The following is a 114,906-nucleotide window of genomic DNA, read 5'->3' as shown; positions in this document are numbered from 1 at the left end:
ACTCGGTGGCGCTGGCCGACCGCGGCCGGATGGCCACCGTCACTCTCGCCGACGCGGCGTCCTCCGACGCCTCGGCGGTGGTGGTCCTGACCATCGGCGTCGGGGTCCCGCTCCTGCTGCGGGGCGAGCGGACCGGGTCCGGCACCGACTCCGCACTCGACCTGCGCGACCGGCTCGACGCGCTCGAGCGCTCCCGGGAGCCGATCGGGGTCTGGGACACCGACCCCCGGCAGCTCTGGGGCGAGCTGGACTACGACTTCCTCTGAGGCGGTCGCCGCACGTCCGATCACCCGGATCGCCCCGGCCCGTGGGCGGTGCGGCGCCTTCCGGCGCACCCGTTCAGGGGAGCGCTAGAGTCGGCTACAACGTTGTATGTTCAGCAGGTCCCGACTGAAGGAGATCGATGGCGATCACTCTGCACGACGTGGCGCGGGCCTCCGGAGTCTCCATCAAGACCGTCTCCAACGTCATCAACGACTACCCGCACGTGCGGCCGGCGACCCGCGAGCGGGTCGAGGCCGCGATCGCCGAGCTGGGGTACATCCCGAACCTCTCGGCCCGGAGTCTCCGGCGCGGGCGGACGAACGTCATCGGACTGGCGCTCCCCGAGCTGAGCCTGGCGTACTTCGCCGAGCTCGCCGACAGCGTCATGCGCGCGGCCGACGACCGCGGTCTGACCGTGCTGATCGAGCAGACCGGAGGCGACCCGCAGCGCGAGCGGGACGTCCTGCGCAGCTCGCGGCGCCAGCTCACGGACGGACTGCTCTTCAGCCCTCTGGGGATGGCGATGGCCGATGAGCCGGCGCTCGCGGTCGACTACCCGCTGGTCCTGCTGGGCGAGCGGATCTTCACCTCGCGCTTCGACCACGTGACCATGCAGAACGTCGCCGCCGCCCGCGCCGCGACGACCCACCTGATCGAGTCCGGCCGGCGGCGGATCGTCGCCCTCGGGGCGCACGAGAACGAGGACGTCGGCTCGGCCGCGCTGCGGATGCGGGGGTACCGCGAGGCCCTGGAGGCGGCGGGCATCGCCTACGACGAGCGCCTCGTCAGCTACTCCGGACCGTGGCACCGCGCCAACGGCAACGCGGCGATGTGCAGGGTCCTGGAGTCCGGGGTCGACTTCGACGCCGTCTTCGCCCTGAACGACTCCCTCGGGCTCGGCGCCATCCGCGCGCTGCAGGTGCAGGGGCTGAGCATCCCCGGGGACGTCGCGGTCATCGGCTTCGACGACGTCGACGAATCGCGGTACTCGGTCCCGAGCCTGTCGAGCATCGATCCGGGTCGCGACGAGATCGCGCGGACCGCCGTCGAGGTGCTGAAGGGGCGGATCGAGGGTTCGCTCCTCGCGCCGCCGACGCTGCACGAGGCCGGTTTCTCGGTGACGTCGCGGGAGTCGACCGCGCCGTAGCGCGTTGTCACGGTTGCGTCGCGGACGGCGACCGCGCTCTTGACACTCGCCGACGAACTCCGCATCATCATTTCTACAACGTTGTTTTCCATCGTTGTACAAACGACCTGCTCCAGGACGATCCCCCTTCCCGGCCGACGACGGCCGTATCCGAAAGGACACGCAATGATGCGTCACACGAAGAGAATGCTCGCGGCGGGGGTGGCCGTCGCCGCCTCCGCGGCCGCCCTCACCGGCTGCTCCGCAGGGAGCGACGCCGCCACCTGCGAGAACACGATCGTGAACGAGGACGCCAAGGTCGTCACGATGTGGGCCTGGTACCCGGAGTTCGAGGGGATCGTCGACCTCTTCAACAACAGCCACGACGACGTCCAGATCTGCTGGAGCAACGCCGGCGCCGGCAACGACGAGTACACCAAGCTCACCACCGCCGTGCAGGCCGGCTCGGGCGCACCCGACGTCGTCATGCTCGAGAGCGAGGTCGTGCAGAGCTACATCCCGCAGGACGCGCTCGTCGACCTCACCGAGTACGGCGCGGGCGACGTGCAGAGCAACTACTCCGAGGGCGCCTGGGCCGACGTCTCCAGCGGCGACGCCACCTACGCGATCCCCGTCGACGGCGGACCCGTCGGGATGCTCTACCGCCAGGACATCCTCGACCAGTACGGCATCCCCGTCCCGACGACCTGGGAGGAGTACGCCGCAGCGGCGCAGGCTCTCAAGGACGCCGGCTCCACCACGCTCATGACGGACTTCCCCGGCAACGGCCGCGCCTACCAGCAGGCGCTCTTCGCGCAGGCCGGCTCGGTGCCCTACACCGTCGACGGCACGGACGTCACGGTGGACCTCGACGACGAGGCCAGCGCGAAGGTCATGGACTACTGGAGCGACCTGGTGCAGAAGGGCCTGGTCGGCACCGAGGACGCCTCGACCACCGACTACAACACCCACCTGGTCGACGGCACCTACGCCTCGGTCGTCGCCGCCGCCTGGCTGCCCGGCTACCTGAAGGGCTTCGAGGGCGCCGACACCGACGCCGTGTGGCGTGCCGCACCGGTCCCGCAGTGGGAGGGTGCCGAGCCGACCCAGATCAACATCGGCGGATCCGCTTTCGCGGTGACCAGCCAGGCCGAGGACAAGGAAGCGGCCGCGACGGTGGCGAAGGAGATCTTCGGCACCGAGGAGGCCTGGAAGATCGGCATCGAGAAGGGCGCTCTGTTCCCGCTGTGGAAGCCGATCCTCGAGTCGGACTACTTCGCGAACCTCGAGTACGACTTCTTCGGCGGTCAGCAGATCAACAAGGACGTCTTCCTCTCCGCCGCCACGGAGTACCAGGGCTTCCAGGTCTCGCCGTTCCAGAACTTCGCCTACGACAAGCTCACCGAGGCGGTGAACGCCGTGAACAGCGGTGACTCGGGCGTCGCGGACGCCCTCTCGACCTATCAGACCGCGGTCAGCGAGTACGCCGCGGGCCAGGGCTACACGGTCGGTTGACGATCGGCGGCCGCCGTCCGCGAGGGCGGCGGCCGCCCCGTCCCTCCTCGAAGGAGCACCATGTCCAACCTCGTCGTCCCCGCCCCCGCCGCCACCGCAACCCCGGCCGAGACCCGTCCGAAGAAGCCGCGCGCCGGAGTCGTCGCCTCGCGGCGCGCCCGCTGGGGCTGGGTCTTCGTCGCCCCGTTCGGGATCTTCCTCGTGGTCTTCCTGATCACGCCGCTGATCTACTCGTTCATCCTGAGCCTGCAGAACAAGACCGTCGCCACCGGCAATCAGTGGGTCTGGTTCGCGAACTACGCCAAGGCCTTCTCGGACCCCCTCTTCCTCGAGGGCGTCTGGCTGGTGGTGCGCTTCGCCCTCATCCTGATCCCGATCCAGATGCTGGTCTCGCTGATCGCCGCGCTGATGCTGGACGCGCTCACCTCGCGGTTCTCGCGGTTCGCCCGGCTGATGATCTTCGTGCCCTACGCGGTGCCCGCCGTGATCGGCGCCCTGATGTGGGGCTTCCTCTACAGCCCGTCCTTCGGGCCCGCCACGGAGGTGTTCGGCTGGCTCGGTCTCGACGCGCCGAACCTGCTGGGCAAGGACTCGATCTTCGGCAGCCTGGTCAACGTCGTCACCTGGCAGTGGGCCGGCTACTACATGATCATCATCTACGCGGCCCTGCAGGGCATCGACCCCGCGGTCTACGAGGCGGCACGCCTGGACGGCGCGAGCGCGATCCAGACGGCGCTGCGGATCAAGATCCCGATGATCTCCTCCTCGATGGTGCTGATCCTCGTCTTCGCCCTCATCGGCACGCTGCAGTTCTTCACCGAGCCGCAGATCCTGCGCTCGCTGGCGTCGGGCTCGATCGACGCGTCGTACACGCCGAACATCTACGCGTACACGCTCGCCTTCTCCTACAACCAGTTCAACTACGCCTCCGCGATCTCCTTCGCGCTGGGTCTCGTGGTGTTCCTCGGGTCCTACCTGTTCCTGATGGCCACCAAGAAGAGGAACGGACTCTCATGAGCACCCTCTCGCTCGCCCCCAAGCGCGACCGCGTCCAGCGACGCGACGACGCCGTCCGGGCGCGGAGCCGCCGCGGCGGCCGCCAGCTGCTCCCGCACGTGATCCTGCTCGCCTTCGTCGTCTACTTCGCGCTCCCGTTCTGGTGGCTCGTCGTGGCCTCGACCAAGGACCAGGTCGGCCTGTTCTCGGGCACCGTCAGCCCGCTGTGGTTCGGCGACTCCTTCGAGTTCTTCACCAACATCGGCTCGCTGTTCACCTACTCGAACGGCCTCTACTGGAAGTGGCTCGGCAACTCGTTCCTCTACGCCTTCGCCGGCGGACTCGGAGCGACGGTGCTGTCGGTGCTCGCCGGCTACGGCTTCGCGGCCTACGCCTTCAAGGGCCGCAACGCCTTCTTCTCGCTGGTCCTGGGGTCGGTGATGGTGCCGGCGACGGCCCTGGTCATCCCGCTGTTCGTCATGTTCAGCACCGCCCAGCTCACCAACACCGTGTGGGCGGTCATCCTGCCCTCGATGCTCAACCCGTTCGCCGTCTACCTCATGCGCGTCTACACGCAGGACGCGGTGCCGGAGGAGATGCTGGACGCCGCCCGGATGGACGGAGCCGGCGAGATCACGGTCTTCTTCCGCGTCGCCCTGCCGCTGCTGCGCCCCGCACTCGTGACGGTGCTGCTGCTCTCCGTCGTCGGGACCTGGAACAACTACTTCCTCCCCCTCGTGATGCTCTCGAACTCGCAGCTCTTCCCGGTCACCGTCGGACTCGGCACCTGGCAGACCCAGGCGTCGGTCAACACCGGCGGCCAGTCGCTGTGGAACCTCGTCATCGTCGGCGCCCTGATCTCCGTCATCCCGCTGATCGTCTCGTTCCTCACCCTGCAGAAGTACTGGCAGGGCGGACTCTCCATCGGCTCCGTCAAGTGACGCCGACCGCCGCCGGGACTCCCGCATCACCGCTCACCTCAGCACGATCCAGAAAGGCTCTGCCATGACCGACGCCTCCCGCGCCGTCTCCCCGCCCGCGACCGCGCGCATCTCCCTCGACCCGGCCGCGGTGGTCGCTCCCGTGAATCCGCGGCTGTTCGGCTCGTTCGTCGAGCACCTCGGCCGCTGCGTGTACGACGGGATCTACGAGCCCGGGCACCCGACCGCCAATGAGGACGGCTTCCGCCTGGACGTGGTCGAGCTGGTCAAGGAGCTCGGCTCGACCACGGTCCGCTACCCCGGCGGGAACTTCGTCTCCGGCTACCGGTGGGAGGACGGCGTCGGACCCCGCGAGGACCGCCCGCGCCGCCGCGACCTCGCCTGGCACTCCCTCGAGACCAACGAGGTGGGCCTGGACGATTTCGCGAAGTGGGCGAAGCTCACCGGCAGCGAGATCATGTACGCCGTCAACCTCGGCACCCGCGGCGTCCTCGAGGCCTTGGACGTCCTCGAGTACGCGAACGGCAAGGCCGGCACGTTCCTCGCCGACCAGCGGATCGCGAACGGGTCGCCGGAGCCGCACGACATCCGCATGTGGTGCCTGGGCAATGAGATGGACGGCCCCTGGCAGGTCGGCCACATGAACGCCGACGACTACGGCAAGCTCGCCTCCCGCACCGCCAAGGCCCTCAAGATCGCCGACCCCTCGCTCGAGCTCGTGATCTGCGGCTCGTCCGGCTCGTCGATGCCGACCTTCGGCGAATGGGAGCGGGTGGTCCTCGAGCACGCCTACGACGACGTCGAGTACGTCTCCTGCCACGCCTACTACCAGGAGTACGACGGCGACCTGGGGTCGTTCCTGGCGTCCTCGCTCGACATGGAGTACTTCATCTCCACCGTCGCGGCGACCGTCGACCACGTGAAGCACAAGCTGAAGAAGTCGAAGGACATCAAGCTGTCCTTCGACGAGTGGAACATCTGGTATCTCAAGGAGCACCAGGAGGAGGAGGCCGCCCTCGCCGCCGCCGACACCAGCGGTGCCCGGGAGTGGCCGTACGCGCCGCGGCTGTTGGAGGACGTCTACTCGGTCGCCGACGCGGTCGTGCTCGGCAACCTCATGATCACGCTGCTGAAGAACTCCGACCGGGTCACCTCGGCGTCGCTCGCGCAGCTCGTCAACGTGATCGCGCCGATCATGACCGAGCCGGGCGGAGCGGCCTGGCGGCAGACCACGTTCTTCCCGTTCTCCACCACCGCTCGCCTCGCGTCGGGCTCGGTGCTGCGGCCGCGGATCGAGGTCGGGTCCTACTCCACCTCGCGCCACGGTGACGCGCCGCTCGTCGACTCCGTCGCCACGCTGGATGACGGTCGCGCGGCCGTGTTCCTGGTGAACCGCTCGACGACCGACGCCCTCGAGGTCACGGTCGACGTGAACGGCCTCGGCGTCTCCACCGTCGCCGAGGCGGTCGCCCTCTTCGACGAGGACGTCTACGCCAGGAACACCAAGGACGACCAGAACCGCGTCGGCCTCAAGCCCGTCGACGCCACGCTGGTCGACGGCGTGCTGGCGCTGACGCTGCCCCCGGTCTCCTGGACCGCCGTCTCCCTGACGGCGTAGCGGACGGACCGGGTGGGTCTCGATACGCGGGCCTGCGGCCCGCTACTCGACCAGCATGAAAGGCGAGCTGCGCTCCCTGTTCTTACGGGCGCGGGCGCTCCATGCTGATCGAGTAGCCCGCGCAGCGGGCGTATCGAGATCCCCCACCGCAGGCACGTCGGCCACCGGGTCTCGATACGCGGGCCTGCGGCCCGCTACTCGACCAGCATGAAAGCTGCGGTCCCGCTGCTCGACCAGCATGAAAGCTGCGGCCCCGCTGCTCGACCGGCAGGGGAGCACGAACTGCCGCGGCGGCCGGTCAGTCCCGGTAGCCCTCGATGATCTGGCGGGCGAGGGTCGTGATCGGCGTGGAGGTCGAGCGCGAGCGGGAGCGGAGGATCTCGAAGGCGCGGTCGACGGTGGTGCGCTGGGAGTAGGCGATGATGCCCTTCGCCTGCTCGATCAGGACGCGGCTGTCGAGGGCGCGCTGCAGCTGCTCCTGGGTGACGGTGCTCTCGCGGAGCGCGCGCTGGTGCAGGATGCCGATCGTCGCGACGTCGGCGAAGGCCTGCACGACGGCGATGTCGTCGGGGTCGAGGGTGCCGGTGCCGGCCTGGAAGAGGTTGAGCGAGCCGATCGTGGTGCCCCGCGAGCGCATCGGCACGCAGTGCGCGGCCCGGACGCCGAGGTCGCGCGAGCGGGTGCGGAACTCGGCCCAGCGGTCGTCGACCGCGAACGTGTCCGGCACGATGACGGGGCGCCCGGTGTCGTAGCACTCGATGCACGGGCCGGCGGTCTCGAGCTGCAGCAGCTCGATCAGGCGGGTGTCCTCGTCCGTCGAGGCGAGCACCTCGAGCGTGCCCTCGGGGCTGGCGAGCACCAGGCCCGCTGAGACCGCGTCGAAGAGGGTCGCGCTGCTCTCGACGAGCGTCTGTGCGAAGTCGACGACGTCGTAGTCGTCGATGAGCGTGTCGGAGAGGGCCACGAAGGTCGCGATGACGCTCCGCTCGCGGGAGTTGATCACCATGAGTCGTCCTGAACGGTGAGCGGGCGGTCGGGGAAGCCGTCCTGGCGGGCGACGATGTCCTGGGCGACGTCGACGAGGGGGCGGTGCTGGGCGAACGCGTGGGCCCTCAGCAGCACGAGGGCGTCGTCCGAGTCGATGCGGTAGCGGGCGATGATCATGCCGGTCGCCTGGTGGACGACCCTCCGGGACCCGGGGTTGCTGCTCACCTCGTCCGCGTCGTCGTGGAGCACCGCGGCGAGCACCCGGAGCGAGGTGGCGGGCGACTGCGCCGAGATCTCGGTGAGCGCGGCGTCGTCGAGGGTGATCGGGGCGCGGGTGTAGAGGTCGACGGCGCCGATCGAGAGCCCGGCGAAGGTGAGCGGGAAGGCGAACACCGAGCGCACGTCGAGGGCGTCCACCGCCTCGGCGAAGAGCGGCCAGCGCACGTCGGTACCGGTGTCGAGGAGGGACACGGGGGCGCCCGCGGCGATCGCGTCCCAGCAGGGGCCCTGGCCGAGGTCGAGCTGGATCTCGTCGAGCCGCGCGGCCGTCGGGTCGCTGGCGGCGATCGTCTCGCCGCCGAACGTGCGGCCGAGGGTGGAGATGGCGACGCCGTCGATCGGGTACCCGCGCAGATACGGGTCGCAGAGGACGGCGGAATCGGTCATCGCGCCTACCCTAGCCGCCGCGGTGCCGGGACGCGCGGGCCGGAGCGACGAGGCGGCCGCCGGCAGCGTCGACGCTTCGGCGTCGGCTCCGCGCCGTTCAGGCCGCGTCGGGTGTGTCGTCGTCCTCGGCGTCGTTCGTGAGGATCGTGATCGCCGTGAACGGGGTGATCAGGATGAGTGCGGTGCTGGCGCGGCCCTCGCCGTGGTTCACGGCGAGCCACTGCGGGGTCTCCGCGGCGAGGGCGGCGTCCACCTCGACCCGGAACTGGGCGGCGGTGCGGTCGCTCACCGTGTAGGGCGCTCCGTCGTAGAGGATGTCGAGCCGGCGCATCAGTGCGCCTCCCGGTCGAGCGTGCGGACGTGCTCGGTGTCGGGCTCGGCGACGACGTAGAGGCCGCCGGCGGAGTTGGCGAGATCGGTGAGCGCGGCGATCCAGGCGGGGTTGATGCGGGGCATCCGCCCGCCGAAGTACTTGTAGCGCAGGCCGACCGCGGGGTGCAGCCAGATGGCGCTGCGGCCGTCGCCCATGCTGTGGTCGTCGCGCCAGCTGAGCAGGAAGGACTCGTTGCGGCGGAGCTTCGCGGTGATGACGATCTGCAGGTGCGCGAGCACCCGGTCCTCGAAGTCGATCTCGACGGATCCGTCGTAGAACAGTTTTCCCATCGCCGTCTCCAGCCTTCGTCACAGCCGGCGGGCGCCCGCCTGTCTGCCACCCTTCTCCAGATCGACGGCCCTGACAACCCCGATCGATCCTCGCCACCGTCCCGTCTCCTCCTCGATCTGTCAAGGACCTCCCCGGGGGCGGGGACCTCGACCGAGCATGGTCGACATGAAGCACATCCTCTTCGCGGACAAGACGATCCTGCTCGGGGACGACGCAGCGGACGCCCTGGTGGCGTACGCGGTCGCACTCGGCGCGAACCGCACGGCCGACCGGGTCGAGTACACGGGGATCGGGGCGGACGGCGCGACGATCCAGGTGTCGTTCCTGCTGAACTCCGGCGCGTCGCTCGTCTCGGAGACGACGCCGTCCGAGTTGCCCGAGCCGGACAACCACGAGGAGGTGCAGCGGATCCGCGCGCGCACCGAGGCGCTCGTCGGGTCGCACCCGGTCCAGCCGGGCGACGGCGGTCTGACCTCGGACTTCGACGTCGAGAGCGCTCTCGACTACTGAGCGGTTCCTCCCGGTCGAGGGCTGATGAGAAAGGAGTCGACATGGTCTGCGAGTTCCCGGTGTGGGTGCACCTGGCCCGGAAGACGCCGGTGCGCGCGGCCGTGCGGGGCCGGGTCTACGAGATCGGCGCTCCCGAGCGCCCGGACGGCGAGGTGCTGCTGACGGTCTGGACCGGAGGGCGCGCTGTCGGTCAGGTGCTGGCGACGGAGCCGCCGGTCTTCCGCCGCCTCGGCCCGCGGGCCGACCCTGAGCCGCAGCCCGTGAGCGGCATCCCCGACCTGCTGGAGTGCGCGGCCGGGCTGCGTTAGACCGAGCGGGTCCGGGTGCGTGCCGGTCGAGTCGCCCCGCCGGGGCGTCTCGAGCAAGGGGGGGATCTCGATACGCCCGCTGCGCGGGCTACTCGATCAGCATGGGGCGGGCCGCTGCGCGTGGCACTCGGGGCGCGTGTCGGCGGCGCCGCGAGATGCCACTTGTGAGCGCGACACGCCGAGGAATGCGTGCACAAGTGGCATCTCGCGGACGGGGGAGGGGCGTCACTGCCAGAGGACGATGCGGTGGCCGGCGACGTCGGCCACCAGCGCGCGGGTGTCGTAGAGCGCCTCGAGGTGCGGGGCGGTTAGGACCTCGGCGACCGGGCCGTGATGGGCGATGCGGCCGTGGCGGACGGCGACGATGCGGTCGGCGAACCGGGCGGCGACGTTGATGTCGTGCAGGACCACGACGATCGTCATCCCCCGCTCGTCGGCGAGGCGGCGCAGGAGCTTCATCAGCACGACGCCGTGGCGCGGGTCGAGGTTGTTCAGCGGCTCGTCGAGGAGGAGGTGGTCGGTGTCCTGCGCGAGCGCCATCGCGACGAAGGCGCGCTGGCGCTGGCCGCCGGAGAGCTCGTCGAGGAAGCGCTCGCGGACGGCCGAGAGGTCGAGGGCGGCGATCGCGGCGTCGACGTGGGCGCGGTCCTCGGGGGAGGTGCCCCGGCCGCCGTGCGGGAAGCGGCCGTAGGCGACGAGGTCTTCCACGCTCAGGCGGATCGCGACGTGGTTGTCCTGGCGGAGGATCGCCAGGCGCCGGGCGATGTCGCGGGAGCGGGTGGTCGCGACGTCGAGGCCGTCGACGCTGACGCTGCCGGCGGACGGCTTCACCAGGCGGCCGATGGTGGCGAGGAGGGTCGACTTGCCGGAGCCGTTCGGGCCGATGATCGCGGTGAGGCCCGCCTCGAGGGCCAGTGTGACGTCGTCGACGGCGACGACGCTCCCGTGCCGGGTGGTGACGGCGGTGGTCTGGATCATGTCAGCGGGCCCTTCCGGTGAGCACGAGGAGGAGGAAGAGGAGGCCGCCGGCGAACTCGATGACGACCGGCAGCTCGGTGCCGAAACCGAGCACGCGGTCGAGCACGAGCTGGCCGCCGACGAGGGCGACCACTCCGACCGCGACCGCCGCCGGAATGCTGCGCAGGTGCCGGTGGCCGACGACGGTGTAGGCGACGTTGGCGACGATCAGGCCGAAGAAGGCGACCGGGCCCACGAGCGCGGTCGAGGCCGCCACCATCACCGCGACCGCGACGATCACATGCATCACGGTGTGGCGGTGCTCGACTCCGAGGGAGACGGCGGTCGCCTCGCCGAGCGCGAGCACGTCGAGAGAGCGGCGGATCGGCCAGAGGGAGGCGATCGCCGCGGCGACGAGCACGCCGGTCGGCAGCAGCAGCTCGCGGTCGACGGAGGTGAAGCTCGCGAAGGTCAGGTTCTGCACGACGGCGAAGGTGTCCGGATCGAGGAGGCGCTGCAGGAAGCCGGTGACCGAGCGCAGCAGCACGCCGAGGACCAGGCCCGCGAGCACGATCACTTGCAGATCGAGCCGGCGGCGGACGAAGAGCCAGGAGTAGAGGGCCGTGACGACGCCGACCATCAGCACCAGCTCCACCAGCCAGGAGGCGAGTGGCGGCGCCGACACCAGCAGGGCGGGGCCGATCGCGAAGGCGGTCACCACCTGCAGCAGCAGGAACACCGCGTCGAAGCCCATGATGCCGGGGGTGAGGATGCGGTTCGCGGTGACGGTCTGGAAGAGGACGGTGCCGACTCCGATCGCCGCGGCCGCGATCACCATACCGAGAACGGTGCGGGTGCGCAGGCCGAGCGCGTACTCCCAGCGGCCGGGCAGATCGGTGACGAGGTAGAGGGCGACGACGGCGACGGCGATCGCGGCGAGGAGCACCAGGTGCGGGCCGGGGCTGCGCAGGGCCGCCGGGCGGAGGGCGCGGGCGGCGCGGCGGGGTGCGAGGGCGGTCACGCGGCGGTCCTCCGACGGGCGGGCCCGATCAGCAGGCGGAGGAAGACGAGGCCGCCGAGGATCCCCATCACCAGGGAGATCGGCAGCTCGAACGGGAAGCGGACGGTGCGGGCGACCAGGTCGCAGGCGAGGACGAGGGCCGCTCCGAGCAGGGCGACGAGCGGCACGGAGCGGCGCATGGTGTCGCCGACGAGCCGGCTGACGAGGTTGGGCACGATCAGGCCGAGGAAGGGCAGGGCGCCGGTCACGACGATCATCACTCCGGTGACCGCGGCGATGATGACGACGCCGGTGAGCATCACCGCGCGGGTGTCGAGGCCGAGGCCGCGCGCGGTGTCCTCGCCGAGGGCGGCGACGGTGAAGCGGTCGGCGGCGATCCAGGCCACGGCGGCGGCGGCCGCGGCGACGTAGAGCATCTCGTAGCGGCCGCGGAGGATGCCGGAGAAGTCGCCGATGCCCCAGTTCAGGAGCTCCTGCTGGGTGTCGGTGCGGTAGGCGAGGAAGGTGGTGGCGGCGCCGATCACTCCGGAGTAGAGGAGGCCGACGACGGGCACGAGGACGCTGGAGCGCGCCGGGATGCGGCGGGACAGTGCGAGGAAGCCGAGCACGCCCGCGAGGGCGCCGACCGCGGCCAGCGCCGCCTTCGCTCCCATCGGCAGCGCAGGGGCGAGCAGGAGGACTCCGAGCAGAGCGAGGGTCGCGGCGTCGGTCGCGCCGGTGGTGCCGGACTCGACGAGGCGGTTGCGGGTGAGCAGCTGCAGGATCAGGCCGGTGACGGCGAACGCCGCGCCGGCGAGGATCAGGGCGAGGGTGCGGGGGAGGCGGCTCTCGACGAGGACGAACGCGTCGAGCTCGGCGACCCCGAGGAACAGCGAGAGCGTCGCGAGGGCGGCGACGAGCGCCACCCCCGCGACGGTCAGCGCGCGGACGGGAGGACGGACCACGCGGGGAGCGCTCAGCTCTGCATCGCGTCGTGCACGCTCTCGAGCACGTTCTGCACGGCGGTGAGGCCGTTGATCACGATGTACAGCTCGCTCGCGGGCAACTGGACGATGCGGTCGTTCTGCGCGGCGGGGGTCTGCGCGACGAGGGCGTTGTCGAGGGTCGCCTCGGCGGTGCTCGCGGCGCCGGTGGCCGCGCCGCGGTCGAAGGCGAAGATCCACTCGGGGGCGGCGGTGAGGAGGAACTCGTTGGTGACGGTGTCGCCGTGCGGGGATCCCTCCGTGCCGGGCAGCTCGGCCGCGGCGACGGCGGGGGTGAAGCCGAGATCGTCGAAGAAGTAGCCGAAGCGGGAGCCCTCGCCGAAGGCGCTGTACTCGCCGCCGGAGACGGAGAGCACGAGGGCGCTGCCGTCGGCCCGGTCCTCGATGGTCGCGGCGAGCTGCTCGGTGGCGGCGGCCTGGGCGGCGACCTCCTCCTCGCGGTCGAAGATCTCGCCGAGCTGGGTGGCTCGCTCGAGGGCGGCGGCGGGGTCGAAGGTGCCGGCGTAGCTGCCGGTCAGGTCGATCGTGGTGGCGATCTCGGACAGCTCGTCGTACTGGCCGGTGCTGCGCGCGGCGGTGACGATGAGGTCGGGCTCGAGCTCGGCGACGGCCTCGAAGTCGGGCTCGAAGAGCGTGCCGACCTTCGGCAGGTCGGCGTACTCGGCGAGGTACTCGGGCAGGGTCGCGTCCGGGATCGCGACGACCGCGTCGCCGGCACCGATGGTGTGCAGGGTGTCGAGGGTCGCGATGTCGAAGGTGACCACGGCGGAGGGGGACGCGGGGACCTCGACGGAGGTGCGGGCGACGGCCGTGTCCTCCTGGTAGGACTGCTCGCCGTCCTCCTCGACGAGGGTCAGCGTGGGCTTGGCGTTCTCGACGACGATCGTGGCTGCGGCGGCGTCGCTCGGGGCGGCTCCGGAGGCGCCGGACGAGCAGCCGGCGAGGGCGACGGAGGCGGCGGCGAGACCGGCGATCAGCAGGGGGATGCGAGAGCTGGATGTGCGATGCATGAGGGTAGGCTAGCCTAACTCTCAGTAAGGGTGGCCTCAGTTCTGGCGGTGGGCGGATCTACTTGGAAGAGACGCCCGCAGACATGTTGGTCGAGTAGCCCCGCAGGGAGGTATCGAGACCCGCCCACCTAAGGACGTCGGTCTGTTCCCCGCCCTGCGCTGGCGCCGGAGGCGCCCCCTCCGCCCGATACGCCCGCTTCGCGGGCTACTCGATCAGCATGCAGGGGCCGCTGTGCGGGCTGGTCGGGGTCGCGAGATGCCACTTGTGAGCGCTTTTGACGGCGTGTCGGCCGCACAAGTGGCATCTCGCGGGAGCGCAGGGTGTCGCGTTGTCGCGGCAGGGTGATCAGTGGTCTCGGCGTGGTCCTCGGGGTGACGAGGGGCGGGTCGTCAGGTTCGATCCGACAGAGAACGCTATGAGACCGATGAAGAGGTAGTTGGCATGTGCTTCTCCCTTCGGGCCCTCGAGCGTTCCCGTCTGGATGAGCCACGCCAACACGCCGAACCACACCGCGAGAGGGGCGAGGGCGAGGGCTGTGCCGAGCTTCGGCCCTGCTCTCCCGGACAGGGCGCCGAGACCGAAGAGGACGGCGCCCACTGCGACGAGCATCACGTTATTGCTCTAGCAATCCCTGGTCCACGGCCACCACACGCCCGCGGGCCCTCCGAGTCCGACGACGTAGTGAATAGAGATGCATTTGCCGCCGGCCACTTGAGACGTGCCAATGGCGGCAACCGTCGTGCAAGCAACCGAAAGCAGTCTGGCGAACGGCACGGGCGACTTGCTTAGTACGCCAGCGCAGGCCCCATAGCCGCCCACTGCCGTGAAGCTCTCTTGCCTGTTCAGGTGAACTTGGATGTACAGGCCAAAGAAGTCGACAGTGGGGTCGGCGACGACGGGGAAAGCCGCTTCCGCGGTGTCGATGACCTGAGTCAGTGTGGAGCCTGATATCTCGTAATGCGTGGAGAGCGAGCGTCCCAGAGCGTCGACCGCCCACGGCGCTTCGATGCCCCCTATGAATTCATCACCCTCCGAGATGCTCACTGATCCGTTATCGAGAAGGAGAAGCTGGGTGTCGCTCCCGAAGGTCCAGTGTGGGTGGTCGTTCGTGGGGGTGCGGAGGACTGCTGAGAATCGCGTCGCGCCTTCCCTGGGATGACTGATCGCGTAGGTGATGGATTCGTCCTCCACCGTTGCGAACTGTTCCGACTCGGAGATTGCGGCGTCGTCCGAAGCACCCAGAGTGACCGACAGGTCTGCGCCCTCCACCGCGACGGTCGGGCCGTCGTCGCCGGCGTGAACAGCGGGCAGCTGGGCGTCGGCCGGAGTCGATGACCCGACAGCGACGGTCTCAGCCCTCTCGAGAACGTCTGCGACGGAGTACGTGTCCGCGTTCGCGACGCTCGGTAAGCATGTCGATATGAGGACCGCAGTCACGGCGGCCGCGGTCGACCCGAATGTGCGTCTAGCTTTCATTTCTTGTCCTTCTCTCTACTGGGTCAGGTTGATCCAGGTGCTGGGATCGACGAGAGGGCGGAGGTATTCACTCCTCGATCGAGATACTGGCGACAGGTGGTGTGTTCACAGCACGGCTCAACCCGGGTCGAGCGGACGCCGAGCCGATTCAGATACTTGTGATGAAAATCAAGGCACTTCATGCCGCGACGCGTCATTCGAGTAGTTCACCGCCATCGGTGATCTGGACAAGAAGTGTGCGCCTGCGAATCGATTTCTGAATTGTATCCATGCTTGTGGATGGGCATCTGAATAGGAATGTCCACCGGACGCCAGCCGGTTCCTTTTCGTGACTCAGTTTGGTCGGTATTGGGCGGCTCCTTCAAGACCTGGCGCGAGACCGGTAGTTTTTCGGCGCGGAATGTCCGTTGGCAAAAAATTCTGGCTCACGTGGGTCTCGATACGCCGCTGCGCGGCTGCTCGACCGGCATGAGGAAGGCCCGGGAGCAGCGGAGGTGGAGGTCCATGTTGGTCGAGTAGCCCCGGAGGGGAGTATCGAGACCCGGCGTGCTCGGCTGGGCGGGTCTGCAGGCTGGAGTTCTTGCCTGGGAGGATCTCGATACGCCCGCTGCGCGGGCTACTCGATCAGCAGGGAGGGGCCGCTTCGCGGGCCGCCCGGTCAGTGTGATCGGGCCCGCGAGATGCCACTTGTGTACGCGACACGCCGAGGGATCCGTGCACAAGTGGCATCTCGCGGTGACGTCAGAGGTCGATCGTCAGCTCGGAGGCTGCGGCTCGGGAGACGCAGGGGTACATGACGGGGGAGTCGGGGGACGTCGTCAGGGAGTCGCGGTGGTCGACGGGGCCCGCGAGGACGGGGATGGCGCAGGAGCCGCAGACGCCGCGGAGGCAGGAGCCGGTGACGGGGATGTCGCGGGAGGTCAGGGCGTGCAGCATCGACTGGCCGGCGCCGACCTCGACGGAGACGGCGGAGCGGGCGCAGTGCACGGTGAACGGGGCGTTGGGGCGGGCGGCGACGGGCTTCGGCTCGAAGCGCTCGAGGTGCAGGCTGCCCGCGGGCCAGGCGGACATCGCGGCGGCGATCGCGTCGAGGAAGCGGGCGGGGCCGCACGCCTGCACGGCGACTCCGGGGCGGGGCTCCGCCAGAAGCGCGGGGAGGTCGAGGCGGCCGCGGAAGCGGAGGGAGGCCGGGATTGCGGAGGACGGGGCCGGCGTGTTCGGATCTGCGGAGTCGGGGGCCGCAGAAACCGGAGCCGCGAAGTTCGGGTCCGCGGAGTTCGAGGCCGGGGAGTCCGGGGCCGGGGTGTGCACGGTGACGCGGTCGCCGAGCGCGGCCAGCTCGCGGCGGAACGGCAGGTGGGCGGCGCTGCGGACGGCGTAGTGCAGGCTCCACGGGGCTCCGTCGCGGTCGAGGCGCTGGGCGAGCGGAAGGATCGCGGTGATGCCGATGCCGGCCGCGAGGAGCAGGTGCTCGTCGGCGCTCGCCGGCGGGAAGAGGGAGCGCGGCGGGCGGACGTGCACGGTGGCGCCGACGCGGAGGAAGTCGTGGAGGTACATCGAGACGCCGCGCGAGCGCTCCTCGCGGAGGACGGCGATCCGGTATCGGCGGCGGTCGGCGGGGTCGCCGCAGAGCGAGTACTGCCGCTCCTGCCGGGTGATCAGCTGGACGTCGAGGTGCGCGCCCGGCTCCCACTCGGGCAGGTCGCCGCCCGCGGGGTCGGCGAGCTCGAGCGCGACGACGCCCTCCGCCTCCGGCACGATCGCGGTGACGACGAGCGGGATCCGGCCCGCGCGGTCGCTCACGCCGGCACCTCGATCAGGCATCGCGGCGCCGCGCCGGGACCCGCTGCGTCAAAACCAGCGATGTCAGGACCCGCCGCGTCGGGACCCGCCACGTCAGGTCCCGCCGGATCGGGACCCGCCACGTCAGGTTCCGCCGGATCAGGACCCGCCGTGTCAGGACCCGCGACATCGAGACCCGCCACCTCAGGACCCGCCACGTCAGTACAGCGTCCGGTAGCCGAGGTCCGAGGCGTCGTCGATCGCGCGCGCGACCTCGGCGCTCAGCCCGGAGGCCTCGGCCCACATCGTGCCGGCGCTCGGCACCTCCGCGGCGAGATCCTGCATCTCCGGGTCCCAGAGCCGCGAGCGCAGCAGGGCGCGTCCGCAGTGCAGGTAGACCTGCTCGATCTCGACGACGGTGGCGAGGTCCGGGACGACGTGGTCCTGCTCGAGCATCGCGAGCAGCTCCGGGGCGTCGGTGACGTACGCGGAGCCGTTGATCCGGAGCGTCTCGGTCATGCCGGGCACGAAGCAGACCAGGCCGACGTGGCCGTTCTCGAGGATGTTGGAGAAGGAGTCGCCGAGGCGGTTGCCGAGGCGGTCGGGGATGACCACGGTGCGGTCGTCGAGGGCGCGAAGGAAGCCGGGGCGGTCGCCGCGCGGGGAGCTGTCGCAGCGGCCGGCGGCGTCGCTGGTGGAGAGGCAGGCGAACGGCGAGTGCGCCAGGAAGACGCGGCAGCTGCGGTCGAGCCGGTCCATGATCTTGTCGCGCGCCGGCTGCTCGGGCTCGCCGAGGACCGCCCGCAGGGCCTCGGGGGAGAGGGCGCGGTAGCGGGTCACGCGAGCGCCCCGGCGGGAGTCGGCGCGTCGGATGCCCGGCCGACCGCCAGCCGATCCAGCGCCAGCTGCGCGAGGGTCTCGGCGAGCAGGCCGAGCAGGGCGTCGTCGAAGACGGCGGACTCGGAGTGCATCGAGGGGGCGCCCTCGGCCGGGACGCCGGGCGGGCGGGTGCCGAGGAAGAGGAGGGTGCCGGGGATCTCGTCGAGGACGTAGGCGAAGTCCTCCGACGCCATCGACGGCGCGGGGAGGCGGAGCACGCGGTCGGCGCCGTGCCGGGCGGTGAGCGCGGCGATCACGCGCTCGGTCTCCTCCGGGTCGTTGTGGGTGACGGGGTAGGAGTCGATGAACTCGGTCTCGACGCCGCAGCCGTGCGCCGCGGCGACGCCTGCGGCGAGCTCGGCGAGCGAGGAGCGGACGAGGGCGAAGGTGTCGCGGGAGAGCGTGCGGATGTTGAGCATCAGCTCGACCCGTGCGGCCAGGACGTTGGGTGCGGTCGAGTCGCTGACGATGCTGACCACCGAGACGACGGCGGGGTCGGTCGCCGGGACGCGGCGGGCGACGAAGGTCTGCAGGGCCTGCACCAGGGCGGCCGCCGCGGGGATCGGGTCGACGGCGAGGTGCGGGAACGCGGCGTGCCCGCCGGTGCCGGTCACGGTGATCCGCATACCGCTGGCGCTCGCCATCATCGGGCCGGAGCGGGTGACGAAGAGGCCGGAGTCGGTGGAGCAGTCGACGTGCATCGCGAAGGCGGCGACCGGGCGCTCGCCCGCCGCGTCGAGCACGCCCTCCTCGATCATCAGGCGGCCGCCGGCGAAGCCCTCCTCGCCGGGCTGGAGCATCAGGACGACGGTGCCGGCGAGCTCGTCGCGGCCGGCCGCGAGCAGGCGGGCCGCGCCGATCAGCCCGGCCATGTGCAGGTCGTGGCCGCAGGCGTGCATCGCGCCGTTCGTCGCGGCGAAGGGCAGCCCGGTCGCCTCGACGACGGGGAGCGCGTCCATGTCGGCGCGCAGCAGCACGACCGGTCCGGGGCGGCCGCCGCGGAGGACGGCGGTGATCGAGCCGAGGCCGCGGCCGGTCGTGATCTCGAGGCCGAGCGGGGCCAGCTCCTCGAGCAGCAGCGCCTGGGTGCGCGGGAGGGCGAGGCCGAGCTCGGGGTCGGCGTGCAGGCGGCGGCGCAGGCGCACCAGGTCGTCGTGGAGGCCGGGGATCACTGCGGAGTCTCCGGCCGCGGCTGCGCGGGGGACTGCGCGTGCACGCGGCGCATCCGCTGGGCGAGCGCGGGGTTCGAGTACGGCCCCGGCGCGTCCAGCGCCGCGGTGACCCGGTCGACGACCTCCGCCGGCTTGTCCTGGCTCATCTTCTCCTTGGCTTCGAGCCGGGTGACCCGGAGCCGGAAGCCGACCGTGCCGTGCACGATCCGCTCGGCGTAGGCCGCGTTCTCGGCGCTGATCCGGAGGCGGAACGGCTCGGGCAGCTCGTCCTCGAAGTGGTCGACGAGCCGCTCCAGCACGGCGAGGTTCTCCTCGTCGCCGAGCAGCTCGGGCACGCCCCAGACGTGCACGGCGGCGAAGTTCCAGGTCGGCACCGCGCGCGTCACGCCGTACCAGCTGGGCGAGACGTAGCCGTGCGGGCCCTGGAAGACCACGGCCAGCTCGGACTCGCCGAGCCGGTGGGCGCGCTCGTCGGGCCGGCCGACGTGGCTGACCAGCACGAGCTCGTCGGGGTCGGCGCCGGGGAGCGGCTCCTCCAGCAGGAACGGGTAGTGCGAGACGACGACGCCGTCCTCGGTGGCGCTGACCATCGTCGCCCAGGGCGTCGCGCGGATCAGGGCGCGGATCTCGGCGGGGTCGGTCATCGCGTACTCGGTGCTCTCACGCATCGGCGGTCCTCTCGGCGCGGGCGGCGGTCCGAGCCAGGATCGCAGCGAATTCGGGCCAGAGCTCCACCGGGATGTCGTGACCCATCTCCTCGTAGAGGTGCAGCTCGGCCTGGGGCAGGATCCGCGCGGTCTCGAGCGCGGCGCTCCAGTGCAGGCTCTGGTCGCCGCGGCCGTGGAGGACGGCGACCGGCACGGTGACCTTCGCCATCGCCTCCCGCCGCTCGAGCGGCCCGCGCAGCAGCGCGTTCCACTGCCGGATCAGCCCGGTCGGGGTGTAGGCGCGGTCGTAGTAGCGGGCGCCGAGGGCGGCGCTCGCCGCCTCGTCGAAGGGGAAGCCGGGCGACTGGTAGTGCCGCTGGCCGCCGACGAACATGGCGATGTAGGCGTCGCGGTCGAGGACCTCCGGGACCTCGATGATCGGCTGCCCGGTGTGCTCGCCGACCAGGAACTCCGGCGCCGAGCTGAGCGAGGTCGACATCAGGCCGAGCGAGGCGACCCGCTCCGGGTGCAGGATCGCGACCAGCTGGGCGATGTAGCCGCCCATCGACATGCCGGTGAGGTGCGCGCGCGCGATCCCGAGCTCGTCGAGCACGGCGACGACGTCGAGCGCCATGTCGGCGAGGTCGTAGCCGGCCGAGGTGTCCTCCGGGCCGCCGGTCGCCTGGCTGAGGCCGACGTCGCGGTTGTCGGTGCGGACGACGAAGAAGCCGTGCTCGGCGAGCAGCTCGCAGAAGCGGTCGTCCCAGCCGATCAGCTGGGCGCCGCCGCCGTGCAGCAGGACGAGCGGGCGGCCGGACGGGTCGCCCGTCGTCTCGTAGTGCACGGCGACGCCGGCCGGGGTGGTGATCAGGGGCATGGCGGGAGGGTCCTGTCGGGGAGGAGCGAGTGGCTGTGGAGAACGGGCGGCCTGCGCGGCCTGTGGAGGAGAGGTGTCCTGTGGAGAACGGCCGGGTCTGCGCGGCCTGTGGAGGAGAGTCGGCCTGTGGAGGACATCGGTCCGGCACGGCCCTGTGGAGGAGAGTCCGTCAGAGCGCGGACCAGGTCGGCCGGCCGCCGAGGAGGGTCGCCGCGACGGGTGTCGTGCGCAGCTCCGCGTCGTCGGCGGTCGCCGGGTCGCGGTCGAGCAGCACGAGGTCGGCCGCGGCTCCCACGGCGAGGGTCGCCCCGCGGGTGCTCGCCGCGAGCGCGACGTCGAACGGCAGCCGCTCGGCCGGGTGCCAGGCCTCGCGGCCGTCGCGGCGGCGGCTGACGGCGGCGGCGAGCGAGATCCACGGGTCGAGCGGGGCGACGGGCGCGTCGGAGCCGAGGGCGAGGCTCGCGCCGGCGGCGTGCAGCGAGGCGAAGGCGAAGGAGCGGTCGGTGCGGCCGGCCCAGTGCCGGTCCGCGACGTCGCGGTCGTCCATCGCGTGCTCCGGCTGCACGCTCGCGACGAGCCCGAGGCGGCCGAAGCGCGCGAAGTCCTCGGCCGCGACGAGCTGGGCGTGCTCGATCGTGCCCGCGAGGCCGAGCCGCTCGAAGACGTCGAGCACCTCGGCGTTCGCGCGGTCGCCGATGGCGTGCACGGCCGGGAGAATGCCGGCGTCGCGGGCGCGGACCAGCAGGCCCTCCACCTCCTCGGGCGCGACGCTCAGCACGCCGCAGGGGTGCGGGTGGTCGGCGGCGATCCCGGGGTAGGGGTCGAAGCAGTAGGCGGTGCGGGTGTTCAGCGAGCCGTCGACGACGATCTTGAGGCGGCCCATCCGGGCGAGGCCGGCCGGATCGAGGGCGTCGCCGGTGCGCAGCCCGCGGGCGATCGCGTCGTCGAGCCGGTCGGGCCAGACCGAGGTCTCGACGCGCAGGGACGTGACGCCCTCCGCGATGCGGGCCGGCCAGGCGCGGGAGTTGTCGGCGTTCTCGAACTCGACGATCCCCACGACTCCCCGGGCCGCGGCGGCCGCGGCGGTCTCGCGGTAGGCGGCGACGGAGGGCAGGCCGACGGCGTCGATCAGGTCGAGCGTGCCGATCCACTCCGTCTCGCGCAGCACCCCGTCCTCCGGGATCGACAGGCCGAAGCGCCGGCCGGCCGCGCTGTTGAGCCAGCCGCAGTGCAGGTCGCCGCTGATCAGGACGAGCGGGCGGTCGGGCGCGATCGCGTCGAGGGCGGCGCGGGTCGGCGCGTCCGTCCAGAGGCCGTCGCGGAAGCCGTAGCCGATCAGCACGGCGTCCTCGCGCACCGGCAGCGCCGCGCGCATGATCGCCACGGCCTCGGCGGCGCTCGCCGCGGGGGCGAGGTCGACCCGCTGCCTCCGCACCACCCACTGGGTGAAGTGCACGTGCGCGTCCCAGAAGCCGGGCGCGAGGAAGCGGCCGTCGGCGTCGAGCGCCTCGGTGCTGCCCGGCAGCGTGCCGGCCGGGGCGATCTCGGCGATCAGGCCGTCGCGCAGCAGCAGGTCGGCGGGGGCGTCCTGCCCCGCGAAGCGAGCGGAGCGGATCAGGAGCTCGGTCATGCGTCCTCCAGGTCGAGAGGCCGGCCCATCACGGGCACGGCCCGGAGCAGCTGCCTCGTGTACGGGTCGGCGGGATCGGACAGCACGGTGTCGGTCGTGCCGTGCTCGACGAGGCGCCCGCCGCGCATCACCGAGACCTCGTCGCTGACGTAGCGGACGACGGCGAGGTTGTGCGAGATGAAGAGCATCGTGAGGTCGAGTCTCTGCTGCAGCTCCCGGAGGAGGTTGAGCACCACGCCCTGTACCGAGACGTCGAGCGCCGAGGTGATCTCGTCGGCGATCAGCACCTGCGGCTCGGCGGCCAGCGCCCGGGCGATCGTGATCCGCTGGCGCTGCCCGCCGGAGAAGGCGGTCGGGCGGTCGTCGGCGCGCGCCGGGTCGATGTGCACCAGGTCGAGCAGCTCGCGGACCCGGTCGTCGCGGGCGGCGGCGGAGTGGCGCCGGCCGGTCGCGAGCAGTCCCTCGGCGATCGAGGCGCCGACGCTCATCCGCGGGTCGAGTGCGGACAGCGGGTCCTGGAACACCATCTGCACCCGGCGGCGGGCGGCCCGGGCCGACGGCTCGCGGCTGGTGATGTCGACGCCGTCGAGCAGGATCCGGCCGGAGTGCAGCGGGGTGAGGCCGACCGCGACCCGCGCGACCGTCGACTTGCCGGAGCCGGACTCGCCGACCAGTCCGTGGGTGGTGCCGGGCCGGACCGTGAGATCCACGGCGTCGACGGCCGTGGTCGCCGAGCGGCCGTGGCCGAAGCGCACGGTCACCGCCTCGTAGCGCAGCTCGCTCATGCGGTCAGTGCCTCCTGGTCGTGGGCGGTCAGGTCGTGGGCGGGCTCGTCGTGGGCGGTCCGGTCGGCGGAAGGCGGCTCCTCGTCGATCGCCGCGATCACCGGGAGCGCCGCGCTCCGGTCGGTCGCCATGTCCGGCACGCAGGCGATCAGCCCGCGCGTGTACGGGTGCCGTGCCTCGTCGAGGCGGTCCGCGGCGATCTCCTCGACCACGCGACCGTCGCGCATCACCACGATCCGGTCGCAGAAGCCGCTGACCAGCGCGATGTCGTGCGAGATGAAGAGGATCGCCGCTCCGGTCGCGGTCTGCGCCTCGCGCAGCGCCTGCATCACCTGCCGCTGCACGGTGACGTCGAGCGCGGTGGTCGGCTCGTCCGCGATCAGCAGCCGCGGCGTGCCCATCAGGCCCATCGCGATCATCGCCCGCTGCCGCATGCCGCCGGAGAACTCGTGCGGCAGCCGGCCGACGCGCTTCTCGGCGTCCGGGATGCGCACCAGGTTCAGCTTGTCGATCGCGCGGCGCAGCGACTCGGCGCGCGGGGTGCGGGCGTGCACCTCGCTCGCCTCGCGCAGCTGGCGGCCGATGGTGAGCGCCGGGTTGAGCGAGGTCAGCGGGTCCTGGAAGATCATCGCCTGCTCGAGGCCGAGGCGGCGGCGCTCGCCGGCGTTGGGCACCGCGGTCATGTCGATGCCGCGGAAGACGAGCTGCTCGCTGGTGACCAGCGCGTCAGGGCCGAGCAGTCCGGCGACGGCGCTCGCCGTGACCGACTTGCCCGAGCCACTCTCGCCGACGATGCCGACGGTCTCGCCGGGCAGGATCGTCAGGTCGACGCCGTGCACGCGCTCGGTCATCGCGCCGTCGCGGCCGGGGAACGCCACGCGCAGCCCCGACATCTCGACGACGGGCATGTCGTCCGTGACCGCGGCGACGACCTCGTCCGAGCGCCGGCGCTTCACGGCCTTGACCGGGCGGCGGCGCGAGGACGACTCGCTGAACACCTCGCCGAGCAGGGCGAAGACGACGCCGACCAGCACCACGGCGATGCCGGGGCCGATCGCGGCCATCGGATCGACGTAGATCCGCTTCGCGCCCTCGTTGAGCAGCCGGCCCCAGTCGTACTCGGGCGCCTGGACGCCGAGGCCGAGGAAGGACAGCGCGGCGAAGGAGAGCAGCGTGACGGAGGCGTGCGCGGCGGAGTTGACCAGCAGCGGCGGCAGGATGTTCGGCACCACGTGCCGGGCGGTCGTGCGCAGCGGCCGGCTGCCGAGCATCCCGGCGGCGCGCACGTAGTCGCTCGACGACACCGAGGCCGCGAGCGTGCTGGTGAGCCGCGCGAAGACCGGGATGCCGGCGAAGCCGACGGCGAGCATCGCGCCGACCGCGGTCGTGCCCCAGATCACCGAGAAGAACAGCGCGAGCAGCAGCCAGGGGAAGGACAGCAGGATGTCGATGAGGCCGGCGATCAGCCGCTGCAGCAGGCGGGGCAGCAGCACCGCGACGACGCCGAGCAGCACGCCGCCGACGACCGAGATGCCGGTCGCGCCGAGGGTGAGCAGCACCGAGACCCGGGTGGCGACGACGACGCGGGCGAGGAGGTCGCGGCCGAGGTCGTCGGTGCCGAAGGGGTGCGCGAGGCTCGCGCCCTGCTGGCGGTCGGCGATCGAGCGCTCGGTGGCGAGATCGCCGAAGAGGATCGGGCCGAGGACCGTCGCGAGGATCACCAGGACGAGGCCGACGGCGGCCGCGACACCCTGCGGGGTGCGCAGCGACTCCGGCAGCCGGTGGGCGAGGGACGGGCGGGCGGAACGGGATGCAGTGCTCATGGCTCAGGCCTCCGCGATGGCCGACCGCGGGTCGAGCGCGGCGAGCAGCAGGTCGATGACGAGGTTGGCGGCGAGGACCAGGACGGCGTACATCAGCACGATGCCCTGGATCAGCGGGTAGTCCTTGGTGGTGATCGACGAGACGATCGTCGATCCGATGCCCGGGATGACGAAGACCGTCTCGATCAGCACCGTGCCGGCGACGAGGCCGGTGAGCACCACTCCGCCCGCGGTCAGCGTCGCCGTGACGATGTTGGGCAGCGCGTGCCGGAGGTAGAGCAGGTGCCCCGGCAGCCGCTTGCTGCGCGCGGTGGTGAGGTACGGCGCCTCCAGCACCCGCACCATCTCGACGTGCACGATGCGCGCGAGGTAGGCGAGCGGGCCGATGGCGAGGGCGAGCACCGGCAGCACCGCGTACTCCGGGCCGCCCCAGCCCGCGGACGGCGCGAGCGGCACGACGATGCTGAACAGCCAGATCAGCACGACCGCGAGCAGGAAGTTGGGGATCGCGATCACGACGCCGAGCAGTCCCGAGACGCCGAGGTCGAGCGTGCGGTGCTTGCCGGCGCGGGCCGAGACCGCCGTGGCGACGCCGATCGGGAACGCGCCGAGCGCGGCGACCGCGAAGGCGACGACCGAGAGCATCAGCGTGGCGGGCAGCCGCTCGGCCAGCGTGCTGCCGACCGGGCGCTGCGTGCTGATCGAGGTGCCGAGGTCGCCCCGGAGCAGCCCGCCGAGGTAGTTCGCGAACTGCTGGCCGATCGGCAGGTCGAGGCCGAGGGTGCTCCGCAGCACCGCCACGGTCTCGGCCGGCGCCGTCGGGCCGAGGGCCGCGCGCACCGGGTCGCCGGGCACGAAGTGGACCATGAAGAAGGAGGCGATCAGCACGATCACCAGCGAGACCGCCGCGCGGGCGAACCGCTTGAGCAGGAAGGCGAGGCGCGGGGAGCCGACCACGCCGAGCAGACGATCCCCCCGGCGCGGACCGGCCGCGGGCGCGCTCGGCGGGGAGGCCGGTGACAGCGGGGCCGTGGGTCGCACCGAGGGGATCGTCATGGTCAGCCCTGCATCCGGATCGTGGTGGGAGCGACGGTGCCGGGACGCTCGAGGGTCGCACCCTTGACGTACATCGGCGACTCCGTCTCGGCGAGCGGGAAGACGTCGACCCGCTCGATCAGCTCGGCCTCGGCCTGCTTCCAGACACCGCAGGCCTCGTCGGCGGTGCCGGCGCTGAGCGCCTGCGTCGCGAGGGCGTTGTACTCGGGGTTCGAGACTCCCATGAAGTTGTAGCCGCCGTTCTCGCTCGTCTCGCCGAGGAAGAACAGGCTCAGCACCACGGGGCTCGAGGGGGCGAGCTGGATGAAGCCGGTGTCCCAGTCGTAGCTCTGGTAGAGGTCGGTCGACCAGCCGGCCGAGTCCTCGGCGACCAGGTCGGTCGTGATGCCGAGCTCGTTCCACTCCTGCTGGACCTCCTCGGCGGCGGCGCCGTGCGAGGGCGTTCCGGCGTCGTAGAGGAAGCGGATGGTCAGCGGCTCGCCGTCCTTCGCGCGCAGTCCGTCGGAGCCGAGCGGGTAGCCGGCCTCGTCGAGCAGCTCGCCGGCGGCGTCCACGTCGGTGTCGGGCAGCGTCCACTCCGGGCCGCCGGCGACGCAGGTGAGCGGGATCTGGTTGACCAGCGAGACCGAGTCGACGGCGTTGCCGTCGGTGACCAGCTCGCCCACGGCGTCGCGGTCGAGCGAGAGGGTCAGCGCCTGGCGGACGCGGACGTCGGCGGTGGGGCGGTCGGCGCGCTCGTTGAAGAGCATCTCGCCGATCGGGTTGAGCACGCCCTCGGTGTCCAGGCCCGCCGCGTCGAGGCGCTGGCGGTCGGCGCCGATGACGGAGGCGGCGTTGAGCTCGCCCGAGATCAGCAGGTTCGCGGCGGTCGCCTCGTCGGTGATCACCCGCGCCTCGATCTCGTCGGGCAGGCCCTCGGTGTCGCTGGTGACGTCGTCCGGGCCCCAGGTGTAGTCGTCGCGCTTGGTGTAGGTGTAGTCGGAGCCGGGGCTCGACGCGGTCAGCGCGTAGAGCGCGGTGCCGTTGGTGGTGTCGGTCAGGGTCGACGGGTCGTCGAGGCCGGCCTGGCAGACCATCTCGATGCTGCCGGTGCCCTGGAGCAGGAACGGGTTGTTCGCCGTCGAGGTGACGGTGACGACGTTCCCCTCCGCGGTCGCCGTCATGTCGGCGGTGACGCTCGAGCCGAACCAGAACGTGCCGTTGTCGGCGTTCGCCTGGTAGGCGAAGTTCGCCGCGGCCGTCTCGGCGGTGAAGGGGGTGCCGTCGGCGCAGGTGATGCCGTCCTTCAGCGTGTACGAGATCGAGGTGGGCGTGCTCTCCCAGCTCTCGGCGAGGAAGGGCACGACCTCGCCCTCGGGGGTCGTGTAGGCCAGCGAGTCGTAGCCGAAGGTAACCATCGCGCGCTGCACGAGCGAGACGCCGGTGAACGGGTTGAGGCTGCCCGGGTCGTCGTTGATCGCGAGGGAGAAGGTGCCGCCCGAGACGGGATCGGCGCCGGCCGCGGAGCCGCCGGCGGGGGCCGAGCAGGCGCTCAGGGCGAGCATCGCCACCAGCGAGCCCGCGGCGACGGCCGGGACTCGGAGCGCTGTGGTGCGGGGAGAACGGGTCATGATGCGTCCTTCGGGGAATGCAGGGCGAGTGGTGCAGGACTCCCGATCAGGGCCAGCGGGCCCGCGGCCTTCACGGAGACTTTGAGCGACGCGCTGGCCGAGTAGGACAGCGGCGTCTCGAGCACGTCGACGATCTCGACGAGCCGCGGATCGGCGCCGGCCTGGATCGCGCGCTCGATCGCGATCCGGCCGGCCGCCTCGATCGCGGCGGCGCGGTCGACGTGGTCGCACAGCTGGTCGGCGCGGCCGCCGGCCAGGGCGATCGCGGCGCCGACGGCGTTGGCCACGTTGCCGCGGTCGGGGCGGAGCACCTCGCTCGCGCCGTGCACGTGGTCCGGGACCAGGAAGCCGCCGCCGCCGACGACCACGAGCGGCAGGCCGACGCGGCCGAGCGACATCCGCTCGACGGCCGACTCGATCCGGTCCTGCGCCACGGCGAGGGCGTTGCCGAGGGCGGAGCGGGTGGCGCGATCCAGCGCGGGGAGGGCCCTGCCGGGGATCATCCCGGGCAGCTGCATCGCGGCGGCGTCGGTGAGGGTCGCGGTCGCGCCGCCGAAGAGCAGGCCCTCGCGGGCGATCCGGTAGCCGACCGAGTCGGTGGTCGGCACGCCGGTGGCCGTGTCGACGATCGTGCCGCCGCCGATCCCGACGCTGAGGATGTCGGGCATCCGGAAGTTGGTGCGGACGCCGCCGATCTCGCGCGGCAGGGTCGACTCGCGGGGGAAGCGGTCGACCAGCACGCCGAGGTCGCTGGTGGTGCCGCCGATGTCGATGATGATCGCGTCGTCGGCGCCGGAGAGGAACGCGGCGCCGCGGATCGAGTTGGCGGGGCCCGAGCCGATGGTGAGCACCGGGTAGCGGGCCGCGTACTCGACGGCCATCAGCGTGCCGTCGTTCTGGGCGAAGAAGGTGGCGGCGTCGAGGCGCTCCTCGTCGACGACGGTGAGCAGTCCCTGCGTCACGTCGCGGGCGATGCCGTGCAGCGCGGCGTTGAGCACGGTCGCGTTCTCGCGCTCGAGCAGGCCGAGCGCGCCGATCTCGTGGCTGAGCGAGACGGGGAGGTCCACGCCGACGTGGTCGGCGACGAGCGCGGCGACCTCGAGCTCCTGCTCCGGGAAGGAGGGGCTGAAGATCCCGCAGACGGCGACCGCGTCGAAGCGGCCCTCGAGCGAGTCGAGGAAGCGGCGGATGCCGTCGACGTCGAGCGGCGAGATGGGGTAGCCGTCGATCAGGTGGCCGCCGCCGGCGAGCAGGCTGCCGGCGAGCACGGTGTCGCGGAGGTCGGCGGGCCAGCCGGAGAGCGAGGGGAACTCGGTCGAGGCGGGGGCGCCGAGGCGGATCACGGCGACGCGGCCGAGGTCGCGGCGGCGGACGATCGCGTTGGTGGCGTGGGTGGTGCCGAGCATGACGCGGGAGACGCGGTCGCGGTCGGCGCCCAGCTCGCCGAGCACGGCGGAGAGCGCGGCGCGGATGCCGCCGGTGACGTCCTCGGTGGTGGCCTGCTTGGTCCAGCCGGTGACGGCGCCGTCTGCGTCGAGCACGACGGCGTCGGTGTTGGTGCCGCCGACGTCGATGCCGACGGAGAGGTCGCGGAGTGCGGCGCTCATCGGGCCACCTCCGCCACGACGCCGTCGAACGGCACGTAGTCGAAGTCGAAGTCGAAGGCGGCGGGGCCCGCCAGCTCGATCCCGCGCGGGGTCCGCCAGAGCGGATCGCAGGCCCAGGCGAGCACGCTGACCCGCTGGCCGAAGCGGAGCATCTCGGTCGAGATCGCCTCGCCGGTCTCGGAGTCGAGGATCGAGACGAGGTCGGGGACGCTGACGACCACGCCGCCGTCCTCGATCACCACGAGGTTCTCGTTCTGGATCTCGACCCGCACCATCCGGCTGCGGTCGGCGCCGACGCCGTCGATCGTGACGGAGCCGCGGGTGAAGCCGCCCTCGGTGCTGCGGTCGATGTCGATCACCTTGCCGCCGATCAGCACGGCCGCGCCGAGCTCCTCGGCGATGTCGGTCACCGGGTCGGCGGAGGCGAGCAGGCGGCGGCCGACCTGGATCGCGCGGCTGACGGTGCCCTCGATCACGGCGCCCGGGGCGGTCTCGTGGGTGAGCAGGTAGTGCGCGCCGAGGGCGATGCCGCCGGCCGCGACCGTGAAGGCGCGGGCGTGGCGCTCCAGCCAGGCGATGTCGACGGTGCGGAGGACGGTGACGTTGCCGACCACGTCGCTCATCACCGCGAACTCGCTCGGCAGACCGGCGACGTTCATCGAGATCATCGTCGCCTTGGGGAACGCGCGGCCCATGCCGTCCGCGTCGAGCACCGCGAGGCCGAGCTCCGCGGCCCAGCCGACCGGCGCGACGCCGTTGCTGCCGCCGATCTCGGCCGCCATCACGGTGGTGACCGGGCGGCCGATCAGGCGCTCGACCTCGCGCAGCAGCGTGTGCGCCTGGCTGCTCGAGCCGAGCATCTCGATGCCGACCGAGGGGGCGCCCATCCCGGACATGATGATGACCGCGTCGTCCGGGCCGAGGTCCGCGACGCCGACCACACGCACCGGGCCGTTCGCCTCGATCGCGTTCTCGACCGAGAGCTGGGCGCCGTGCACCGAGCCGCCTCCGCCGGTGCCGAAGACCGCGCAGCCGGCGGCCAGGGGAGCGACGTCGTCGCGGGTGATCAGGCGGACGGGGCTCGGTCCGGCCGGAGGCGTGAAGCTCATGCTCCGAGGCTAGCCAGGGGCGCAAGTGGGCGGAATGTGCCGTCACCATGAGGAAACGGCCATGATTGTGCTCATGGCACAGACGTCCCTCCTCCACGTCCTCGAGCACGGCGAGCAGTTCGGCATGGTCTGCCGCGCGGGCGACCCGGCGGGCGTGTCGCTCAGCGGAGTGGAGATGCTGGCGCTCGAGGACGTGGGGCAGGCGCTGCCCGGGCACCTGGTGATCGTGCTGCACGGCGCGGAGCAGCCGCGGGCGTACCAGATCGACATCGTCATCCGGCGGGCGATCGCGGCCGAGGTCGCCGCGCTGCTCTTCGTCGGCGAGCTGGCGCTGGCCGAGACCTCGCGCTCGCTGGCCGACCGCGGGGCGCTGCCGGTGCTGACCGCGAGCGCGCCGCCCTCCGAGCTGGCCGTCTCGATCGACCGGCTGCTGCGCGGCGGGGCGGCCGAGGCGCTCGGCCGGGCGGAGCTGGCGATCGCCGCCGCCCGGGCCGCCTGCGACGACGACCCTCTCGATGCGCGCTCGGCGGTGCTCGACGCGGCGACGGCGGCGCTCGGGATCGAGCTGCGGATGATCGAGGACCCGGCCGTCACCTGGAGCGACCCCGACGCGGTCTGCATCGGCGAGGTCGCGGTCGGGCGGCTGGTCGCCGAGCAGCCGGAGACCGCGGCGGTGATCGCGCTGCCGGTGATCGCCGCGCTGCTCTCGCGGGCGCTGCAGCGCGAGTCGCAGGTGCGCTTCGGCCCGGCGCGCTCGCGGGCCGACCTCGTGGTCGAGCTGCTGCTGGCGGAGTCCTCGCGCATCGACGCGCTCGCGGTGGACGCCGCGCGGGCCGGGCTGCCGGTCGCCTCCGCGCACGCCGCCGCCTGGATCACCCCGCGCCACCGCGACGACGCCGAGCGCCGGCTCCCCGCCGCGCTGGTCGCGGCGATCGAGCTGAACGCCTTCCAGCTGACCGACGGCCGCGACGAGGTCTGGCACCTCGCGGTCTTCCACGACGACCTGGTGGTGGTGGCCTCGGAGGAGTCGGGCGCCCCGGACCACCAGCGGCGCGTGCGGGACGTGGCCGAGCGGCTGATCGCGTACGGCGTGGCGGTCGCGGGGGAGGGCTGGACGTTCACGGTCGGGCTCGGCACACCGCAGTCGGGCGCCTCGGGGCTCCGGCAGTCGGCGACGGAGGCGCGGATCACCGCCGGCTCGGCCGTCGCCGCGGGCCGCCTCGGCGCGGTGGAGGTCACCGACGTGACGGGGCTGCGGAGGGTGCTGCTCGACTTCTACGCGTCGCCGCTCAGCCGCGCGCTGCTCGACGACGTGCTCGCGCCGCTGGACGCCCTCGGCGCCGAGCGCTCCGCCATCTCGGTCCGCACCCTGCTGGCGTACCTCAGCAACCGCAACTCCCTCGCCCGGGCCGGCGAGGCGCTGCTGCTGCACCCGAACGCCGTGAACTACCGCGTGCGCCGCATCGAGCAGGCGCTGGCCCTGGACCTCGACGACCCGGACACCCGCTTCGCCCTGGAGCTGGCCTGCCGCCTGCGCGTGATGGCGACGACGCGCTGACGCGCCGGCCGGCGACCGGACGCGGCGGCACTTCATGCGGGTCGAGTAGCCCCGCAGGGGCGTATCGAGACCCGCCGCCGCCGGCAGGGCAGTCTGCGGACTCGACTTCCGACGCTGGTGGATCTCGATACGCCCGCTCCGCGGGCTACTCGATCAGGATGGGCTTCGCCATACTGATGAGGTGATCTTTCGGGCAGCGGCGGCGCCCCGTCATGGCTTCAGCGAATTCCCCCAGTGCGCCTCTCCGGGCGCGAACCGTGACGCGCCGGGGGTCCTTCTCTTCTCGCAGGATCATCTCGGTGAGCGCTGCTGCGTGCTGCGCCGCGTCGACTGGACGCGGAGCGGGGGCTGCGAGGGTGCCGGAGCCCGGTACGGGTCCATTCGCGCGGGAGACGCACCGCGACTGGACGCGGAACGGGGTGCGGCCGGGCGTCGGAGCCCCACCCGCGTCCACCCATGCAGATCCGGGGGCCCTGTCAACACCTCGATGTCTGAAGGGATGTTCAGATAGCGTCATCGGCGAGCGGATCCGGAGTCGGCCGTCGTCGCATCCCCCCGCGGCCCCACGAGAGGGCGCCCGCCCGCGGACGCCGACCCCAGGGCCGTGGCGACGAGGGCACCGTTCGCCCGCCGCAGGAGAGCCCCCACTCCCTCGCGACCGGTCGGACGCACGTCGTCGGGCCCCGCCGCTCCCCGCCCCCGACTGCGCGCCGAAGGATCTCGATGACGACTCTGCTCGACCCCCGACCCCCCGAAGGCCGACGCATCACCGGCGAACGGCCGTGACCGTGACCGGCCTCGACGACACCCGCACCCCGCCGCTCGAGAACGCGCGCGAGCTGGTCCTCCACGCCTGCCGCGTCGGGGACGCCGAACTGCAGTCCCACATCGACGACCTCTGGGCGGCCAAGGCGGACCCCGAGAGGACGCGCGGACTGCTCACCCGCTACCGGCGCGAGGTCGAGGACGCCCGCACCCTCCTCGCCGCAGCCGCCGACCCGCAGTGGTGGCGGTCCGCGACCGCCGAGCGGATCGAGGAGAGCTGCCGGGCCGCGAGGATCTGGGCCGAGGGCGACCCGGTCTGCGCCGACCTCGAGCGGGCGTTCGCCGCGCAGCTCCGGAGCGTCCTCGGCATCGACCTGACGCAGATCCCGCGCCAGGAGCGGAGCCGCTGACCGGCGGAGCGATGTGCGCTCCCTCGCGTCGGGAGCCGCTCCCACTCGCCCGGCGACGACGCGCTCCTGCGTGCGAGCCCACGCCGAGTCGGCCTCCCCTCGTGCTCCTCCCAGCCCCCCGCCGGCGCCCGAGGCGCTCCCTCCGCTCGAGACGCCCGCTGCGCGGGCCACTCGATCAGCATGGACATCGCCCTGAGAACACGATGGTCCGTGCTCCCTCAGAGGACCGGTGCGTGCACAACCAAGGCTGGAAGGCGCGATCGGTCGAGAATTCGCGGTTCTCGGGGCTTCCGGCCTTGGTTGTGCACGCCCGCACGCGGCCACCCTCAGCGCAGGACGCCCGAGACCGCCTCCGCCAGCCGGATCGCCGCGCGCTCGAGCTCGCGGGAGCGCGCGGTGACGTCGTCGGCCATGCCGACCAGGCACGCCGCCGCGACGACGGCGCCGCTCGCGTCGCGGATCGGCGCCGAGATCGAGACCATGCCGGCGTCGTCGTAGGCCTGCATCGAGAGGACGCCGTCGCGGCGGACGGTCTGCATCCGGCGGAGGAACCGGGCCAGGTCCCGCGGGGTGTGCCGGGCCGGGAACAGCTGCGTCAGCTCGTCGGGCTCGAGGTCCATCAGCATGGTGGGGCCGCCGTCCGAGCCGACGATCGGGTGGGCGCGGCCGAGCCAGGGGATCATCGCGAGGCCGTCGCCGGCCAGCTCGAGTTCTTCCACGAGCGTGAGGCTGCGCATCCCCGCGAGCACGGTGACGAACGCGCAGGCGCGAAGACTCCGCGCCGCCTCCGCGACCAGCGGCCCGCCGCGCGACACGATCAGCGGAGCGGCCGCCGCCCGGAACCAGCCGTGCACGACCCAGGCGACGCGGAACTCCCCGTCGCCGCCGCGCTCGACCACGCCCGCCGCGACGCAGGCCTCGAGCAGCCGGCCGGTGCGGTCGCGGCGGAGGCCCGCCGCCCGCGCGGCGCCGGCGGCGGTGTCCGGCCCGTCGGCCAGGTGCTGCAGGAGCGGCAGCACGGCGTGGAGGGCGGAACCCCCGGCGAGGGGGGCGGCTGAGATCGTCGGTTCGTCGCTGTCCGCCGTGTCGTGCCCCGCGCCCGCCTCCCGCGAGCCGCTCAGCCCCGCCTCGATGCTCCGCCGCGCGACCGCCAGGGCCCGCCGGATCCGCGGCCCGTTCTCGCGCAGCCGCACCGCCGGCAGTCGCACCGCCAGCACTGCCGCGCACTCGCCCGCGGGCGTCAGCAGCGGCGTCGCGATCTCGACCCGCAGCCCCTCGGTCGTCTCCGCGACCGCGTCGTCGCCCGGGCCCAGCGGATCCGCGGCGCGGGCGATCGCGGTGCCCGCATCGTCGATCCGCTCGCCGACCGCGGCGGGGGAGTGCAGGGTCCACGACGAGAGCACGCTGCCGATCACCCGCATCGACCCGGGTGCCCCGGCCGCCAGCACGACGGTCTCGCCGGTCTGCTGCGCGGCGAGCGTGAGAGCGAAGCGGAGCGACCGAGCGACCGGCGCCGCGGCCCGCCCCGAGAGCCGCACGGCGACCGCGCCCAGGCGGTAGCTGCCGTAGTCCGCGCCGCGCTCGATCAGCCCCGTCCGCTCCAGCTCCGCGCACAGCCGCGAGACCGAGCTGAGCGGCGCGCCGAGCTCGGCGGCGAGAGCGCCGACCCCGAACGGCGCCGTCGGATCCGGCCGCTCGCCGAGCAGCCTCAGCACCCGCAGGCCCGTCGTCACGCGTCCGCTCACGAGCCGCCCCTCTGCAGAACCGTCAATCCCGAGGCGCCCGAATCGCCGCCAGCACGCACTGTAACAGCGCCGGAACCCGCCGTTCCTACAGTGATCGCACTCGCCCGGCGGCGGTCACGACGGCCCGCCGAGCGCGACGGCGGCGCGCCGTCACCCGCTCCACGAACGCTTCCCACAGCCCTAGGAGTCCCATGAACCCGACCGTCCCCCGCCCCGCGACCCGCACGGCGCCCCGCGCCACGCCGCACCCCGCCCGCCGGGCCGCCGCCGTCACCGCGGTGCTCGCCTCCGCGGCCCTCCTCGCCGGCTGCTCGGCCGACGCCGCCGCCACGACCGACGCGGAGCCGAGCGCCCTGTTCGAGCAGAGCATCGCCGACCTGGTGCCCGAGGACATCGCCGCGGCCGGCGAGATCCGCATCGCGAGCGGCCCCGGCTATCCGCCCCTGCTCGACCTCGCGGACGACGGCACGACGCTCTCGGGCTCGCAGCCCGAGGAGATGCGCCTGATCGGCGAGGTGCTCGGCCTCGACGTCGTCTTCGAGGACATCAAGTTCGACGCGCTCTTCCCCTCGCTGGCCTCGGACAAGATCGACGCCGCAGCGGCCGCCTTGGGCGTCACCGCCGAGCGGCTCGAGACCGTCGACTTCGTCAGCGACTTCCTCGGCGGCACCACGCTGCTGGTCGAGGGTGGCAATCCGCTCGATCTGACCATCGACACGCTCTGCGGCCAGTCCGTCGGCGTGCTCAAGGGCTCGACCGAGAACGACATCACGCTGCCGAAGTGGGACGCCGTCTGCACCGAGGCGGGCGAGCCGGCGATCGAGATCTCGACCTTCCCGACCGCGGCCGACGCCGTGCTCGCCCTGAGCTCCGGCCGCGTCGACGCGACGGTCAGCGCCGTCCCCCCGGCCGTCTTCCAGGCCGAGCAGTCCGACGGCGCGCTCGAGGCGCTCGACGTCAACTTCGAGCCGAGCCCCTGGGGCATCGCCTTCCCGGACGGCTCCGAGCTGGCCCCCGCCTTCCAGGCCGCCCTCGAGCACCTGATGACGACGGGCGACTACCAGGAGAACCTCGAGCGCTTCGGCGTCGAGGTCGGCGCGGTCGAGCAGGCCGAGCTCTACACCGACCCGGCCCAGATCAGCGGATGACCGCCGTGGAGCAGCGCGCGACGACCACCGCGCCGCCCGAGACCGTGGTCCCCGTCCGGCACTGGGGCCGGCGGGCGGCGACCGTCGTGATCCTCGTGCTGGCGGCGCTGCTCGCCCACTCGGTCGCGACCAACCCGAACTTCGAGTGGGGCAGCGTCTTCGGCTACTTCCTCGACGGGCGGATCCTCCGCGGACTCGGCACCACGCTCCTGCTCACCGTGATCGCGATGGTCGTCGGCATCGTCGTCGGCGTCCTGATGGCCGTCGGCCGGCAGTCGCAGACGCTCGTGGTCGCCACGGCGGCGGGCGCGTTCGTCGCCTTTTTCCGCGGCACGCCGCTCCTGGTGCAGCTGATCTTCTGGTTCAACCTCGCCGCGCTCTACCCCGAGCTCAGCCTGGGCATCCCGTTCGGCCCCACCTTCGCCAGCGCCGACACCAACGTGCTGATCAGCCCGTTCCTCGCCGCGATCCTCGGCCTCGGGCTCAACGAGGGCGCCTACATGTCCGAGATCGTCCGCGCGGGCCTGCTCTCGGTCGACCCCGGCCAGGTGGACGCCGCCGAGGCGCTCGGGCTGCGGAGGGCCCAGGTCTTCCGCCGGATCGTCCTGCCGCAGGCGATGCGGGTGATCATCCCGCCGACCGGCAACCAGACGATCTCGATGCTGAAGACGACGTCGCTGGTGAGCGTGATCGCGATCCCCGACATCCTCTTCGCCGCCCAGACCATCTACTCCCGCAACTTCGAGGTGATCCCGCTGCTCATCACCGTCAGCCTCTGGTACCTGCTCGTCACCACGGTCCTCAGCGCGGGCCAGCGGATGATCGAGCGGCGCTTCTCCCGCGGCGACCGGATCGTCCAGGGCCCGACCCCGCTCGGGGCGCTGCTCGCGAGCGCGAGGCCGCGGCCCGCCGCCCGAGGGGAGGGAGCGCTGTGACCGCGCCCATGGTCCAGGCGACCGGCGTGCACAAGCAGTACGGCGGCAACCTCGTCATCCGCGGCATCGACCTGACCGTCGCGCCGGGCGAGGTGACCTGCCTGCTCGGCCCGTCCGGCTCGGGCAAGAGCACCTTCCTCCGCTGCATCAACCACCTCGAGAAGATCGACGCGGGCACGATCAGCGTCGCCGGCGAGCTGGTCGGCTACCGCCGCCACAACGGCCGTCTGCACGAGCTGCGCGACGCCGAGATCGCGACGCGGCGCAGCGAGATCGGCATGGTCTTCCAGCAGTTCAACCTCTTCCCGCACCTCACCGTGCTGGAGAACCTGATCGAGGCGCCCGTCCTGGTCCGCCGCGAGAAGGTGCCGGACGCCACGGCCCGCGCCCGCGTGCTGCTCGACCGGGTCGGCCTCGGCGCCAAGGCGGACGCCTACCCGCGCTCGCTCTCCGGCGGTCAGCAGCAGCGGGTCGCCATCGCCCGGGCCCTGGCGATGCGACCCCGCCTGATGCTCTTCGACGAGCCGACCTCCGCGCTCGACCCCGAGCTGGTCGGCGAGGTGCTCGACGTGATGCGCGACCTCGCCGCCGAGGGCATGACGATGATCGTCGTCACCCACGAGATCGGCTTCGCCCGCGAGGTCGCCGACACGGTGACCTTCATGGACGGCGGCGTCGTCGTCGAGTCGGGGCCGCCCGAGCGGATCCTCGCCGACCCGCAGCACGAGCGCACCCGCGCGTTCCTGTCCAAGGTCCTCTGACCCTGTCACCCGAGCCGTCGATCCCGGCGGCCCTCACCGATCCACGGAAGCGAAGCATCAGCATGGAGAAGTTCGACGTCGCCGTCGTCGGAATGGGCGCTCTCGGCAGCGCCGCCGCCTACCACCTGGCCCGCCGCGGCGCCCGGGTCGTCGCGTTCGAGCAGTTCGAGCTCGGCCACGTGCGCGGCGCCTCGCACGACACCTCGCGCATCCTGCGCACCTCCTACGGCGCCCCCGAGTACGTCCGGCTCGCGCAGTCGGCGTACCTCGACTGGGCCGACCTCGAGGCGGAGTCGGGCGAGTCGCTCGTCACGATCACCGGCGGGCTGGTCTTCTTCCCGGCCGGCAGCCCCTACTCCGCCGAGGCGTTCCGGTCGAGCCTCACCGAGAGCGGAGTGCCGTTCGAGCTGCTCACGCCGGCCGAGGTCACTGCGCGCTGGCCGCAGTTCTCGCTGCCCGAGGGCACGCAGACGGTGTACACCGCCGACTCCGGCATCGTGCACGCCGCCCGCACGGTCGCCGTGCTGCAGCTGCGGGCCCGGCAGCACGGCGCCGTGATCCGCGACCGCACGCCGGTCGAGGCGCTGCTCCCCGGCGAGGACGGGGTCGTCCTGCGCACCGCGGGCGGCGACGTGCTCGCGGGCAAGGTGATCCTCGCCGCGGACGCCTGGACGAACGAGCTGCTCGCGCCGCTGGGCGCCGAGATCCCGCTCGTCACGATGCAGGAGCAGGTCAGCTACTTCGCGCCCGCCGAGCCGAGCGCCTTCGACCGCGAGCGCTTCCCGGTCTGGATCTGGGAGGACGAGCACTGCTTCTACGGCTTCCCGACCTACGGCGAGCCGACGATCAAGGCCGCGCGCGACGTCTCCGACAACCTGATGGCGCCGCGCGAGCGCACCTTCGTCCCGTCGGCCGAGCTGCTGGAGGAGCTGACCGGCTTCGTCGGCGCCGTGGTGCCCACCGCCGGCGAGGTGCTGCGCACCGTCACCTGCCAGTACGCGCTGACGCCGGACCGCCGCTTCGTCCTCGGCCCGCTCGACGAGCACCCCGACATCCTGGTCGGGCTCGGCGCCGGGCACGCCTTCAAGTTCACGCCGACCATCGGCCGCGTGCTCGCCGAGCTCGCCCTCGACGGTGCGACCAGCGAGGACGTGTCGGCCTTCGGAGTGACACCGCCGGTCGCGGCGCCGCTCCTGGGCTGAGCGCCGCGCGTCCGGCAGGCTGGTGAGGACCGACTTCGGAGGAGGACCCCGTGCAGATCCAGAGACTCGGTGAGGATGCGCGCCGCCGCCCGCTCTACGGCGGCTCGGGCGTGCTCGACCTGGAGTACTACTTCCGGGCGACCACCGCGCTGCCCAGCTCGGTGATGCGCTTCCACCTCGAGCCGGGCACCTCCGAGGGCGAGCACGTGCACCTCTCCGGCGATCCCGGCAGCTGCTCGCCGGACAGCTCCGACGAGCTCTACGTGGTCGTCCTCGGCGAGGTCGTGATGACCGTCGACGGCGAGAGCGCCGTCCTCCGCGCGGGCGACGCCCTCTACGCCCCGGCCGGCAGCCACCACGGAGTCGCCAACGAGTCCGCCGCCCCCGCCGAGCTCCTCCTCGTCTTCGGCCCGCCGACCCCCTCGACGAGCTGACGCGCTCACGTCCCATGCCGGTCGAGCAGCCGCGCAGCGGCGTATCGAGACCGCCGTCGCCAGCCGTCGGGCCTGCAGACCCGCCTTGTGACCACGGTGGATCTCGATACGCCCGCTCCGCGGGCTACTCGATCAGCATGAACCGCCCGCCGTCAGATCATGCTGGTCGAGCAGCCGCGCAGCGGCGTATCGAGACCCTGCGGCCGAGGCGTCTTCGTCTCACGCTGGTCGAGTAGCCGCGCAGCGGCGTATCGAGACCCTCCCCTGCCTGCTCCGTCGATCACCCCCATCCGTGTTCCCGCCCCCCACGTCCCGCCGCGGCCTGCCATCCTGACCTCGCACGCCCCGATCCCGTGCATGGAGGCGCGGATGTCCGACGACGGCATGGCCGAGTCCGGCTACCGGCAGACCCTCACCCGCGGCATCGGCCGCTTCGGCAGCTTCGCCGCGGGAGTCAGCTACATCTCGATCCTGACCGGCACCTTCCAGCTCTTCTCCTTCGGCTACGCGAACGGCGGCCCCGCCTACTGGTGGTCCTGGCCGATGGTGTTCGCCGGGCAGCTGGCCGTAGCGCTCTGCTTCGCCGAACTCGCCGCGCGCTACCCCGTCGCCGGCTCCGTCTACAACTGGAGCAAGCGCCTGGCCGGCCCGACGGTGAGCTGGCTCGCCGGCTGGATCATGGCGCTCGCCTCCGTCGTCTCGCTCGCCGCCGTCGTGCTCGCCTACCAGAGCACGCTCCCGCAGATCTGGCGGGGCTTCCAGCTCGTCGGCGACGGCACCGGCACGAGCGCCGGCGTCAGCGCGGTGCTCTGGGGCGCGATCCTGGTGGCGTTCACGACCGGCGTGAACGCGATCGGTGTGCGGCTGATGGCCCGCATCAACAGCGTCGGCGTGCTGATCGAGCTGGTCGCCGCGGTGCTGCTCGTCGTCGTCCTCGCCGCCAATGCGGTCAACCCGCCGAGCGTCGTCCTCGAGACGGCCGGCCGCGGCGAGGGCGTCCCCGGCGGCTACCTCGGCGCGTTCCTCATCGCCGCGATCGCCTCCGCCTACGTGATGTACGGCTTCGACACCGCCGGCTCGCTCGGCGAGGAGACCGTCGATCCGCGGCGCACCGCCCCCGCCGCGATCCTCCGCGCGATCACCGCCTCGTTCGTGCTCGGCGGCCTGATCATCCTCTTCGGCCTCCTCGCCGCCCCCGACCTCGCCGACCCCGCACTCGGCTCCCCGTCCGGCGGCCTGCAGCTCGTGGTCCTGCAGGTGCTCGGCGGCCCGCTCGGCTCGGTGTTCCTCGGCTGCATCGTGGTCGCGATCACCGTCTGCGCGCTCGCCGTGCACACCGCCGGCATCCGCCTGGTCTTCGCGATGGCCCGTGACAACGCCCTGCCCGGCAGCGCCCTGCTCGCCCGCGTCGACCCGCGCCGCCGCACCCCGGTCGCCCCGGCCGTCCTGATCGGCGTGCTGGCCGTCCTGATCCTCGTCGTCAACATCGGCACCCCCGAGATCTTCACCGCCGTGACGAGCGTCGCCGTCATCCTGATCTACCTCGCCTACCTGCTGGTCACCGTGCCCCTGCTGCTGCGCCGCCTGCGCGGCCGCTGGCCCACCGCCGACGCGCCCACCGGCTACTTCTCGCTCGGCCGCCTCGGCCTGCCGGTGAACATCGTCGCCGTGCTCTGGGGCGCCGCGATGGCCGTGAACCTCGCCTGGCCCCGCACCGAGGTCTACGGCGACGGCCCCCTCCGCTGGATCGCCCTCATCGTCGTCGGCGCGGTCGTCACCGTCGGCCTCGCCTGGTTCCGTCTCCGCGGCCGCCACCACCTCGGCGTCCTGCCGGAGCACGCCCAGCCGCTCCCGGAGCCGCTCGACCGCTGACCTCTCGACGTCCGCGCTCCTGCCCGTCCCTCCGTGTCGCCCCATCCGTCACCACCGGCTGCTGCCTCGCCGCCGAAGGAGCCGTTCGTGCCGGATCGCCGCCCCCCTCTGCCCGCGGGAGCCCGCACGCGCTGAGTCGCCCGAGAAGGTCCGTTCTCTCGCCCAAGAACGAGCCTTCTCGGGCGACTCAGTCCAACGGGCTCCTCGCTCACCGCATCGGGGCCGGCGATCGTGCGCGCGGGGTCCGGCCCGACGGTGCGCCAGGATGGACGGCGGGCGACCGCCCGTCGAGGGGAGGGAGCGCCGTGCCGGACCGCCAGGCTCTCTCGACCGGCGCGCTGCTGACGCACGCGGTGCTCATCCAGGCCGTCGCCTTCCTGCTGCGGCCGGCCGCGGTCTACCAGGCGATCCAGCTCGACGTGCCGGCCTGGGCGCTCGGAGCACTCGGTGCCTCCTTCGCGGTGGTGCCGCTGCTGATCGCGCTGCCCGTCGGCGGCCTCGTCGACCGGGTCGGCGCCCGCTTCGTGATGGCCTGCGGCTCGCTGCTGACGATCGCCGCCGCCGGCCTGCTGCTCCTCGCGGGCGGCGGCCTCGTCGGCCTGCTCTGCGGGACCGCGCTGCTCGGCGCCGGCCACCTCGGCTGCGTCGTCGGCCAGCAGGCGGTGGTCGCCGGGGGAGCGGCCGGCACCCGCCTCGACAGCCGCTTCGGCTACTACACCTTCGCCGCCTCGCTCGGCCAGGCGATCGGCCCCGCCTTCATCCCCGTCTTCGCCGGCAGCGCCGTGCGCCCCGACCCGGCCCCGCTGTTCCTCGTCGGAGGCGCGCTCGCCGTCCTCCTCCTCGCCGTCACCACCGCGATCGCTCGCCCCGCGCCCCGAGCCGCCGCCGAGGCCCCGTCCGAGGGCTCGACGCTCGGCCTGCTGCGGATCCCCGGCCTCGCCCGCGCCCTGCTCACCAGCGCGACCGTCGTCGCCGCCGTCGACCTGACCGTCGTCTACCTGCCCGCCCTCGGCGCCGAGCGCGGCCTGCCCGCGGGCGTGGTCGGTGCCCTGCTGACCGTCCGCGCCCTCGCCTCGATGGCCTCCCGGCTCCTGCTCGGCGCGACCACCTCCCGCTTCGGCCGCACCCGCGTGATGGTCGCCGGCATCGTCGTCTCCGCCGTCTGCCTGATCCTCACCGCCCTGCCCGCTCCGACCGCGCTGCTCTTCGTCGCCGTCGCCCTGCTGGGTCTCGGGCTCGGCATCGGCCAGCCGATCACCATGTCCTGGCTGATCGAGCGCACCCCCGCCGACCGCCACGGCCGCGCCCTCTCCCTCCGCCTCGCCGGCAACCGCATGGGCCTGATCGCCCTGCCCACCCTCCTCGGCACCATCGCCGCCGCGGCCGGCGCCGGCGGCGTCCTCATCGGCACCGGCGTCGCCGTCGGCTCCACCCTCGTCCTCCTCCGAGGCGTCCGCCTCGACTGACCCGCGCCGCCCGCTCGGGCGCCGAGTCGCCCGAGAAGGCTCGAATCCGCCCGCGATCCGCGCCATCTCGGGCGACTCACCCGCTCACTCCAGGCGCACCTCCGCGGCGGACTTGTCGGCGCGCCAGCCGCGCCAGACGGGCTGGCGGAGGGTGCCGCCGGAGGTGCGCTCGCGGTAGCGGACCTCGCCGACGAGGACGGGCTCGACCCAGTGCACGCCGCGGGACTCGGCGGGCGGGACGGCCACCGCGGGCTCGTCGGTGGCGTGCTCGGCGAGGCGGTCGACGAGGCCGCGGCGCTCGCGGTCGCTGAAGCCGCTGCCCACCCGGCCGGAGTAGACCAGTCCGTCGTCGCCGGGCAGCGCGGTCAGCAACGAGCCGACCGAGCCCACCAGCCCGCCCTCGCCCTCGCGCCAGCCGACGATCACCACCTCCTGCACGCGGTGGTGGGTGAGCTTCACCCAGTCGCCGGAGCGGACGCCCGGCCGGTACGCGGCGTCCCGGCGCTTGGCGACGACACCCTCCAGGCCGAGGGCGAGGCTCGTCGACATCGCCTCCTCCAGGTCGCCGTCGAAGACCGAAGGGACGTGCACCCGCTCGTTCTCGGTCGCCAGCTGCTCCAGGGCGGCGCGCCGCTCGTCGTAGGGGCGGCCGATCGCCTCTGTGCCGTCGATCGCCAGCAGGTCGAAGAGCATCAGGTGCACCGGAGTCGCGCGGGCCGCCGCCTCGATCTCGCGCGGCTTGGTCAGGCCGCCGCGGGTCTGCAGCCGGCCGAAGTCGGGCCGGCCGCGCTCGTCGAGCGCGACGATCTCGCCGTCGAGCACGCAGTCGACCGCCGCCGCCTCGGCGATCGGGGCGAGGAGGTCGGGGAACGCGGCCGTCAGGTCGTTGCCGTTCCGGCTGGTCAGGGTCACGGCTCCGCCCGCCACCCGTACCAGGGCGCGGTAGCCGTCCCACTTCATCTCGATCGCGGAGTCCGCGGGGATGTCCGCCGCGCGGCCGGCGGTCGCGAGCATCGGCCGGAAGGCGGCGGCCTCCGCGGTCGGCGCGGCAGCGGAGGACCGCGGCGCTCCGGGATCGGTCGGTGCGGCAGCGGACGGTGCCGGCGCTCCGGCCTCCGACGCCCCGCCGGACCCCCCGCCCTTCCGCACCCCGACCCCGCGCCCGTGCGCCTTCCCCCCGTGCGCCTTCCCCCCGTGCGCCGCGGCCCCCGGCGCCATCAGGTGCAGCAGCCAGTGCTTCTCGTCCCCCTTCCCGCCCTTCGCCCCCGTGTGCAGCAGCGCGTACCGCCGCGGCTCGCCGCCGAGCCCGCCGTCCGGCCGGCCGGTCAGCACCGCGATCACCTCCTCGCCCTCGCGCCATTTCTCCAGCGCGTAGGTGCCCTCGTCCCAGATCCGCACCTCGCCGCCGCCGTACTCGCCCGCGGGGATCGTGCCCTCGAAGGTCGCGTACTCGAGCGGGTGGTCCTCCGTCTGCACCGCCAGCCGGTTCGGATCGCCGTCCAGCGGCGGCCCCTTCGGCACGGCCCAGCTGACCAGGACGCCGTCGTGCTCGAGCCGGAAGTCGTAGTGCAGCCGTCGCGCGTGGTGCTCCTGCACGACGAAGGTGTCGCCCGACGTCGCGATCCCCGCCCCCGGCGACGGCACCGGCTCCGGCGTCTTCGAGGCGTCGCGCATGCTGCGGTAGGCGGCCAGCCGGTCGGCGGAGGCGTCGGTCGCCGCGAAGCCCGCCATCCGCTCCGGCGACGGCTCGAGCCCCGCACCGCGTGACGCGAGCACCGGGCGCAGCAGGTCGCCGTCGCTCCGCAGCCGCTCGACCACCTCGTCCGGAGCGAGGTGCCGCAGATCCGCCGCCCCGATCTCCTCCCACGAGCGCGGCGCGGCGACCCGCGGCAGCAGTCGTCCCCGCAGCGAGTACGGCGCGATGGTCGTCTTCGCGGCGCTGTTCTGACTCCAGTCGACGAGCACCTTGCCCTCGCGCAGGGTCTTCTTCATGTCGGACACGACCAGATCGCGGTGGTCGGCCTCGAGCACCTTCGCCAGCTCGTGCGCGACCGAGGAGATCTGATCGCTCGAGGCGGAGGCGTCCAGCGGGCAGTAGAGATGGATGCCCTTGCTCCCGCTGGTCACCGGGAACGGCTCGAGCCCCATCCCCTCCAGCAGGTCGCGCGCGAGGAACGCCACCTCGGCGCACTCCGCCAGCCCCGCCCCCTCGCCGGGGTCGAGGTCGAGCACGAGCCGGTCCGGCGGCCGCCGCTCGCCGTCCGAGCCGACCCGCCACTGCGGCACGTGCAGCTCGAGCGCCGCCTGCTGGGCCAGCCAGGTCAGCCCGGCGACGTCGTCGACGAGCGGGTACTCGACATCGCGCGAGGAGTGCGCCAGCTTCGTCCGGCTCAGCCAGTAGGGCGCGGAGGAGGGCAGGTTCTTCTCGAAGAAGACCTCGCCCGGCTCCTCCGCGGTGCCGACCCCGTCGACCCAGCGCTTGCGGGTGACCGGCCGCCGGGCGAGGTGCGGCAGCATCGCGGAGGCGACGGACGCGTAGTAGGAGAGGACGTCGGCCTTGGTGAACCCCGCCTCCGGATAGACCACCTTGTCGAGGTTGGTCAGCCGCAGGCGCCGCCCACCCACCGACACGAGCTGCTGCGAGGAGGGGGTCATGACTCCATGGTGGCGTCGCTCGTCCGCCGCCGGGGCGGAAGTTGCGCCGACGGGGGAGGATCACGGCGAGGGCGACGGTGTGGAGGAGTGTCTCGCGGCCCGCGCACGGCTGCACTGGATAGCCTGACGATCACCCCCACTTCCTCGACAAGGAGCCCCGTGCCCGAGACGATCACCGACATCCCGCTCACCACGATCGACGGATCCACGTCGACGCTCGCCGACTACGCGCCGGTGAAGCTCATCGTCAACGTCGCCTCCCGCTGCGGCCTCGCCCCGCAGTACGAGAAGCTCGAGGCGCTGCAGAAGCAGTACGGCGACCGCGGCTTCACGGTGCTCGGCTTCCCGAGCAACCAGTTCCTGCAGGAGCTCAGCGACTCCGACAAGATCAAGGAGTACTGCTCGACCACTTGGGGCGTCACGTTCCCGATGTTCGAGAAGGTCAAGGTCAACGGCCGCTCGGCGCACCCGCTCTACGCGGAGTTGACCAAGACCGAGGACGAGGCGGGCAAGGCCGGCAAGGTGAAGTGGAACTTCGAGAAGTTCCTGATCACCGCCGACGGCACCGTGCATCGCTTCCGCCCGACGGTCGAGCCCGACGACCCGCGGATCGTCCAGCTGATCGAGGCGTCGCTCCCCGCCTGATCGCGGCGGCTGCGCGGATCCGATCGAACGGCGGCGCGGGATCGACCCCGCGCCGCGGCGGTTCTAGCGGGCGCGCAGCCCCTCGGCGATCCGTGCCTGCGCGGGCTCGACGCCCTCGGGGCAGACGATGTCCGAGACCTCGAACGGCGTCGCACGGGTGAAGGGGATCATCTCGATCCCGTCGACGTGACGCAGAAGGACGAGCGCACTGTCCCCGTCGCGGAGCGTACGGCGCACCTGCCGCAGGAAGACACCGGCCATCTCGAGCTCGACCGTAAAGATCCGGCCGCTCACGTCGATCCGGCAGCCGAGCACGGGCTGGGAGGCGGTGGAGGCGGAATCGGGCGCGTGGCGGACGGCGATCGGCTCGTCCTTGCGGAGGGAGCCTCCCGTCCCGGTCAGGGTGGGTGCTGCGACTGCTCGCGCGGTATCGGTCATCGTCGTCTCCGTCCGTGGTCGCGACCGACGGAGAACCGCCCGGTCACTGTCCTCAGACGCTACGACGCGACCCTGGGACGGGGGGTGGGGTTGACGGATCCGGTCTCGGGGGAGAAGGCGGCGGGGTCAGGAGCCCTGACGCGTCTCCTCGGGCTCCGGGAGGACGGACAGCTCGCCGTGCATGCTCGCGACGCTCAGCATCTGCTCGATCCACGCGCGGTTGAGCTTGGGCTGGTGCGTCTCGGCGAAGCGGAAGTGCAGCGGCACCGACGGGTGCAGCCAGACCGAGCTGCGGCCGTGGCCGGTGGAGGCGTCCTCGGTCCAGGAGAGCGAGAAGGCCTCGTTGCGCCGCAGCTTCGACAGCACGGCGACCTTGAGGTGGGCGAGCACCCGCTCCTCGAACTCGATCTCGAGATTCTGCGGTCCATAGGTCAGCGTGGCCACGGGCGCCCTTCGTCAGTGCGAGCCGCCCACGGCGGACAGCTCCTCGGGGACGGTAACCGGTGGAGCCCCTCCACGCGGAATCGGCGGGGAGACACGCCGATGCCCCATTGACAGCCCGGGCCGCGCCCCCTAGCCGGGGGCCGCTTCGCCCGCATGCTGGTCGAGTAGCCCCGCAGGGGGTGCCGACCTCTCGCCGAGGGCCTCTGCGAACCTCATGCTGGTCGAGTAGCCCCGCAGGGGCGTATCGAGACCCACCGTCCCCAGCAGGGTGGGTCTGCAGACTCGTCCTCTCGACGCGGGTGGATCTACTTGGAAGAGACGCCCGCAGACATGCTGGTCGAGTAGCCCCGCAGGGGCGTATCGAGACCCGCGCACCCCAAGGACGTCGGCCTCTTCCCCGCCCTGCGATGGCGCCGGAGGCGCCCCCTCCGCTCGATACGTCCTCTGCGTGGGCTGCTCGATCAGCATGGAGCGTCCACCCTGACGAGGTGACCCTCTCGCGTCCCGGACGCCCTCTGCTCGGACGTTCGGCTCGCGCTTCCGCCCTGGGCTCGCGATCTCGGCGCATTCCAGCGTGCCGGAGGTGTTTCCGCGTGCCGGAGCTCGCGCGCACGGGGACGTTCGGCTCGCGATTCCACCCCGGGCTCGCGATCTCGGCGCATTCCGACGTGCCGGAGGCGACCCCGCGTGCCGGAGGACGTCCCCCGCAGCGAGGACCGCGCCCGGCCTCCGTCCGGCGCGACCGGGTAGCATCGCAGGGCCTGTTCCGGCGGACGAAAGCGACGAGGCCATGAAAACGCGAGTCATCTTCTACCTCATCGGCGGCGTCCTGCTCCTCGGCGCCGGCATCAGCTCGCTCGGCGACGGGGTCTCCGTGCCGGACATCATCACCGTCCTCTGCGGCGTGCTGATCCTCGCCCTCGCCGGCTGGCAGTACCGCCGCTCGCACGGCCCCGACGAGCGCACGCCCGGCGACGACGTCGAGCGCCCCCACCGCTAGCCCGCGCTCCGCCGGCCGGCGGGCACGACCCGCTCCCGCTCCGCCGCCGGCTCCGGGGCAGCAATCCGACCACGCGTGACCCCGGCCGCGCGGCCCCGAGCGCGCACTACCCGCGCGCCAGCAGCAGCCGGTACGGCGCCGCCCGCTCCACGCGCCAGCCCTCGGGCGCCAGCACGCGCAGCTCCGGCGCCGTGTAGCTCCGCCGCACCGACAGCGACCCGTCGTAGTGCAGGAACGACCCCGCCGCGATCGGCCGGGTCGCCGCCGCGTACGCGGTGTACGCCAGCCGCGAGCGCTCGATGTCGTTGTGCAGCGCGCGCGGAGCGAGCCGCTCGCTGTCCTCGAGCAGCGCGCGGAGAGACTCCGGCGGCAGGTGGTGCAGCAGGTGGTTCGACGTCACGATGTCGTACTGCGCACCCTCGGCCACCAGCTCGGCGCTGCTCGCCCGCCGGAACTCGAGCCCGGCCGGCGCCGGCGTCGATGTCGCGAAGGCGAACGCCCGCTCGTCCGGATCGATCGCGGTGATCGCGAGCCGCAGCCCGTCCGCGTGTGCCCAGTCGGCGAGCGAGCGCGCGATGTCGCCGCCGCCCGAGCCGATGTCGAGCAGCCGCAGGGGCTCCTCGCTCCGGAACAGCGGGCGCAGCCGGGTCCGGTAGAGCCGCCGCCAGCCGGAGACGAGACGGTTCACCGTGCCGAACCGCGCGTAGGTCGCGTCGAGCAGCGCGCGGTCGCAGGACGGGTCGTCCATCAGCTCCTGCGCGTCCGTCTCCCGGTGCCGGAGGTCGGGGACGAGCGGCGCGTGGGCGCTCACGCCCCGCCGCGCTTGGTCAGCAGCGCCATCTCGACGGTCAGCCCGGGTCCGAACGCCATCGCGCCGATCCGCTCGCCGTCGGCCGCCTCGCCGTGCAGCAGCCGGCGGAGGATGAACAGCACGGTCGCGCTCGACATGTTCCCGACCGTCCGCAGCACCTCGCGCGAGGGCCGCATCTGCTCGTCCGAGAGGCCGATCGCCGACTGCACGCGGTCGAGGATGCTCCGGCCGCCCGGGTGCACGGCCCAGCGCTGCACGTCCGCGGCGCCGACCCCGCCGAGGCCGAGCATCGGCTCGAGCGCGGCGGTGATGTTCGTGCCGATGATGGACGGCACGTAGGTGCTCAGCCGCATGGTGAAGCCGTGGTCGCCGATCGTCCAGGCCATCTCGTCCTCGCCCTCGGGGGTGAGGGTCGTGTCGAGCTCGTCGATGTCGAGCACCGCGGTACCCGGCTCGGGTGCGCGGGCCGTGACGACGGCGGCGGCGGCCCCGTCGGCGAAGACGGAGGTGGCGACGATCTGCTCCGCGTCGCTCGAGCTGGTCAGGTGGATGCTGCAGAGCTCCGCCGCGACGACCAGCACGACGGCCGACGGGTGGGCCTCGCAGAACGCGCGCGCGGCGCGGAGCCCGGGGAAGGCGCCGTAGCAGCCCATGAAGCCGAGGTGGAAGCGCTGCGTCGAGACCCGCAGCCCGAGCGCGCGGACCAGCTGGTAGTCGGGACCGGGCGCGTAGAAGCCGGTGCAGGAGACGGTGACCACGTGCGTGACCTCGTCCGGCGCGAAGCCGGCCGCCTCGAGCGCGCGCCGGGCCGCCTGCGCGAACAGCTCCGGAGCGCGGGCCGTGTAGACGGCGTTGCGCGCGGCCGTGCCCGGATCGAGCAGGAGGCCGGAGCGGGCGTCGTAGAAGGTGCTCTCGCCGTGGCGCTCCTCGCCGTCCAGCTCGTCGACGACCGTGTGCCGGGTGTCGATCCCCGAGGCGTTGAAGGCCGCGCCGATCAGCCGCGAGCCGAGGCGGGTGACGGCGGGCTGCGCGGCGAAGAGGTCGCGGAGCTCCGGCTGGTGCAGGACCGTGGGCGGGACGGCCGTCTCGATGCTGCGGATGTGGACGCTCACCCGCGGGAACCTACCGCACGTTCCTGCGGGTGAGCGGCGCTCCGGAGGCTCCGCGTGGCGGTGCTCAGAGGATCGGCTTCCCGCCGGTGACGGCGATCGTCGAGCCGCTCATGTAGCTGGCGTCGTCCGAGGCGAGCAGCACGTAGGCGTGCGCGACCTCGGCGGGCTGGCCGGGGCGGCCGAGCGGGACCTGCTCGCCGAACGAGGCGACGGCCTCCGGCGGCATGGTCGCCGGGATCAGCGGGGTCCAGATCGGGCCGGGGGCGACCGCGTTCGCGCGGATCCCCTTCTCGCCGAGGGCCTGCGCGAGCGAGGCGGTCATGCTGAGCATCGCGGCCTTCGTCGCCGCGTAGGGCAGCAGCTGGTACGACGGCTGGTCGGACTGCACCGAGCTCGTCGCGATGATCGAGGCGCCGCTCTTCAGGTGCGGCAGCGCGGACTTGACCAGGTGGAAGTAGGCGCTGATGTTGGTCGCGATGGTGCGGTCCCACTCCTCGTCGGGGATGTCGGTGACCTCCTCGCGGCTCATCTGGAACGCCGCGTTGCTGACGAGCACCTCGAGGTGGCCGAGCTTCTCGACGGTCTCGGCGACGACGGAGCGGCAGTGCGCCGGGTCCTGCAGGTCGCCGGGGAGGAGCAGCGCCTCGCGGCCGGCCTCGCGCACCCACTTCGCGGTGTCCTCGGCGTCCTCGTGCTCGTTCAGGTACGAGATCGCGACGTCGGCGCCCTCGCGGGCGAACGCGATCGCGACGGCCTTGCCGATGCCGCTGTCGGCGCCGGTGACCAGGGCGACCTTGCCGCGCAGGCGGTCGGAGCCGCGGTAGCTGGTCTCGCCGTGGTCGGCCTTCGGCGTCAGCTCGGCCTCGGTACCGGGCGGGGTCTGCTCAGGGGATTCCGGAGTCATGATGCTCCCTCTCGTCGTGGGTCGGTCTCCCCATGCAAGCCGCTCCCGCCGCGCGGCGGAACGGGGTTGACGCCCGTTCGGCCGCGCCGAGCGTGGTCGTGCGCGAACATGCTGGTCGAGTAGCCCCGAAGCGCCCCCATGCTGGTCGAGTAGCCCCGAAGCGCACCCATGCTGGTCGAGTAGCCCGAAGGGGCGTATCGAGACCGACCGTGATCAGAAGTCGGACTCTGCAGACCCCGCATGCTGACCACGGTGGATCTCGATACGCCCGCTCCGCGGGCTACTCGATCAGCAGGAGGCGACGACCCCACCGGCACCCGAGCCGCCCGTCGATCCGCGCCGTCAAGCCCGAGACACCGGGAGCCGCCGGGGAGTTGACTGAGCCGACGCTCCGCACCGGGGCGCACGAGGAGGCCGACATGAGCACGCCCACCGATCGGGGCCCCGGCTCCGACAGCACCGGTCCCGACCGCAGCGACCGCTTCCGCAGCGAGCCGAGCGGCGCCGACCACGACGCGACCGCCCGCTTCGACACGACGAGCACCGCCTCGAGCAGCACGGGCGCCACCGCGACCACCGCCCCCGACGACCAGCCCGCCGCGCACCGCGCCCCCGTCGATCCCGACTCCGCCGAGGCCGCGAAGGCCCGCACCGCCGCCCGCAAGGACATCCACCAGCGCGAGAAGGATCGCTTCGGCGGCCTCAAGGTCGGCTGCGCCTTCTTCGGCTGGCTCGCCGCGACCGGCCTCGCGGTCATCCTCACCGCCCTGGTCACCGCGATCGGCGCGGCCGTCGTCGGCACGCAGGACGTCACGGCGGACCTGGCCGCGGACCCCGCCGCCTTCGGCTGGGTCGGCGCGATCGCGCTGCTCGTGATCCTCCTCGTCGCCTACTACTCCGGCGGCTACGTCGCCGGCCGGATGGCCCGCTTCAGCGGCGCCAAGCAGGGCGTCGCGGTCTGGGCCTGGGCCGTCGTCGTGGCGATCGTCGTCGGCATCGTCTCCGCGCTCACCGGAGGCAGCCAGATCCTCTCCGCCGTCAGCGGCTTCCCGCAGATCCCGCTCGACGCGGGCGACGCCACCGTCACCGCGATCGTGACCGTCCTCGCCGCCCTGGTCGTCTCCCTGGTCGGCGCCGTCCTCGGCGGCCTCGCCGGCATGCGCTTCCACCGCCGCGTCGACCGCGAGGGCCTCTCGGGCCTGGCCGTCTGACCCCCCTCCCGCGAGATGCCACTTATGAGCCCCCGCCTCGGCGTGTCGCCCTCGTAAGTGGCATCTCGCGGACTGCGGCCGCACGGGCACCCTCCCCGCGAGATGCCGCTTGGGTACGCCTCACTCGGCGTGTCGCGTACCGAACCGGCATCTCGCGGACTGTGGCCGCACTCTCACCCCGGCCCTCCCCGCGAGATGCCACTTATGAGCCCCTGCCTCGGCGTGTCGCCCTCATAAGTGGCATCTCGCGGACTGCGGCCGCACGCGCACCGCGGGAGGAGGCCCTCGCCTACGCTCGTGCGGGTGGAGAACGCGCGTGCCGGCAGGCTGAGCAGTGAGCTGGCGGAGTGGGCGGCGCCCGCGGCGCTCGCCGGGCTCCGGGACGAGTACCTCGCCTTCCTCGCGGAGCACGGCGACGCGGCACTCGAGCGCGGCGGCGGCCCCGAGCACGTCACCGCGAGCTGCTTCGTGCTCTCGCCCGGCCTCGACCGGGTCCTGCTCTGCTACCACCGCAAGGGCCGGTTCTGGGTGCAGCTCGGCGGGCACGTCGAGGCGGCCGACGCCTCCGTCCCCGTCGCCGCGGAGCGCGAGGCCCGCGAGGAGAGCGGCCTGGCAGCCCTCACCCTGCTCGGCGACGTCCCGCTCGACCTCGACCGGCACGGCCTCGGCGGCGGCTTCGGCCGCTGCAGCACCCACTGGGACATCGGCTACGGCGCGATCGCCGACCCCGAGGAGCCCTTCGCCGTCAGCGACGAGAGCGACGCCCTGGCCTGGTGGCCGGTCGACGCCCTGCCCGAGGACGTCCCGCCCGGCTTCCCGGAGCGCCTCGCCGGCGCGCTGGCGGCGGCCCGCAAGCACTGAGGATCCGGAGCCGCGACGAACCCCCGCCATGCGGCACGATGAACGCATGCCCGACCCCGCGCGCCCCGTCGTCGTCCTCGCCGGAGCGAGCGGCTTCCTCGGCACCGACCTCGCCCGCCGCTTCGAGGCCGACGGCTGGACCGTCCGCCGGATCGGCCGCTCCGGCCCCGACGCCCGCTGGGGCGACACCACCGCGATCACGCGGGCCCTCGACGGCGCCCGCCTCCTCGTCAACCTGGCCGGCAAGAGCGTCGACTGCCGCTACACCCCGGCCAACCGCGCCGAGATCCTGCGCTCCCGGATCGACACCACGCAGGAGCTGCACCGCGCCGTCGCGGCCGCCGCGACCCCGCCTCCCGTCTGGATGAACGCGAGCACGGCCACCATCTACCGCCACGAGGAGGAGCGCGCCAACACCGAGCAGGACGGCGTGCTCGGCGAGGGCTTCTCCGTCGACGTCGCACGCGCCTGGGAGAAGGCGTTCTTCGCCGGCGAGACCCCCGGCGTCCGCCGCCTCGCCCTGCGGATGACGATCGTGCTCGGCGACGGCCCGGCCACCGGCATCCTGCTGAAGCACGCCCGCCTCGGCCTCGGCGGCCCGCAGTTCGACGGCCGCTGGCCCGCCACCCGCGCCCGGCGCGCGGCCGGCGTGCACCACGAGTACCGCCCCACCCACGGACGCCAGCACTTCAGCTGGATCCACGTCGAGGACGTGTACCGCTCGGTCCTTTTCTTGGAGGAGCAGCCCCTCGACGGCCCCGTGAACGTCGCCGCGCCGAACCCCAGCGACAACACCGAGCTCTCCCGCCTGCTGCGCGCCGCGGTCGGCCGGCGGATCGGCCTGCCCGCCCCGCGCTTCGTCCTCGAGCCGGCGACCTTCGCCCTGCGCACCGAGTCCGAGCTGCTGCACAAGAGCCGCTGGGTCGTCCCCGGCCGCCTCGAGGAGGCCGGCTTCGCCTTCGCCCACCCCGACCTCGGCGAGGCCCTCCGCGACATCGTCGCGACCGCGCGCTGACCCCGGGCCGGGATCGCCCGCCCTCCCGACACCGCCCTCCCGACACCGGCGCCCCGACACCGACGCCGGCGCCCCGTCCCCGCGGCGCCCCTCCCCGAACCCCCGGGTACTCATCGCGCGCGCTCGGATGCTAACGTCACCATGCCTGCAACGGCGTGGATCACCGTGTCGCGGTACGAGGCGGCCCTGCGCTCCGTGAACGGTCACGGACCACCGCGGCACCGCCGACTCCGCCGGGCACCGCCGACGAAGGAAGCAGCACACCGTGGGATCCAGCGACAGCACGGCCCGGCATACCGCGGCCGGCAGCGTCGAGGTCCGTGCCCGGCGCCTCGACGGGACGTCCGTCGGATTCCGCGCCGTGCTGGTCGCGACCGGCGACGGCCGCCTCGTCGTCGCGGACAGCACTCCCGTCCCGACGGGCTGGCGGTTCACCGGCGCCGCGGACGAGCTGCTCGAGGTCCGCCTGCCCGCCCGCCCCGAGCTGCGCGACGTGAGCGTCGTCTACACGACGACCCTCGACACCCTCGACCACGTCGTCGTCCCGGACACGGGCCGCTGGCACATGAACAGCAGCCACCCCGTCTCCGCGTGGCGCTTCAGCGGCGACCTGCAGGTCCGCGCGAACTCGCTGAAGACGCCGGTCTACGTCTTCGAGCGGCTCGGCGGCGGCGCCAGCGGCGTGGGCGTGATCGCCGCGCCCGCGGAGATGGACATCACCCTGCACGAGCCCGCCTCGAACCGGGCGCTGAACGTGCACTTCCGCCGGCTCCGGGTGGAGTTCACGCTGCTCCACCTCGCCGACACCGCGGAGGCCGGTGACGACGGCGAGGCCGTGCACCGGTTCTGGATCGCCGTCCTCCCCGCGTCGCAGCACGCCGACTGGCGCTCGGTGCTGCGGCGGTTCTCCGCCTGCGAGCGGCTGGCCCTGGACGTGCGCTGCTCCACCCGCCCCGAGGCGCTCGAGCCCCACTGGTGCACCGGGGTCGACTGGAGCTCCGAGCACGTCACGCAGGAGCTCGTCCTGCGGAACGCCCGCCTCGCCGCGGAGCTGGGGATCCCGAACATCGTCATCGACGACGGCTGGTTCGGCCGCGGACGGGACTCGAGCGACGACGTGCCGATGGACATCGGCGACTGGACCCCCGATCCGGTCAAGTACCCGGACCTGCCGTGGCTGATCGAGTCGATCCACGCGCTCGGCAGCCGGGTGATCATCTGGTGCGCCCCGCACGCCGTCGGTCCCGCCTCCGCGGCCTTCGGGCGGGTCGGCGACCTCCTCGTCCAGGACGCGCACGGCGCCCCGATCCTGAACCCGGCGATGTTCTCCTCGCTGTGCTTCCGCAGCGAGCGCGCCCGGCGGGTCATGGTCGACGTCGTGCGGGACCTCTTCCGGCGCCACCCCTTCGACGGCGTGACGTACGACCTCTTCGACGGGCTGCCGTCCGAGGAGTGCGAGTCCCCCGTGCACGCGCACGACCTCGGCTCGACGATCGTCGGACTGCACCGCGTCCTCGCCGAGTGCGCGGCGATCACCGAGGCGCAGCCGCGGCCGGTCGTCGTCGAGATGAAGCAGGACCACGCCACCGCCGCCATCGCCGGGCTCGGCTCGGTCGTGCGCGGCGGCGACTCCCCGTACGCGTCGCGGACCAACCTGGTGCGGATGGACTACCTCCAGGCCCGGGGGATGCCGGGGCTGAACGACTACCAGACCTTCCCCCGCTCGGCGTCGCCCGCCGAGGTGTGCGTCATCGCACTGCGGATGGTCGCCGGGGGAGTCCCCGCCTGGGGACGCGACCTCACCGCGCTCGATCCGGGCCAGCGCGTCTGCCTCCTCCGCGTGCACCGCTGGTACCGCGCGCTCCTGCACCACGGCGCCGGCGCCCACCGCGAGAGCGACCGGGACGGCGTGCTCCTGCTCCGCACGGACGTCGGCGTCGTCCTGATCTGCACCGAGCCGGGCCGCGTCGTCACCGTGCCGGCCGACTGCTGCCAGATCGTGAACGCGACCCTCTCGACCGAGCTGGTCCTGCGCTCGGAGCAGAAGCGGACCGTCCTCGGCACGCGCTCGATCCTCGCCGAGGTCTGCGTCCCCAGGCTGCGCTCCCTCCCGAGCGGCGTCCACCGCCTGGAGCTCGGCACCGGGAGCGTGCTCACTCTCGCCGTCGAGCTCCGGCCGCACCCCACCGACACCGACGGAGACGCCCGACGACCGACCGGACGGACCCCGCCGCGATGACGACCGCGCGCGAGAGCGTCCGGCGGATCCTGCGGGCGAACCCGGACTACCGCCGCGTCTTCCTCGCCCAGATCGTCAGCCAGGGCGGCGACTGGTTCACGATGATCCCGCTGATCGTCCTGCTCCAGCGCCTCACCGGCGACGGCGCCCTCGGCGCGCTGCTGCTCGCGGCCGAGACCGCGGTCATCGCCGTGCTCCCGCTCTGGGCCGGCGGGCTCGTCGACCGCACGTCGCGCCGCACGGTGCTGGTCGCCGCGCAGGCGGGGTCGGCGCTCGCCGTGCTGCCGCTGTTCCTGCTGCAGTCGGCGGCGACCGCGTGGCTCGCGGTGCTCACCTTCGCGCTGCTCGCGGCGGGCAAGGCGTTCTTCACCCCGGCGGTGAACGCGATCGTCCCGCAGATCGTGCCGCGGGAGAGCCTGCTCGTCGCGAGCACCGGGCTGAACTCGGTCTGGGGAGTGATGCTCGCGCTCGGCGCCTCCCTGGGCGGCATCGCCTCCGCCCTCGTCTCGCCGTACTTCTGCTTCGCGATCACCGCCGGCGCCTACGGGTTCTCCGCGCTGCTGCTGCTCGGCCTGCCCGCGGCGCGCGGCACCGAGCGCGGGGCGGGGCGAGGGGCCGGTCGCGAGGCCGGCCGCCGCGGAGGCCTCGCCCGGTTCGCCCGCGACGTCCGCGAGGTCGCCGCCTTCTGCCGCTCCGACCGGCGGATCCCGGCCCTCCTGCTGGCGAAGCCCGGCAGCCACCTCGGCAACGGCGCCATCGCGCTCTTCCCGGCGCTCTCTCTGACGATGGCGGCGGACCCCGCCGTCGCCGCGAGTCTCCTCTTCGCCGCGCGCGGCGTCGGCGCCGTGATCGGGCCCCGCGTCGCGCGGTTCGCGGCGGAGCGCTCGCCCGACCTGCGCGGCGGGATCGTCGCCGCCGTGCTCCTCTTCGGCCTCGGCTACGCCCTGGTGTCGATCAGCACCTCGGTCGTCCTCGCGATCGCCCTCGTCCTGCTGGCCCACATCGGCGGCAGCATGAACGCGAGTCTCAGCGGCTACGGCCTGCAGTCGATCACCGCGAACGACCTGCGCGGCCGCGTCTTCGCCGTCGACACCATGATCGCCATGCTCGCGATCGCCCTCAGCCAGGCCCTGGTCTCGCTCGGGATCCTGCTCCTCGAGCCGCGCACCGTCATGGCCCTGTGCAGCGCCGTCGTCCTCGGCGGCGCGGTGCTCTGGTGGTCCGCGACCCGCCGCACGCCCCTGCGCACCGCCTGACCCCCCCCGTCCGCCGGATCCGCTCTCCAGAGATCGTCGTCCTCGAGCTCCCGCTACGACGACTCTTGAGGAGTCGCCCGCTCAGCAGGCCCGGAGCCGGCCGACCGCGGCCGAGAGCGTCGGAGTGCCGCCGAGGATCGTCACGTAGTCGAGGTCCTGTCTCGCGATCGCCGTCTTCGTCGCGCCCGGGAGGCAGGCCGTTTCGCTGAGGTACAGCGGCGCTCCCCGCTCCGCCGCCGCGGGCCCCGCGGCCAGAGCGTCGGCGAAGCTCGTCGCCGAGGCGACGAAGGCCTCGTCGACCAGCTCCGACGGCGGATAGAGGGCGTTGAGGAGGCGACTGGTGTCGTGCCGGTCCGTCCCCGCCACCCGGTGGACGGACTCGACGAGGGTCGACGCGCGCAGGGCCGACTCGATGCCGGAGCTGATCGACGGGGTTCCGCCGAGCAGCTGGCCCGACTCCGCCGAGAGCCGGCGGATCGCGTTCCGCGTCGCGTTGTCCAGATCGCTCCGGGCACCGTCGACGAGGAGGACGGGCTCGAGCCGACGCCCGGCGATCGGCGCGGCCGAGAGGGCGTCGGGGAAGTCCGTGCCGGTGGCGAGGAAGACCGTCGAGTAGTCGGAGCCGCGGAACGCGTCGGCGACGATCCGCCGCGACGTCTCGTAGCGGTCCCGGCCCGCGATCCGCACGACCGGAGCGTCGGTCAGGTCGTCCAGGCTCCGCAGGACGGCGTCGCTGACCGAGAGGGCGCTGCCGACCACCACGATCCGGCTCGGCCGCAGGTCCTCGACCTGGCGGGCGACGGTCTCGGGGAGCACCAGCGGGTCGGTCAGGAGGAGGCTGCCACGCTGGAGCGACGCGGCGGGCCCGGCGGACAGGGCGTCGGGCCAGTTCGCCCCGCTCGCGATGTACATCGGCGAGTTCTGGGACACGTATCCGGCGCGTGAGACCAGTGTCGCGGTCTCGTAGCGGTCCGATCCCGCCACGCGCTCGACGTCCGAGCCGTAGGCGGTCGGGGTGAAGTCGATGCCGGTGAGGCCTTCTGGTTCGAGGGATTGGTAGACGTACTTGTCGAGGCGCGCCGTCTCCTGGAAGTACTCGTCGTCGTAGTCGGGGACGTCCGCCTCGGTGAGCCGGAAGACGTAGACGCCGGTGGGCAGGCGGTCCGCGCCGCTGAACGAGTAGCGGTCCTCCGCGCCCGGCGTGCCGCTGGTGGCCAGGGAGGCGAGCTTGACGAGATCCCCCGCGTTGCTGGAGTACCAGGCCTCGACGATGAAGTCCGTCGTCGTGACTCCGGGGGCGGCGGCGGGCGTCACCGTTCCGGTGACGGTTCCTGCGGCGGCCAGCTGGATGTCGACGGAGTCGTTCGATCCGGTGAACCGCTGGGCCTCCCGCTCGAACGGACTGCCGTAGACGCCGCCGAAGGGGTTGTAGGCGTACCAGGTCGGGTACCAGGCGTCGTCGTCGATCACCTCGGCGCGCACGGCGTAGCTCCCACCCGCGGGGAGGGTCAGCGAGTAGGTCTCATCCGTGACGATCTCCTCGACCACGGCTCCGGCCTCGTCCACCGCCCGGACCCGGTACGCCTCGCCGGTCGGATCCGGGGTGGCGGCGTCGACGCTGCCGGGGCGGAGGAGACCCGACACCTCGATCGTCCCGGCCGCCGAGGCCTGCGCCGGTGACCCCGCCGCGACGGCTCCCGCGAGCAGCGACAGGACCGCCCCCGCGGTGGCGAGGAGGCGGACGCGGGACCGGGAGCGGGGTGCAGGGGACAACGGCGGCCTTCCGGAGCGACGGAGGCGGCTCGGTCGGGGCGACGGGCTGCCGGGTGCGCCACACGCTAGCGACGACCGCCGACGCGCGCGGCGCAGCGAGACACGTTGTCCCACTCCGGCGACCGGGTCGAGGCGCCGGCGGGAGCCTCCGTGCTAGCGCCCGGCGACGCGCAGCGCGCGGTGGGCCCGCGCGCACGCCTCTGCGAAACGAGGACGAATGGCCGAGATCGGCGTGCGAGGCGTTGTTCTCACGCCACCAAACCCTCGTCGGGCGTCGGCCCGTGACTTCTTCGCGCATCTGCGAGAGCATCTCCGTCATCACATGGGTATGGCCAAGCTGTGTCGTTCACATAACTCGGAGGACTGGATGAAGACATCGAATCGTAAGACGGCATTGCTCGCACTGGCCTCGGCAGCGGCACTGGTCATGGCCATCAGCGCGCCCAGCACCCTGTCCGCACCCGGCTCATCGAGCGGAGGTGCTGTCATCGTCTCGGACGTCACGAACATCGAATCCCGTTCCGAGGGAGTGATCACGCTTGCGGCTGGCAAGCCCGGCTACACCCTTCTCCGAGACAACTTCCGATCGAAAGAGACCTGCGAGTCCTACCGGACCCAGTACGTCGTCCGCTTCGCCTATCACCGGGAGTCCTACTGCTCCGAGCGGGAGTCGAACGATCGGCACTGGCTCTGGGTCCGATACGACTACTCGTGCGTCGACCGTGTCGTTCGGCAGACCGTCTAGCATCCTGGCGGGGGTGGTCATCGCCCTCTGGGCGCTCGCACTGGTGTCCTGCTCACGAGAGCCTGCTGGCGAGGACGGTCATCTGGGCACAGTGGTCGTCGTAGCTCCGGGCTTCTCGGCGGAGGAGTTCGCGTCGCTCTCCGATTCCCTCGCGCGGTCAGGAGTGAGTGCTGCCTTCCTCGATGACGCTTCACTCCTCTCTCTGGAGGTCGACTCCTCGCCGGCAGGTGAGCAGATGGCTCTCGTGGCGTTCGGTCATCGCTCGACTCCCGTCTGGGATTCACTCCCGGAGGTGAGCGATCGGCTCAGGTCGGCGGTCTTCGTGAGTGTTCCGTCCGGGCAGAACGTCGAGGTCCAGCTTCTCCATGGATTGCCCATCCTCGATCTGCATTCCCGACAGGATTCAGTGACCGTCTCTGCGCATCAGCGCGTCCACGATGCACTCTCGATTGCAGGCCTTCCCCATGAGATGGTCGTCTACGACGGAGTGCAAGGAGATTTCTTCGCCGCGAGCGGCCGTGCATTCGACTCTGCGACGTGGGCGGACGCCGCCGCGCGCATCGTCGAATGGGTGATCGTGTCCCTCCGGTCGGACGAGCTGAGAGAGGTGCGTCGATGACGACGAAGGAGCATCGGCTCTCCGTGATCGGCGTGCTCGTCGAGCTGGACGGCGAGTACTGGATCGTCCAGAGGACATCGCACGGGGAGGCGCCGGTACGGACGATTGAGTGGCTCTCGACGGTCCGTCGGCACGGGCTGAGACTCGTCGGTGCTCGCCTTCCCGCAGGAAGCGGTGTGATCGCGGCCCTCGGCTCGCTATCGGGCTCCGACTTCCGGGTCGCAGCCCTGCGGCACCATCGCGTGGAGGACGTCTTCGACCGTTCGCCGTCCCTCCGCTCCTCGAAGAGGTCCTCCGTGCAGAGACCGGATCCTGACGTGCGGTCCGCTGCCCGTGAAGCCGAGATGCTCGAGAGCGGAGAGATCGACAGCCGCAGATATCTCCGGGCCGAGGACGGCCGATGGCGGGTGATCATCTCGGCCGCCGATCCCGAGTCGGTCCGACCACGACTGGAGCGCGTGCATGGCTCCGCGCTGACGCTGATCGCTTCGCCGTGGAGTCGCGCCGACCTCGATCGAGCGCGGGAGGACCTGGGCGCGAGGAGGATCGAGTGGCAGGTCGTGGCGCTCCTGGACGGGACCGACGAGGACGGGCTGTCCGTGATCCGAGCCGCGGTGCGTTCCGTGACTCCGGAGATCTCGACATGGCTGCGCGGATTCTCCCGCGGCATGATCGAGCTTCACCCGTTCCTTCATCCGAACGCGGACACCGGTGCGTTCGCGGACGAGAGCGCCCTTTACAGCCACCGCTTCACGGGCTGAGCTGAGGCCCGGCCGAGCGAGCGAGGGGCGTCAGCGCCCGGCGACGCGCAGCGCGATGTCGCGGCGGTACTGGCCGCCGTCGAGGGTGATCAGGTCGAGGGCGCGGTAGGCCCGCTCACGGGCCTCGGCGAAGTCGGCGCCGCGGGCGACCACGTTGAGCACCCGGCCGCCGGTGGCGACGAAGCGGCCGTCGACCAGCTGGGTCGCGGCGTGCGCGAGGGTGACGCCGGGGACCTCGGCCGCCGCCTCCAGGCCGCCGAGGACGCGCCCGGTGGCGGCGTTCTCGGGGTAGCCCTCGCTGGCGAGCACGACCGTCACGGCGACGTCCTCCGAGAAGGCCGGCCACGGAACGGAGGCGAGCGCGCCGGTCGCCGCCGCGAAGAGCAGCGCCGAGAGCGGGGAGACCAGGCGCGGCAGCACGACCTGGGTCTCCGGGTCGCCGAAGCGCGCGTTGAACTCGATCACGCGGATGCCGGCGTCCGTGACGATGAGGCCGCAGTAGAGGAGTCCGACGAACGGGGTGCGCTCGCGCTCGAGCTGGCGGATGGTCGGGATGGCGACGGTGTCGATGACCTCGTCGACGAAGGCGCGCTCGCTCTCCCAGCGGTCCGCGAGCCAGGGGAGCGGGGAGTAGGCGCCCATGCCGCCGGTGTTCGGGCCCTCGTCGCCGTCGGCGAGGCGCTTGTAGTCCTGGGCGGGCGAGAGCGGGACGACGTCGTGGCCGTCGGAGAGGAGGAAGAGCGAGACCTCCTGGCCGGCCAGGAACTCCTCGATCAGCACGTCGCCCGACTGCAGCCAGAACTCGGCGTGCGCGACGGCGGCGGTGCGCGACTCGGTCACCAGCACGCCCTTGCCGGCGGCGAGGCCGTCGGCTTTCACGACGTAGGGGGCGCCGAACTCGTCGATGACGCGCGTCGCGTCGACGAGGGTCGAGACGCGGGTCGCCCGGCCGGTGGGGACGCGCGCCATGTCCATCACGCGCTTGGCGAAGGTCTTCGAGCCCTCGAGGGCGGCGGCGGCGCGGTCGGGGCCGAAGGTGGGGATGCGGCGGCGGCGCAGGGCGTCGGCGACCCCCGCGACGAGGGGCGCCTCCGGCCCGATGACGACGAGCTCGATGCCCTGCTCGACCGCGAAGTCGCTGACCAGGCGCGGGCTGTTGGTGTCGAAGTGGATGACCTCCACGTCGCGCGCGATCCCCGCGTTGCCGGGGGCGGCGATGATCTCGTGCGCCTCCTCCTCCGCGAGCAGAGCGGTGATGATGGCGTGCTCACGGGCACCCGAGCCGAGGACGAGGATCTTCACCCTGACAGGATAGGCCCGCCCCGGAGCGCCCCCGCCCGCCGCGCGCCCCGTCGCCGCACGCCCCGGCCGGCGCCCGCCCGCTCCTCCGCGAGATGCCACTTGTGCACGCCTTCTGCGGCGTGTCGCGTGCACAAGTGGCATCTCGCGAAAGCAGGCAGACACGGGGGACGCCGGGCGGCACGGCAGACTGGACGCATGGCCAAGGGGAAGATCGACGAGGCGACCGGGCAGGACGCCGTGCGGGCGGCGCTCGCCGGCGGGGCGGACCGGAACACGACCGCGACCGCCGTGCGCTTCCTCCTGCAGATCATCGAGACGAACGTCCCGGGCCGCAGCGTCGAGGTCCGCGTGCCGCCGTTCGGCGCCGCCCAGTGCGTCGAGGGCCCGGGCCACACCCGCGGCACTCCGCCCAACGTGATCGAGATGGACGCCGCCACCTGGCTGCCCCTCGCCACCGGCTCCCTCCCGTGGAGCGAGGGCCTCGCGAGCGGCCGGATCCACGCCTCGGGCGTGCGTGCCGACCTCTCGCAATTCCTCCCGCTGCTCCACGTCCGCCGGCCGTCGGCGAATTAACATCTCGTAAACGCACCGCCGCCGCCCCGATCGACGTTTGACGGACAGGCTCGCGTCGGGTTGTCTGGGAAAGTTCCCCCACTGCGGCAGGAGTTCTCTCCGAATCGCCGCTCGATGCTTGGAGACCTCCCACAGATGCGAAGCACTACCCCCGGCCGTCGCGGCCTGACCAGACTCCTCTCCGTCACCGCCGTCAGCGCGGTGGCCGGAGCGGCCCTCCTCGGAGCGGCCCCGGCGATGGCGGCCGACGAGCGCGTCATCGACGTCTACACGATGAACGACTTCCACGGCCGTCTCGAGGCCACTGCCGGCTCCTCGGTCGCGCAGAGCACCGCGGGTGCCGCCTCCATCGCCTCGGCGTTCTCGACGCTGAAGGCCGAGAATCCCGCCAACTCCATCCTCGTGTCGGCGGGCGACAACGTCGGGGCCTCGACCTTCACCTCGCTGGTTCAGGACGACAACCCCACGATCGACGCGCTGAACGAGATCGGTCTGAGCGCCACCGCGGTCGGCAACCACGAGCTCGACAAGGGCCGCGAGGACCTCGACGAGCGCATCATCCCGCGCTCGGACTACGAGTACATCAGCTCGAACCTGCTCGAGAAGGACACCCACGAGCACGCCTACTCGCCGTCCTACGTCCAGGACTTCGATGGAGTGAAGGTCGGCTTCGTCGGCGCGACCACGGAGGACCTGCCCTACCTGGTCAGCCCGGACGGCATCTCGACGCTCGACGTCGCCTCGATCGTCGACTCGGTCAATGAGGAGACCGCCCGTCTGCACGACGGCGTGGACGAGACCGACGACGCCTCCGTGCCCGTCAAGCAGAAGAACCTCGAAGCCGACGTGGTCGTCGTCGTCATGCACGAGGGGGCCGCATCGCCCACCGTGAGCTTCACCGACCAGGAGTCGGTGTTCGGGAAGATCGTGAACGGCGTCGGCCCGAACGTCGACGCGATCGTCTCGGGCCACACCCACCAGGTCTACGACCAGGACGTCACGATCGGCGACAAGACGCTTCCCGTCCTCCAGACCGGCAGCTACGGGACCTACCTCGGTCACCTCGAGATGACCGTCGACGCTGACACGAAGACTCTCACCTCGATCACGTCCGACCTCGTCGACCTCCTCCAGCCGGTCGAGGTCACGGACGCCAAGGGCGTCGTCTCGACGGTCTACCAGCCGATCTACACCCCCGAGTCCACCCCCGAGGGCACCACGGTCGCCGCGCTGGTCGCTGACGCCGTCGCCGTCGCGGATGTCGAGGGCGCGGTCTCCATCGGCTCGATCACCGGAGACGTGCGCCGCGGAGTGCAGTCGGACGGCACCGAGAACCGCGGAGCGGAGTCGACGATCGGCAACCTCGTCGCCGACGCGCAGCTGTGGGCGACGCAGGAGGACCTCGGAACCCAGATCGCCTTCATGAACCCTGGCGGGATCCGCCAGGACATCACCTACGCCTCCAGTGGTGAGGGAGATGCGGACGGCAACGTCACGTACCGCGAGGCCGCCGTCGTCCAGCCGTTCGCCAACACGCTGGTCACCGAGACGCTGACCGGCGCTCAGATCCGCCAGGTGCTCGAGCAGCAGTGGCAGCCGGGCAAGTCGCGCCCGGAGCTGCACCTCGGCATCTCCGCCGACCTGTCGTACACCTACGACCCGACGGCTGCCGTGGGCTCGCACATCACCGGAGTCTTCTACCAGGGAGCGCCGGTCGGCGACGACGAGACCTTCAAGATCGTGACCAATTCCTTCCTCGGCGCCGGCGGCGACAACTTCACCGCGCTGGGCACCGGGGCGGACAAGGCCGATTCCGGTCGCAGCGATCTGAACGCCTTCACCGAGTACATGGCCGAGTTCTCGCCGGTGACGCCGGACCCCGCCTCGCGCTCGATCGGCATCGTCGACACCAGCGTCGAGGGTGCGGAGACGCTGTCCTACGAGCTGTCCTCGCTCGACGTGAACAACTCGACCGTCCGCGACGACGAGGTGCAGGTGCTGATCGACGGCGTCCAGGTGGCGACCGCTCCGATCGACCACACCGTCGTCGACACCACCGACGAGCAGGGCCGCGCGTCGGTCGGCTTCTCGGTCGCGGAGCTGTCGGCCGGCGACCACGAGCTCGAGTTCGCTCTGCCGGTCACGGGTGTCTCGGTCGTGTCGACGCTCACGGTGACCGAGACCGCAGGCCCCGGCACCACCCCTTCTCCTGAGCCGACCCCGGAGCCCACCGAGACCGTCATCCCGACGACCCCGGCGACGACGGCTCCCGCCATGCCCGGCGCCTCGGGCGGCTCGACCGGTCACCTCGCCGCGACCGGCGTCGACGCGACTCCGGCCTTCGCGGCCGGTATCGCGGCGCTGCTGCTCGGCCTCGGCATGACCGTGGCGCGTCTGCGCCGCCGCACCGCCGCGAAGTAGCACTCGCACGGGAGAGGCCCCGCGGTTCGCGCCGCGGGGCCTCTTCTGCGTTTCCGGGTGAGCGTGACGTGCGGGCGCCCCCTGGAACGCGAGAACGCCGCCTCCCCGGGTGGGGAGACGGCGTCGGAACGCGATGAGGTGCTGTCGCGGAGCGCGGGGCTCAGTGGCGGACGGGGACCTGACGGTATCCGTCGCGGCTGGCGACGAGCACCGTCGACACCGTGCCCCATGCGGCGACGGCACCGAGGACGACGAGGATTGCGATGCTCATGAGTGTTCTGCCTTTCGTTGCTCCGACGTGTCTGCCAGGTTTGGCGATCCATCCGCCGGGATGCTCTGTACAACGTCCACTCTCGGGCTTTCTGTTCCTTAGGACAATCGCACTGTTCTTGGCCTGACGTGTAGCGTTCCTACATGGACGTGCGACGGCTGGAACTGCTCCGGGAGCTCTCGATGCGGCGCTCGATCACCGCGGTGGCGGCGGCGACGCACCGCACTCCTTCGGCGGTGTCGCAGCAGCTCAAGGTGCTCGAGCGCGAGGCGGGAGTGCCGCTGATCGAGCGCTCGGGACGCGGTGTCGTCCTCACCGCGGCCGGCCGCGAGCTGGCCCGCAGCGCCACCGAGATCGCGACCGCTCTCGAACGCGCCGACGCGGTGTGGCAGACCTTCAAGAACAATCCGATCGGCGAGGTGACGATCGCCACCTTCCCGACGGCCGGGCAGATGCTGCTGCCGGATGCGCTGGTCGCTCTGCGCAGCGTCGAGGGGCTCGTCGTGCACTGCGAGGACGCGGATCCCGGGACCGACGAGTTCCTCGATCTCACCGCCGACTTCGACATCGTCCTCGCGCACTCGCCCACCGGCCGCAGCGCCTGGGCCGGGCACGGTCTCGCGATGGCCGAGCTGATGGTGGAGCCGCTCGACATCGCCCTGCCGCTCGGCCACCGGCTCGCCGACCGCGCGACCGTCACCGCGGGCGACCTCGTCGGCGAGACCTGGATCGGCGTGCCCGACGGCTTCCCCTTCGAGCGGATCATGCAGGAGATCGAGACGACCTCGGGCGAGCCGGTCCGCGTCGAGCAGCGCTTCGCCTCGACCCGCGTGACGGAGGCGTTCGTCGCCGCCGGCCTCGGCATCGCCGTCGTCCCGCGCTACACCGCGGGCACGGCCGGCATCGTCGTGAAACCCCTCCGCGGCGTCAACTCCGTGCGCCACATCGTCGCCCTGATGCGCCCCGACCGCGCGGAACGCCTCTCCGTGCGGACCGTCGTCCGCGAGCTCCGCGCCCAGGCGGGCCGCCTCCTCCACTCCATGTGACCGCGCCCTCGGAGTCGCGCCCTCGGAGCCGCGATGAGGCGCCGCTCCATGCTGGTCGAGTAGCCGCGCAGCGGCGTATCGAGACCCACCGTCCTCCGGAGCGGGGGCCTGCAGACCACCGTTCCGATGATGATGGATCTCGATACGCCGACTTAGTCGGCTACTCGATCAGCATGGTGCCGACCCCCGTCACGGCCACGGTGGATCTCGATACGCCGACTGCGTCGGCTACTCGATCAGCATGCTGTGGCGCCCCTGCGCTGGTCGAACAGTCGCGCAGCGCCCTCCTCATGTTGGTCGAGTAGCCGCGCAGCGGCGTATCGAGACCCGCCGCCTCTCGACCGCGCTACCCGATCCGCCGCCGCCTCGCCACTCGGCCCGCGCCCGGCCGGGCACAGGGGACAATGGAGGCATGACCGATCCGCTCGACTCCTCGCCGCGCCCCGACGACGTCGAGATCACCCGCGAGGAGGTCGACGTCCGCCGCTCGCCGCGGGTCTGGCGCATCCTCGCGCTCGGCGCGGGCCTCGGCGCGATCGTCGCCTTCCTGCTCACCTTCGCGCTGCCCGAGACCGAGGGTTTCAGCCAGGCGCAGGTCTTCGGCTTCAGCCTGCTGCTGTTCGTGACGATCTTCGGCGGTCTCGCCGCGCTCGTCGTCGTGATCCTGGACCGGGTCGTCGGCCGCCGCGTCGTCCGCACCACCGCCGAGCGCACGGTCGCCCGCGAGGCGGACGTCGAGCCCGCGGACGAGCCTGACGACGCCCCGGACGAGAACGAGGCGCCCGGCACGGAGCCGGACGCCTCGACGCGCTAGAGACGACGCTCCAAGCGAGCGGTCAGCGGCGCTTGCGGCTGCTGCGGCTCGTCGAGCGCGCAGCGTTCTGCGTGGCGCGCTTGGCCTTCTGCGACTTCTTCAGGCGACCCGCGATGAACGTCAGGAGCAGGGGCAGCAGGCGGTAGATCACGGGGACTCCTCGTCTCGGGCGCACGGAGCGGCGCCCCACGAGCATGGACGATCCGCCGCCGCACGGCACCCCGTTGCGCGCACCCGGGCGCTGTGCCTGCCGGATGCGCGCCCTCCCAGCGTCAGCTCAGCTGCGTGCGCTCCACCCAGTCGAGGTACTCCGGCGTGACGGTGCCGGTGACGTACTCGCCGGTGAAGCAGCTGGTCTCGAGGTCGGTGACGTCCGAGCCCTCCAGGATCGCCGCCTTCATGTCGGCGACCTCCTGGTAGATCAGGTAGTCGGCGCCGATCGCCTCCGAGATCTCGGGGATCCGGCGGTTGTGCGCGACGAGCTCCTGCCGCGACGGCATGTTGATCCCGTAGACGTGCGGGTAGCGCACCGGCGGCGCCGCGGAGGCGAAGGTGACGCTGTTCGCACCGGCCGTGCGGGCCATGTCGACGATCTCCTTCGACGTCGTGCCGCGCACGATCGAGTCGTCGACGATCAGCACGTTCTTGCCCTTGAACTCGCTCGACATCGCGTTGAGCTTCTGCCGCACCGACTTCTTGCGCACCGCCTGCCCGGGCATGATGAACGTCCGGCCGACGTAGCGGTTCTTGTAGAAGCCCTCGCGGTACGGGATGCCCAGCTTCTGCGCGACCTGCATCGCGGCAGGGCGCGAGGAGTCCGGGATCGGCATGACCACGTCGATCGCCCCGCCCGGCGTGTACTCGGCGATGGTGTCGGCGAGCCGGTCGCCGAGGCGCAGCCGGGCCTCGTACACCGAGATCCCGGAGAGGATCGAGTCGGGCCGCGCGAGGTAGACGTACTCGAACGAGCACGGGATGAGGCGCGGGCTCTTCGCGCACTGGCGGCTGGTCATCCGGCCGTCGGGGGTGATGAAGATCGCCTCACCCGGAGCGACGTCCCGGACGATCTCGAAGCCCTGCGCCTCGAGGACGAGCGACTCGGAGGCGACCACCCAGTCGTCGGGCCCGTTGACATTGAACCGGCGGCCGACGATCAGCGGCCGGATGCCGAACGGGTCGCGGAACGCGAGCAGCCCGTGGCCGGCGATCAGCGCGATGGTGGCGTAGGAGCCCTCGACCCGCTCGTGCACGCGGGCGACAGCGTCGAACACCTCGTCCGCGTCGAGGTCGCGGCCCGAGATCGAGGCCTGCAGCTCGTTCGCGAGCACGTTGACCAGCAGCTCGGTGTCGGAGGTGGTGTTGAGGTGGCGGCGATCGACGGTGAAGAGCTCCTCGGTGAGCTCGCGCGTGTTCGTCAGGTTGCCGTTGTGGATGAGGATGATGCCGTACGGCGCGTTCACGTAGAACGGCTGTGCCTCCTCCTCGCGCTCCGCGTTGCCCTTGGTGGCGTAGCGGACGTGCCCGAGGCCCATCGTGCCGAGCAGCGAGCGCATGTCGCGGGTGCGGAACGCCTCGCGGACCTGCCCCGCCGCCTTCTTGATGTGCAGCGTGCTGCCGTCGGCGGTCGCGATGCCGGTCGAGTCCTGGCCGCGGTGCTGCAGGAGGGAGAGGCTGTCGTAGATGGACTGGTTGACCGGCCCGGAGGACACGATCCCAACGATTCCGCACATGCCGGAGGGGCTCCCAAGGGGATAGCAGGGGGGATTGACGGTCCATCCTGGCACGCGGACGACGCATCCCCTAACGGTTCGCTCCCGGCGGATCCGCCCGGGCGGGGGCGCTCGCGGGTGGCGGCGCGGGCGGATCGGCCGGTCGGCGGTCCGGCTCACCGGACGCGCGCTCAGCCGCGGCCAGCTGCTTGACGGCCGGATCGGGCCGGCCGAAGATCTCGGCGATCGCGGCGCTCACCTCGACGGCCGTGAAGCCCGTCGTGAAGTGCAGCTCCGGCCGGCGGTGGTGGAGGACCGTCGCGCGGAGCAGTGGGCGGACGATCCTCGCGGCCGCCGGGGGCAGCGTCGTGCGGAGACGGCGTCCACCGTGATGATCCTGTTGGATCACCACCGGCGTGCTCGGCTCGCTGGGTCCGTCGGTGATCGTCACTTCGACGACGTCGTGGTTCTCGAAATACGCCTGTTCGCTTCGCGTCAGCATCATCAGCGCGAGCAGTGAGCGCTTCCTCTCGCCGGAGAACTGCAGCTCGTCACGTTGCCACGCGGGCAAGCGCGTCGCTTGGAGCACGATGCCGGCCGCGACGTCGAACGTCTTCCACGAGACGACGACGGTCCGGCCGGTCGTGCAGTCAGCCTCAGTCATCGGGTCCTTCTCTGTGTGCGAAGAGTCATCCCGAAGGCTCGCTGGAGTCCGAAGGCGGATCGGCAGAATCGGCCGACGAGTGGTCGCGTCTACCTTCGTTGATCGGGTTCACCCGATCGTCACGCGCGATTGCGAAGGGATGGACGATCTCGTTGATCATGTCCGCACCTCGATTCCATTCTTTCTGTCGAACGACACCCGGCTCCGAATGTGCGATCTCCCGGCGATGCCCTGGGCTCAGCAGTGGGTTCAGCTCAACGCTCGAGCAGGACGGTGGTGAAGCTGTACGACCTCACCGGAGAGTTCTCCCAGGCCTGCCCGATCATGCTCGACATGCGACGAAAGGTCTCGCGTTCTCCCGGGTCGTCCGCCAACAGCTCGCCCGATCCGCGAACGAGAATCAGAAAGGAGAAAGCCTGGTACCACGAGAGGTCTCTCATCTGCTCCGCGAACGAGGGCCAGTTCTCGACCTTCCACGGGAAGGCCAGCGCGCGTCCATAGCAGTCCCACAGCTGCTCGACGGTCCGCATCCCGCTCGCGTGAAGTTCGATCAGTCCGCCGTCGGTCTCCGTCACATCGATCAGGTCTGTCAACTGGGAGTCCTCATCCTCGACCTCGAATAGCCACGGCCTTCCGGTGTAGCGTCTCGACTTCCTCGTCCCACCGGCTGTGAGTTCTCCAGCGATCACCCTATCTGTGGACCCATCACTCGGAGCCACGTGGTTCATCGCTCTAGCGTGTCAAGAATCATGATTCTTTTGTGTCTCGGCAACTCGAACAGGGTCTCCGGCGAGGGCGATTATCTCCGCGATCGATACCACGTGTTTGCCTTCGGTGATGACGAGAAGGCCGCCATCGTGGACTTCGCGGGCGGCAATCTCAGGCGAGAGAAAATCTAGCTTCCAAATACTTGCCTCGGGGGCGGAGTCGCGTTGCAATAGAATGCTGAAATATTCGCTCAACGTGGCTCCTGTCAGCTCGAGTTCGACGGAATAGCACGTTGCGGCGTATACCGGCGAATTCGGTTCCCCGAACCGACGCCCTCGGAGGTCGGGTGCAAGCCACTCGACTCGCGCGAACGCGAATGGGTTGAGAATTTCTTCTATCATGGCCGCACCTTGATTCCATCCATCCCGTCGGTGAGAATTCTTAGCTGCACGGGGTAAGCGCAGTATGCTTGTCCCTATTCCGTCGGGTGAGGACCCTCGTCTTCAAGCTCGTCAATGATGAGATCTGGGTACCTTCGTCTCGACAGTGATGACCTCCCTCCGTTCGTCTCAGCGCGCCATTCATTCGCCGCTTCTCCAGATGTCGTGAAGAACTTTCCTTCCACACTGTTTTTTCCTAGCCTAAGTTCGCCGGTCTCGGCAATGGAGTCCAATTCGACGGCATCTACATTTCGGAGAAGTTAAAGGTTATGGAAGGGGGGGCTTCCGGCTGGGACGTCTTGTGCTTCCACCGAGCGGCTCGCCGCGGCCGCAAAGATGAGTGAGATCGCTCGCCGGACGGCATCGGCGGCCTTCTTGTTGGTCGGGTGAATGAAGGCCCGATGGATCGGAACGCCTGACCGGACTGTGCAGTATTTAGGTATCAATCCAGCGCGGCGAGCCAGTCGCCCCCCCTCTCGAGATCTAGACCGAACTCGATTGCAATGGATCGGATGCGCCGCATGTCGTCGGGCGAAAGCGGCGCATCCACCTCTGAGCCCTGCAGAATCATCTCCTCGTAGGCGATCTCCCACTCACCTGCATCGATGAGCGAGATCGCCAGGTCGTGCGCCTGGTCGTTCAAGAAATTCGGGATGGACGCCATCCATGTGACTTCGGATTTGAGATTCATTGTGTACCTTTGCTCGCGTGGAGGGCGGACTTCATTGACGGACAGGATAAGCGGTGATGATCCGATCGGTCGCGGGTTCGATGACTACCTTAATCAGTACGCCCTCTCTCTCCCCGGTCACTGTCGCGCGAATCGGGACGCCTCGATTTGTCAATTCCTTTATCTGGCCGTTCGGATAGGCCCAGGACAGACTCGGGTCTGTGGCTATATCCGAGACTTCGTGCATGATCTTCTCGGCGGACCAGTGTTCAGGGAAAAGGCTCTTTTCCGGCAAGCCCGGACTCATGTGTCGGTCAATGATGTGAGCGGTACCCCCGCCGTCCGCCAGACTGACGTAACTCTTGAGACCCCTCTTGCCCGCCATTGACAAGAGACTCGTGGTCTGTTGTGCGGCAACTCCCGCAGTCTCGCTAACAGAGCCGACGCTCCCCAAAGCCGCAGTGAAAAGTAACACAGATGGACGGACGACATCCGCTGCATGTTTATTGTTTGCCAGTAGGTCTCGCTGCCAGGCTGGCATTTTCGCAATACTTCGCGATTCGAGGAAGTCAGCCCACTGCTTATTGACCCAGTACTGGTTGTCGTTGTAGACGCCTGCTCGGGGGTAAGGTGTGGCCTTCGACTTCCAATCCCAGTTGTCAAGAGTCGTTTGGGTGAACCATTTCGGCGCGCTTTCGCTGCCGGGAACGTTGTGCGGCTTCGCTGGTCCGGGGCCACGAGGCGCGAATCGGCCCGTGCCGTTCGCCGCGGGTACCGCTGCGGTGCTGTGCGATCGCTCGGCGGAATCGGCTGACTGAAGGCCGGAGGGATCGGAACGACTGACCGGACTGTTCTGGCTGTACGAGTACCCGTTGTTCTGCTGCGGCTCGAACGGCGACAGGACCGGGTCGACGCTGACGAACTTCCCGAGGCCCGGGTCGTACTCCCGCGCCCCGAGATGCGTCAGGCCGCTGGCGGACGACCTCGGCGCGTTCAGGTACGCGTTGCTCGACGTCCAGCCGGATCCGGGCCCGCGGCTGTTGCCGTAGGGGTCCATGAAGCGCCGGCGGACGGATCCGGTGGCCTGGTCGACGGAGACGGACGCCGTTCCCACCGTGTCGGTCGCGAGCCAGACGATGGTGCTCACTGCGGGTGCGGCGGCGGTCGTGGTCCGCTCCGCGACGGCGGCGCCGTTGAAGCCGTAAGTGCGGGTCCCGGAGGTGGTCGAGGAGCCCGGCTTCCGCTGCAGCACGGTGTCGCCCAGGAAGAGGCGCGCCCCTTCGCCGGAGTCGACGCGCAGCAGGAGGTCGCCCGACGCGTCGTAGACGTTCGCCTGGGTGGCCGGACCCGCAACCACGCCGCTCAGCTTCCCGCGCGCGTCCCAGCTCAGGGTCTGGCCGGGCCGGCTCACTGTGTTGCCCGCGCCGTCGTAGGCGTAGCTGCTCGTCGCCGGCGCTCCGGCTCCGGTGGTCTGCGCCGTCGCGCTCACCGCGTGGGCGTGCCCGGCCGCACCGTAGCTGTAGTCGGTGGTCGAGGCGACTCCGCCGCCCGCCGCCGCGGCCGTCGTCTGCTTCGTCCGATTCCCGGTGACCGGATCGACCGTGTAGGTCGTCCGGTATGCGGCCGACCCGCCGAGTGCGACTCCCTCGCCGCTGTCACCGCACGTCCATCTCCCGTCGGCCGATGCCGGGGTCCACGCGTCCTTCAGGTTCTGCAGGGCGTCGTACGCGAAGCACTGCATCTCCTGCGCCGCCGTGTCCGCGGGGGACGGCGTGACGGTGTCGATGCCGGGATCGCCGATCCTGGTGCGGATCGACGTGATGCCGCCCGCGGGGTTGCGGCCGATCGTGCGGTCCGCGACCGTGAACGCCCCCCGCGTGCCGATGGTGAGGTTGCGGATCGCGGTGATCCGCCCGGTCGCGCCGTCGTGGTCGGTGGTGGTGAACATCTTCGTGTGCCCGGCCGCGCCCGGGTCCGGGTCGCTCTGGAACTGGGCGACGTCGCCGGTGTTGGTGAGGACGACCTTGCTCACGTAGTCGCGCAGTCCGGTCGAGCCGGCGACGAGCCCGAGGGAGTCGTAGCGGGTCTCCACCGTCTCCGCGGGGAGGCCCGGCTGTCCGGGCAGCCCGGCGACGGCCGGGAGGATCGACTTCTTCAGCGCCCCGTCCGGGTAGTACTCGGACCCTTGCGTGTAGCGGAAGCCGGAGAAGGCCGGCGCGCCCTCGGGGATCGAGGTCGTGACGCTGGTCGGCCGGTAGCCGGCGTCGATCGCGTCGATGCTCTTCAGGTAAGTCGTGCCGTCGACGGTGCTGGACGAGGTGGCTAGCTGCCCCTTGGCGCGGAGATCGTAGGTCCAGCCGGCGAGCTGCACTCCGGCGCCGTCGACCTGCGCCACCTTCCGGTCGAGCTCGTCGTAGCGGTACGCGAGGGCGACTCCGCGGCCGTCCACCGAGGTGAGCACGTTGCCGGCGTCGTCGTAGGTGAAGCTCGACGATCCGGTGTCGGGATCGCTGGAGCCGGTCTTGCGTCCGCGGACGTCGTAGCTCCAGGACCAGGTGCTGCCGTTCTGATCCTTCATGGTCGCCATCCGGCCCTGGGCGGTGTAGCTGTAGGCGGTGGTGATCGGCGAGGCGGAGTCGACGGCTCCCTGCCATTGGACGAGCCGGCTGGTGAGGCCCCGCGCGTCGGTGTAGGTCGTCTGCGCGGTGGCGCCGGCGGGCGGAGTGACGTCGACGCGGTCGACTCCGGAGTACCTGGTCGTGGTCGTCGAGCGGAGGTGGTTGCCGACCTCGTAGAGCGAGGAGGCGGTGATCCTGCCCGCCGAGTCGTAGGAGTGGACGGTGCGCGTCGGGATGTTGTTGGACGAGTAGGCCTGCAGCACCACGGCGCTGCTCGAGTACTCCTTGTTCGCGCCGTACGGGCCGTTGGTGGCGACGATCCGGCCGAGCGAGTCGTACTGCGTGTCCGCCACGACCGTGCTGTTCTCGGGCCCCGGGGTCCGGGACTGCACGAACCGGCCGAGGCCGTCGTAGACGTCGAGCTTCTTCAGGACCTGCCCGGCCGAGATCCTCGACGTCTCCACGGTGGAGATCCCGGTCGCGTGGATCGCGTAGCTGAAGCCGAGGCTCGGGGAGTCCGGGTTCTCCGTCTTCAGCCGGCCGGGCCGCCAGACCGCCGTCAGCCGGCCGAGGGCGTCGTGGTCGGTCGAGGTGATCCGGCCGTTCGGATCGGTGCTCGTCGTGGCTTGACCGCGGGCGGGGTCGAGCGCGGTGACGGTCTGCCAGCCCTTCGGGTTGGTGACGACGATCTGCGTCGGGGCGCCGGAGCCCGCGGCCGCACCCGCGGCCGGGGTGTACGCGGTCGTCGTGGTGCGCTGCGCGACGTCGGCGACCGAGATGACCCGGCCGACGGCGTCGTAGCCGGTGGTGCTGGTCCGCAACCAGGTCGGGGTGTATCCGGAGTACGACGCGGCGACCCAGTTGCCGGTGGCGTCGCCCCGCGACGGCGCGGCGCCGACCTCCGCTCCGTCGTACGCCGCCCGGGTCTGGACGATGACGTCGTCGGGGTAGCTCGCGTCGACGCCGCAGGCCTTCCCGAGCTTCAGGACCTCGCTGGAGAGCCCGATGATCCAGGCCGTCGTGTTCGCGGCGGCGTAGTTCGTGATCGTGCAGCTGGAGAGCTCTCCGGCGGGGGAGACGACGCTGACCGCGGTCGGGTAGCCGTAGGTCGGGTCGAAGGCGGTCGTCGTCGTGGTCACTCGGTCGCCGCCGGTGGAGAGGCGCTCCGTGACCTGCACGCTCCCGTCGCCGAGCTTCCGGGACTGCCGGGCGCCGTCGTCGGCGCCGACGGCGGAGGCCCACGGCGTCGTCACCGTGCCGGTGAGCACCGTGTCGTCGACGTACGTCCTCACCTCGCGCACCCGGCCGGCGAGCCACCGGTCGTCGGGAGCCTCGGTGCCGGGGACCATGCGCGTGCCCGGCTTGCCCCGGTCTCCGTTCAGTCCCCGGTAGAAGACGTAGTCGGTCCGGACCCGCTTGTCGGAGGTGCCCGGATCGCCGACCCGAACGCTCAGCTGCGCGTAGCCGGCGTACTCCGACCAGGTGCGCTTCGCCTCCGGGAGCAGGGGGTTCCGGTCGTAGCGCCAGGCCACCCCTCCGCTGTAGTCGTAGGTCGACACCTTCGTCGGGTCGACGGCGCCGTCGGTCTGCGGGCTCTCGAGCATCGTGCCGACGACGTAGGCGTTGAAGAGGTCCAGGCGCGGCACCGCTCCGGTGACCTTCGGCGTCCACCACTGCGGGAAGCAGCGTCTGGTGTTCCCGGCGAGATCGCCGAGCACCGCGGACTGGACGGCGGGGTCGTCGCACTCGGGGGCGAGGTAGGTGACGCTGATCCCGCCGCCGGTGGGCAGCCGGACCGCGTTCAGCCGCATCTTGTTGAGGAGCGCGTAGCCGATCGCGGCTCGTGCCCGGTTCTGGAGCTGTCGGCCGGAGAACGTCGTCGTCCCCTCCTGCAGCGTGCTCGCGCCGCTCCCGCCGGTGTGCGCGATCGAATCGAGCCAGAGGGCGGGGTCGGTGCCGTCGCCCGTCTCGGGGAAGGAGTGGCCGAGCGTCCAGGTGTCGACGGTGGCGTAGGCGGAGGAGGTGCGGACCTGGGTGGTGACGTTGTCCAGGCGCGCGGTCGTCCAGAAGGTGGGCGAGCGCTGACCGTCGCAGCTGCCGGTCGTGCAGTTGAGGTCGAACGGGACGTCGGGGTAGACGCTCGCGCTTCCCGCGGCGCCGTCCACACCCGGTGTCCGGACGTCGCCCCCGAGGGCCAGTGGGGCGCACGCACTCGCATCGGAGGCGTTGCAGCGCCCGGTGGCGCTGTAGCCGAAGGTCACCCTCCCGGTCGCGGCGTTCGGAGCGTATACGGTGCCCTCGGTCATGCCGTACTCGATGCTCGTCAGAGAACCGCCGCGCACGTAGGCGGTCGGGCCGGTGCCGGCCGTCGATCGGAAGCGGTTGGTCTCCTGTGCGTAGGAGAAGACCTCGGCGTTGCCGTGCGTGTCGACGACGTAGTCGAGGTTCCAGCGCCACGCCTGCGTGCAGGACGACGACGCGAAGGTCGAGCCGTGGCAGGGCTCACCCGCGTCGTCGCCGAAGACGGGCGCGGTGAAGACCGACTTCGTCTCGGGACTGCCCGGAGACCAGCCCGGGAGGCGGTTCCGGCCGAAGAAGTACTGGGTGCCGTCGGTGGTGGTCATCCGCCAGCACTCGGCGTCCTTCGCGCCGTTGCCGACGCACTCGGCCGATCCGGTGAGCTTCTCGATCCGGGATCCGTCGTCCTGCTCGAGCTTCCAGACGTTCGTCGTCCCGTCCCGGACGAGCACGCCGGAGTGCCCGCCGAACGACAGAGTCGCATTGTCGGTCTTCCAGCAGAGATCGCCGGACGCCTTCGCATCACGGCCGGCTTCGTCCTCCAGGGCGCAGGGGAGATAGCTGCGCTCGATGAAGCCGCTGCCGGCCAGGTCCCAGCCCTCGCCGACGACCGAGGTCTGATTGTTCGTGGACGCGGTGCGGCCGTCGACGCTCTGCGAGTCGTAGGCGAGGGCGAGCTCCGGCTGCGGGCCGGCCGCCGGCGGCGGGACGGCGAGCGGGTAGCTCCAGACGAAGGCGCCGGTCTGGGCGCTGACGTCCCACGTGCTCGACGGCGCGAGCGAGGTCGCCCGGTAGTCGCCGTTCCCCGCCGCCGAGCTCGCCGCCGCGGCCGCGGTCACCACGGTCGGCGCCGCGTCCGCCTGCACCCTCATGACGCTCGCTCCGGCGGTGCTCTTCGACGCCACCGGTGTCGCCGCGGCTCTACGGGGCGTGATCGCCGCCGCCGTCCTGATCGATGACGCCGGCTCCGCTGTCGTCGTCGTCGAGGGAGACTCCGGGATCTGCACCCAGGACACCCGCGAGGCGTAGTCGCCGCCGTAGAGGGCCGAGGTCAGCTCGTCCGGCACCGACAGCTCGACGACGCCCGCTGCGGTCGTCCCGTCCGTGCGGGACACCTCGAGGGTCAGACCGGTCGCACCCTTCGCCGCCGCCTCCTCGGCGCTGAGGATCGAGACGGACACCGACTCGACGGCGGGAGAGCCCTCCGCCGGACTCGCCTGGACCGTGATGCCCGTGTCGCCGAGCTCCGTCGGGGACGTGTGCGCCTCTGCCTCCGGATCGTCTGCTGACGGGAGCGCCGCGAGGCGCATCGCCGTCGACGCCGCAGCGGGCGACGCGGCCTCCGGCGACGGGGGAGAGGGGGTCTCCGCTGACAGATCGACGTCGAACGACTCCGGCTCCGGCAGTGCTGCCTCGTCCACGAGTGGAGCCGGTGCCGCTTCCCCGTCGGACTCGCGTCCGGCGATCGCATCGACGTCGACGAGGACGCCCCGATCGACCGGCGGCACGACCTCGGCGGCGTGGGCAGGTGTCACGGAGAGGACCGTGACGACCAGCACGGCGCTGACCGTCGAGGCGAGGAGGCGCCGGAAGCGGGCGCGACGGAGGAGGGAGTTCGGAGATGCCACAGGAAGGCCCGTTTCTCGAGGGTGTGCCGTCGGAGACGGACTAGTGGTCAAGCGGATGCGGGGTGACCGGGGCGGAGGTCTGCGGGCGGGTGGGGGTCGTCGGGTCGGCGGAGGCGGCGATCCTGAGCTGTGCGACGGTGGATCGGGTGCCGTCGGCGTTGGCGACGTTCGCCCAGCTGCCGACCTTGTCGACGCTCGTGACGAGGAGCGTCGAGACCTCGGCGATCGGCGCGACCGTGATCGTCGCCGACCGTCCGGAGGCGTCCGGGCAGACGACCTGGACCTCCCCGGTCCGGGTCCCGCAGGCGGGCAGCGCGTCGACCTCGGTCTTCAGGCTGTAGTCGCTCGGCACCCCGTCGGTGGGGACCCAGCGGTAGAGGAATCTGTCCACCCCGTCCTCGGCCGGTGCCTCGAAATGAATGGTGAACGGCCGGCCCACGGTGTAGCTCGCGGGGCTGGAGTCGTTCGTGATCGTCGGGAGGGTCGAGGGGCCGCTGTTGCGGACGGTGAAGTAGCACCACGGGGAGTCGTCCGACTGGAGACGATCGTCGTCCGCACGGGCCGACCAGGCGTAGCGACCGTCCGCCAGCGTTCCGGCGTCGAGCGTCATCGTGCGGTCCCAGCGGTCGGGCTCGACCGGTGTGGTGGCGAAGACGACCCTGGTCGAGCCCGGCGGGGCGTCGTGGCCGGTGCCGCCGCTGCTCGCGGTCACGACCTGGAAGCGCCCGTACATCGGATCGCCGTCGGGGTCGTGCATCGTCGCACGCAGGACGAGCGCTGTCCGGTTGGTCACCCAGGCGGGATCGGAGGCGACCCCGCAGCCGCGATCGGGCGTCGACATCACCACGTTCGTCGGCGACTCCGGCCTGCGGTCGTAGGTGACGGTCATCGAGGCCGAGGGATCGAACCGCTTCCACTGGCTGTGGTCGCCCTCATCCGGCGCCCGCAGTCCGAAGGTGATGGTGTCGGCGTTCGCGCCGGCGGCGACCTTCGCTCCTTCGGTGGCGTTCCACCCGACGTTCTTCTCGGGGCAGTCCGCCGCGCCGCGCCGCCCGGAGGCGTCGACGGTGTCGAGCTTCTGGATCCAGTTCCCGCCACCCGATTCGTTCCAGGTCGCGCCCTCGCGCATGCTGCCGGTCCACCAGAGCTCGACCGGTGTCGCGGTGCAGTTCCAGGACCAGATCTCGTGCGCGCTGAAGCTCGCGCTGATGATCTCCGCGCCCTTGATGCCCTCGGTGGGCATCAGGAAGAAGGACCGGGCGTTGCGGATGTCCCCCGCCGGATCGTCGACCGAGCCGACGGACTGCCCGCGGCCGTCGTTGCCCTGCCCGTCGAGGAACGAGGCGTTCGGCAGGTTGGACGCCACCCACCACGAGTGAGCGCGAGTGCCGGAGAAGTCCGGGTCGATGAAGACGGGATAGTCGAGGCCGGGAGTCGTGAGAACGGAGTCGACGTCCAGAGACAGCGAATCGCCCGTCGTGCTCGTCGGGACCGTGCTCGACTCGGGAGCGTCGCCCGTCGGCCGACTCCCCGCGTCGACGGAGGACGAGTCCCACCAGGTCGGCGCGCTCGCGACGAGGGCGGAGTCCCTCCCGTCGATCTCCGCCGAAAGGCCGCCGTCGGCCTCCCGAGAGACCTCGCCGCCGTCGAACTCGAAGCGGACGGTGTCGAGCTCCGGATTCGTGGCGGCCTCCGGCGTCTTCACGATCAGGACCTGCGACATCCCGACGTTGGTCGACGCGACCCGGAGGTCCACCTCGGGGAAGACGTCCTGGTACAGCGCCGTCGAGCCGTCCAGAACCGGGCTCGGCAATACGCCGTGTTCCCAGTTCATCGACAGCCAGGCGCCCGTCGCCGTCCGGATCTGCGCCAGCTTCCGATCACCGCCTCCCGAGAATCGGACGGGCACCGTGGCGACTGCGGGCTCGATCGCGCCATCGGCCGTCCGGGACATCGTGGTATCCACGTCGATCCACGTGCCGTTCCGCTCGACGCGCTGCGGCTCCGTGCTCGCGACGTACTGCATCGTGCCGTCGGGCAGGGCCGTCGTGATCTCGGTCGCGGTCGTCCTGCTGCTGACCACGACATCCTGGTCGAACGTCCTCGCGAGGGATGCGGCGTCGGCGTCGGTGGAGGCTTCAGCGGCATCGGCGGTCGCGGCGGCGACTCGCTCGACGGTGGGCGCCGTCGGGACCGCGCCGGCGACCGGTGCGAGGAGCGGGGCGACCAGGGCGGCGACGGCGAGGAGCGGCACGCGCCGCCCGCGGCTCCGATCGCCGGTCGCGCTCCCTCGGAACATCGTGTGCACCACTGCCCACTCCTGCCTGTCGACGGACAGGTGAGCGGACCTCACCTCGTCTCGGGTCGAGAGCCTGGCAGCCGACGCGCGAATCGCCTCTGACGATCTTCGAAGCTGATCGGATCGGCAGTCGGGCGGCTCCCTGCTGGGGAGGCTCGGGAGAGCGCGCTACGCCAGTGCGGGAGCGGGCTCGGTCTCCGGACGGAGCGCTGTCGACCAGCGCGGCGCCCGCCGAAGCTGGCGCGTCGTGCGGGCCGCCGATGGCGCGTCCTGCCTCAACAGCCGATCGAGGAGATGACGTACCCGCCGCCCACGTAGGACGGTCCGTGGTAGCCCCAGGCGTTCAGGTCGGTCGCGTTCGTGACTCCGGCGACGAGGGCGGGTTGCGAGCGGCCGGAGTTGTCGAGGTTGCCGCCCCAGGCGTAGACGGTCGCGTTCGAGGCGAGCGCCAGGTAGGTGCCGTCCGTGCTGAACACCTTCGTCAGGGTGACGCCCGCGGGGATCGTCCTCGCCTCCGTGCGGTAGGCGTTGCCCGCGGGCTGCGCGGCGAAGAACTGGGCGACCGTTCCCGCCGTGGTGGCGTACACGCCGCCGGTGTAGCCCTCGTAGGTCCAGGCGTGGGTCGTCGCGAGGTTCTCGGCGCGCAGGATCCAGCCCGCGCCGCCGGGCGACGAGGTGAACGCGGCGCCCTGCGTCCACAGCTCGCCGGAGCCGGTGAGGGCGTAGACGGTGGACTGCCCGGCCTGGAACTCGACGATGTCCGCCGGAGCGCCGCCGAGGGCGGTGAGGGCGTGGCTGCCGTTCCAGGCGCTGACGCCCCCGTCGGCGCGGAGGATCCCGCCGCCGAAGGCGAGGACGCCGTTGGCTCGGCGGTAGCTCCAGGTGCTGATCGCCGACGCCCCGGCCGTGCCCGCGATGAGCGTGGCGGCGACCTGCTCGCCCGAGGTCGCGTTCGCCCACCAGTGCAGGCCGGTGCTCGTGAGGGCGTAGCTGTAGCCGTCGTTCGACTCCGCGGCGAGGACCGTGCCGGTGACGCCGGTCACCGCCACGACGGTGAGCGGCCCGGTGCCGGTCCCCGTGCGGTACCACTGGCGGACGGAGTCCGCTCCGGCTCCCGCGGCGATGCCACCGGCGGAGGTGTTGCCGGCCTGCACGCAGGTCCAGGTGTCGATGAACACCATGCCCGTCACCGCGGCTCCGGCGAACGTCAGGGTTCCGGGAGCAGTCACCGGGGCGCCGAGGTTCGCTCCCCAGTACCGCACCCGGCCGTCGGCGGTCAGCACGGCGGCGTTCCGGCCGGCGCTGGCGGCGAGCTCGTCGCCGGAGATGGCACCGTGGACGCCGTCGGCGACTCCGGGCACGACGGCGGTGGAGAACGTCGGCTGCTGGTTCGCGCCGCCGGGGGAGCGCGTGAGCTCCACCACCTGGCCGGGGCTCGCGGTCACCGTCCCCGGCGCGTAGGCGATCGCCGTGCCGTAGGTGGCCGTGATCGTGTAGGAGCCCGCGGACCCTGACGCGGCGAACGCCGGGACGGAGACGACGCCCTCCGTGCCGACCGCCACCACGGCGGAGGTCCCGCCGGCGGAGAAGCCGAGCCCGGGCGGGAGCGTGACGGTCACCGTGGCGCCACTGGCCGCGGGAGACGTCCCGTCGAGGGCGCGGAAGAGCACGGTGCCGGCGGGCACGACGTCGCAGCGGACCGCCTCGAAGCCGGTCACGTCGAGCAGATCGGGCGGACCGACGGGCTCGGGCGGCGTCGAGGCGGCGGCGTGCGGCGCCGCGGTGACCAGGGCGACGGTGGGGATCGTCCAGGCGGCGGCCGCCACGATCGAGCGCCGGCGGAGTGGCGAGCCGGACGGGGAGGCGGGGTCGGCCATCAGGTTTCCTCGGGGGCGCGGAGGACGGCGTGGATCGCGCTGCCGTCCAGGATGAAGAGGGGACGCGCCGAGCATGGCAACGCAACCATCTCGCCGTCACTCTCGATCCCGAGATCAACCCCTGAAGGGGGTGCGGTCCGCCCGAGCTCGATGCGGGGTGGTCGTCCCCGGCTGATCGCAGCGTCTGCACGGCGCGGCCCTTCGGTAGGGTCGTCGCGTGAGCAACGAGACGAGCAGCTACGCCCGCGCGGGAGTCGACACGGCGGCCGGGGACCTCGCCGTCGAGCTGATGAAGGCGGCGGTGTCCGCCACCCACGACCGCAATGTGCTGGGGGGAGTGGGCGGGTTCGCCGGGCTCTACGACGTCTCGTTCCTCAAGGACTTCCGGGCGCCGCTGCTCGCGACCTCGACCGACGGCGTCGGCACGAAGGTCGCCATCGCGCAGGCGATCGACAAGCACGACACCATCGGGCAGGACCTCGTCGGCATGGTCGTCGACGACATCGTCGTGGTCGGCGCCCGCCCGCTCTTCATGACCGACTACATCGCCTGCGGCAAGGTCGTCCCCGCGCGGATCGCGGACATCGTCGCGGGGATCGCCCGCGCCTGCTCGGCCACCGGGACCGCGCTCGTCGGCGGCGAGACCGCCGAGCACCCGGGGCTCCTCGGCCCGGACGACTACGACGTGGCCGGTGCGGCCGTCGGCGCGGTCGAGGCGGACGCGGTGCGCGGCGCCGACCGGGTGCGCGACGGCGACCTGGTGATCGCGATGGCCTCCTCCGGGCTGCACTCCAACGGCTACTCGCTCGTGCGCCACATCCTCGCCGAGAAGGGGATCCGCTTCACCGACACCTCCGCCGAGCTCGGGGGCGTCGTGGGCGAGGTGCTGCTCGAGCCGACCCGCCTCTACACGGCGCCGCTGCTCCGGGTGCTCGAGGACGAGACGCTCGGCGCGGGCGTGCACTCGATCAGCCACGTGACCGGCGGCGGGATCGCGGCGAACCTGGCGCGCGTGCTGCCGCGCGGCTCCTGGGTCGAGGTGGAGCGCTCGAGCTGGAGCCCGGCCGACGTGTTCCGGGCGCTCGCCGCGATGTCGGGGGCGACGCTGGAGAGCACCGAGGGCACCTGGAACCTCGGCATCGGGATGTTCGCCGTCGTCGACGCCGACGCGGCGCCCGCGGTCATCGCGGCGCTGGAGGCGTCGGGCGTGCCGTCCTGGGTCGCGGGCCGGGTGTCGCTGAGCGAGCGCTCGCTCGACGGCTTCGAGCAGGGCGCCAAGGGCGTCGACGGCGGCGCGGTGCGCCTGGTCGGCTCGTACGCGGGCTGACCGCGGGGCCGTCCGGCTCGACCTTCGGCTCGTGGGACGGGCTTCGGCTCGTCGGAATCGGCTGATCGGGCGTGCCGGAGGTGTTTTCGAGTGCCGGAGGTTCTGGCGGAGGAGACCGTCGGCACGTCGAACGGGCCTCGGCTCGTGGAAGTCGGCTGGTGTGGCGTGCCGGAGCTGGATCCGCGTGCCGGAGGTTCCGGCGGAGGGGCTTGGGCACGTCGAACGGGCCTCGGCTCGTGGAAGTCGGCCGGTGTGGCGTGCCGGAGCTGGATCCGCGTGCCGGAGGTTCCGGCGGAGGAGCTTGGGCACGTCGAACGGGCCTCGGCTCGTGGAAGTCGGCTGATGTGGCGTGCCGGAGCTGGATCCGCGTGCCGGAGGTTCCGGCGGAGGAGCTTGGGCACGTCGAACGGGCCTCGGCTCGTGGAAGTCGGCTGATGTGGCGTGCCGGAGCTGGATCCGCGTGCCGGAGGTTCCGGCGGAGGAGCTTCGGCACGTCGAACGCGGCTGGGCACGTGGAGATCGGCTGATTCTGCGTGCCGGAGATGGTCTCGCGTGCCGGAGGTCCGACGGAGAAGCTTCGGCACGCGGAACGGGTCTCGGCTCGCGAGTATCGGCTGGGCCGGCGTGCCGCAGGTGGTTTCGCGTGCCGGAGGTGGGGCGGCGATCGGGCCCGCGTCAGGCCGGGCGGTGGCGGCTCCGGGAGGGTCCCGCGCCCGGAGCGGCGGGCTGCGCGGCAGGGCGCCGGCGCTCGGGGGCGTGCGCTCGCTCCCAGGAGTGCTCGCGGCGGGTCAGCAGCCAGGAGCCCCAGGCGCAGAGCAGGAAGGCGGCCGCCGTGGCGAGCAGGGCGGTGATCCAGGTGGCGGCGTCCCGGCTGACGAGGAGGTTCGCGGCGAGGATCAGCACGCCGAACGCGGCGCCGACGCTCGTGCCGGCGATGAAGGCGCCGCTCCGGCGGCTCATCGCGCGGACGGTGACCATGCCGGCGATCGCGCCGAGGCCTCCCACCGCGCCGAGGCCGGCGCCGGAGGCGACGCCCATCAGCATCCCGAAGCCGACCAGCGCGGAGGGGTCGAGCGCTCCGGCGGCGAGCGCGCTCGGGAGGTAGAGGGCCAGGGCGACCGCGGCTCCGACCGCGCCGCCGACGAGGACGGCGCCGATCAGCAGTGCGGCGGTCACGGACATGATCCGGGCGACCGGGCGCGCGGATCCTTCGGGTTCGAACATCGCGGCTCCATCGACGCGGACCTGCGGGTCGTTCCGCGGGTGGACTTCGGACACTACGCCTCCGACAGCTTTCGCGGGGTCGGCGCGGCGGAGTCCTCGCGGTGCGGCCAGGTCCTCGGGGCCGACGCTCGGGAGCGGTGGCCGATGCTGCGTCCTGCGGCGTCGCGGAGTGAGTGACGCCGGTCCGGCGGCGCGGACACAACGGCGCGGACACAACGGCCCGGACGCAACGGCGCGGACACAGCGGCCCGGACACAGCCCCGCCGACTCAGCGCGGCAGGCTCAGCGCCGCAGGGTCTCGCTCGGCAGCTCACCGAAGCGCTGGGTGTAGTGCTGGGCGAACCGGCCGCCACTGATGAATCCCCAGTGAGCAGCCACGTCGCCGACGACGAGGGTCTGCGGGCCGCCGGCGACGAGCTCGTCGTGGGCGAGGTCGAGGCGCACGCCGCGCAGGTACTGCCGCGGCGTCATCGAGTAGGCGCGCTGGAAGGCGAGCTGGACGCCGCGCACGGTCAGACCGGCGGCGTCGGCGATGTCGGCGACGCCGAGCGGCAGGTCGGCGTTCGCGTGCACGAACTCGACCGCCCTTCGCAGCCGCCGGGCGCTGACCGAGTGCGGTGCGGAGGGCAGCGGGACGACCCGGTGCGCGAAGGCCTGCAGCACGGCCGCGGCGGCGACCTGCGACGCGGACTCGCGCTGCAGCGACGAGGGGGCCTTCACCCCGGTGAGCGTGTCGCGGAGCACCCGCACCGCCGCCCACCAGGGGGCGGGCGAGTGCGCGAGCGGGGCGAAGCGGATCGGGCCGGGCGCGGTGCCGTGCAGCTCGGCGGCGGCGCGCTCCAGGTAGGCGGAGTCGAAGTGGACCAGCGCGTCGCGGTACTCGCTCGTCTCGAAGCCGAACGGGCGGCCGGAGGGGAACATCGCCGGCCGGCCGGCGACCAGCCGGTTCTCGTCGCGGCCGAGGTCGAGGCTCGCGCGCCCCTCGTTGAGCCAGAGCACGATGTAGACGCCGGTGGGCTCGACCGTGCCGCGGACCGAGCCGAGGAAGGAGGCGGCGTGCAGGCTCACGGGGCCCGGGCCGGTCGACGCGTAGCGGTAGGCGAACGGGACGCGGGTGTGCTCGGCGCGGAACCCCGACCCGTTGTAGCCGCGGGAGTAGAACGCGCGCGCCTCGTCGAGGTCGCGGCCGCGCGTCTCCGAGTGCCACACGGGCGACGGCGCGGACGCGGGCTTCATCTCGACATCCTGGCAGCGACGACCGACATCGAGCGCGCCCGGGCGGTCGGCGCGCTCACGAGCCGAGCCCCCGGTCCAGCCAGAACAGCCCGAGCGCGGCGACGTCGGAGGTGCCGACGATCGCGCCGGAGCGGACCATCGCCGCCACCTCGGCGTCCGGGAACCACTGCTGCCGCATGTCCTGCTCGGTCTCCTCGCGCTCGGGCTCGCCGTGCTCGAGGTCCTCGGCGAGGAAGACGTCGAACGACTGCGCGACGAACCCGTCGGCCTCGCTGAGCCGGCCGAGCGGTCGGAGTCGTCCGGCGCGCAGGCCGGTCTCCTCGCGCAGCTCGGCACGCGCGAGCGCCTCGGCGTCGCCGCCGGGCGAGTCGTGAGGCCAGCCGCCGGACGGGAACTCCCAGGTGCGGCGGCCGATCGGGTAGCGGTACTGCTCGACCAGCCAGAAGCCGTCGCGCTCGCGCGGGACGATCAGCGCGTAGTCGGCGCGCTCGACGACGGAGTAGACGCCCTCGACGCCGCCGGGCCAGCGCACCTCGTCCTCGCGGACGCGGATCCACGGGGTCTCGTACGCGACACGGGTGGAGAGCTGCTCGACGCGGCCGTGCTGCCCGGACTGCTCTGAAAGCGCAGGCTGCTCCGGAAGCGGAGACCGCTCCGGGAACGCAGAAGCCGCGGGGTCGCTCGACTGGAGCGGCCCCGCGGCGGAGGAGGGATCAGGCACGCTTCTGGTGCTGCTCCTCGACGAGGTCGGTGTCGTCGCCCTCGTCCTCATCGTCGATCCACTTCGAGTAGTCCGGCTCGTCCGGGTGGCTGAGCTCGCGCTCGAGCGCACTGTAATCGACCGTTGGGCTGAACGACTTCAGCTCCCGAGCGATCTTGGTGTTCTTTGCCTTCTGACGGCCGCGCCCCATGGGTGACCCCCTCACGATGACAGGCCAGACGGGCGGTGAGCCGGCTGGAGAAAAAGAAGCAGACAGGAAGTATGAAATCTAGCCGGTAGTTTAGCAGACGAGGCACCGGCCCCCCTGTGCGCGAGCAGCGGAGTGAGCGGCGCCTCCCGACCGCGTGGGGAGCACCGTGGACAGTGCGCTCGATCCGCGGCCCGTCGTCGTGGTCGGCGCCGGTCAGGCGGGGCTCTCGGTCGCCTACTACCTCCGCCGTCTGGGCCTGCGCCCGGGCGTCGACTTCGCCGTCCTGGACCGCGGGCCGCGCGCCGGCGGTGCCTGGCAGTTCCGCTGGGAGGCGCTCCGGCTCGGCTCCGCGCACCGCGTGCACGACCTGCCCGGGATGGAGCGGCTCGGCCTGTCCTTCGCGACCGCGGACCGCCGCCGGCCCGCGCGCGACGTCGTCACGGAGTACTACGAGGCCTACGAGAGCGCCTACGAGCTCGCCGTCCGACGGCCGGTGGCGGTGCGCGGCGTCAGCAGTGCGACGATCGGCGACAGGACGGCACCGCTCGTCGTGGAGACCGACGCCGGCAGCGAGCGCGCCCGGATCCTCGTCAACGCCACCGGGACCTGGGGCTCGCCGTTCCTGCCGTACTACCCGGGCCGGGACGACTTCGAGGGCGTCCAGATCGACACGACCGAGTACCTGCGCGCCGCCGACTTCGCCGGGCAGCAGGTGATCGTGGTCGGCGGCGGGACCTCCGCGATCGGCTTCCTCCTCGAGCTGGAGCGGGTCGCGCGCTCGCTGACCTGGGCGACGCGGCGACCGGTGGTCTACCGGGACGGCGAGCAGCTCGCGCTGGAGTCGGCGGTGGAGGCGGTGGCCGAGCAGGAGCGCGCGGCGCGGGCCGGCCGCGCGCTGCCGAGCATCGTCGGCGGGACCGGGGTGCAGCGCACGCGCCGGGTCGTGGCGGGCATCGAGCGCGGCGTGCTGCACGAGCGCGGCATGTTCTCCTCGATCGAGCCGCACGGGGTGCGCTGGCCGGACGGCTCCTACACCCGCGCCGACGCGATCATCTGGGCCACCGGCTTCCGCCCGGAGCTGCGGCACCTCGCGCCGCTCGGCCTGCGCGAGCGCGAGGGCGGCGTCGCGGTCGAGGACGGCGCGTCGCTCACGGACCCCCGGGTCTTCTTCGCGGGCTACGGGCCGACGGCGTCGACGATCGGCGCGAACCGCTCCGGCCGGCGGATCGCCCGCGCGGTCGTGGCGCGGCTGTCCTGACGGCGGCGCGGCCCGGTGAGGCGGCGCCCTTGCCTGCTGGTCGAGTAGCCCCGGAGGGGCGTATCGAGACCCATCGTCGTCAGGACGGGGGTCTGCAGGGTCTGTGTCCTGGCGGTGGTGGATCTCGATACGCCCGCTGCGCGGGCTACTCGATCAGCATGGGCTTGCCCGCTGCAGGGGCTACTCGACCAGCAGAAATAAGCGTGGGCCGCGGCGCGGGCCGCTCATTCGGCGAGGGCGGCGCGGGCCGCTCGGTCGGCAGAGAAGGCGCGGGCCTCCGCCACTCAGTGGGCGTCGCGCCAGTCGATGGGGACGACGGAGCCGCGGTAGCGGATCCCGTCGACGCGGATGGAGCCGGCGAGGGCGGGCGTGATCGGCGCGACGACGAGCGTCGAGCCGCCGGGCGCGAGGCCGAGGGCGGCCGAGAGCACGGCGATCGAGGCGGCGGCCGACCAGGCCTGCGGGCGGCAGGCGGCGGGGTACGGCACGGGAGCCGCCACCTCGGCGGCGGCGTCCCCGGAGTGCAGCTCGGGCATCCGGTAGCCGAAGCCCTCGGCAGCGGCGAGCAGCCCGCGGGAGAGGGCGGTCGCCTCCGCGCCGAAGCCCTCGCGGGCGAGCCCGGTCACGGCGATCGCGGTGTCATGGGCCCAGACCGAGCCGCCGTGGTACGAGAGCGGCCAGTAGCCGCCGGAGTCGGTCGACAGGGTGCGCAGCCCGTAGCCCGAGTCGAGCTCGGGGGAGCCGAGCAGCTGCGCCACGCGGGCCGCCTGCTCGGGCTCGAGGATCCCGGTGCCGAGCAGGTGGCCGATGTTGCTGGTGACGGTGTCGACCGGGCGCTTCTGCGCGTCCAGCGCGATCGCGGGGTGCCCGCCGTCCGCGTCGTCGATCCAGAAGGCTCCGATGAAGCGGCCCTTGAGCGCGGCGGCGTAGGCGCGCCACTCCGCTCCGTCGCGGCCGAAGTGCTCGAGCATCGCCGCGCCGCCGACCGCCGCCTCATAGGCGTAGGCCTGCACCTCGCAGAGCGCGATCGGCCCGTCGGCGAGGCTGCCGTCGCGCCACTGGATCGAGTCGCCCGAGTCCTTCCAGCCCTGGTTCGCGAGGCCGTGGCCGGTGGTGTCGACGTACTCGAGGAATCCGTCGCCGTCGGAGTCGCCCTCGTCGCGGAGCCAGCGCAGCGCGGCCTCGAGCGCCGGCAGCAGCGCCTCGACCTCCTCGTCCGCGAGACCCCAGCGCCAGGCATCGTGCAGCAGGCAGACCCAGAGCGCGGTCGCGTCGACGGTGCCGAAGTAGAGCGGCGGCAGCGAGACGCCCTCGCCCGGGATCTCGAGGGTCGTCGAGCGCAGCTCGTGCATGATCTTGCCCGGCTGCTCGGCCGTCTCGGCGACGTGCTCGGTGCCCTGCAGCCCCGCGAGGACCCGCAGGGTGGAGGCGGCCAGCTCGGTGCCGAGCGGGAGGAGCATCCGCGCCGCCCAGATCGAGTCGCGACCGAAGAGCGTGAAGAACCAGGGCGCGCCCGCCGCGAGGAACGGCGCGTCCGGCCGCTCCAGCGTCACCATCCGCAGCGCGTCCAGGTCGTCGAGGGCCGCGCGGCACCAGGCGGCCAGCCGCGAGTCGCCCGCCTCCACGGTGGCACCCGCCCACTCGGCCGGGCCGGGGGCGGCGCCGACGACGGCCGCGGAGTCGGTCATCGCGATGCTCCAGGCGACCTCGACCGAGCCGCGAGCCGGGACGACCACGTCCCAGGAGAGCGTCCCGCCGGGCGAGACCGCGGCGCCCTCGGCCCGCACCTCGGCGCGGGCGCCCGCGTGGGTCCAGACCAGGGAGGAGCCGTCGACGGCGGTCGCTACCGCGGTCTCGTCCCGGAGCCCCGCCTTCACCACGTGCACGAGCGAGAAGTCGGGGTCGAGCGCGAGCTCGACCGTGGTGGCGACGGCGCCGGGCAGCGCCGACTCGAGCCGGATCCGCTCCTCGAGCCCGCCGGCGGTGACCGTGCGGAGGCGCACGACCCGCAGCCGCGGGTCGGCGGCGTCGTCGTCGAGGTGGCGCGCGAGGGCGGTGAAGCGGGCGGAGGAGGCGCCGTCGCGGCCGACCGCGATCGACTCGAGCGGCTCCCCGCCGACGAGCAGGCGCAGGCCCGCCAGGACGCGGACGTCGCCGTGGTAGAGCCCGTGCGCGGGCAGCGCGCCGAGCTCGCCGGCGTCGTCGCTCCAGAGCTGGGTGGGGGCCCGGAGCAGGACGACGGCGTCGTTCAGCAGGGGCTGCCGGGGCGGGCGGGGGCGGTCGTCGTGGTCGGTCGTCACGGTCGACTCCTCACTGGATCGTCGGTACTGGAGCGTACGGCCGGTTGACAGCGCCGTCGCCGCAGGTAACATTACCCAGGAATTTGATCGATCAAATAACTCGGTCTGCCGAGATTTGAACGATCAAGCCCGAGCACCGCACCACCGCACACCCGTCGAGGAGGACGCATGGCACTGCCGACCGTCGAGGACGTCGCCCGCGCAGCCGGTGTCTCGCGCCAGACCGTCTCGAACGTGCTGAACAGCCCGCAGATCGTGCGCGAGAGCACGCGGGAGCGGGTGGAGAAGGCGATCGGCGACCTCAACTACCGGCCGCACGCCTCCGCCCGGCGCCTGCGCACCCGCAAGTCGGGGACGATCGGCGTGCGGATGGACCGGGTCCTCGACGGCGTCTCGGGCAGCCTGCTCGACCGCTTCCTGCACGCCGTCACCGAGCAGGCCGACGCCCGCGGCATGCGGATCCTGCTCTACACGGCGGCGAGCCCCGAGGAGGAGATCGAGCGGATCGGCAAGCTCCGCGACGGCGCCGACGTCGACGCCTTCGTGCTCACCTCGACCTTCTACGGCGACCAGCGCACGGCCTGGCTGATCGAGCAGGGCGTCCCGTTCGTCACCTTCGGCCGCCCCTGGGGGCTCGACGACCAGGGCGACCCGCAGCACCTCTGGGTCGACGTCGACGGCGCCGCGGGCGTCGCGCAGGCCACCGCGCATCTCGCCGACGAGGGCTGCTCCCGGATCGCCCTCTTCGGCTGGCCGGACGGCTCGGCGACCGGCGACGACCGCCGCAGCGGCTGGGAGCGGGTGATGGCGGAGCGCTTCGCCGGCGTGCCGCTGCTCGTCGCGGAGGCCGAGGACGACGTGCAGCGCGCGCGCTCCGCGGCCATCGCCTTCCTCGAGGCGCACCCAGAGGTGGACGGGCTGGTCTGCGTCTCCGACTCCCTCGCCCTCGGCGCCTCGATGGCCGCGGTCGCCGTCGGCCGGCCGGGTCTCGCGATCGTCGGCTTCGACAACACCCCGGTCGCCGGCGCCGTCGGCCTCTCCAGCGTGGAGCAGGACCTCGGCGCGGTCGCGGCCGGCGCCCTCGAGCTCCTCCTCGGCGAGCAGGGCGACGACGTCGTCCACCGCCCCCTCGCACCCGGGGAGGCGCACCGCCTCATCACGCCGCACCTCGTCGTGCGCACCCCGCTCCACCACTCCGAGAGCTGACGCCGCACACCGGGCGCCTCCTTCCCCCCCGACTCCCCACGACTCCCTCCCGAAACCCATGAAAGGTCAGAACATGACGCACAGCACCAGAACGGCACGCTGGGGTGCCGCGGTCCTCGCCGGCGGCCTCGCCCTCTCCCTCGGCGCCTGCTCGAGCGGCGGCGGCGGCGGATCGGACGACTCCGCCGGGCTCACCGTGATGATCGGCTCGTCCGGCGACGCCGAGACCACCGCCGTCACCGACGCCGTGAACTCCTGGGGCGAGGCGAACGACACCGCCGTCGACGTCGTCGCCGCCAGCGACCTCACCCAGCAGCTCGGCCAGGGCTTCTCGGGCGGCAACCCGCCCGACCTCTTCTACATGAGCTGGGACCAGTTCCAGACCTACGCGAGCAACCGCTACCTCGAGCCCTACGCGCAGGACGCGGACGACGCCGACGCCTTCTACCCGGCGCTGCGCGACGCCTTCACCTACGACGACCAGTTCTACTGCGAGCCCAAGGACTTCTCGACGCTCGGCCTCGTGATCAACACCGACCTCTGGGCGGCCGCGGGCCTGACCGCTGCGGACATCCCGACCGACTGGGCGTCGCTCCAGTCCGCCGCGCAGAAGCTGACCGCGAACGGCGTGACCGGGCTCTCCTTCGGCCCCGAGTACGCGCGCATCGGCACCTTCATGAACCAGGCCGGCGGCTCGCTGCTCTCCGAGGACGGCACCACCGTCACCGCGGACACCCCCGAGAACGTCGCGGGCCTCACCGAGGTGAAGACCCTGCTGAGCGACGGCGTGCTGAAGTTCCCGGCCGACCTCGACTCCGGCTGGTCCGGCGAGGCGTTCGGCAAGGGCGCGGCCGCGATGGTGATCGAGGGCCCGTGGATCAACGGCGCGCTCGAGGCCGACTACCCGGACGTGAACTACATGGTCGCCGAGCTGCCCGCGGGCCCCGGCGGCAAGTCGACCTTCACCTTCAGCAACTGCTGGGGCATCCCGGCCGGCAGCACCACCGCCGACCAGGCCGAGTCGCTCGTCGCGTCGCTCACCTCGGACGAGCAGCAGCTCGCCTTCTCGGACGCGTTCGGCGTGATCCCGTCGACCGAGTCGGGCGCCGCGGAGTACGCGAGCAAGTACCCCGAGAACGCCGCCTTCGTCACCGGCAACGACTACGCCGTCAGCCCGGTCGCCTTCGCCGGCGCCGCCACCGTGATCACCGACTTCAACTCGGCCCTCGAGGGCCTGGCGTCGGGCGACCCGGAGGCGATCCTCGCGGACCTGCAGACCAACCTGCAGGACGCGCTCGACACCGCGAACGCGAAGTAGCGCGGGACGACGCCGATGAGCACCGCCACCGCCGCCCGGAGCCGCCGCTCCGGCATCCGCGGGAACGAGGCCCGCTACGGCTGGCTGTTCACCCTCCCCGCGATCCTCGTCGTCGGCGTCTTCCTGGTCGTCCCGATCGCCCTCGCGCTCTGGGTGAGCGTCAGCAACTGGAACGGCCTCGGCTCGCCGCTGGGCCCGACCGCGCAGTTCGTCGGCGCCGACAACTACCGGGCGGTGCTGCTGGACTCCGGGCTGGCGCAGAAGGACTTCGGCACGGCGATCCGCAACAACGTCTACTACGTGCTGCTGGTCGTGCCGCTGCAGACCGCGCTCGCGCTGTTCCTGGCGGTGCAGGTCAACCGCCGGGTGCTGCGCGGGCGCGGCTTCTTCCGCACCGCGTTCTACTTCCCCTCGGTGACCTCGTCCATCGCGATCACCGTGATCTTCCTGTTCCTCTTCAGCGCCTCGGGCGTCGTGAACGCGGTGCTCGGCTGGTTCGGCGCCGACGGCCCGACCTGGATGGCGGACCCGACCGGGGTGCTGCACTCGCTGCTCGGGCTCGTCGGCGTCGACGGCAGCTGGTTCGCCGGCGGCGCCCCGCTGGGGCTGACCTGGTGGGACTGGCTGTCCGGCCCGTCGGTCGCGATGTGCGTGCTGATCACCATGGCGATCTTCACCACCTCGGGCACCTTCATGCTGCTGTTCCTCGCGGCGCTGCAGAACATCGGCGCCGAGATCGACGAGGCGGCGCTGATGGACGGCGCGGGGCCGCTGCGGAAGTTCTTCTCGGTGACGCTGCCGATGCTGAAGCCGACGCTGTTCACCGTGCTGACCCTGGGGCTGATCGGCACCTGGCAGGTGTTCGACCAGATCTACCTGACCGGGGGCGGGGCGCCCGGCAAGACGCTGCTCACGCCGGCGTACCTCGCCTACGAGTCGTCGTTCACGGACCTCCGCTGGGGCCAGGGCGCGGCGATCGCCTTCATCCTGTTCTTCATCATCGTCGTCCTGACGCTGCTGCAGCGCGCGATCCTCCGCGAGAAGGGCGAGCCGAGCGCCCGCCGGACCCGCCGGGCCGCCCGCGCGGACGCCGCGACGACCCTCACGACGGGAGGAGTGCGATGAGCACCCTGGTCGACTCCGAGCCGCGCACCGAGGCGGAGCCGCCGCCCCAGGCGCCGCTGCCGCACCGCCGCGTGCAGCTCGGTGCCCGCGGCCGCGCCTCGCTGATCGGCGGCTACCTGCTGCTGATCGGCCTCGCGCTGGTCTACATCTACCCGTTCCTGATCTCGGTGGCGTCGTCGTTCAAGACCGACGCCGACGCGACCTCGAACCCGCTGTCGCTGCTGCCGGCGACCTGGTCGTTCGCCTCCTACGAGCGGCTGTTCACCGACGTGCCGCTGCCGCTCTGGACGCTGAACTCGGTGATCGTGACCGTCTTCGTCACTGTCGGGCGGGTGTTCTTCGACTCGCTCGCGGGCTACGCGCTCTCGCGGCTGCGCTTCCGCGGTCGCGGGCTGCTCTTCGCGCTGTTCATCGGCGTGATGAGCGTGCCCGCGGTGGTGCTGCTGATCCCGCGGTTCCTCATCCTCAAGCAGCTCGGGCTCTACGACAGCTACGCGGGGATGATCGTGCCGCTGATCGTCGACGCGGCGGGCATCTTCATCATGAAGCAGTTCTTCGACTCGATCCCCCTGTCGATCGAGGAGGCCGCGCGGATCGACGGGGCCGGCGTCTTCCGGACGTTCCGCTCGATCGTGGTGCCCATGGCGCGGCCGGCGATCGTGACGCTGTTCATCCTGTCGTTCCAGGGCTCGTGGAACGAGTTCTCGCACTTCGTCGTCTCGCGGCAGTCGCCGGAGCTGAACACGTTGACCACGGGCGTCGCCTCGCTGGTCTCGGGGCAGCTGGGCACCGGCAACCAGTACCCGCTGCAGCTGGCCGCGGCGGTGCTGATGTCGATCCCGGTCGCGGTGCTCTTCTTCGTCTTCCAGCGGCGGATCATGAACACCACGGAGGGCGCGGAGAAGGGCTGACGCCGAGGGCGCGCACGGCGCGCTGTGCTCCCGGGTCTCGATACGCCGCGTGCCGCGGCTACTCGACCAGCATGAACCTCCCTGCGCCCGTCGAAGCTGCTCGACCGGCATGGACGTCGCCGCGCCCGTCAGAGCTGATGGAGCAGCGCGCGCAGCGCGGCCTCCATGCTGATCGAGTAGCGCGCGCAGCGCGCGTATCGAGCGGAGGGGGCACCTTCGGCGCCAGCGCAGGACGGAGAAGAGACCGACGTCCTTGGGGTGGGAGGGTCTCGATACGCCCCTTCGGGGCTACTCGACCAGCATGGCTGCGGGCGTCTCTTCCAAGTAGATCCGGGAACACGGAAGGGGCGCCCCGCCGCAGCGGAGCGCCCCTTCGCCAGTGCTACTTCTTCAGGAACTCGAGGACGACGCGGTTCCACTCCTCGGCGTGGCTGACGTTGACGCCGTGCGGGGCGCCGGCGACGACGTGGAGCTCGGAGCCGGGGATCGCGGCGTGCGTGCGCGCGCCGGAGCCCTCGAAGGGGACGGTGCCGTCGCCGCCGCCGTGGATGACGAGCGTCGGAACGGTGACCTTCGGCAGGTCCTCGCGGAAGTCGGTGCCGGCGAACGCGGCCATGCAGGCCAGCGCGGCGTGCTTGGACGACTGCTTCGCGAGCGCGAGCGCGTCCTGGCGCTGCGCCTCGGTGACCTTGAGCTCGCCGTTCACCGAGAAGAACTCGGTCGTGAACTGCTCGTAGAACGAGTCCTCGTCCTTGGTCAGGCCGGCGGTCATCTCGGCGGCGGCCGACTTCTCGAGCGGTCCGTCCGGATTGTCGTCGGTCTTCATCAGGTACGGCGGCACGGCCGACGCGAAGACGACGCTGTGCAGGCGCTCGGTGCCGTACTTCGAGAAGTAGCGGGCGACCTCTCCGCCGCCCATCGAGAAGCCGACGAGGGTGACGTCCTGCAGGTCGAGCTCGGTGAGCAGCGTGTGCAGGTCCTCGGTGAGGGTGTCGTAGGTGTAGCCGGTGAGCGGCTTGTCGCTGCGGCCGAAGCCGCGGCGGTCGTAGGTGACGACGCGGAAGCCGGCCGCCGCGAACGCGGGGACCTGCTCGCTCCAGGACTCGCCCGAGAGGGGCCAGCCGTGGATCAGGACGACGGGGCGACCCGAGCCGCCGGTGTCGTCGACGTGGAGGTCCGTGTCCTTGAAGAGGCCGTGGTGGGCGGTGATCTCTGCCATGAGTCGTGCTCCTTCCGGCGCCGTGGATCGGCGTCAACTGTCTGTTCGAAGGAGTGTGGCGCCGCGGATGGGGAGCGAGCCGTGAGGGGAGGGGCCCTTGACAGCCCCTCCCCGTGCTGGCTACGAGAGCGCGTCGACGGCGGCGAGGATCGCCTCGGTCTCGGTGCGCGTCGTGTAGTCGACGTGCACGTCGGCGAAGCGGACGACGCCCTCGGCGTCGAGCACCAGGACGGTCGGGAACGGGATCGCCGGGGTGTCGTCGGCGTTCGAGTCCTTCACCGCGAAGCCGAGCGCCGTGTGCGCCTCGATCGCCGCGTCGCTGGGGGCGGTGACGATGCCGAGCTCGGTGGCGAGCGCGTTGCCCGGGTCGGTGACGACGGTGAAGCCGAGCTCGCCGCCCAGCGTTGAGGAGGCGTCGGGCGTCTCCGGGCTCACCGCGACGAAGGCGACGCCGCGGCTCGCCAGCTCGGGGGCGAGGGTCGCGTCGTAGTGGCGCAGCGTGATGTTGCAGTACGGGCACCAGGCGCCGCGGTAGAAGACGAGCACGGCCGGGCCGTCGCCGAGGAGGGAGGAGAGCGCGACGCTCTCGCCGCCCTCGGTGACCACGGTCGCGCTCGGCAGCCGCTCCCCGGCCGCGACGGCTCCGGCGGGGACGCCGTTCTCGACGAGGTCGGCCTGCTCGCTCGCGAAGACCGTTGCGAGCTCGTCGCCGATCGTCTCGTTGAAGCCGGTGGTGAAGTCGGCGGTCTGCGCGCCGATCGTCGCGGTGGTCTGCTCGGTGGGCATCGTCGTCTCCGTCCGGGCGGCCGTGGATCGGACGCTCCGGCGCGATCGTAGGGACGTGGACTCGGAGCGGACCTGGGCGACGTCACGGTTCGTCATGAAGAGCCTCCGGACGCAGACGAAGACGCCGCCCCGGATCGCGAGATCGCGACCGGGACGGCGTCCGTGCTCCCGCTGGAAGACGGGGAGGCGCTGCTGCGGACTACTGGAATCCGCCGCCGCGGTCCTCCGGGTCCTCGACGGGGTCGGAGTCGGGGGCGTCGAGCGCGTAGGTCACGTGGACCGACTCGCCGACCTCCTTGGCCGAGACGGACGTGTAGACGAGGTGCGTCTCCTGGCCGTCGACGGCGGCGTAGACGTCGACCGACTTCTCGTAGCCGCCTTCGGTGCTGACACGGGTCTCGGTCTGGCCGTCGAACGGCCCGCCCTGGAAGAAGGCGAGGTAGCTCTCGCCCTCGGAGAGTTCGCGGATGTCGTTGCTCATGGGACAGGTCTACCACTCGGCGTCGGGCGTCCGCCGGGCGGCCCGTGTCCGCGGCTCCCGCCGGGCGGCGAGAACGTAGGATGACGGGGATGACGATCGGACGCCGCCTCTTCCTGTCGGGAGCCGCCTCGGGCGCCGGTCTCCTGGTCCTCGCGGGCTGCACTCCGCCGCGGCCGACCCCCACGCGCTCCGTCACCGAGGCCCCGGTGCCCACGCCCAGCACCACTGCCGTGCCGACGCCGGCCGCGTTCGTCCGCTCCGGCTGGGCCGAGGACCCGTACGCACTCGGCGCCGTCTCCTACCTCGCGGTCGGGGCGACCCCCGAGCACCGCGACGACCTGGCCGGGAACGTGCTCGACCGCCTGTTCTTCGCCGGCGAGGCCACCGACTCCCAGGAGCCGGGCACCCTGCAGGGCGCCTGGAACTCCGGGGTCCGCGCGGCCGGCGAGATCGCCGCGATCGCCGAGGAGGGCGAGCGGATCGCGATCATCGGCGCCGGTCTCGCGGGCGCCGTCGCCGCCCGCCGCCTGCTCGACGCCGGCTACGACGTCGCGCTGGTCGAGGCGCGCGACCGCGTCGGCGGCCGCATCGCCACCAGCACCCCCGACGGCTGGCCGATCGCCGTCGACAGCGGCGCCTGGGCGCTCGTCGGCGCCGGCCCCGCGCTGCGCGAGAGCGTCCTCGACGCCGGGATCACCACCTCCGCCGTCGACCTCGCGACCGTCCTCTCGAGCACCGACGACGGCGACCGGCCCGACGTCGGCGACACCGCCGCGAAGGCGCTCACCCGTGCGCTCGAGTGGGCGGCGGAGCAGCCCACCGACCTGCCGCTCGCCGATGCCTTCGCCGGCTCCGGTGCTCCCGACCCGGCGGCCGTCGAGCCCGGCAGCGGGGACGGCGACGCCGCCCGCCTCGCCGCGTTCCTCGCGGGCGGCCCGGTGCTGCGCACGGGTGCCGCGCCCGCCGAGCTCTCGGCCTGGTACGGGCTGGGCGACGCCTCGGCCGCCAGCACTGCGGAGGACGTCGCCGACTCCTCCGACGAGGCCGCCGCGGTCCTCACCGACGGCCTGGCGCCCCTGGTCGAGACGCTGCTGACCGACGTCGAGATCTCGCTGCGCGCGGCCGTCAGCGGCATCGGCTACAGCGACACCGGCGCGAGCATCCGGCTCGCGACCGGCGAGTCGTTCACGGCCGACCGCGTCCTCGTCACGGTCCCGATCGGGGTGCTGCAGAGCGACGCGATCGCGTTCGATCCTCCGCTGCCGTTCGCGCACCGCACCGCGATCGCGGCGATCGGCTCCGGGGTCGTCGAGACGCTCTGGCTCCGCTTCGACGAGCCGTTCTGGGACACGTATCCGGCCCTGCCCGCGCGCTGGTCGCTGGTGGGCTCGGCGGCCGGCATCACGGAGTGGCTGAACCTCGAGCCCACCACCGGCGAGGCGGTGCTCGTCGGGCTCGTCGGCGCCGATCAGGCCCTGTCGCTGCAGTCGCTCAGCGACGACGAGCTGCTCGTGGTCGCGCAGTCGGCGCTCACGCCGTTCGCCGTCGCTGTCGGCTGAGCCGCTCCCGCAGCCGGGCGAGCGGGCCGCGCCACTCCGTCGCGCGCGCCGCACCGAGCGGCCGGACCCGGCTGAGCGCGAGCATGAAGGCCGCGATGCCGGAGATCAGGCCGAGCACGATCACGTCGTAGACGACGAACATGACCGGGCCGTCGACCTGCGCGGGGTCGAGGAAGAAGTAGGGGTACCAGCCGATCAGCGCGCCGCGCACCAGGGTGATCACGCCCCAGACGATCGGGAAGCCGAGCACGGTGAGCGTGCCGCGCCAGGCGACGGGGCGGCGGCCGGGGGCGAGGAGCCAGTCGAGCAGCGCGAGCGTCGGGATGACGAAGTGCAGCAGCGCGCTCGACCACGGCACGTCGACGCGGACGCCGCGGTTGTTCGCCTCCACGGCGATCAGCCCGAAGACGATGCCGGAGACGACCATGTAGGTCAGGACCAGCGCGCGCAGGGTGCTGAGCCAGCGCGGCTCGCGCTCGCGGGCGAGGGCGACGATCCCGGAGAGGCCGAGGACGACGACGCCGGCCATGTTCGACTGCGTGGTGAAGTACGCGAAGAAGTTGTCGATCTGGAACAGCCGGAAGCCGAGGGTGTAGAGGAAGTCACCGACGAGCCCGACGGCCCCCAGACCCGCGAGCGCGAGACGGAGGATCGCGAACGCCTTCCGCACACCCGCTCCGATCCGTCGCCTCGACCAGCCCGGAGGGCCGGACGTCCGGACGATTCTACGGTCGCGGCGCTCCGAGCTCCCCGGGCGGGGGCCGTGCAGGGGGCGTCCGGGACCGCCGGAGCGAGGTGCGCACGGGATACCGTGCACTATGCCGTTCACGCCGAGCCACGCCGTCGTCGCTCTGGCGTTCACGAACAGCCGCATCCCCGCCGCGGCGGTCGCGATCGGCGCGATGGCCCCGGACATCGGCCTCTACCTGCCGCTGCGCTGGGCGCGGGACGCGACGCACTCGATGCTCGGGGTCGTGACGGTCGACCTCGCGGTCGGCGCCGTCGGCCTCGTGCTCTGGCTGGTGCTGCTCCAGCCCGCCTGGCGCGACCTCGCGCCGTGGATCGTCCGGGTGCGCCTGCGACCGCCGCCGGCACCGCCGAGCACCGCGCGGGCGAGGACGGCGGCGATCGTCCTGGCGATGGTCGGGATCGTGATCGGTGCGGCGTCGCACGTGCTCTGGGACGCCTTCACCCACGACGGCGGTCCGTTCGTCGCGGCCCTGCCCTTCCTCCGCGAGGAGCTCGGCCCGTTCGCGGGCTACAAGTGGGCGCAGTACGCCAGCGGGGTGCTCGGCCTCGTGGGCCTCGGGATCGGCGCCCTCGTCTGGTACGTCGCCCGCCGGCCGCATCACGTCGCCGTCGACCACCGGGGCCCGGCGCGGGTCGCGGCGTGGACGGCCGTCCTCGCCGCCGCGGTCGTCCCGGCCGGCGTGGTGCTCTCGGGCTCGGGGCTCGATCCGTTCGAGGAGGCGTACCGCTCCTACGTCGTCGACGCGGCCGTCCTCGTGGTCGTCTGGACGACCGCCGCCCTGCTCGCGGTGGCCGTCCTCTGGCACCTCGCGCTCGGCGTCGCACCACGCCAGGGGGCTGACGCGGATCCGTCGTGAGGAGGATGCGCGGGTGCATAGCCCGCCGATAGCGTCGATGACGGCCCGTTGGGGCGGGCCGCCTTCGGGGGAAGGCACAAGGGGAAATCGAGGGCCCGCGGCGAGTCGCCGCGGGCCCTCTACCTGTCTGCGGATGCGACCTCGAACGATCACGCCGCTTCAACGCGCCCGCGCCCGGCACATGCTGGTCGAGTAGCCCCGCCAGGGGCGTATCGAGACCCACCATCACCAGCAGGATGGGTCTGCAGACTCGCGTTCCGACGGTGGTGGATCTCGATACGCCCGCTGCGCGGGCTACTCGATCAGCATGGGGGGCGCGTGCTGTGCGGGCTACTCGATCAGCATGGGGGGCGCGTGCTGTGCGGGCTACACGATGAGCATGAGGGGGCGCCGAAGGCTCCGTCTCGCGGCCGGCCGCGGCATGCTGGTCGAGTAGCCCCGCAGGGGCGTATCGAGACCCGCCATCACCAGCAGGGCGGGTCTGCAGACTCGCGTTCCGACGGTGGTGGATCTCGATACGCCCGCTGCGCGGGCTACTCGATCAGCATGAGGCGGCGGACGACGGACCAGCCGCGAGCCGTGGCTCGCGTCCACGGCGGCGTCGCCGGCAGGCGGCAGGCGGCCGGCGAGCGCCGGGCTAGCGGCGCTTGCCGCCGCCCTTGCCGGCGGGCTTCTTCGGGCGGGTGGCCGCGGCGGTGCGCGAGCCGCTGCGCGGGGCGCCCTCGCCGGCCGCGCCCTTGGGCAGGACGGAGGCGGGCGGGATGGGCCGGCGGGTGACGGGGCGCACGGGCTCGCCGCGGCGGGACTGGCCGGGGATCGGGCGCGAGCGGCGGCCGTAGATCAGCTCGGAGGAGTCGAGCAGCCACGGCACGAGTGCGACGGTGACGCCGTGCACGAGCAGCAGCTTCTGGCGGATGCGGCGCGACTTGTGGTTGTGGAGGAAGCCCTCCCACCAGTGCCCGACGATGTACTGCGGCATGTAGACGGTGATGATCTCGGAGCCGTGCTCGAGGCGGTGCGCCTTGATGTACTTGATCAGCGGGTACGAGATGTCGCGGTACGGCGAGGCGATGCAGCGCAGCGGGACCTCGATGTCCATCCGCGCCCAGTCGGCCTTGAGCTGGGCGGTCTGCGCGTCGTCGATCGACGAGTGCACCGCCTCCAGCGACTCGTGCCGCGCGGCGATGGCGTAGTCGAGGGCCTTCAGGGTCGGCTTGTTCATTCGGCCGACGAGGACGACGGCGTGGTCGCCGTTCGCGCCGAAGGTCGTGGTCGGGTCGACCTCGATCTCCTTCTCCACATCGCGGTAGTAGCGGTAGACGCCCGCCATCAGCACGCCGAGGATCGGCATCACCAGGTAGACGAGCCAGGCGCCGTGGGTGAACTTCGTGATCGTGACGACGACGAGGACGGCGAAGGTGAGCGTGGCGCCGAAGAGGTTGATCGCGAGGCTCGTCTTGACGGTGCGCGAGCCCTCGCCGTTCTTGATCATCCGGATCCAGTGCTTCACCATGCCGGACTGCCCGAGGGTGAAGGAGACGAAGACGCCGATGATGTAGAGCTGCACCAGGCTGGTCAGCGAGGCCTGGTAGACGAGCAGGATGATCGCCGCGACGAGCGCCAGGATGATGACGCCGTTGGAGTAGATGAGGCGGTCGCCGCGGGTGTTCAGCGACTTGGGCGCGTAGCCGTCCCGCGCGAGGACCGAGCCGAGCAGCGGGAAGCCGTTGAACGCCGTGTTGGCCGCGAGCAGCAGGACGGCGGCGGTGGCGGCCTGGATCACGAAGAAGAGGATCGTGTTGTTGCCGAAGGTGGCGGCCGCGACCTGCGCGATCACGGAGCGCTGCGGCGTCGTCGCGCAGTCGGTGAAGCCGACGAGGTGGCAGGCGTTCTCGGCGTAGTGCACGTTCGAGAGCAGGGCGAGAGCGGTCAGCCCGACGAAGAGGACGATCGCGATCGTGCCCATCGCGACGAGGGTGCGCTGCGCGTTCTTGACCTTGGGGACGCGGAAGGCGGGCACGCCGTTCGAGATCGCCTCGACGCCGGTGAGCGCGGCGCAGCCGCTGGCGAAGGAGCGCAGCAGCAGCAGGACGATCGCAGCCTGGGTGAGCTGCTCGCCCTGCACCGTGTAGCCGGCCGACTCCGCGATCGGGGCGTCGCCGAAGGCCGCGCGGCCGAGACCGACGACGACCATCACGAAGACGCTCGCGACGAAGAGGTAGGTCGGGACGGCGAAGGCCTTGCTCGACTCCGAGACGCCACGGAGGTTCACGGCGGCCAGGAGGATCACGAAGAGGATCGCGAGCTCGACCCGGAGCGGGGCCAGCGCGGGGATCGCGGAGATGATGTTGTCGACGCCGGAGGCGACCGAGACCGCGACGGTGAGCACGTAGTCGACCAGGAGGGCCGCGGCGACCGTCAGTCCGGCCGTCTCGCCGAGGTTGGTGCGGGCGACCTCGTAGTCGCCGCCGCCCGAGGGGTAGGCCTTGATCAGCTGCCGGTAGCTGAGGACGACGACGACCAGCAGGACGACGACGCAGCCGGCGACCCAGGGCGCGAAGGTGAGGAAGGAGAGGCCGCCGAGCAGCAGGATCATCAGCAGCTCCTGCGGCGCGTAGGCCACGGAGGAGAGCGGGTCGCTCGCGAAGATCGGGAGGGCGAGCCGCTTCTGCAGGAGCTGGCCCTCGAGCTTGTCGCTGGAGAGCGGTTCGCCGATGAAGAAGTGCTTCGCGGTGCGGAGCTCGTTCGCGTCGGCGTCGTCCGCACCGGTGGGGGACGCCTTCGCGCCCGAAGGGGGGCCCTCGTGTGTCACGAGCGACGACACTACTCCGTGGCCGGGGGCAGTCAAGCCGCCCGCGTTCCAGCCGGACGAGCGCTGAACCCGCGCTGTGACCGGGCATTTCCGCAGCTGTCGGGCAAGCGGTTCCAATGAGGTCCCCATCTGTGGGACAGGGGGTCAAATCACCCTCGAACTGGGGCCACCCTCGACGCTGTGAAATCGCCCGAAGTCTGTTGAAGTCGAAGACAGGTCACTCCGGTGGGGGGAGCCGACGGGTTCCGCCCGTCGACGCTCGGAGGGATCTGCACCGTTCCGCCGCCTCCCGGCCTCTGACCCGAGCCCCGCTGCAGCGGCGCGGGCGCTCGCTCGGAGTGCCTGCGTCGACCCGCCCGCACCACGACAGGTCGGCCGAGACGCCGACAGAATCGACGGAACCCGTGTCCACTTCCCGCACCGCCGCGCCGCCGGCCCGCTCGCGCCTCTGGCGCGCAGCCGGCCTGGCCACCGCGCTCGCCGTGACCGCGGGCATCGCCCTCGCCGGCTCCGCCCCCGCCCAGGCCGCCACGACCGGCCAGTACCTCGTGTCGGTCGACTCGAGCTCGATCTCGGAGCAGGTCGTCCGCGCGCTCGGCGTCGCCGACGACGTGCAGTTCGAAGGCGGCGTCGCGGGCTTCACCGCCCCGCTCACCGAGCGCCAGAAGGCGGTCCTCGAGGCCGACTCGCGCGTCCTCGGCATCACCCCCGCCGACCAGGTGGTCGACGGCCAGGCGCAGACGACCCCCTCGCACGTGCTCACCGCGGAGGCCGACAAGGCCCCGGTGCGCGCCGGCGACGGAGTGACGAACTACACCGGCCCGGCCGTCGCGGTCATCGACTCCGGCGTCAGTGCGCACCCCGACTACAACCTCAAGGAGCAGATCAACTGCTTCGGCTCGGGCACCGCCGCCGACGCCAACGGCCACGGCACCGGCGTCTCGGGCTACATGGCCGCCTACGACAACGACTCCGGCTCGGTCGGCGTCGCGCCCGGCGCTCCGATCTACTCGGTCCGCGCGCTCGACGCGAACAACCGCGGCAACACCGGCACCCTGATGTGCGCCCTCGACTGGGTGTCCGCGAACGCGGCGAAGTACAACATCAAGGTCGTCAACATGTCGCTCGCCACCTACGGCACCGACGACGGCAACTGCGGCCGCTCGAACGGCGACGTGATCCACCAGGCCATCTGCGACCTCGAGGCCAAGGGCATCGTCTCCGTCGGCTCCGCGGGCAACACCTCCGAGGACCTCGCGGGCTGGATCCCCGCCGCCTACGACGAGGTGCTCGCCGTGACCAACATGGCCAACTACGACGGCAAGCCCGGCGGACTCGGCACGGCGCCCTGCGGCGTCCAGACCAAGGACGACGCGGTCTCGACCAACAGCAACTTCGCCGTCTCGGCCGCCGACCAGAAGCACACCATCGCCGCCCCCGGCATGTGCCCGTACACCACCAAGAAGGGCGGCACCTACGCCTACATCCAGTCGGGCACCAGCATGGCGGCCGCCGGCACCAGCGGCGTCGTCCTCGACTGCATGGCCGCCGGTGGATCGTGCGCGGGCAAGAGCCCGGCGCAGGTCCGCGCCCAGGTCATCGCCCAGGCGAAGGCGGCGACCGAGCGCGGCCGCACCTTCCAGGGCGACCCGACACGCCCCGTCGCCGGCCGCTACTTCGGCTACGCGGTGAGCACGATCCCCGTCGGCACCGTTCCGACGCCGGCCCCGACGCCGACGGCCACGCCGACCGCGACTCCGACGGCGACGCCCACCGCGACTCCGACGGCCACGCCCACGGCGACCCCGACCTCGACTCCGAAGCCGACCGCCACCCCGACGCCGACCGCGACGCCGACCACCCCGCCGGCGACCGACACGCAGAAGCCGACGGTGAGCATCACGTCGCCCTCGACCAACACCACGGTCGTCGGCTCGATCCGCCTCGTGGCCTCGGCCAGCGACAACGTCGGAGTGACGGCCGTCGCGTTCTACGCCGGCGGCACGAAGCTCGGCAACGGCGTGCTGCAGTCGAACGGGACGTGGACGCTGTCCGCCAACTCCAAGTCCTACCCGAACGCCAGCTACCAGGTGACGGCCAAGGCCCAGGACAAGGCCGGCAACGTGACGACCAGCTCGGCGATCACGCTCCGCGTCGCGAACTGAGCTACTGAGAACCGAGAAGAGCGGTTCAGGGGCGTGCCGTGTGCACACCCCTGAACCGCTCTTCTCGGTTGAGACCGTCGTTCTGCAAGCGGAAGTCTCCGACGCGCAGGGGCGCCGGAGCCGCACCGACTCGCCCGAGAAGGCTCGTTCTCCACCCCGAGAACGAGCCGTCTCGGGCGAGTGGGTTCGCGCCGCAGCGTCAGGGGCGGGTGGCGGCGCCGATCAGGCGGGTGAGGGTGTCGCGGACGGCGATCAGCTCGTCGAGGGGGAGGTCGAGGCGCTCGACGATCTGCGGCGGGACCTGGAGCGCCCGCTCGCGGAGGGCGGCTCCCTCCGGGGTGAGCGCGACGTCGAGGCGGCGCTCGTCCTCGGTGCTGCGGGCGCGCGTGACGTAGCCGCCGGCCTCCAGGCGCTTCACCAGCGGGCTGAGGGTGGCGGGCTCGAGGTGCAGGGCGGCGCCGAGGTCGGCGAGCGAGCGCGGGGCGCGCTCCCAGAGCGCGAGCATCACCAGGTACTGCGGGTGCGTGAGGCCGAGCGGCTCGAGCACGGGGCGGTAGAGGCCGATGACGGTGCGGGCGGCCACGGCGAGCGAGAAGCAGACCTGGTTCCGCAGGGCGAGCGGGTCGGTGTCCACAGGATCGGTCACCACGGCTTCGTCCTCCACGGATTCGTCCGCCCTTTCCCCTCGCGCACTGATCATTAGTACACTAAGCATATGGCCAAGCCGACCCGCTCCCTCTACCAGCGCTTCAACGCGCGGCTCTTCCCCTGGCTCGGCCCGCCGCCGCTCGGGCCCTACGACCAGCCCGAGCCCGAGGCTCCCGCCGGCCGCGCCTGCCCGCTCTGCGGCCGCCTGATGTCGGAGCACGTGATCGACCGCAGCGGCCCGCGCACGCAGCTCTACTGCCCGGACGCCGTCGCCGAGGGGGACGCCGGCACCGTCGCCTGACGGCCCGATCGGCCCCTCCGGCGTCGCACGTCCCCTTTCGGGGGTCACGGGGTCGCGCCGCCGGGGGCGGATGATGAGCGCATGTCCCGTCTGCGCTCCGACTCCGCCCGTGCCGTCCAGTTCTCCCGCTTCGGCGGCGTGGACGTGCTCGAGATCGCCGACATCGCGCGGCCCCAGCCCGGGCCGGGGGAGGTGCTGGTCGAGGTCCTCGCGGCCGGCGTGAACCACATGGAGGCGTTCATCCGGCGCGGGATGTTCGACTCCGACCACTCCGCGGCCTTCCCGATGCGCCAGGGCACCGACTTCTCCGGCATCGTCGTCGGCCTCGGTGACGGCGTCACCGACCTCAAGCTCCGCAGCGACGTCGTCGGCCACGCGCTGGTCGGCTCCCACGCCACCCACATCGTCGTCCCGCGGGAGAACCTGGTCGCCAAGCCCGCCTCGGTGAGCTGGGAGGTCGGCGGCGCGCTCTTCCTCGCCGGCGTCACCGCCTGGCGCGCGATCGAGGCCACCCACATCGGACCGGACGACACCGTTGTCGTCTCGGCGGCGGCGGGCGGCGTGGGCAGCATGGAGATCCAGCTGGCGAAGCTGCGCGGCGCGACCGTGCTCGGCACCTGCGGCGAGCGCAACTTCGACTACCTCCGCCAGATCGGCGTGAAGCCGATCGTCTACGGCGACGGCATCGCCGACCGCATCCGCGCCGCGGCGCCGAACGGCGTGACCGTCTTCCTCGACAACTTCGGCGGCGACAACGCGGCGCTGGCCGAGGAGCTCGGGATCGAGCCGGCCCGCTTCCACTCCAGCGACGACCGCAAGGAGATCGAGCTGCGCGCCGTCTGGCCCGACGCCGAGACCGCGCGGCGCGACACCGAGATCCTCGGCGAGCTGGTCGCGCTGGTCCGCGACCAGAAGCTGCGGGTGCTGGTCTCAGGCTTCTACCCCTACGGCTTCGTCCAGGACGCGTTCGACGACCTCGAGAAGCGGCACTCCCGCGGCAAGATCGTGCTCGGCATGAACCCGGTCGACGCGGGGCGCGTGACCAAGGCCCGCGACATCCACGAGGCCGGTGCCTAGCGTCGGCCCTCGGGCCTAGGCTCGGCTCTCGGGAGGGAGCCGCGTGGAGGAACCGGTCGTCGCCATCATCTGGATCGTCTCGTTCGTGGTCGTCACCGTGCTGGTGACGGGGCTCTCGGGCAAGGCGGGCTGGTCGGCACCCGTGGCGCTGGTCGCCGTCGGGGCGCTGGCCTCCTTCGTCCCCGGGATCCCCGAGGTGGTGGTCGAGCCGGACGTCGTCCTCTACGGGATCCTGCCGCCGCTGCTCTACGCGGCGGCGATCCGCACCTCGGTGCTCGACGTCCGCGCCCGCGGCGACAGCATCCTGCTGCTCTCGGTCGGGCTCGTGGTCTTCACGGTGCTGGTGGTCGGCGCGGTCGCCTGGGCGGTGGTGCCCGCGATCTCGATCGCCGCGGCCCTGGCCTTCGGCGCGATCGTGGCGCCGACCGATGCGGTGGCGGTGTCCGCGATCGCGGGGCGGCTGCGCCTCCCGCGGCGAATGATGACGGTGCTCGAGGGCGAGAGCCTGCTCAACGACGCGACCGCGCTGGTCGCGCTGAACGCGTCGCTGCTCGCGATCGTCAGCACCGTGACGCCCGGCGGGATCGCGCTCGACTTCGTGCTGGCCGTCGTGGTCGGCGCGGGGGTCGGGATCCTGATCGCGGTCGTCCTCGGCTTCGTGCGCAAGCAGGTGTCCTCCTCGGTGCTCGACACGAGCCTCTCGCTGGTGACGCCGTACGTCGCGTTCATCCCGGCGCAGCTGCTGCACGGCTCGGGCGTGCTCGCGGTCGTGGTCGCGGGGCTGTTCCTCGGCTTCCGGGCGCCGGTCATCCAGTCGGCCCAGGCGCGGATCGCGGAGTCGTTGAACTGGCGCACCATCCAGTTCCTGCTCGAGAACGCTGTCTTCCTCTTCATCGGGCTGAGCCTGTCCTCGGTGGTCGCGGCGACCGCCGACTCCGACATCGGCGTCTGGCAGGGGATCGGCATCAGTGCGGCGCTGCTCGCGGCGCTCATCGGCAGCCGGGTGCTCTGGATGTGCCTGACCACCGTGCTCTTCCGGCACGGACCGCGGCGGCTGCAGCAGCGCGGCTGGACCTGGCCGACCGCGCTCGGGGTGTCCGTGGCCGGGATCCGCGGGGTCGTCACGCTCGCGGCCGCCTTCCTGCTGCCGGTGGAGACGCCGCAGCGGGCGTTCCTGCAGTTCCTGGCGTTCGTGGTGGTGGCGGGCACGCTGGTGCAGGGGCTCGCGCTGCCGCGGGTGCTCCGGCTGCTCAAGCTGCCGGCGCCGAACGAGCAGCAGGAGCACGTCGAGAAGCAGATGCTGCTGGCGGAGGCGCAGTCGGCGGGTCTCGCGCGGCTCGACCAGGAGCCGCAGGACGGGGTCGAGGAGCGGGTGCTCGACCGGCTGCGGCGGAACGCGGTGTTCCTCGCGGACGCGCTGGAGAATCCGCCCGAGGGGGAGGGCGCGGAGCCGCTGACCCACTCCTACAACCGGCTGCGCCGCGTGATGATCGCGGCCGAGCGCGAGGCGGTGCTGAAGGCGCGCGCCGAGGGGCGCTACCAGGAGCCGGCGGTGCGCAGCGCGCTGGCGTTCCTCGATGTCGAGGAGGAGGCGCTGGCGGTGGGGCGGCAGTAGGCGGCCTGCCTCGGCCGCCTGGAGCGAGCGGTGAAAATCCTATAGGATCGACGGGTCCGGCCGGAGGGCCGGCGCACTCGATGATGAGGAGCCGACGAGCATGACCCGTCTCTGGAACGAACCCGCCGACTTCGCCGACGACATGGTCGACGGCTTCGTCCGCGCCAACGGCCGCTGGGTCCGCAAGGTGGTCGGCGGGGTCTCCCGCTCGACCCGCTCCGAGGAGCCCGAGGTCGCGGTGGTCATCGGCGGCGGCTCCGGCCACTACCCGGCCTTCGCCGGACTGGTCGGGCCCGGCCTCGCGCACGGCGCCGCGATGGGCAACCTCTTCGCCTCGCCCTCGGCGCACCAGGTCGAGTCGGTGATCCGCGCGAGCGAGCAGGGCCGCGGCGTGCTGCTCAGCTACGGCAACTACGCCGGCGACGTGCTGCACTTCACCGCCGCGCAGGACGCGGTGCGGGCCGACGGCATCGACTGCCGCACCGTCACCGTGACCGACGACATCTTCAGCGCGAAGCCGGAGGAGGCGCACAAGCGCCGTGGCATCGCCGGCGACCTCACCGTCTTCAAGGTGGCCGGGGCCGCGGCCGCCGCGGGCTACGCGATCGACGACGTGGAGCGGGTGGCCGTGCTCGGCAACGCGCGCACCCGCTCGCTCGGCGTCGCCTTCACCGGCTGCACGCTGCCCGGCGCGGACGAGCCGCTGTTCTCGGTGCCCGAGGGCCGGATGGCGGTCGGCCTGGGCATCCACGGCGAGCCCGGGATCGACGAGGTCGGCATCCCGAGCGCCGCGGAGCTCGCCGAGCTGTTCGTGACGCACCTGCTCGCCGACGCCGAGATCCCCGAGGGCGTGAGCGTCGACGGCGCCCGGGTCGTCCCGGTGCTGAACGGCCTCGGCTCGGTGAAGAGCGAGGAGCTGTTCGTCGTCTTCAGCACGATCGCCGATCTGCTCGAGGCGCGCGGGATCACCCTCGTCGACCCGCAGGTGGGCGAGTTCTGCACCAGCTTCGACATGGCCGGCGTCTCGCTGACGCTGTTCTGGGTCGATGAGGAGCTCGAGACGCTGTGGACGGCGCCGAGCGACACCCCGGCCTTCCGGACCGGGGCGGTCGACGGCGGCGCGCTCGTGGCCGTCACCGCGACGCAGGCCGAGGAGGTCGCTGCCGAGGTCGGCGAGGCCTCGGAGGAGTCGCGCGCCGCGGCGGCACGGCTGTCCGACGCGATCGCGGCGATCCGCGACGTGATCGACGCGAACGCCGACGAGCTCGGCCGTCTGGACTCGATCGCGGGCGACGGCGACCACGGCATCGGCATGCAGCGCGGGGCGCGGGCGGCCGCGCAGGAGGCCGCCGACGTGCTCGAGCGCGGGGCGGGCGCGCAGACGCTGCTCACCCGCGCCGGCGACGCCTGGTCGGACCGCGCGGGCGGGACCTCCGGCGCGCTGTGGGGGGTCATCCTCCGCAGTGTCGGCGAGGCGCTCGGCGACGACCGCGCCGTGAGCGCGCGCGAGGTGAGCGCGGGAGTGACCGCCGCCTCCGACGCCGTGCGCGGCTACGGGAAGGCGAGCGTCGGCGACAAGACGATGGTGGACGCGCTGGTGCCGTTCGCCGAGACGCTGGCGGAGCGGGCCGGTGCGGGGGACGCGCTCGCCGAGGCGTGGGGTGCCGCCGCCGGGGCCGCTCGCTCGGCCGCCGACGCCACCTCCGATCTGATGCCCGGGCTCGGCCGCGCGCGCTCGCACGGCGAGAAGTCGCTCGGGACGCCCGACCCCGGCGCGATCTCGTTCGCGCTGATCGTCGAGGCGATCGCGCCGCAGCTCGGCACCGCATCCGGCACCGCATCGACCACGACTGCACCGACCACGTCGGCACCGTCCACGACTGCACAGTCCACGACCGAAGGAGAGAGCGCATGAGCACCACCTGGAGGATCGTCGTCGGATCCGACGACGCCGGCTACGACTACAAGGAGATCCTGAAGCGCGATCTCGAGGCCGACGACCGGGTCGTCTCGGTCGTCGACGTGGGGGTCGATGCGGAGTTGCACACGCCCTACCCGAGCGTCGCGATCGCGGCGGCCGAGCTGGTCGCGCGCGGCGAGGCCGACCGGGCGCTGCTGATCTGCGGCACCGGCCTGGGCGTCGCGATCGCGGCGAACAAGGTCGAGGGGATCCGCGCCGTGACGGCGCACGACTCCTTCTCGGTGGAGCGCGGCGTGCTCTCGAACGACGCGCAGGTGCTCTGCATGGGGCAGCGCGTCGTCGGCATCGAGGTCGCGCGGCGGAACGTGCGCGAGTGGCTCGGCTACGTCTTCGACGAGTCGAGCGCCTCGGCCGCGAAGGTGGAGGAGATCGTCGCGTACGAGCGCTCGGGAGCGACTGCGTAAGCTGAGCCGACCGCTGTGCCGAGCGCCCTCCACCGGGCGCCCCGGCCGGCCCCTTCCGCACCGATCCGCGAGGCTGTGATGACCGACGCCGTGTTCCGCCTGACCGGTGCGGAGTCGATCGAGCGGCGGGGCCTGCGCGACCACGTCTACGAGCGCGTGCTCGACGTGCTGCTCGGCCCGGACATCGAGCCGGGCATGCGCCTGTCGATCGACGCGGTCGCGCGCGAGCTCGGCGTCTCGCCGACGCCGGTGCGCGAGGCGCTCGTGCAGCTCGAGCGGACGGGCCTCGTCACCCGGGTGGCCAACAAGGGCTACCGGGTGGCGCCGCCGCTCGCCGACGACCAGCTCGACGCGCTCTTCGACGCGCGGCTGGTGCTCGAGAGCGGCGCGGCGGCCCTCGCGTCGGCGCACGAGGCGGCGCTGGTGCCGCGGCTGCAGGAGGCGCTCGCCGCGCACGAGGCGATGACCGCCGTCGTGCGCGCGGCCTCGACCGAGGGCGAGCTGCCGGTGGCGCTGCTGCGCGAGTACTTCGCGGTGGACTGGAACTTCCACCACCTGATCTTCGAGGGCACGCACAACCCGTTCCTGATCGACATGTCTGAGGCGATCTCCACGCGCGTGCACCGGATGCGCCAGACCGTGCAGACCGGCGTCAGCGACGCGGACGACGCCGTGCTGGAGCACCGGGCGATCGTGGATGCGTTCGCGGCCGGGCCGGAGGCGGCGGCGGCGGCGATGCGCGTGCACATCGAGCGGGTGCGCGAGCGCTCGCGCCGCGACTCCGTCCGCTGACGCTGCGGCTGCGCGGGCTTCGCCGCCGGGCGTGACCTTTCGGCTCGTGGTCTCGGCCCGGGCTCGCGGAATCCGGCGGTTCCGGCGTGCCGGAGGTCGTTCCGCGTGCCGGAGGTGGCAGGGGCTGAACTCGGGCTCGTGAAATCGGCCTGGGCTCGTGGAATCGGGCGGTTCCCGCGTGCCGGAGGGTGATCCGCGTGCCGGAGGTGGCCCGACGGTGCACTGTCAGGGCGAGAGGTGTGCGCGAGTACGGCGACTCATGCTGGTCGAGTAGCCGCGGAGCGGCGTATCGAGACCCGGCGTCTGCAGAGGGTGGATCTCGATACGCCCGCGATGCGGGCCAATCGATCAGCATGGACCGCGCGATGCGCTGGCTGCCTGATCAGCAGGGGACCGGCCGTGGGCCGGGCTGTCCGATCTGCAGGCGGTGAGCCGACTCATGCTGGTCGAGTAGCCGCGGAGCGGCGTATCGAGACCCGAAGTCCTGCAGAACGGTGGATCTCGATACGCCCGCTGCGCGGGCTACTCGATCAGCATGGGCCGCGCGATGCGCGGGCTGTCCGATCGGCAGGGGGACCGGCCGTCGGCCGGGCTGTCCGATTTGCAGGAGGTGAGCCGACTCATGCTGGTCGAGTAGCCGCGGAGCGGCGTATCGAGACCCGGAGTCCTGCAGAACGGTGGATCTCGATACGCCCGCTCAGCGGGCTACTCGATCAGCATGGGCCGCGCGAGGCGCGGGCTGCTTGATCGGGATGGACCGCGCACTGCACGGCTGCTTGACCGGCAGGGGCGGCCCGCTGTGCGGGCTGCTCGATCAGGAGGGCGGGACGGCGAAGGGCCCGGCCGCGGGTGCGGTCGGGCCCTTCACGGTGGCGGCGGGTCAGTGGCCCGCCTGGACGCTCGTGGTCTCGAGCAGCTCGTCCGCCTTGGAGCCGCGGAAGAACTTGGTGCAGAACATCATGGCCGCGGCGAGGAAGGCGAAGACTCCGAGGGAGACGACTCCCCACACGCCGCTGTCGGTGGGCACGGCCTCGTTGAAGCCGTTGCGCATCAGCGGGGCGACGAAGCCGCCCAGGTTGCCGAGCGAGTTGATCAGGCCGATGCCGGCCGCGGCCGCCGCTCCGGTGAGGAACGCGGTCGGGTAGGCCCAGGTGATCGGTCCGACGGAGAGGAAGCTCGCCACCGCGAGGGTGATGAACAGCAGGCCGAGGATCGGCTGGCCGGCCGATCCCGCCCAGGCCGAGCCGAAGATCGACAGTCCGGTGAAGATGTAGAACATCGCGCCCCAGGAGCGGCGGCGGCGGATCGTGTTGGCGTGCTGGCCCACGTAGTAGCAGGCGAACAGGCCCACCAGCCACGGGATGGCCGAGACGAGGCCGACCTGGAAGCCGACGTCCTGCCCGATCAGATTCGCGACCTGCTGCGGGAGGTAGAACGTGGTGCCGTAGACCGCGATCTGCAGGCAGAAGTAGATGATCGTGAAGTACCAGACCTTCCAGCTGGCCATCGCCTTCCAGATGCCGGTCGGGCCGTCGGCCTGGCGCACGGTGTCCTCACGCTCCATCGCCGCCGTCAACGAGTCCTTCTCGCCCTGCGTCAGCCACTTCGCCTTCTGCGGATGGTTCGTCAGGAACTTCAGCGCCGCTATCCCGGCGAGCACCGCGAGCACGCCCTCGGTGAAGAACATCACCTGCCAGCCCTCCCACGGGGTGATCTGGTTGCCGACGCTGATCAGGCCGCCGCTGAGCGGGGCGCCGAGCATCTGCGAGAAGGGCTGCGCCAGGTAGAAGATCGCGAACATCTGCACGCGGACCTTGTTGGGGAACCACTCCGACAGGAACATGATCACGCCGGGGAAGAGGCCGGCCTCGGTCACGCCGAGCAGGAAGCGCAGGACGATGAACATCGTGTCGCCGGTGGTGAAGGCGAATGCCGCGGCGACGATGCCCCAGGTGACCGCGATGCGGGCCAGCCAGAACCGCGCGCCGAAGCGCTTGAGCAGCAGGTTGCTCGGGATCTCGAAGATCGCGTAGCCGATGAAGAAGATGCCGGCGCCGAGTGCGAACGCGCCGTCGGAGATGCCGCGGTCGACCGAGAGCGCCTCCTCGGCGAAGCCGACGTTGGTGCGGTCGAGGAACGCGACGAAGTAGAGGATGACGAGCATCGGCATCAGATGCCGCGACGCCTTCGAGATGGCGGATTTCAGCGCGGGATCACGGGTGGATCCGAGGGCTGGGGACGAGGTGGTCAAGGCGCTCTCCTTTGAGTCGGCCGAATGCGGTGAGGGGTGGGAGGGGTCAGGAGCCGAGCGCGGGCAGGATCTGCGCCATGCCGACGGCGACGAGGATCACGCCGACGCCGAGGAAGATCCAGCGGCCGAGCGACCAGGTTCCGGTGAGCTTGTTCATGGGGTGTCCGTTCGAGTCGGGGCGAGAAGGGATCGGGGATCAGTGCATGTAGAGGCCGCCGTCGACGTTCAGGGTCTGACCCGTCACGAAGC

General features: G+C 72.1%; 99 protein-coding genes (2 of these 99 cut by a window edge). 46 read left to right on the top strand and 53 right to left on the bottom strand.

The window, feature by feature from the left end; genetic code table 11:
• From MT351_RS11060 to MT351_RS11035, 6 genes are all read left to right on the top strand, one after another.
• On the top strand, nt 1-266 hold the 3' portion of the coding sequence (locus MT351_RS11060) for a hypothetical protein (RefSeq protein WP_123444562.1). Its footprint begins 70 nt before the window's first position; only the last 266 of its 336 coding nucleotides appear in the window; its start codon lies beyond the left edge, outside the window; its stop codon occupies nt 264-266.
• Nucleotides 267-403: 137 nt separating this feature from the next.
• Nucleotides 404-1,411 carry a LacI family DNA-binding transcriptional regulator gene (locus MT351_RS11055; RefSeq protein ID WP_123737624.1) on the top strand — a complete coding sequence of 336 codons (1,008 nt, stop codon included), beginning with the start codon at nt 404-406 and terminating at the stop codon, nt 1,409-1,411.
• 168 nt (nt 1,412-1,579) lie between these two features.
• Nucleotides 1,580-2,905 (top strand): ABC transporter substrate-binding protein, encoded by a 1,326-nt coding sequence (locus MT351_RS11050; protein ID WP_165909066.1) that lies wholly within the window; start codon nt 1,580-1,582, stop codon nt 2,903-2,905.
• Between the two features lie 60 nt (nt 2,906-2,965).
• Nucleotides 2,966-3,922 (top strand): carbohydrate ABC transporter permease, encoded by a 957-nt coding sequence (locus tag MT351_RS11045; protein WP_123737625.1) that lies wholly within the window; start codon nt 2,966-2,968, stop codon nt 3,920-3,922.
• Nucleotides 3,919-4,842 carry a carbohydrate ABC transporter permease gene (locus tag MT351_RS11040; protein WP_123444558.1) on the top strand — a complete coding sequence of 308 codons (924 nt, stop codon included), beginning with the start codon at nt 3,919-3,921 and terminating at the stop codon, nt 4,840-4,842. Before MT351_RS11045 ends, MT351_RS11040 begins: the two co-directional genes overlap by 4 nt.
• Nucleotides 4,843-4,906: 64 nt before the next feature.
• Complete coding sequence (locus MT351_RS11035; protein ID WP_132436507.1) at nt 4,907-6,460, top strand: alpha-N-arabinofuranosidase; 1,554 nt, start codon at nt 4,907-4,909, stop codon at nt 6,458-6,460.
• 298 nt (nt 6,461-6,758) lie between these two features.
• Here the strand turns inward: MT351_RS11035 and MT351_RS11030 are convergent, their stop codons facing one another.
• From MT351_RS11030 to MT351_RS11015, 4 genes are all read right to left on the bottom strand, one after another.
• Entirely contained in the window at nt 6,759-7,466 is a 708-nt protein-coding gene (locus tag MT351_RS11030) for a GAF and ANTAR domain-containing protein (protein ID WP_132436509.1), read from the bottom strand.
• The gene (locus MT351_RS11025; protein WP_127887769.1) at nt 7,460-8,113 is read right to left on the bottom strand and encodes a GAF and ANTAR domain-containing protein; all 654 of its coding nucleotides are present in this window, start codon (nt 8,111-8,113) and stop codon (nt 7,460-7,462) included. The genes MT351_RS11030 and MT351_RS11025 overlap by 7 nt, the downstream gene beginning before the upstream one ends.
• 97 nt (nt 8,114-8,210) lie before the next feature.
• Nucleotides 8,211-8,444, bottom strand: coding sequence for a hypothetical protein (locus MT351_RS11020; protein ID WP_132436511.1), 234 nt, complete (start codon nt 8,442-8,444; stop codon nt 8,211-8,213).
• The gene (locus tag MT351_RS11015; RefSeq protein ID WP_132436513.1) at nt 8,444-8,776 is read right to left on the bottom strand and encodes an ATP-dependent DNA ligase; all 333 of its coding nucleotides are present in this window, start codon (nt 8,774-8,776) and stop codon (nt 8,444-8,446) included. Before MT351_RS11015 ends, MT351_RS11020 begins: the two co-directional genes overlap by 1 nt.
• Nucleotides 8,777-8,942: 166 nt before the next feature.
• Between MT351_RS11015 and MT351_RS11010 the strand changes: the two genes are divergently transcribed.
• Both MT351_RS11010 and MT351_RS11005 read left to right on the top strand, forming a co-directional pair.
• Complete coding sequence (locus tag MT351_RS11010) at nt 8,943-9,287, top strand: hypothetical protein (RefSeq protein WP_123706266.1); 345 nt, start codon at nt 8,943-8,945, stop codon at nt 9,285-9,287.
• A 41-nt stretch (nt 9,288-9,328) separates the two neighbouring features.
• Nucleotides 9,329-9,595, top strand: a complete 267-nt coding sequence (locus MT351_RS11005) for a hypothetical protein (protein ID WP_123737631.1) — start codon at nt 9,329-9,331, stop codon at nt 9,593-9,595.
• A gap of 225 nt (nt 9,596-9,820) precedes the next feature.
• Here MT351_RS11005 and MT351_RS11000 read toward each other — a convergent pair whose 3' ends face one another.
• The 17 genes from MT351_RS11000 to MT351_RS10920 form a co-directional block, all read right to left on the bottom strand.
• The gene (locus MT351_RS11000) at nt 9,821-10,573 is read right to left on the bottom strand and encodes an ABC transporter ATP-binding protein (RefSeq protein ID WP_123737632.1); all 753 of its coding nucleotides are present in this window, start codon (nt 10,571-10,573) and stop codon (nt 9,821-9,823) included.
• A gap of 1 nt (nt 10,574) precedes the next feature.
• On the bottom strand, nt 10,575-11,573 hold the full coding sequence (locus MT351_RS10995) for an iron chelate uptake ABC transporter family permease subunit (RefSeq protein WP_243582184.1): 999 nt from the start codon (nt 11,571-11,573) through the stop codon (nt 10,575-10,577).
• Nucleotides 11,570-12,517, bottom strand: a complete 948-nt coding sequence (locus MT351_RS10990) for an iron chelate uptake ABC transporter family permease subunit (protein ID WP_243582183.1) — start codon at nt 12,515-12,517, stop codon at nt 11,570-11,572. The genes MT351_RS10995 and MT351_RS10990 overlap by 4 nt, the downstream gene beginning before the upstream one ends.
• A gap of 11 nt (nt 12,518-12,528) precedes the next feature.
• Complete coding sequence (locus MT351_RS10985; RefSeq protein ID WP_123737633.1) at nt 12,529-13,566, bottom strand: siderophore ABC transporter substrate-binding protein; 1,038 nt, start codon at nt 13,564-13,566, stop codon at nt 12,529-12,531.
• Between the two features lie 622 nt (nt 13,567-14,188).
• Nucleotides 14,189-15,043: a hypothetical protein gene (locus tag MT351_RS10980; RefSeq protein WP_123737634.1), complete on the bottom strand. Its 855-nt coding sequence runs from the start codon at nt 15,041-15,043 to the stop codon at nt 14,189-14,191.
• Between the two features lie 741 nt (nt 15,044-15,784).
• Nucleotides 15,785-16,846, bottom strand: coding sequence for a PDR/VanB family oxidoreductase (locus tag MT351_RS20310; protein ID WP_123737635.1), 1,062 nt, complete (start codon nt 16,844-16,846; stop codon nt 15,785-15,787).
• Nucleotides 16,847-17,044: 198 nt separating this feature from the next.
• Nucleotides 17,045-17,665 carry an MSMEG_1061 family FMN-dependent PPOX-type flavoprotein gene (locus MT351_RS10970; protein WP_207901671.1) on the bottom strand — a complete coding sequence of 207 codons (621 nt, stop codon included), beginning with the start codon at nt 17,663-17,665 and terminating at the stop codon, nt 17,045-17,047.
• Nucleotides 17,662-18,876: a M20 family metallopeptidase gene (locus MT351_RS10965; RefSeq protein WP_243582182.1), complete on the bottom strand. Its 1,215-nt coding sequence runs from the start codon at nt 18,874-18,876 to the stop codon at nt 17,662-17,664. The genes MT351_RS10970 and MT351_RS10965 overlap by 4 nt, the downstream gene beginning before the upstream one ends.
• Complete coding sequence (locus tag MT351_RS10960) at nt 18,873-19,544, bottom strand: FMN-binding negative transcriptional regulator (RefSeq protein ID WP_132436517.1); 672 nt, start codon at nt 19,542-19,544, stop codon at nt 18,873-18,875. The genes MT351_RS10965 and MT351_RS10960 overlap by 4 nt, the downstream gene beginning before the upstream one ends.
• A complete protein-coding gene (locus tag MT351_RS10955; protein WP_132436519.1) occupies nt 19,537-20,400 on the bottom strand; it encodes an alpha/beta fold hydrolase in 864 nt (287 codons plus the stop codon). The genes MT351_RS10960 and MT351_RS10955 overlap by 8 nt, the downstream gene beginning before the upstream one ends.
• A 169-nt stretch (nt 20,401-20,569) precedes the next feature.
• Entirely contained in the window at nt 20,570-22,030 is a 1,461-nt protein-coding gene (locus tag MT351_RS10950) for an amidohydrolase (RefSeq protein WP_243582181.1), read from the bottom strand.
• Nucleotides 22,027-22,815, bottom strand: a complete 789-nt coding sequence (locus tag MT351_RS10945) for an ABC transporter ATP-binding protein (RefSeq protein WP_123448029.1) — start codon at nt 22,813-22,815, stop codon at nt 22,027-22,029. Before MT351_RS10945 ends, MT351_RS10950 begins: the two co-directional genes overlap by 4 nt.
• Entirely contained in the window at nt 22,812-24,638 is a 1,827-nt protein-coding gene (locus tag MT351_RS10940) for a dipeptide/oligopeptide/nickel ABC transporter permease/ATP-binding protein (RefSeq protein ID WP_132436522.1), read from the bottom strand. The genes MT351_RS10945 and MT351_RS10940 overlap by 4 nt, the downstream gene beginning before the upstream one ends.
• 3 nt (nt 24,639-24,641) lie before the next feature.
• Complete coding sequence (locus MT351_RS10935) at nt 24,642-25,595, bottom strand: ABC transporter permease (protein ID WP_208110648.1); 954 nt, start codon at nt 25,593-25,595, stop codon at nt 24,642-24,644.
• Nucleotides 25,596-25,696: 101 nt separating this feature from the next.
• Nucleotides 25,697-27,304 carry an ABC transporter substrate-binding protein gene (locus MT351_RS10930; protein ID WP_132436524.1) on the bottom strand — a complete coding sequence of 536 codons (1,608 nt, stop codon included), beginning with the start codon at nt 27,302-27,304 and terminating at the stop codon, nt 25,697-25,699.
• The gene (locus MT351_RS10925) at nt 27,301-28,911 is read right to left on the bottom strand and encodes a hydantoinase/oxoprolinase family protein (RefSeq protein WP_243582180.1); all 1,611 of its coding nucleotides are present in this window, start codon (nt 28,909-28,911) and stop codon (nt 27,301-27,303) included. Before MT351_RS10925 ends, MT351_RS10930 begins: the two co-directional genes overlap by 4 nt.
• Nucleotides 28,908-30,020, bottom strand: a complete 1,113-nt coding sequence (locus MT351_RS10920; RefSeq protein ID WP_243582179.1) for a DUF917 domain-containing protein — start codon at nt 30,018-30,020, stop codon at nt 28,908-28,910. Before MT351_RS10920 ends, MT351_RS10925 begins: the two co-directional genes overlap by 4 nt.
• Before the next feature lie 73 nt (nt 30,021-30,093).
• On the opposite strand from MT351_RS10920, the gene MT351_RS10915 reads away from it, so the two are divergent.
• Both MT351_RS10915 and MT351_RS10910 read left to right on the top strand, forming a co-directional pair.
• The gene (locus MT351_RS10915; RefSeq protein ID WP_243582178.1) at nt 30,094-31,578 is read left to right on the top strand and encodes a CdaR family transcriptional regulator; all 1,485 of its coding nucleotides are present in this window, start codon (nt 30,094-30,096) and stop codon (nt 31,576-31,578) included.
• Between the two features lie 788 nt (nt 31,579-32,366).
• A complete protein-coding gene (locus tag MT351_RS10910; protein WP_243582177.1) occupies nt 32,367-32,753 on the top strand; it encodes a hypothetical protein in 387 nt (128 codons plus the stop codon).
• Between the two features lie 326 nt (nt 32,754-33,079).
• Here MT351_RS10910 and MT351_RS10905 read toward each other — a convergent pair whose 3' ends face one another.
• Complete coding sequence (locus tag MT351_RS10905; protein ID WP_243582176.1) at nt 33,080-34,498, bottom strand: helix-turn-helix domain-containing protein; 1,419 nt, start codon at nt 34,496-34,498, stop codon at nt 33,080-33,082.
• 191 nt (nt 34,499-34,689) lie between these two features.
• Here MT351_RS10905 and MT351_RS10900 point away from each other — a divergent pair, with 191 nt between their 5' ends.
• The 7 genes from MT351_RS10900 (at nt 34,690) to MT351_RS10870 (ending at nt 42,316) form a co-directional block, all read left to right on the top strand.
• On the top strand, nt 34,690-35,646 hold the full coding sequence (locus MT351_RS10900; protein WP_243582175.1) for an ABC transporter substrate-binding protein: 957 nt from the start codon (nt 34,690-34,692) through the stop codon (nt 35,644-35,646).
• Nucleotides 35,643-36,581 (top strand): amino acid ABC transporter permease, encoded by a 939-nt coding sequence (locus tag MT351_RS10895; RefSeq protein WP_243582174.1) that lies wholly within the window; start codon nt 35,643-35,645, stop codon nt 36,579-36,581. The genes MT351_RS10900 and MT351_RS10895 overlap by 4 nt, the downstream gene beginning before the upstream one ends.
• Nucleotides 36,578-37,342 (top strand): amino acid ABC transporter ATP-binding protein, encoded by a 765-nt coding sequence (locus MT351_RS10890; RefSeq protein ID WP_308197440.1) that lies wholly within the window; start codon nt 36,578-36,580, stop codon nt 37,340-37,342. Before MT351_RS10895 ends, MT351_RS10890 begins: the two co-directional genes overlap by 4 nt.
• A gap of 62 nt (nt 37,343-37,404) precedes the next feature.
• The gene (gene solA, locus MT351_RS10885; protein ID WP_133960424.1) at nt 37,405-38,544 is read left to right on the top strand and encodes an N-methyl-L-tryptophan oxidase; all 1,140 of its coding nucleotides are present in this window, start codon (nt 37,405-37,407) and stop codon (nt 38,542-38,544) included.
• Nucleotides 38,545-38,594: 50 nt separating this feature from the next.
• The gene (locus tag MT351_RS10880) at nt 38,595-38,978 is read left to right on the top strand and encodes a cupin domain-containing protein (protein ID WP_132436538.1); all 384 of its coding nucleotides are present in this window, start codon (nt 38,595-38,597) and stop codon (nt 38,976-38,978) included.
• 369 nt (nt 38,979-39,347) lie between these two features.
• Nucleotides 39,348-40,850 (top strand): APC family permease, encoded by a 1,503-nt coding sequence (locus tag MT351_RS10875; protein ID WP_243582173.1) that lies wholly within the window; start codon nt 39,348-39,350, stop codon nt 40,848-40,850.
• Nucleotides 40,851-41,155: 305 nt separating this feature from the next.
• Nucleotides 41,156-42,316, top strand: coding sequence for an MFS transporter (locus MT351_RS10870; RefSeq protein WP_132436542.1), 1,161 nt, complete (start codon nt 41,156-41,158; stop codon nt 42,314-42,316).
• Between the two features lie 84 nt (nt 42,317-42,400).
• On the opposite strand, the gene MT351_RS10865 is transcribed toward MT351_RS10870, so the two are convergent.
• Nucleotides 42,401-44,971, bottom strand: coding sequence for an ATP-dependent DNA ligase (locus MT351_RS10865; RefSeq protein ID WP_132436544.1), 2,571 nt, complete (start codon nt 44,969-44,971; stop codon nt 42,401-42,403).
• A gap of 159 nt (nt 44,972-45,130) precedes the next feature.
• On the opposite strand from MT351_RS10865, the gene MT351_RS10860 reads away from it, so the two are divergent.
• A complete protein-coding gene (locus MT351_RS10860) occupies nt 45,131-45,616 on the top strand; it encodes a glutathione peroxidase (RefSeq protein ID WP_243582172.1) in 486 nt (161 codons plus the stop codon).
• A gap of 63 nt (nt 45,617-45,679) precedes the next feature.
• Here MT351_RS10860 and MT351_RS10855 read toward each other — a convergent pair whose 3' ends face one another.
• Nucleotides 45,680-46,054: a hypothetical protein gene (locus MT351_RS10855; RefSeq protein WP_132436548.1), complete on the bottom strand. Its 375-nt coding sequence runs from the start codon at nt 46,052-46,054 to the stop codon at nt 45,680-45,682.
• A 126-nt stretch (nt 46,055-46,180) separates the two neighbouring features.
• Nucleotides 46,181-46,498, bottom strand: coding sequence for a hypothetical protein (locus MT351_RS10850; RefSeq protein WP_123448043.1), 318 nt, complete (start codon nt 46,496-46,498; stop codon nt 46,181-46,183).
• Between the two features lie 790 nt (nt 46,499-47,288).
• Between MT351_RS10850 and MT351_RS10845 the strand changes: the two genes are divergently transcribed.
• Nucleotides 47,289-47,498 carry a hypothetical protein gene (locus MT351_RS10845; RefSeq protein ID WP_123706287.1) on the top strand — a complete coding sequence of 70 codons (210 nt, stop codon included), beginning with the start codon at nt 47,289-47,291 and terminating at the stop codon, nt 47,496-47,498.
• A 106-nt stretch (nt 47,499-47,604) separates the two neighbouring features.
• Here the strand turns inward: MT351_RS10845 and MT351_RS10840 are convergent, their stop codons facing one another.
• The 3 genes from MT351_RS10840 to MT351_RS10830 all read right to left on the bottom strand — a co-directional run bounded on the left by MT351_RS10840 (nt 47,605) and on the right by MT351_RS10830 (nt 50,325).
• Complete coding sequence (locus MT351_RS10840; protein ID WP_243582171.1) at nt 47,605-48,309, bottom strand: methyltransferase domain-containing protein; 705 nt, start codon at nt 48,307-48,309, stop codon at nt 47,605-47,607.
• The gene (locus tag MT351_RS10835) at nt 48,306-49,421 is read right to left on the bottom strand and encodes a type III polyketide synthase (protein ID WP_132436550.1); all 1,116 of its coding nucleotides are present in this window, start codon (nt 49,419-49,421) and stop codon (nt 48,306-48,308) included. Before MT351_RS10835 ends, MT351_RS10840 begins: the two co-directional genes overlap by 4 nt.
• A gap of 64 nt (nt 49,422-49,485) precedes the next feature.
• Entirely contained in the window at nt 49,486-50,325 is an 840-nt protein-coding gene (locus MT351_RS10830; RefSeq protein WP_127887746.1) for an SDR family oxidoreductase, read from the bottom strand.
• A gap of 419 nt (nt 50,326-50,744) precedes the next feature.
• On the opposite strand from MT351_RS10830, the gene MT351_RS10825 reads away from it, so the two are divergent.
• The 5 genes from MT351_RS10825 (at nt 50,745) to MT351_RS10805 (ending at nt 56,907) form a co-directional block, all read left to right on the top strand.
• On the top strand, nt 50,745-51,536 hold the full coding sequence (locus MT351_RS10825) for a hypothetical protein (RefSeq protein WP_123737658.1): 792 nt from the start codon (nt 50,745-50,747) through the stop codon (nt 51,534-51,536).
• A gap of 303 nt (nt 51,537-51,839) precedes the next feature.
• On the top strand, nt 51,840-52,397 hold the full coding sequence (locus MT351_RS10820; protein ID WP_165909067.1) for an NUDIX hydrolase: 558 nt from the start codon (nt 51,840-51,842) through the stop codon (nt 52,395-52,397).
• A 46-nt stretch (nt 52,398-52,443) separates the two neighbouring features.
• Nucleotides 52,444-53,412 carry an epimerase gene (locus MT351_RS10815; RefSeq protein WP_243582170.1) on the top strand — a complete coding sequence of 323 codons (969 nt, stop codon included), beginning with the start codon at nt 52,444-52,446 and terminating at the stop codon, nt 53,410-53,412.
• Between the two features lie 265 nt (nt 53,413-53,677).
• A complete protein-coding gene (locus MT351_RS10810; protein WP_132436553.1) occupies nt 53,678-55,651 on the top strand; it encodes an alpha-galactosidase in 1,974 nt (657 codons plus the stop codon).
• The gene (locus MT351_RS10805) at nt 55,648-56,907 is read left to right on the top strand and encodes an MFS transporter (protein WP_132436555.1); all 1,260 of its coding nucleotides are present in this window, start codon (nt 55,648-55,650) and stop codon (nt 56,905-56,907) included. The genes MT351_RS10810 and MT351_RS10805 overlap by 4 nt, the downstream gene beginning before the upstream one ends.
• An 81-nt stretch (nt 56,908-56,988) precedes the next feature.
• On the opposite strand, the gene MT351_RS10800 is transcribed toward MT351_RS10805, so the two are convergent.
• Nucleotides 56,989-58,680, bottom strand: a complete 1,692-nt coding sequence (locus MT351_RS10800; RefSeq protein ID WP_132436557.1) for a cell wall-binding repeat-containing protein — start codon at nt 58,678-58,680, stop codon at nt 56,989-56,991.
• 217 nt (nt 58,681-58,897) lie between these two features.
• Between MT351_RS10800 and MT351_RS10795 the strand changes: the two genes are divergently transcribed.
• The 3 genes from MT351_RS10795 to MT351_RS10785 are packed head-to-tail and all read left to right on the top strand — an operon-like array spanning nt 58,898 to nt 60,805.
• Nucleotides 58,898-59,425: a hypothetical protein gene (locus MT351_RS10795; protein ID WP_132436559.1), complete on the top strand. Its 528-nt coding sequence runs from the start codon at nt 58,898-58,900 to the stop codon at nt 59,423-59,425.
• A 13-nt stretch (nt 59,426-59,438) separates the two neighbouring features.
• Complete coding sequence (locus MT351_RS10790; RefSeq protein WP_132436561.1) at nt 59,439-60,044, top strand: dienelactone hydrolase family protein; 606 nt, start codon at nt 59,439-59,441, stop codon at nt 60,042-60,044.
• Nucleotides 60,041-60,805: a hypothetical protein gene (locus MT351_RS10785; RefSeq protein ID WP_243582169.1), complete on the top strand. Its 765-nt coding sequence runs from the start codon at nt 60,041-60,043 to the stop codon at nt 60,803-60,805. Before MT351_RS10790 ends, MT351_RS10785 begins: the two co-directional genes overlap by 4 nt.
• Before the next feature lie 30 nt (nt 60,806-60,835).
• Here MT351_RS10785 and purD read toward each other — a convergent pair whose 3' ends face one another.
• Entirely contained in the window at nt 60,836-62,107 is a 1,272-nt protein-coding gene (gene purD, locus MT351_RS10780; protein ID WP_123732480.1) for a phosphoribosylamine--glycine ligase, read from the bottom strand.
• Nucleotides 62,108-62,302: 195 nt separating this feature from the next.
• On the opposite strand from purD, the gene MT351_RS10775 reads away from it, so the two are divergent.
• The 4 genes from MT351_RS10775 to MT351_RS10760 all read left to right on the top strand — a co-directional run bounded on the left by MT351_RS10775 (nt 62,303) and on the right by MT351_RS10760 (nt 67,232).
• Nucleotides 62,303-62,680 (top strand): sterol carrier family protein, encoded by a 378-nt coding sequence (locus MT351_RS10775; protein ID WP_132436565.1) that lies wholly within the window; start codon nt 62,303-62,305, stop codon nt 62,678-62,680.
• Between the two features lie 135 nt (nt 62,681-62,815).
• A complete protein-coding gene (locus tag MT351_RS10770) occupies nt 62,816-65,101 on the top strand; it encodes a bifunctional UDP-sugar hydrolase/5'-nucleotidase (protein WP_132436567.1) in 2,286 nt (761 codons plus the stop codon).
• 414 nt (nt 65,102-65,515) lie between these two features.
• Nucleotides 65,516-66,418 (top strand): LysR family transcriptional regulator, encoded by a 903-nt coding sequence (locus tag MT351_RS10765; protein ID WP_123448058.1) that lies wholly within the window; start codon nt 65,516-65,518, stop codon nt 66,416-66,418.
• A 412-nt stretch (nt 66,419-66,830) separates the two neighbouring features.
• Nucleotides 66,831-67,232 carry a hypothetical protein gene (locus tag MT351_RS10760; RefSeq protein ID WP_132436569.1) on the top strand — a complete coding sequence of 134 codons (402 nt, stop codon included), beginning with the start codon at nt 66,831-66,833 and terminating at the stop codon, nt 67,230-67,232.
• 22 nt (nt 67,233-67,254) lie between these two features.
• Here MT351_RS10760 and MT351_RS20000 read toward each other — a convergent pair whose 3' ends face one another.
• The 10 genes from MT351_RS20000 to MT351_RS10720 form a co-directional block, all read right to left on the bottom strand.
• On the bottom strand, nt 67,255-67,383 hold the full coding sequence (locus MT351_RS20000; protein WP_260303555.1) for a hypothetical protein: 129 nt from the start codon (nt 67,381-67,383) through the stop codon (nt 67,255-67,257).
• Nucleotides 67,384-67,504: 121 nt separating this feature from the next.
• A complete protein-coding gene (gene purF, locus MT351_RS10755) occupies nt 67,505-68,962 on the bottom strand; it encodes an amidophosphoribosyltransferase (protein ID WP_132436571.1) in 1,458 nt (485 codons plus the stop codon).
• 70 nt (nt 68,963-69,032) lie between these two features.
• Entirely contained in the window at nt 69,033-69,530 is a 498-nt protein-coding gene (locus MT351_RS10750) for a hypothetical protein (protein ID WP_132436573.1), read from the bottom strand.
• A gap of 100 nt (nt 69,531-69,630) precedes the next feature.
• The gene (locus MT351_RS19995; RefSeq protein ID WP_279398232.1) at nt 69,631-69,765 is read right to left on the bottom strand and encodes a hypothetical protein; all 135 of its coding nucleotides are present in this window, start codon (nt 69,763-69,765) and stop codon (nt 69,631-69,633) included.
• 94 nt (nt 69,766-69,859) lie between these two features.
• Nucleotides 69,860-70,198 carry a barstar family protein gene (locus MT351_RS10745; RefSeq protein WP_165909069.1) on the bottom strand — a complete coding sequence of 113 codons (339 nt, stop codon included), beginning with the start codon at nt 70,196-70,198 and terminating at the stop codon, nt 69,860-69,862.
• A gap of 147 nt (nt 70,199-70,345) precedes the next feature.
• Complete coding sequence (locus MT351_RS10740; RefSeq protein WP_132436577.1) at nt 70,346-70,567, bottom strand: hypothetical protein; 222 nt, start codon at nt 70,565-70,567, stop codon at nt 70,346-70,348.
• Between the two features lie 628 nt (nt 70,568-71,195).
• Entirely contained in the window at nt 71,196-71,444 is a 249-nt protein-coding gene (locus MT351_RS10735; protein WP_132436579.1) for a hypothetical protein, read from the bottom strand.
• Between the two features lie 31 nt (nt 71,445-71,475).
• Nucleotides 71,476-77,967, bottom strand: a complete 6,492-nt coding sequence (locus MT351_RS20305; protein WP_243582168.1) for an RHS repeat-associated core domain-containing protein — start codon at nt 77,965-77,967, stop codon at nt 71,476-71,478.
• 40 nt (nt 77,968-78,007) lie between these two features.
• Nucleotides 78,008-80,278 (bottom strand): hypothetical protein, encoded by a 2,271-nt coding sequence (locus MT351_RS10725; RefSeq protein WP_243582167.1) that lies wholly within the window; start codon nt 80,276-80,278, stop codon nt 78,008-78,010.
• Between the two features lie 263 nt (nt 80,279-80,541).
• Nucleotides 80,542-82,143: a hypothetical protein gene (locus MT351_RS10720; protein WP_243582166.1), complete on the bottom strand. Its 1,602-nt coding sequence runs from the start codon at nt 82,141-82,143 to the stop codon at nt 80,542-80,544.
• A gap of 217 nt (nt 82,144-82,360) precedes the next feature.
• On the opposite strand from MT351_RS10720, the gene purM reads away from it, so the two are divergent.
• On the top strand, nt 82,361-83,470 hold the full coding sequence (purM, locus tag MT351_RS10715) for a phosphoribosylformylglycinamidine cyclo-ligase (protein ID WP_243582165.1): 1,110 nt from the start codon (nt 82,361-82,363) through the stop codon (nt 83,468-83,470).
• A gap of 675 nt (nt 83,471-84,145) precedes the next feature.
• Here the strand turns inward: purM and MT351_RS10710 are convergent.
• From MT351_RS10710 to MT351_RS10695, 4 genes are all read right to left on the bottom strand, one after another.
• On the bottom strand, nt 84,146-84,694 hold the full coding sequence (locus tag MT351_RS10710) for a hypothetical protein (protein WP_243582164.1): 549 nt from the start codon (nt 84,692-84,694) through the stop codon (nt 84,146-84,148).
• 282 nt (nt 84,695-84,976) lie between these two features.
• Complete coding sequence (locus MT351_RS10705; protein ID WP_243582163.1) at nt 84,977-85,930, bottom strand: helix-turn-helix transcriptional regulator; 954 nt, start codon at nt 85,928-85,930, stop codon at nt 84,977-84,979.
• Between the two features lie 55 nt (nt 85,931-85,985).
• Nucleotides 85,986-86,651, bottom strand: a complete 666-nt coding sequence (locus MT351_RS10700) for an NUDIX hydrolase (RefSeq protein WP_243582162.1) — start codon at nt 86,649-86,651, stop codon at nt 85,986-85,988.
• Entirely contained in the window at nt 86,644-86,841 is a 198-nt protein-coding gene (locus tag MT351_RS10695; protein ID WP_123448069.1) for a DUF3073 domain-containing protein, read from the bottom strand. Before MT351_RS10695 ends, MT351_RS10700 begins: the two co-directional genes overlap by 8 nt.
• A gap of 166 nt (nt 86,842-87,007) precedes the next feature.
• Between MT351_RS10695 and MT351_RS10690 the strand changes: the two genes are divergently transcribed.
• Nucleotides 87,008-88,099 (top strand): NAD(P)-binding domain-containing protein, encoded by a 1,092-nt coding sequence (locus MT351_RS10690; protein WP_243582161.1) that lies wholly within the window; start codon nt 87,008-87,010, stop codon nt 88,097-88,099.
• A 284-nt stretch (nt 88,100-88,383) separates the two neighbouring features.
• Here the strand turns inward: MT351_RS10690 and MT351_RS10685 are convergent, their stop codons facing one another.
• Nucleotides 88,384-90,399 carry a glycogen debranching N-terminal domain-containing protein gene (locus MT351_RS10685; RefSeq protein ID WP_243582160.1) on the bottom strand — a complete coding sequence of 672 codons (2,016 nt, stop codon included), beginning with the start codon at nt 90,397-90,399 and terminating at the stop codon, nt 88,384-88,386.
• A gap of 168 nt (nt 90,400-90,567) precedes the next feature.
• On the opposite strand from MT351_RS10685, the gene MT351_RS10680 reads away from it, so the two are divergent.
• The 4 genes from MT351_RS10680 to MT351_RS10665 all read left to right on the top strand — a co-directional run bounded on the left by MT351_RS10680 (nt 90,568) and on the right by MT351_RS10665 (nt 94,959).
• The gene (locus tag MT351_RS10680) at nt 90,568-91,605 is read left to right on the top strand and encodes a LacI family DNA-binding transcriptional regulator (protein ID WP_243582159.1); all 1,038 of its coding nucleotides are present in this window, start codon (nt 90,568-90,570) and stop codon (nt 91,603-91,605) included.
• Nucleotides 91,606-91,678: 73 nt separating this feature from the next.
• A complete protein-coding gene (locus MT351_RS10675; protein WP_243582158.1) occupies nt 91,679-92,923 on the top strand; it encodes an extracellular solute-binding protein in 1,245 nt (414 codons plus the stop codon).
• 15 nt (nt 92,924-92,938) lie between these two features.
• The gene (locus MT351_RS10670) at nt 92,939-94,048 is read left to right on the top strand and encodes a carbohydrate ABC transporter permease (RefSeq protein WP_243582157.1); all 1,110 of its coding nucleotides are present in this window, start codon (nt 92,939-92,941) and stop codon (nt 94,046-94,048) included.
• Entirely contained in the window at nt 94,045-94,959 is a 915-nt protein-coding gene (locus MT351_RS10665) for a carbohydrate ABC transporter permease (RefSeq protein WP_123706320.1), read from the top strand. The genes MT351_RS10670 and MT351_RS10665 overlap by 4 nt, the downstream gene beginning before the upstream one ends.
• A 382-nt stretch (nt 94,960-95,341) precedes the next feature.
• Here MT351_RS10665 and MT351_RS10660 read toward each other — a convergent pair whose 3' ends face one another.
• From MT351_RS10660 to MT351_RS10650, 3 genes are all read right to left on the bottom strand, one after another.
• Entirely contained in the window at nt 95,342-96,178 is an 837-nt protein-coding gene (locus tag MT351_RS10660) for an alpha/beta fold hydrolase (protein WP_243582156.1), read from the bottom strand.
• Nucleotides 96,179-96,298: 120 nt separating this feature from the next.
• Nucleotides 96,299-96,964 carry a peroxiredoxin-like family protein gene (locus MT351_RS10655; RefSeq protein ID WP_243582155.1) on the bottom strand — a complete coding sequence of 222 codons (666 nt, stop codon included), beginning with the start codon at nt 96,962-96,964 and terminating at the stop codon, nt 96,299-96,301.
• Between the two features lie 199 nt (nt 96,965-97,163).
• Nucleotides 97,164-97,445, bottom strand: a complete 282-nt coding sequence (locus MT351_RS10650; protein ID WP_123448078.1) for an oligoribonuclease — start codon at nt 97,443-97,445, stop codon at nt 97,164-97,166.
• An 89-nt stretch (nt 97,446-97,534) separates the two neighbouring features.
• Here MT351_RS10650 and MT351_RS10645 point away from each other — a divergent pair, with 89 nt between their 5' ends.
• Nucleotides 97,535-99,004 carry an NAD(P)/FAD-dependent oxidoreductase gene (locus tag MT351_RS10645; RefSeq protein WP_243582154.1) on the top strand — a complete coding sequence of 490 codons (1,470 nt, stop codon included), beginning with the start codon at nt 97,535-97,537 and terminating at the stop codon, nt 99,002-99,004.
• On the opposite strand, the gene MT351_RS10640 is transcribed toward MT351_RS10645, so the two are convergent.
• Nucleotides 98,976-99,674: a Pr6Pr family membrane protein gene (locus MT351_RS10640; protein ID WP_123706324.1), complete on the bottom strand. Its 699-nt coding sequence runs from the start codon at nt 99,672-99,674 to the stop codon at nt 98,976-98,978. The two genes, MT351_RS10645 and MT351_RS10640, sit on opposite strands and share 29 nt — an antisense overlap.
• 148 nt (nt 99,675-99,822) lie before the next feature.
• On the opposite strand from MT351_RS10640, the gene MT351_RS10635 reads away from it, so the two are divergent.
• Nucleotides 99,823-100,611, top strand: coding sequence for a DUF4184 family protein (locus MT351_RS10635; protein ID WP_243582153.1), 789 nt, complete (start codon nt 99,823-99,825; stop codon nt 100,609-100,611).
• A 637-nt stretch (nt 100,612-101,248) separates the two neighbouring features.
• On the opposite strand, the gene MT351_RS10630 is transcribed toward MT351_RS10635, so the two are convergent.
• Nucleotides 101,249-103,327 (bottom strand): APC family permease, encoded by a 2,079-nt coding sequence (locus MT351_RS10630; protein ID WP_243582199.1) that lies wholly within the window; start codon nt 103,325-103,327, stop codon nt 101,249-101,251.
• Nucleotides 103,328-103,827: 500 nt separating this feature from the next.
• On the opposite strand from MT351_RS10630, the gene MT351_RS20300 reads away from it, so the two are divergent.
• On the top strand, nt 103,828-105,588 hold the full coding sequence (locus tag MT351_RS20300; RefSeq protein ID WP_308197735.1) for an Ig-like domain-containing protein: 1,761 nt from the start codon (nt 103,828-103,830) through the stop codon (nt 105,586-105,588).
• 199 nt (nt 105,589-105,787) lie between these two features.
• On the opposite strand, the gene MT351_RS10620 is transcribed toward MT351_RS20300, so the two are convergent.
• Complete coding sequence (locus MT351_RS10620; RefSeq protein WP_374204767.1) at nt 105,788-106,234, bottom strand: MarR family winged helix-turn-helix transcriptional regulator; 447 nt, start codon at nt 106,232-106,234, stop codon at nt 105,788-105,790.
• Between the two features lie 69 nt (nt 106,235-106,303).
• Between MT351_RS10620 and MT351_RS10615 the strand changes: the two genes are divergently transcribed.
• The 6 genes from MT351_RS10615 (at nt 106,304) to MT351_RS10590 (ending at nt 112,406) form a co-directional block, all read left to right on the top strand.
• Nucleotides 106,304-106,537 (top strand): hypothetical protein, encoded by a 234-nt coding sequence (locus MT351_RS10615; RefSeq protein ID WP_160091094.1) that lies wholly within the window; start codon nt 106,304-106,306, stop codon nt 106,535-106,537.
• 81 nt (nt 106,538-106,618) lie between these two features.
• On the top strand, nt 106,619-107,614 hold the full coding sequence (locus MT351_RS10610; protein ID WP_243582151.1) for an NADP-dependent oxidoreductase: 996 nt from the start codon (nt 106,619-106,621) through the stop codon (nt 107,612-107,614).
• 43 nt (nt 107,615-107,657) lie between these two features.
• Entirely contained in the window at nt 107,658-109,229 is a 1,572-nt protein-coding gene (locus MT351_RS10605; protein WP_243582150.1) for a sodium:proton antiporter, read from the top strand.
• A gap of 100 nt (nt 109,230-109,329) precedes the next feature.
• Nucleotides 109,330-111,144 carry a dihydroxyacetone kinase family protein gene (locus tag MT351_RS10600; RefSeq protein WP_243582149.1) on the top strand — a complete coding sequence of 605 codons (1,815 nt, stop codon included), beginning with the start codon at nt 109,330-109,332 and terminating at the stop codon, nt 111,142-111,144.
• Nucleotides 111,141-111,614, top strand: a complete 474-nt coding sequence (locus tag MT351_RS10595; protein WP_243582148.1) for a ribose-5-phosphate isomerase — start codon at nt 111,141-111,143, stop codon at nt 111,612-111,614. The genes MT351_RS10600 and MT351_RS10595 overlap by 4 nt, the downstream gene beginning before the upstream one ends.
• Nucleotides 111,615-111,692: 78 nt before the next feature.
• The gene (locus MT351_RS10590; protein ID WP_123448089.1) at nt 111,693-112,406 is read left to right on the top strand and encodes a GntR family transcriptional regulator; all 714 of its coding nucleotides are present in this window, start codon (nt 111,693-111,695) and stop codon (nt 112,404-112,406) included.
• An 880-nt stretch (nt 112,407-113,286) separates the two neighbouring features.
• On the opposite strand, the gene MT351_RS10585 is transcribed toward MT351_RS10590, so the two are convergent.
• Nucleotides 113,287-114,657 (bottom strand): MFS transporter, encoded by a 1,371-nt coding sequence (locus tag MT351_RS10585; RefSeq protein ID WP_243582147.1) that lies wholly within the window; start codon nt 114,655-114,657, stop codon nt 113,287-113,289.
• A gap of 196 nt (nt 114,658-114,853) precedes the next feature.
• Nucleotides 114,854-114,906: the end of an SDR family NAD(P)-dependent oxidoreductase gene (locus MT351_RS10580; protein ID WP_243582146.1), read on the bottom strand. 715 nt of this gene lie beyond the right edge of the window; the window shows 53 of its 768 coding nt (coding positions 716-768); the start codon falls outside the window, past its right edge — the gene reads right to left on this strand; it ends in the stop codon at nt 114,854-114,856.

The sequence above is a fragment of the Rathayibacter sp. VKM Ac-2926 genome (assembly GCF_022815565.1).
Taxonomy (GTDB): Bacteria; Actinomycetota; Actinomycetes; order Actinomycetales; family Microbacteriaceae; genus Rathayibacter; species Rathayibacter festucae.
Note: the sequence above shows the minus strand (reverse complement) of the source record. Positions and strands in the feature narration are given on the sequence as shown.

What these genes read in the sequence shown, in the direction of transcription:
- MT351_RS11055 (WP_123737624.1), top strand. Translation starts at nt 404, where the DNA reads ATGGCGATCACTCTGCACGACGTGGCGCGGGCCTCCGGAGTCTCCATC.
- MT351_RS11050 (WP_165909066.1), top strand. Translation starts at nt 1,580, where the DNA reads ATGCGTCACACGAAGAGAATGCTCGCGGCGGGGGTGGCCGTCGCCGCC.
- MT351_RS11045 (WP_123737625.1), top strand. Translation starts at nt 2,966, where the DNA reads ATGTCCAACCTCGTCGTCCCCGCCCCCGCCGCCACCGCAACCCCGGCC.
- MT351_RS11040 (WP_123444558.1), top strand. Translation starts at nt 3,919, where the DNA reads ATGAGCACCCTCTCGCTCGCCCCCAAGCGCGACCGCGTCCAGCGACGC.
- MT351_RS11035 (WP_132436507.1), top strand. Translation starts at nt 4,907, where the DNA reads ATGACCGACGCCTCCCGCGCCGTCTCCCCGCCCGCGACCGCGCGCATC.
- MT351_RS11030 (WP_132436509.1), bottom strand. Translation starts at nt 7,466, where the DNA reads ATGGTGATCAACTCCCGCGAGCGGAGCGTCATCGCGACCTTCGTGGCC.
- MT351_RS11025 (WP_127887769.1), bottom strand. Translation starts at nt 8,113, where the DNA reads ATGACCGATTCCGCCGTCCTCTGCGACCCGTATCTGCGCGGGTACCCG.
- MT351_RS11020 (WP_132436511.1), bottom strand. Translation starts at nt 8,444, where the DNA reads ATGCGCCGGCTCGACATCCTCTACGACGGAGCGCCCTACACGGTGAGC.
- MT351_RS11015 (WP_132436513.1), bottom strand. Translation starts at nt 8,776, where the DNA reads ATGGGAAAACTGTTCTACGACGGATCCGTCGAGATCGACTTCGAGGAC.
- MT351_RS11010 (WP_123706266.1), top strand. Translation starts at nt 8,943, where the DNA reads ATGAAGCACATCCTCTTCGCGGACAAGACGATCCTGCTCGGGGACGAC.
- MT351_RS11005 (WP_123737631.1), top strand. Translation starts at nt 9,329, where the DNA reads ATGGTCTGCGAGTTCCCGGTGTGGGTGCACCTGGCCCGGAAGACGCCG.
- MT351_RS11000 (WP_123737632.1), bottom strand. Translation starts at nt 10,573, where the DNA reads ATGATCCAGACCACCGCCGTCACCACCCGGCACGGGAGCGTCGTCGCC.
- MT351_RS10985 (WP_123737633.1), bottom strand. Translation starts at nt 13,566, where the DNA reads ATGCATCGCACATCCAGCTCTCGCATCCCCCTGCTGATCGCCGGTCTC.
- MT351_RS10980 (WP_123737634.1), bottom strand. Translation starts at nt 15,043, where the DNA reads ATGAAAGCTAGACGCACATTCGGGTCGACCGCGGCCGCCGTGACTGCG.
- MT351_RS10960 (WP_132436517.1), bottom strand. Translation starts at nt 19,544, where the DNA reads ATGCGTGAGAGCACCGAGTACGCGATGACCGACCCCGCCGAGATCCGC.
- MT351_RS10955 (WP_132436519.1), bottom strand. Translation starts at nt 20,400, where the DNA reads ATGCCCCTGATCACCACCCCGGCCGGCGTCGCCGTGCACTACGAGACG.
- MT351_RS10950 (WP_243582181.1), bottom strand. Translation starts at nt 22,030, where the DNA reads ATGACCGAGCTCCTGATCCGCTCCGCTCGCTTCGCGGGGCAGGACGCC.
- MT351_RS10945 (WP_123448029.1), bottom strand. Translation starts at nt 22,815, where the DNA reads ATGAGCGAGCTGCGCTACGAGGCGGTGACCGTGCGCTTCGGCCACGGC.
- MT351_RS10940 (WP_132436522.1), bottom strand. Translation starts at nt 24,638, where the DNA reads ATGAGCACTGCATCCCGTTCCGCCCGCCCGTCCCTCGCCCACCGGCTG.
- MT351_RS10930 (WP_132436524.1), bottom strand. Translation starts at nt 27,304, where the DNA reads ATGACCCGTTCTCCCCGCACCACAGCGCTCCGAGTCCCGGCCGTCGCC.
- MT351_RS10925 (WP_243582180.1), bottom strand. Translation starts at nt 28,911, where the DNA reads ATGAGCGCCGCACTCCGCGACCTCTCCGTCGGCATCGACGTCGGCGGC.
- MT351_RS10920 (WP_243582179.1), bottom strand. Translation starts at nt 30,020, where the DNA reads ATGAGCTTCACGCCTCCGGCCGGACCGAGCCCCGTCCGCCTGATCACC.
- MT351_RS10915 (WP_243582178.1), top strand. Translation starts at nt 30,094, where the DNA reads ATGGCACAGACGTCCCTCCTCCACGTCCTCGAGCACGGCGAGCAGTTC.
- MT351_RS10900 (WP_243582175.1), top strand. Translation starts at nt 34,690, where the DNA reads ATGAACCCGACCGTCCCCCGCCCCGCGACCCGCACGGCGCCCCGCGCC.
- MT351_RS10895 (WP_243582174.1), top strand. Translation starts at nt 35,643, where the DNA reads ATGACCGCCGTGGAGCAGCGCGCGACGACCACCGCGCCGCCCGAGACC.
- solA (WP_133960424.1), top strand. Translation starts at nt 37,405, where the DNA reads ATGGAGAAGTTCGACGTCGCCGTCGTCGGAATGGGCGCTCTCGGCAGC.
- MT351_RS10875 (WP_243582173.1), top strand. Translation starts at nt 39,348, where the DNA reads ATGTCCGACGACGGCATGGCCGAGTCCGGCTACCGGCAGACCCTCACC.
- MT351_RS10865 (WP_132436544.1), bottom strand. Translation starts at nt 44,971, where the DNA reads ATGACCCCCTCCTCGCAGCAGCTCGTGTCGGTGGGTGGGCGGCGCCTG.
- MT351_RS10855 (WP_132436548.1), bottom strand. Translation starts at nt 46,054, where the DNA reads ATGACCGATACCGCGCGAGCAGTCGCAGCACCCACCCTGACCGGGACG.
- MT351_RS10845 (WP_123706287.1), top strand. Translation starts at nt 47,289, where the DNA reads ATGAAAACGCGAGTCATCTTCTACCTCATCGGCGGCGTCCTGCTCCTC.
- MT351_RS10830 (WP_127887746.1), bottom strand. Translation starts at nt 50,325, where the DNA reads ATGACTCCGGAATCCCCTGAGCAGACCCCGCCCGGTACCGAGGCCGAG.
- MT351_RS10825 (WP_123737658.1), top strand. Translation starts at nt 50,745, where the DNA reads ATGAGCACGCCCACCGATCGGGGCCCCGGCTCCGACAGCACCGGTCCC.
- MT351_RS10815 (WP_243582170.1), top strand. Translation starts at nt 52,444, where the DNA reads ATGCCCGACCCCGCGCGCCCCGTCGTCGTCCTCGCCGGAGCGAGCGGC.
- MT351_RS10805 (WP_132436555.1), top strand. Translation starts at nt 55,648, where the DNA reads ATGACGACCGCGCGCGAGAGCGTCCGGCGGATCCTGCGGGCGAACCCG.
- MT351_RS10795 (WP_132436559.1), top strand. Translation starts at nt 58,898, where the DNA reads ATGGCCGAGATCGGCGTGCGAGGCGTTGTTCTCACGCCACCAAACCCT.
- MT351_RS10785 (WP_243582169.1), top strand. Translation starts at nt 60,041, where the DNA reads ATGACGACGAAGGAGCATCGGCTCTCCGTGATCGGCGTGCTCGTCGAG.
- MT351_RS10775 (WP_132436565.1), top strand. Translation starts at nt 62,303, where the DNA reads ATGGCCAAGGGGAAGATCGACGAGGCGACCGGGCAGGACGCCGTGCGG.
- MT351_RS10770 (WP_132436567.1), top strand. Translation starts at nt 62,816, where the DNA reads ATGCGAAGCACTACCCCCGGCCGTCGCGGCCTGACCAGACTCCTCTCC.
- MT351_RS10765 (WP_123448058.1), top strand. Translation starts at nt 65,516, where the DNA reads ATGGACGTGCGACGGCTGGAACTGCTCCGGGAGCTCTCGATGCGGCGC.
- MT351_RS10760 (WP_132436569.1), top strand. Translation starts at nt 66,831, where the DNA reads ATGACCGATCCGCTCGACTCCTCGCCGCGCCCCGACGACGTCGAGATC.
- purF (WP_132436571.1), bottom strand. Translation starts at nt 68,962, where the DNA reads ATGTGCGGAATCGTTGGGATCGTGTCCTCCGGGCCGGTCAACCAGTCC.
- MT351_RS19995 (WP_279398232.1), bottom strand. Translation starts at nt 69,765, where the DNA reads ATGATCAACGAGATCGTCCATCCCTTCGCAATCGCGCGTGACGATCGG.
- MT351_RS10735 (WP_132436579.1), bottom strand. Translation starts at nt 71,444, where the DNA reads ATGAATCTCAAATCCGAAGTCACATGGATGGCGTCCATCCCGAATTTC.
- MT351_RS10720 (WP_243582166.1), bottom strand. Translation starts at nt 82,143, where the DNA reads ATGGCCGACCCCGCCTCCCCGTCCGGCTCGCCACTCCGCCGGCGCTCG.
- MT351_RS10710 (WP_243582164.1), bottom strand. Translation starts at nt 84,694, where the DNA reads ATGTTCGAACCCGAAGGATCCGCGCGCCCGGTCGCCCGGATCATGTCC.
- MT351_RS10705 (WP_243582163.1), bottom strand. Translation starts at nt 85,930, where the DNA reads ATGAAGCCCGCGTCCGCGCCGTCGCCCGTGTGGCACTCGGAGACGCGC.
- MT351_RS10695 (WP_123448069.1), bottom strand. Translation starts at nt 86,841, where the DNA reads ATGGGGCGCGGCCGTCAGAAGGCAAAGAACACCAAGATCGCTCGGGAG.
- MT351_RS10680 (WP_243582159.1), top strand. Translation starts at nt 90,568, where the DNA reads ATGGCACTGCCGACCGTCGAGGACGTCGCCCGCGCAGCCGGTGTCTCG.
- MT351_RS10675 (WP_243582158.1), top strand. Translation starts at nt 91,679, where the DNA reads ATGACGCACAGCACCAGAACGGCACGCTGGGGTGCCGCGGTCCTCGCC.
- MT351_RS10670 (WP_243582157.1), top strand. Translation starts at nt 92,939, where the DNA reads ATGAGCACCGCCACCGCCGCCCGGAGCCGCCGCTCCGGCATCCGCGGG.
- MT351_RS10665 (WP_123706320.1), top strand. Translation starts at nt 94,045, where the DNA reads ATGAGCACCCTGGTCGACTCCGAGCCGCGCACCGAGGCGGAGCCGCCG.
- MT351_RS10660 (WP_243582156.1), bottom strand. Translation starts at nt 96,178, where the DNA reads ATGGCAGAGATCACCGCCCACCACGGCCTCTTCAAGGACACGGACCTC.
- MT351_RS10655 (WP_243582155.1), bottom strand. Translation starts at nt 96,964, where the DNA reads ATGCCCACCGAGCAGACCACCGCGACGATCGGCGCGCAGACCGCCGAC.
- MT351_RS10650 (WP_123448078.1), bottom strand. Translation starts at nt 97,445, where the DNA reads ATGAGCAACGACATCCGCGAACTCTCCGAGGGCGAGAGCTACCTCGCC.
- MT351_RS10645 (WP_243582154.1), top strand. Translation starts at nt 97,535, where the DNA reads ATGACGATCGGACGCCGCCTCTTCCTGTCGGGAGCCGCCTCGGGCGCC.
- MT351_RS10635 (WP_243582153.1), top strand. Translation starts at nt 99,823, where the DNA reads ATGCCGTTCACGCCGAGCCACGCCGTCGTCGCTCTGGCGTTCACGAAC.
- MT351_RS10615 (WP_160091094.1), top strand. Translation starts at nt 106,304, where the DNA reads ATGGCCAAGCCGACCCGCTCCCTCTACCAGCGCTTCAACGCGCGGCTC.
- MT351_RS10610 (WP_243582151.1), top strand. Translation starts at nt 106,619, where the DNA reads ATGTCCCGTCTGCGCTCCGACTCCGCCCGTGCCGTCCAGTTCTCCCGC.
- MT351_RS10600 (WP_243582149.1), top strand. Translation starts at nt 109,330, where the DNA reads ATGACCCGTCTCTGGAACGAACCCGCCGACTTCGCCGACGACATGGTC.
- MT351_RS10595 (WP_243582148.1), top strand. Translation starts at nt 111,141, where the DNA reads ATGAGCACCACCTGGAGGATCGTCGTCGGATCCGACGACGCCGGCTAC.
- MT351_RS10590 (WP_123448089.1), top strand. Translation starts at nt 111,693, where the DNA reads ATGACCGACGCCGTGTTCCGCCTGACCGGTGCGGAGTCGATCGAGCGG.